Annotated in this window: 126 protein-coding genes and 2 tRNA genes (1 of these 128 running past the window's edge); 58 read left to right on the top strand and 70 right to left on the bottom strand. The window is 47.9% G+C overall.

Annotation, left to right across the window (positions count from 1 at the left end; translation table 11 throughout):
• The 4 genes in view from E4K71_RS11450 to paaK are tightly spaced (at most 39 nt apart) and all read left to right on the top strand, a layout consistent with a single transcriptional unit that may run on beyond the window.
• On the top strand, nucleotides 1-964 hold the 3' portion of the coding sequence (locus E4K71_RS11450) for a 3-hydroxyacyl-CoA dehydrogenase (RefSeq protein ID WP_135079679.1). Its footprint begins 578 nt before the window's first position; 964 of the gene's 1542 nt are visible here — the last part of the coding sequence; its start codon lies beyond the left edge, outside the window; it ends in the stop codon at nucleotides 962-964.
• Nucleotides 957-1379: a hydroxyphenylacetyl-CoA thioesterase PaaI gene (paaI, locus tag E4K71_RS11455; protein ID WP_135079681.1), complete on the top strand. Its 423-nt coding sequence runs from the start codon at nucleotides 957-959 to the stop codon at nucleotides 1377-1379. The genes E4K71_RS11450 and paaI overlap by 8 nt, the downstream gene beginning before the upstream one ends.
• Nucleotides 1372-2577 carry a 3-oxoadipyl-CoA thiolase gene (pcaF, locus tag E4K71_RS11460; protein WP_135079683.1) on the top strand — a complete coding sequence of 402 codons (1206 nt, stop codon included), beginning with the start codon at nucleotides 1372-1374 and terminating at the stop codon, nucleotides 2575-2577. Before paaI ends, pcaF begins: the two co-directional genes overlap by 8 nt.
• A gap of 39 nt (nucleotides 2578-2616) precedes the next feature.
• Complete coding sequence (gene paaK, locus E4K71_RS11465; RefSeq protein ID WP_135079685.1) at nucleotides 2617-3921, top strand: phenylacetate--CoA ligase PaaK; 1305 nt, start codon at nucleotides 2617-2619, stop codon at nucleotides 3919-3921.
• Between the two features lie 127 nt (nucleotides 3922-4048).
• Here paaK and E4K71_RS11470 read toward each other — a convergent pair whose 3' ends face one another.
• From E4K71_RS11470 to E4K71_RS11515, 10 genes are all read right to left on the bottom strand, one after another.
• On the bottom strand, nucleotides 4049-4231 hold the full coding sequence (locus tag E4K71_RS11470) for a hypothetical protein (RefSeq protein ID WP_135079687.1): 183 nt from the start codon (nucleotides 4229-4231) through the stop codon (nucleotides 4049-4051).
• A gap of 223 nt (nucleotides 4232-4454) precedes the next feature.
• Nucleotides 4455-5048: a hemerythrin domain-containing protein gene (locus tag E4K71_RS11475; protein ID WP_135079689.1), complete on the bottom strand. Its 594-nt coding sequence runs from the start codon at nucleotides 5046-5048 to the stop codon at nucleotides 4455-4457.
• An 18-nt stretch (nucleotides 5049-5066) separates the two neighbouring features.
• The gene (locus E4K71_RS11480) at nucleotides 5067-6023 is read right to left on the bottom strand and encodes an MBL fold metallo-hydrolase (protein WP_135079691.1); all 957 of its coding nucleotides are present in this window, start codon (nucleotides 6021-6023) and stop codon (nucleotides 5067-5069) included.
• Nucleotides 6024-6048: 25 nt separating this feature from the next.
• Entirely contained in the window at nucleotides 6049-6753 is a 705-nt protein-coding gene (locus E4K71_RS11485; RefSeq protein WP_135079693.1) for an ABC transporter ATP-binding protein, read from the bottom strand.
• Nucleotides 6754-6757: 4 nt separating this feature from the next.
• The gene (locus E4K71_RS11490; protein WP_135079695.1) at nucleotides 6758-7513 is read right to left on the bottom strand and encodes an ABC transporter ATP-binding protein; all 756 of its coding nucleotides are present in this window, start codon (nucleotides 7511-7513) and stop codon (nucleotides 6758-6760) included.
• A complete protein-coding gene (locus tag E4K71_RS11495) occupies nucleotides 7510-8442 on the bottom strand; it encodes a branched-chain amino acid ABC transporter permease (protein WP_135082054.1) in 933 nt (310 codons plus the stop codon). Before E4K71_RS11495 ends, E4K71_RS11490 begins: the two co-directional genes overlap by 4 nt.
• 4 nt (nucleotides 8443-8446) lie before the next feature.
• Nucleotides 8447-9322, bottom strand: coding sequence for a branched-chain amino acid ABC transporter permease (locus E4K71_RS11500; RefSeq protein WP_135079697.1), 876 nt, complete (start codon nucleotides 9320-9322; stop codon nucleotides 8447-8449).
• A 116-nt stretch (nucleotides 9323-9438) separates the two neighbouring features.
• A complete protein-coding gene (locus E4K71_RS11505) occupies nucleotides 9439-10605 on the bottom strand; it encodes an ABC transporter substrate-binding protein (protein ID WP_135079699.1) in 1167 nt (388 codons plus the stop codon).
• Nucleotides 10606-10910: 305 nt separating this feature from the next.
• Nucleotides 10911-11312, bottom strand: a complete 402-nt coding sequence (locus E4K71_RS11510) for a hypothetical protein (protein ID WP_240796798.1) — start codon at nucleotides 11310-11312, stop codon at nucleotides 10911-10913.
• 24 nt (nucleotides 11313-11336) lie between these two features.
• The gene (locus E4K71_RS11515; protein WP_135079701.1) at nucleotides 11337-12161 is read right to left on the bottom strand and encodes a Phenylacetic acid catabolic protein; all 825 of its coding nucleotides are present in this window, start codon (nucleotides 12159-12161) and stop codon (nucleotides 11337-11339) included.
• A 367-nt stretch (nucleotides 12162-12528) separates the two neighbouring features.
• On the opposite strand from E4K71_RS11515, the gene paaX reads away from it, so the two are divergent.
• Both paaX and E4K71_RS11525 read left to right on the top strand, forming a co-directional pair.
• Nucleotides 12529-13500, top strand: a complete 972-nt coding sequence (gene paaX, locus E4K71_RS11520; RefSeq protein ID WP_135079703.1) for a phenylacetic acid degradation operon negative regulatory protein PaaX — start codon at nucleotides 12529-12531, stop codon at nucleotides 13498-13500.
• Complete coding sequence (locus E4K71_RS11525) at nucleotides 13497-14768, top strand: FAD-dependent oxidoreductase (RefSeq protein WP_135079705.1); 1272 nt, start codon at nucleotides 13497-13499, stop codon at nucleotides 14766-14768. The genes paaX and E4K71_RS11525 overlap by 4 nt, the downstream gene beginning before the upstream one ends.
• Here the strand turns inward: E4K71_RS11525 and E4K71_RS11530 are convergent.
• The 5 genes from E4K71_RS11530 to gloB all read right to left on the bottom strand — a co-directional run bounded on the left by E4K71_RS11530 (nucleotide 14765) and on the right by gloB (nucleotide 20545).
• Nucleotides 14765-16012, bottom strand: coding sequence for a hypothetical protein (locus E4K71_RS11530; RefSeq protein WP_135079707.1), 1248 nt, complete (start codon nucleotides 16010-16012; stop codon nucleotides 14765-14767). The two genes, E4K71_RS11525 and E4K71_RS11530, sit on opposite strands and share 4 nt — an antisense overlap.
• A gap of 93 nt (nucleotides 16013-16105) precedes the next feature.
• Nucleotides 16106-18826, bottom strand: coding sequence for a sensor histidine kinase (locus E4K71_RS11535; RefSeq protein WP_135079709.1), 2721 nt, complete (start codon nucleotides 18824-18826; stop codon nucleotides 16106-16108).
• 5 nt (nucleotides 18827-18831) lie between these two features.
• Nucleotides 18832-19029: a hypothetical protein gene (locus tag E4K71_RS11540; protein WP_135079711.1), complete on the bottom strand. Its 198-nt coding sequence runs from the start codon at nucleotides 19027-19029 to the stop codon at nucleotides 18832-18834.
• A 121-nt stretch (nucleotides 19030-19150) separates the two neighbouring features.
• Entirely contained in the window at nucleotides 19151-19756 is a 606-nt protein-coding gene (locus E4K71_RS11545; RefSeq protein WP_135079713.1) for a glutathione S-transferase N-terminal domain-containing protein, read from the bottom strand.
• An 18-nt stretch (nucleotides 19757-19774) separates the two neighbouring features.
• Complete coding sequence (gene gloB / locus E4K71_RS11550; RefSeq protein ID WP_135079715.1) at nucleotides 19775-20545, bottom strand: hydroxyacylglutathione hydrolase; 771 nt, start codon at nucleotides 20543-20545, stop codon at nucleotides 19775-19777.
• Between the two features lie 51 nt (nucleotides 20546-20596).
• Here gloB and E4K71_RS11555 point away from each other — a divergent pair, with 51 nt between their 5' ends.
• Both E4K71_RS11555 and E4K71_RS11560 read left to right on the top strand, forming a co-directional pair.
• The gene (locus E4K71_RS11555) at nucleotides 20597-21400 is read left to right on the top strand and encodes a methyltransferase domain-containing protein (RefSeq protein WP_240796799.1); all 804 of its coding nucleotides are present in this window, start codon (nucleotides 20597-20599) and stop codon (nucleotides 21398-21400) included.
• A gap of 286 nt (nucleotides 21401-21686) precedes the next feature.
• On the top strand, nucleotides 21687-22397 hold the full coding sequence (locus E4K71_RS11560; protein WP_167730485.1) for a transporter substrate-binding domain-containing protein: 711 nt from the start codon (nucleotides 21687-21689) through the stop codon (nucleotides 22395-22397).
• 264 nt (nucleotides 22398-22661) lie between these two features.
• Here the strand turns inward: E4K71_RS11560 and metW are convergent, their stop codons facing one another.
• Together metW and E4K71_RS11570 are read right to left on the bottom strand one after the other, a co-directional pair.
• On the bottom strand, nucleotides 22662-23279 hold the full coding sequence (gene metW / locus E4K71_RS11565; RefSeq protein ID WP_135079719.1) for a methionine biosynthesis protein MetW: 618 nt from the start codon (nucleotides 23277-23279) through the stop codon (nucleotides 22662-22664).
• Nucleotides 23276-24448 (bottom strand): homoserine O-acetyltransferase, encoded by a 1173-nt coding sequence (locus tag E4K71_RS11570; protein WP_135079721.1) that lies wholly within the window; start codon nucleotides 24446-24448, stop codon nucleotides 23276-23278. The genes metW and E4K71_RS11570 overlap by 4 nt, the downstream gene beginning before the upstream one ends.
• A 143-nt stretch (nucleotides 24449-24591) precedes the next feature.
• Between E4K71_RS11570 and pheA the strand changes: the two genes are divergently transcribed.
• The 5 genes from pheA to E4K71_RS11595 all read left to right on the top strand — a co-directional run bounded on the left by pheA (nucleotide 24592) and on the right by E4K71_RS11595 (nucleotide 30577).
• Nucleotides 24592-25452 carry a chorismate mutase gene (gene pheA / locus E4K71_RS11575; RefSeq protein WP_167730488.1) on the top strand — a complete coding sequence of 287 codons (861 nt, stop codon included), beginning with the start codon at nucleotides 24592-24594 and terminating at the stop codon, nucleotides 25450-25452.
• A 20-nt stretch (nucleotides 25453-25472) separates the two neighbouring features.
• Complete coding sequence (hisC, locus tag E4K71_RS11580; RefSeq protein WP_135079725.1) at nucleotides 25473-26564, top strand: histidinol-phosphate transaminase; 1092 nt, start codon at nucleotides 25473-25475, stop codon at nucleotides 26562-26564.
• Between the two features lie 3 nt (nucleotides 26565-26567).
• Nucleotides 26568-27458 (top strand): prephenate/arogenate dehydrogenase family protein, encoded by an 891-nt coding sequence (locus E4K71_RS11585; RefSeq protein ID WP_135079727.1) that lies wholly within the window; start codon nucleotides 26568-26570, stop codon nucleotides 27456-27458.
• A 339-nt stretch (nucleotides 27459-27797) separates the two neighbouring features.
• A complete protein-coding gene (locus E4K71_RS11590; RefSeq protein WP_167730490.1) occupies nucleotides 27798-28727 on the top strand; it encodes a hypothetical protein in 930 nt (309 codons plus the stop codon).
• A gap of 11 nt (nucleotides 28728-28738) precedes the next feature.
• Nucleotides 28739-30577 carry a HAMP domain-containing methyl-accepting chemotaxis protein gene (locus E4K71_RS11595; RefSeq protein ID WP_167730492.1) on the top strand — a complete coding sequence of 613 codons (1839 nt, stop codon included), beginning with the start codon at nucleotides 28739-28741 and terminating at the stop codon, nucleotides 30575-30577.
• 59 nt (nucleotides 30578-30636) lie between these two features.
• On the opposite strand, the gene phnD is transcribed toward E4K71_RS11595, so the two are convergent.
• From phnD to msrP, 3 genes are all read right to left on the bottom strand, one after another.
• A complete protein-coding gene (gene phnD / locus E4K71_RS11600; RefSeq protein WP_167730494.1) occupies nucleotides 30637-31455 on the bottom strand; it encodes a phosphate/phosphite/phosphonate ABC transporter substrate-binding protein in 819 nt (272 codons plus the stop codon).
• A gap of 179 nt (nucleotides 31456-31634) precedes the next feature.
• Nucleotides 31635-32234, bottom strand: coding sequence for a protein-methionine-sulfoxide reductase heme-binding subunit MsrQ (locus E4K71_RS11605; protein WP_135079735.1), 600 nt, complete (start codon nucleotides 32232-32234; stop codon nucleotides 31635-31637).
• A complete protein-coding gene (gene msrP / locus E4K71_RS11610; protein WP_135079737.1) occupies nucleotides 32231-33178 on the bottom strand; it encodes a protein-methionine-sulfoxide reductase catalytic subunit MsrP in 948 nt (315 codons plus the stop codon). Before msrP ends, E4K71_RS11605 begins: the two co-directional genes overlap by 4 nt.
• 98 nt (nucleotides 33179-33276) lie before the next feature.
• Between msrP and E4K71_RS11615 the strand changes: the two genes are divergently transcribed.
• From E4K71_RS11615 to E4K71_RS11625, 3 genes are read left to right on the top strand one after another with little or no spacing between them, the layout of a single operon-like run.
• A complete protein-coding gene (locus tag E4K71_RS11615) occupies nucleotides 33277-33480 on the top strand; it encodes a SlyX family protein (RefSeq protein WP_135079739.1) in 204 nt (67 codons plus the stop codon).
• Nucleotides 33481-33492: 12 nt separating this feature from the next.
• Nucleotides 33493-33735, top strand: coding sequence for a DUF1178 family protein (locus E4K71_RS11620; protein WP_135079741.1), 243 nt, complete (start codon nucleotides 33493-33495; stop codon nucleotides 33733-33735).
• Nucleotides 33736-33742: 7 nt separating this feature from the next.
• Nucleotides 33743-34114 (top strand): DUF423 domain-containing protein, encoded by a 372-nt coding sequence (locus E4K71_RS11625; RefSeq protein WP_167730496.1) that lies wholly within the window; start codon nucleotides 33743-33745, stop codon nucleotides 34112-34114.
• Here E4K71_RS11625 and E4K71_RS11630 read toward each other — a convergent pair.
• From E4K71_RS11630 to E4K71_RS11650, 5 genes are all read right to left on the bottom strand, one after another.
• The gene (locus E4K71_RS11630) at nucleotides 34086-34484 is read right to left on the bottom strand and encodes a hypothetical protein (RefSeq protein WP_135079745.1); all 399 of its coding nucleotides are present in this window, start codon (nucleotides 34482-34484) and stop codon (nucleotides 34086-34088) included. The two genes, E4K71_RS11625 and E4K71_RS11630, sit on opposite strands and share 29 nt — an antisense overlap.
• A gap of 108 nt (nucleotides 34485-34592) precedes the next feature.
• Complete coding sequence (locus tag E4K71_RS11635; RefSeq protein WP_135079747.1) at nucleotides 34593-34901, bottom strand: hypothetical protein; 309 nt, start codon at nucleotides 34899-34901, stop codon at nucleotides 34593-34595.
• Nucleotides 34902-34922: 21 nt separating this feature from the next.
• Nucleotides 34923-37757, bottom strand: a complete 2835-nt coding sequence (gene polA, locus E4K71_RS11640; RefSeq protein ID WP_135079749.1) for a DNA polymerase I — start codon at nucleotides 37755-37757, stop codon at nucleotides 34923-34925.
• A gap of 48 nt (nucleotides 37758-37805) precedes the next feature.
• Nucleotides 37806-38525: a transporter substrate-binding domain-containing protein gene (locus E4K71_RS11645; RefSeq protein WP_135079751.1), complete on the bottom strand. Its 720-nt coding sequence runs from the start codon at nucleotides 38523-38525 to the stop codon at nucleotides 37806-37808.
• A gap of 162 nt (nucleotides 38526-38687) precedes the next feature.
• Complete coding sequence (locus E4K71_RS11650; RefSeq protein WP_135079753.1) at nucleotides 38688-38870, bottom strand: zinc-finger domain-containing protein; 183 nt, start codon at nucleotides 38868-38870, stop codon at nucleotides 38688-38690.
• A 79-nt stretch (nucleotides 38871-38949) separates the two neighbouring features.
• Between E4K71_RS11650 and E4K71_RS11655 the strand changes: the two genes are divergently transcribed.
• Nucleotides 38950-39951 (top strand): ABC transporter ATP-binding protein, encoded by a 1002-nt coding sequence (locus E4K71_RS11655; protein WP_240796800.1) that lies wholly within the window; start codon nucleotides 38950-38952, stop codon nucleotides 39949-39951.
• Entirely contained in the window at nucleotides 39935-40909 is a 975-nt protein-coding gene (locus tag E4K71_RS11660; protein WP_135079757.1) for an alpha/beta fold hydrolase, read from the top strand. Before E4K71_RS11655 ends, E4K71_RS11660 begins: the two co-directional genes overlap by 17 nt.
• A gap of 18 nt (nucleotides 40910-40927) precedes the next feature.
• Here E4K71_RS11660 and E4K71_RS11665 read toward each other — a convergent pair whose 3' ends face one another.
• Nucleotides 40928-41581: a glutathione S-transferase family protein gene (locus E4K71_RS11665; RefSeq protein ID WP_135079759.1), complete on the bottom strand. Its 654-nt coding sequence runs from the start codon at nucleotides 41579-41581 to the stop codon at nucleotides 40928-40930.
• Between the two features lie 120 nt (nucleotides 41582-41701).
• On the opposite strand from E4K71_RS11665, the gene E4K71_RS11670 reads away from it, so the two are divergent.
• Both E4K71_RS11670 and E4K71_RS11675 read left to right on the top strand, forming a co-directional pair.
• The gene (locus tag E4K71_RS11670) at nucleotides 41702-43087 is read left to right on the top strand and encodes a leucyl aminopeptidase family protein (RefSeq protein ID WP_135079761.1); all 1386 of its coding nucleotides are present in this window, start codon (nucleotides 41702-41704) and stop codon (nucleotides 43085-43087) included.
• Nucleotides 43088-43160: 73 nt separating this feature from the next.
• Nucleotides 43161-43517, top strand: coding sequence for a MarR family transcriptional regulator (locus E4K71_RS11675; RefSeq protein WP_135079763.1), 357 nt, complete (start codon nucleotides 43161-43163; stop codon nucleotides 43515-43517).
• A gap of 59 nt (nucleotides 43518-43576) precedes the next feature.
• Here E4K71_RS11675 and E4K71_RS11680 read toward each other — a convergent pair whose 3' ends face one another.
• Nucleotides 43577-44590, bottom strand: a complete 1014-nt coding sequence (locus E4K71_RS11680) for a complex I NDUFA9 subunit family protein (protein ID WP_135079765.1) — start codon at nucleotides 44588-44590, stop codon at nucleotides 43577-43579.
• A 202-nt stretch (nucleotides 44591-44792) separates the two neighbouring features.
• Here E4K71_RS11680 and E4K71_RS11685 point away from each other — a divergent pair.
• The 13 genes from E4K71_RS11685 (at nucleotide 44793) to grxD (ending at nucleotide 54783) form a co-directional block, all read left to right on the top strand.
• A tRNA-Leu gene (locus E4K71_RS11685) sits at nucleotides 44793-44879 on the top strand.
• A 155-nt stretch (nucleotides 44880-45034) separates the two neighbouring features.
• Nucleotides 45035-45646: a ribonuclease D gene (locus E4K71_RS11690; RefSeq protein WP_135079767.1), complete on the top strand. Its 612-nt coding sequence runs from the start codon at nucleotides 45035-45037 to the stop codon at nucleotides 45644-45646.
• A 69-nt stretch (nucleotides 45647-45715) separates the two neighbouring features.
• A complete protein-coding gene (locus tag E4K71_RS11695; RefSeq protein WP_135079769.1) occupies nucleotides 45716-46708 on the top strand; it encodes a KpsF/GutQ family sugar-phosphate isomerase in 993 nt (330 codons plus the stop codon).
• A 29-nt stretch (nucleotides 46709-46737) separates the two neighbouring features.
• Nucleotides 46738-47433: an LPS export ABC transporter periplasmic protein LptC gene (lptC, locus tag E4K71_RS11700; protein ID WP_135079771.1), complete on the top strand. Its 696-nt coding sequence runs from the start codon at nucleotides 46738-46740 to the stop codon at nucleotides 47431-47433.
• On the top strand, nucleotides 47433-48257 hold the full coding sequence (locus tag E4K71_RS11705; RefSeq protein ID WP_135079773.1) for an LptA/OstA family protein: 825 nt from the start codon (nucleotides 47433-47435) through the stop codon (nucleotides 48255-48257). Before lptC ends, E4K71_RS11705 begins: the two co-directional genes overlap by 1 nt.
• A 49-nt stretch (nucleotides 48258-48306) precedes the next feature.
• Entirely contained in the window at nucleotides 48307-49083 is a 777-nt protein-coding gene (gene lptB, locus E4K71_RS11710) for an LPS export ABC transporter ATP-binding protein (protein WP_135079775.1), read from the top strand.
• 17 nt (nucleotides 49084-49100) lie between these two features.
• The gene (gene rpoN / locus E4K71_RS11715) at nucleotides 49101-50624 is read left to right on the top strand and encodes an RNA polymerase factor sigma-54 (RefSeq protein WP_135079777.1); all 1524 of its coding nucleotides are present in this window, start codon (nucleotides 49101-49103) and stop codon (nucleotides 50622-50624) included.
• A gap of 227 nt (nucleotides 50625-50851) precedes the next feature.
• Nucleotides 50852-51415: a ribosome-associated translation inhibitor RaiA gene (gene raiA / locus E4K71_RS11720; protein ID WP_135079779.1), complete on the top strand. Its 564-nt coding sequence runs from the start codon at nucleotides 50852-50854 to the stop codon at nucleotides 51413-51415.
• A gap of 47 nt (nucleotides 51416-51462) precedes the next feature.
• Nucleotides 51463-51930: a PTS IIA-like nitrogen regulatory protein PtsN gene (gene ptsN, locus E4K71_RS11725; RefSeq protein ID WP_135079781.1), complete on the top strand. Its 468-nt coding sequence runs from the start codon at nucleotides 51463-51465 to the stop codon at nucleotides 51928-51930.
• A 79-nt stretch (nucleotides 51931-52009) separates the two neighbouring features.
• On the top strand, nucleotides 52010-53170 hold the full coding sequence (locus E4K71_RS11730) for a hypothetical protein (protein ID WP_135079783.1): 1161 nt from the start codon (nucleotides 52010-52012) through the stop codon (nucleotides 53168-53170).
• Nucleotides 53171-53241: 71 nt separating this feature from the next.
• Nucleotides 53242-53475 carry a BolA family transcriptional regulator gene (locus E4K71_RS11735; protein ID WP_135079785.1) on the top strand — a complete coding sequence of 78 codons (234 nt, stop codon included), beginning with the start codon at nucleotides 53242-53244 and terminating at the stop codon, nucleotides 53473-53475.
• Entirely contained in the window at nucleotides 53476-54387 is a 912-nt protein-coding gene (gene rarD / locus E4K71_RS11740; protein ID WP_135079787.1) for an EamA family transporter RarD, read from the top strand.
• Nucleotides 54388-54447: 60 nt separating this feature from the next.
• The gene (gene grxD / locus E4K71_RS11745; RefSeq protein WP_135079789.1) at nucleotides 54448-54783 is read left to right on the top strand and encodes a Grx4 family monothiol glutaredoxin; all 336 of its coding nucleotides are present in this window, start codon (nucleotides 54448-54450) and stop codon (nucleotides 54781-54783) included.
• A gap of 53 nt (nucleotides 54784-54836) precedes the next feature.
• On the opposite strand, the gene E4K71_RS11750 is transcribed toward grxD, so the two are convergent.
• From E4K71_RS11750 to E4K71_RS11765, 4 genes are all read right to left on the bottom strand, one after another.
• A complete protein-coding gene (locus E4K71_RS11750; RefSeq protein ID WP_135079791.1) occupies nucleotides 54837-56096 on the bottom strand; it encodes an HD domain-containing phosphohydrolase in 1260 nt (419 codons plus the stop codon).
• Nucleotides 56097-56488: 392 nt separating this feature from the next.
• The gene (locus E4K71_RS11755) at nucleotides 56489-56887 is read right to left on the bottom strand and encodes a hypothetical protein (RefSeq protein ID WP_135079793.1); all 399 of its coding nucleotides are present in this window, start codon (nucleotides 56885-56887) and stop codon (nucleotides 56489-56491) included.
• A 156-nt stretch (nucleotides 56888-57043) separates the two neighbouring features.
• Nucleotides 57044-57658 (bottom strand): 30S ribosomal protein S4, encoded by a 615-nt coding sequence (gene rpsD, locus E4K71_RS11760; protein ID WP_135079795.1) that lies wholly within the window; start codon nucleotides 57656-57658, stop codon nucleotides 57044-57046.
• Nucleotides 57659-57798: 140 nt separating this feature from the next.
• Complete coding sequence (locus E4K71_RS11765; RefSeq protein ID WP_135079797.1) at nucleotides 57799-58347, bottom strand: hypothetical protein; 549 nt, start codon at nucleotides 58345-58347, stop codon at nucleotides 57799-57801.
• Between the two features lie 176 nt (nucleotides 58348-58523).
• Here E4K71_RS11765 and E4K71_RS11770 point away from each other — a divergent pair, with 176 nt between their 5' ends.
• Together E4K71_RS11770 and E4K71_RS11775 are read left to right on the top strand one after the other, a co-directional pair.
• Complete coding sequence (locus E4K71_RS11770) at nucleotides 58524-59318, top strand: hypothetical protein (RefSeq protein WP_135079799.1); 795 nt, start codon at nucleotides 58524-58526, stop codon at nucleotides 59316-59318.
• A 63-nt stretch (nucleotides 59319-59381) separates the two neighbouring features.
• Complete coding sequence (locus tag E4K71_RS11775; protein ID WP_135079801.1) at nucleotides 59382-59894, top strand: response regulator; 513 nt, start codon at nucleotides 59382-59384, stop codon at nucleotides 59892-59894.
• A gap of 7 nt (nucleotides 59895-59901) precedes the next feature.
• Here E4K71_RS11775 and E4K71_RS11780 read toward each other — a convergent pair whose 3' ends face one another.
• Entirely contained in the window at nucleotides 59902-60462 is a 561-nt protein-coding gene (locus E4K71_RS11780; protein WP_135082057.1) for an HNH endonuclease, read from the bottom strand.
• Nucleotides 60463-60546: 84 nt separating this feature from the next.
• Between E4K71_RS11780 and gluQRS the strand changes: the two genes are divergently transcribed.
• Both gluQRS and E4K71_RS11790 read left to right on the top strand, forming a co-directional pair.
• Nucleotides 60547-61371, top strand: coding sequence for a tRNA glutamyl-Q(34) synthetase GluQRS (gene gluQRS / locus E4K71_RS11785; protein WP_135079803.1), 825 nt, complete (start codon nucleotides 60547-60549; stop codon nucleotides 61369-61371).
• A 53-nt stretch (nucleotides 61372-61424) separates the two neighbouring features.
• Entirely contained in the window at nucleotides 61425-62489 is a 1065-nt protein-coding gene (locus E4K71_RS11790) for an SEL1-like repeat protein (RefSeq protein ID WP_135079805.1), read from the top strand.
• Here the strand turns inward: E4K71_RS11790 and E4K71_RS11795 are convergent.
• Entirely contained in the window at nucleotides 62486-62989 is a 504-nt protein-coding gene (locus tag E4K71_RS11795) for a hypothetical protein (protein ID WP_135079807.1), read from the bottom strand. The genes E4K71_RS11790 and E4K71_RS11795 overlap by 4 nt on opposite strands.
• On the bottom strand, nucleotides 62986-63825 hold the full coding sequence (locus E4K71_RS11800) for an NUDIX hydrolase family protein (protein ID WP_135079809.1): 840 nt from the start codon (nucleotides 63823-63825) through the stop codon (nucleotides 62986-62988). Before E4K71_RS11800 ends, E4K71_RS11795 begins: the two co-directional genes overlap by 4 nt.
• Nucleotides 63826-63865: 40 nt before the next feature.
• On the opposite strand from E4K71_RS11800, the gene E4K71_RS11805 reads away from it, so the two are divergent.
• The gene (locus E4K71_RS11805; RefSeq protein ID WP_167730498.1) at nucleotides 63866-64732 is read left to right on the top strand and encodes a DMT family transporter; all 867 of its coding nucleotides are present in this window, start codon (nucleotides 63866-63868) and stop codon (nucleotides 64730-64732) included.
• Between the two features lie 59 nt (nucleotides 64733-64791).
• Here the strand turns inward: E4K71_RS11805 and E4K71_RS11810 are convergent, their stop codons facing one another.
• The 14 genes from E4K71_RS11810 to E4K71_RS11875 form a co-directional block, all read right to left on the bottom strand.
• A complete protein-coding gene (locus E4K71_RS11810) occupies nucleotides 64792-65181 on the bottom strand; it encodes a GcrA family cell cycle regulator (protein WP_135079813.1) in 390 nt (129 codons plus the stop codon).
• Between the two features lie 184 nt (nucleotides 65182-65365).
• Nucleotides 65366-65806 (bottom strand): cell wall hydrolase, encoded by a 441-nt coding sequence (locus tag E4K71_RS11815; protein WP_135079815.1) that lies wholly within the window; start codon nucleotides 65804-65806, stop codon nucleotides 65366-65368.
• Nucleotides 65799-66107: a hypothetical protein gene (locus E4K71_RS11820; protein WP_135079817.1), complete on the bottom strand. Its 309-nt coding sequence runs from the start codon at nucleotides 66105-66107 to the stop codon at nucleotides 65799-65801. Before E4K71_RS11820 ends, E4K71_RS11815 begins: the two co-directional genes overlap by 8 nt.
• Before the next feature lie 82 nt (nucleotides 66108-66189).
• Entirely contained in the window at nucleotides 66190-66492 is a 303-nt protein-coding gene (locus E4K71_RS11825; RefSeq protein ID WP_135079819.1) for a hypothetical protein, read from the bottom strand.
• A 74-nt stretch (nucleotides 66493-66566) separates the two neighbouring features.
• Nucleotides 66567-68066, bottom strand: coding sequence for a phage terminase large subunit (gene terL / locus E4K71_RS11830; protein ID WP_135079821.1), 1500 nt, complete (start codon nucleotides 68064-68066; stop codon nucleotides 66567-66569).
• A 78-nt stretch (nucleotides 68067-68144) separates the two neighbouring features.
• Nucleotides 68145-68492, bottom strand: a complete 348-nt coding sequence (locus E4K71_RS11835; RefSeq protein WP_240796801.1) for a hypothetical protein — start codon at nucleotides 68490-68492, stop codon at nucleotides 68145-68147.
• 75 nt (nucleotides 68493-68567) lie between these two features.
• Nucleotides 68568-68927 carry a hypothetical protein gene (locus E4K71_RS11840; protein ID WP_206201904.1) on the bottom strand — a complete coding sequence of 120 codons (360 nt, stop codon included), beginning with the start codon at nucleotides 68925-68927 and terminating at the stop codon, nucleotides 68568-68570.
• The gene (locus E4K71_RS11845; protein ID WP_135079823.1) at nucleotides 68908-69360 is read right to left on the bottom strand and encodes a hypothetical protein; all 453 of its coding nucleotides are present in this window, start codon (nucleotides 69358-69360) and stop codon (nucleotides 68908-68910) included. Before E4K71_RS11845 ends, E4K71_RS11840 begins: the two co-directional genes overlap by 20 nt.
• Complete coding sequence (locus E4K71_RS11850) at nucleotides 69357-69734, bottom strand: hypothetical protein (protein ID WP_135079825.1); 378 nt, start codon at nucleotides 69732-69734, stop codon at nucleotides 69357-69359. Before E4K71_RS11850 ends, E4K71_RS11845 begins: the two co-directional genes overlap by 4 nt.
• Entirely contained in the window at nucleotides 69731-70102 is a 372-nt protein-coding gene (locus tag E4K71_RS11855) for a hypothetical protein (protein WP_135079827.1), read from the bottom strand. Before E4K71_RS11855 ends, E4K71_RS11850 begins: the two co-directional genes overlap by 4 nt.
• Entirely contained in the window at nucleotides 70099-70509 is a 411-nt protein-coding gene (locus E4K71_RS11860) for a hypothetical protein (protein WP_135079829.1), read from the bottom strand. The genes E4K71_RS11855 and E4K71_RS11860 overlap by 4 nt, the downstream gene beginning before the upstream one ends.
• Nucleotides 70509-71357 (bottom strand): hypothetical protein, encoded by an 849-nt coding sequence (locus E4K71_RS11865; RefSeq protein ID WP_135079831.1) that lies wholly within the window; start codon nucleotides 71355-71357, stop codon nucleotides 70509-70511. The genes E4K71_RS11860 and E4K71_RS11865 overlap by 1 nt, the downstream gene beginning before the upstream one ends.
• Before the next feature lie 32 nt (nucleotides 71358-71389).
• Entirely contained in the window at nucleotides 71390-73306 is a 1917-nt protein-coding gene (locus tag E4K71_RS11870; RefSeq protein WP_135079833.1) for a hypothetical protein, read from the bottom strand.
• A complete protein-coding gene (locus E4K71_RS11875; protein ID WP_135079835.1) occupies nucleotides 73306-73875 on the bottom strand; it encodes a hypothetical protein in 570 nt (189 codons plus the stop codon). The genes E4K71_RS11870 and E4K71_RS11875 overlap by 1 nt, the downstream gene beginning before the upstream one ends.
• A gap of 239 nt (nucleotides 73876-74114) precedes the next feature.
• Between E4K71_RS11875 and E4K71_RS11880 the strand changes: the two genes are divergently transcribed.
• Nucleotides 74115-74678 carry a hypothetical protein gene (locus tag E4K71_RS11880; protein ID WP_135079837.1) on the top strand — a complete coding sequence of 188 codons (564 nt, stop codon included), beginning with the start codon at nucleotides 74115-74117 and terminating at the stop codon, nucleotides 74676-74678.
• A gap of 39 nt (nucleotides 74679-74717) precedes the next feature.
• Here the strand turns inward: E4K71_RS11880 and E4K71_RS11885 are convergent, their stop codons facing one another.
• From E4K71_RS11885 to E4K71_RS11895, 3 genes are all read right to left on the bottom strand, one after another.
• Nucleotides 74718-74987 (bottom strand): hypothetical protein, encoded by a 270-nt coding sequence (locus E4K71_RS11885; protein ID WP_206201905.1) that lies wholly within the window; start codon nucleotides 74985-74987, stop codon nucleotides 74718-74720.
• A gap of 72 nt (nucleotides 74988-75059) precedes the next feature.
• Complete coding sequence (locus tag E4K71_RS11890; RefSeq protein WP_135079839.1) at nucleotides 75060-75878, bottom strand: phage capsid protein; 819 nt, start codon at nucleotides 75876-75878, stop codon at nucleotides 75060-75062.
• Nucleotides 75879-76214: 336 nt separating this feature from the next.
• Complete coding sequence (locus E4K71_RS11895) at nucleotides 76215-77495, bottom strand: hypothetical protein (protein WP_135079841.1); 1281 nt, start codon at nucleotides 77493-77495, stop codon at nucleotides 76215-76217.
• 258 nt (nucleotides 77496-77753) lie between these two features.
• On the opposite strand from E4K71_RS11895, the gene E4K71_RS11900 reads away from it, so the two are divergent.
• The 8 genes from E4K71_RS11900 to E4K71_RS11935 all read left to right on the top strand — a co-directional run bounded on the left by E4K71_RS11900 (nucleotide 77754) and on the right by E4K71_RS11935 (nucleotide 83528).
• Nucleotides 77754-78518, top strand: coding sequence for a hypothetical protein (locus E4K71_RS11900; protein ID WP_135079843.1), 765 nt, complete (start codon nucleotides 77754-77756; stop codon nucleotides 78516-78518).
• Entirely contained in the window at nucleotides 78508-79272 is a 765-nt protein-coding gene (locus E4K71_RS11905) for a hypothetical protein (protein WP_135079844.1), read from the top strand. Before E4K71_RS11900 ends, E4K71_RS11905 begins: the two co-directional genes overlap by 11 nt.
• Complete coding sequence (locus E4K71_RS11910) at nucleotides 79269-80006, top strand: hypothetical protein (RefSeq protein ID WP_135079846.1); 738 nt, start codon at nucleotides 79269-79271, stop codon at nucleotides 80004-80006. The genes E4K71_RS11905 and E4K71_RS11910 overlap by 4 nt, the downstream gene beginning before the upstream one ends.
• A gap of 54 nt (nucleotides 80007-80060) precedes the next feature.
• The gene (locus tag E4K71_RS11915; protein WP_135079848.1) at nucleotides 80061-80825 is read left to right on the top strand and encodes a hypothetical protein; all 765 of its coding nucleotides are present in this window, start codon (nucleotides 80061-80063) and stop codon (nucleotides 80823-80825) included.
• A gap of 104 nt (nucleotides 80826-80929) precedes the next feature.
• The gene (locus E4K71_RS11920; protein ID WP_135079850.1) at nucleotides 80930-81637 is read left to right on the top strand and encodes a hypothetical protein; all 708 of its coding nucleotides are present in this window, start codon (nucleotides 80930-80932) and stop codon (nucleotides 81635-81637) included.
• 253 nt (nucleotides 81638-81890) lie between these two features.
• On the top strand, nucleotides 81891-82187 hold the full coding sequence (locus tag E4K71_RS11925; RefSeq protein WP_135079852.1) for a hypothetical protein: 297 nt from the start codon (nucleotides 81891-81893) through the stop codon (nucleotides 82185-82187).
• 19 nt (nucleotides 82188-82206) lie between these two features.
• The gene (locus tag E4K71_RS11930; protein WP_135079854.1) at nucleotides 82207-82884 is read left to right on the top strand and encodes a hypothetical protein; all 678 of its coding nucleotides are present in this window, start codon (nucleotides 82207-82209) and stop codon (nucleotides 82882-82884) included.
• A 287-nt stretch (nucleotides 82885-83171) separates the two neighbouring features.
• Complete coding sequence (locus E4K71_RS11935; protein WP_135079856.1) at nucleotides 83172-83528, top strand: response regulator; 357 nt, start codon at nucleotides 83172-83174, stop codon at nucleotides 83526-83528.
• A gap of 21 nt (nucleotides 83529-83549) precedes the next feature.
• Here the strand turns inward: E4K71_RS11935 and E4K71_RS11940 are convergent, their stop codons facing one another.
• The 8 genes from E4K71_RS11940 to E4K71_RS11975 form a co-directional block, all read right to left on the bottom strand.
• Nucleotides 83550-84191, bottom strand: coding sequence for a glutathione S-transferase (locus E4K71_RS11940; RefSeq protein ID WP_135079858.1), 642 nt, complete (start codon nucleotides 84189-84191; stop codon nucleotides 83550-83552).
• A gap of 19 nt (nucleotides 84192-84210) precedes the next feature.
• Nucleotides 84211-84390, bottom strand: a complete 180-nt coding sequence (locus E4K71_RS11945) for a hypothetical protein (RefSeq protein WP_135079860.1) — start codon at nucleotides 84388-84390, stop codon at nucleotides 84211-84213.
• 98 nt (nucleotides 84391-84488) lie between these two features.
• Nucleotides 84489-85163: a hypothetical protein gene (locus E4K71_RS11950; protein WP_135079862.1), complete on the bottom strand. Its 675-nt coding sequence runs from the start codon at nucleotides 85161-85163 to the stop codon at nucleotides 84489-84491.
• A gap of 27 nt (nucleotides 85164-85190) precedes the next feature.
• The gene (locus E4K71_RS11955) at nucleotides 85191-85460 is read right to left on the bottom strand and encodes a hypothetical protein (protein WP_135079864.1); all 270 of its coding nucleotides are present in this window, start codon (nucleotides 85458-85460) and stop codon (nucleotides 85191-85193) included.
• The gene (locus tag E4K71_RS11960) at nucleotides 85444-87042 is read right to left on the bottom strand and encodes a portal protein (RefSeq protein WP_135079865.1); all 1599 of its coding nucleotides are present in this window, start codon (nucleotides 87040-87042) and stop codon (nucleotides 85444-85446) included. The genes E4K71_RS11955 and E4K71_RS11960 overlap by 17 nt, the downstream gene beginning before the upstream one ends.
• 1 nt (nucleotide 87043) lies before the next feature.
• Nucleotides 87044-87253: a hypothetical protein gene (locus E4K71_RS11965; protein ID WP_135079867.1), complete on the bottom strand. Its 210-nt coding sequence runs from the start codon at nucleotides 87251-87253 to the stop codon at nucleotides 87044-87046.
• A gap of 154 nt (nucleotides 87254-87407) precedes the next feature.
• Nucleotides 87408-87806, bottom strand: a complete 399-nt coding sequence (locus tag E4K71_RS11970) for a hypothetical protein (protein ID WP_135079869.1) — start codon at nucleotides 87804-87806, stop codon at nucleotides 87408-87410.
• Nucleotides 87791-88171 (bottom strand): hypothetical protein, encoded by a 381-nt coding sequence (locus E4K71_RS11975; RefSeq protein ID WP_135079871.1) that lies wholly within the window; start codon nucleotides 88169-88171, stop codon nucleotides 87791-87793. The genes E4K71_RS11970 and E4K71_RS11975 overlap by 16 nt, the downstream gene beginning before the upstream one ends.
• A 136-nt stretch (nucleotides 88172-88307) precedes the next feature.
• Between E4K71_RS11975 and E4K71_RS11980 the strand changes: the two genes are divergently transcribed.
• Entirely contained in the window at nucleotides 88308-88940 is a 633-nt protein-coding gene (locus E4K71_RS11980; protein WP_135079873.1) for a helix-turn-helix transcriptional regulator, read from the top strand.
• Between the two features lie 267 nt (nucleotides 88941-89207).
• Nucleotides 89208-90059 carry a branched-chain amino acid aminotransferase gene (locus tag E4K71_RS11985; protein ID WP_135079875.1) on the top strand — a complete coding sequence of 284 codons (852 nt, stop codon included), beginning with the start codon at nucleotides 89208-89210 and terminating at the stop codon, nucleotides 90057-90059.
• 549 nt (nucleotides 90060-90608) lie between these two features.
• Here E4K71_RS11985 and E4K71_RS11990 read toward each other — a convergent pair.
• The 3 genes from E4K71_RS11990 to E4K71_RS12000 form a co-directional block, all read right to left on the bottom strand.
• On the bottom strand, nucleotides 90609-91496 hold the full coding sequence (locus E4K71_RS11990; RefSeq protein ID WP_135079877.1) for a LysR family transcriptional regulator: 888 nt from the start codon (nucleotides 91494-91496) through the stop codon (nucleotides 90609-90611).
• 200 nt (nucleotides 91497-91696) lie between these two features.
• On the bottom strand, nucleotides 91697-92644 hold the full coding sequence (trxB, locus tag E4K71_RS11995; RefSeq protein ID WP_135079879.1) for a thioredoxin-disulfide reductase: 948 nt from the start codon (nucleotides 92642-92644) through the stop codon (nucleotides 91697-91699).
• A gap of 150 nt (nucleotides 92645-92794) precedes the next feature.
• Nucleotides 92795-93400: a peroxiredoxin gene (locus E4K71_RS12000; RefSeq protein WP_135079881.1), complete on the bottom strand. Its 606-nt coding sequence runs from the start codon at nucleotides 93398-93400 to the stop codon at nucleotides 92795-92797.
• Between the two features lie 369 nt (nucleotides 93401-93769).
• On the opposite strand from E4K71_RS12000, the gene E4K71_RS12005 reads away from it, so the two are divergent.
• Nucleotides 93770-94267, top strand: coding sequence for an Lrp/AsnC family transcriptional regulator (locus E4K71_RS12005; RefSeq protein WP_167730501.1), 498 nt, complete (start codon nucleotides 93770-93772; stop codon nucleotides 94265-94267).
• A gap of 124 nt (nucleotides 94268-94391) precedes the next feature.
• Here E4K71_RS12005 and greA read toward each other — a convergent pair whose 3' ends face one another.
• From greA to carA, 4 genes are all read right to left on the bottom strand, one after another.
• A complete protein-coding gene (gene greA, locus E4K71_RS12010; RefSeq protein ID WP_135079883.1) occupies nucleotides 94392-94865 on the bottom strand; it encodes a transcription elongation factor GreA in 474 nt (157 codons plus the stop codon).
• A gap of 87 nt (nucleotides 94866-94952) precedes the next feature.
• On the bottom strand, nucleotides 94953-98213 hold the full coding sequence (carB, locus tag E4K71_RS12015; RefSeq protein ID WP_135079885.1) for a carbamoyl-phosphate synthase large subunit: 3261 nt from the start codon (nucleotides 98211-98213) through the stop codon (nucleotides 94953-94955).
• Between the two features lie 163 nt (nucleotides 98214-98376).
• A complete protein-coding gene (locus E4K71_RS12020; RefSeq protein WP_135079887.1) occupies nucleotides 98377-98649 on the bottom strand; it encodes a hypothetical protein in 273 nt (90 codons plus the stop codon).
• Between the two features lie 4 nt (nucleotides 98650-98653).
• On the bottom strand, nucleotides 98654-99814 hold the full coding sequence (carA, locus tag E4K71_RS12025) for a glutamine-hydrolyzing carbamoyl-phosphate synthase small subunit (RefSeq protein ID WP_240796918.1): 1161 nt from the start codon (nucleotides 99812-99814) through the stop codon (nucleotides 98654-98656).
• A 244-nt stretch (nucleotides 99815-100058) separates the two neighbouring features.
• Here carA and E4K71_RS12030 point away from each other — a divergent pair, with 244 nt between their 5' ends.
• From E4K71_RS12030 to E4K71_RS12045, 4 genes are all read left to right on the top strand, one after another.
• Entirely contained in the window at nucleotides 100059-100514 is a 456-nt protein-coding gene (locus E4K71_RS12030; protein ID WP_135079891.1) for a GatB/YqeY domain-containing protein, read from the top strand.
• A gap of 89 nt (nucleotides 100515-100603) precedes the next feature.
• Entirely contained in the window at nucleotides 100604-102502 is a 1899-nt protein-coding gene (dnaG, locus tag E4K71_RS12035) for a DNA primase (RefSeq protein ID WP_135079893.1), read from the top strand.
• Between the two features lie 105 nt (nucleotides 102503-102607).
• Complete coding sequence (gene rpoD / locus E4K71_RS12040; RefSeq protein WP_135079895.1) at nucleotides 102608-104668, top strand: RNA polymerase sigma factor RpoD; 2061 nt, start codon at nucleotides 102608-102610, stop codon at nucleotides 104666-104668.
• A 74-nt stretch (nucleotides 104669-104742) separates the two neighbouring features.
• Nucleotides 104743-104819: transfer RNA gene (locus E4K71_RS12045), tRNA-Ile, on the top strand.
• 27 nt (nucleotides 104820-104846) lie between these two features.
• On the opposite strand, the gene E4K71_RS12050 is transcribed toward E4K71_RS12045, so the two are convergent.
• Complete coding sequence (locus E4K71_RS12050; protein ID WP_135079897.1) at nucleotides 104847-106538, bottom strand: cache domain-containing protein; 1692 nt, start codon at nucleotides 106536-106538, stop codon at nucleotides 104847-104849.
• A gap of 222 nt (nucleotides 106539-106760) precedes the next feature.
• Here E4K71_RS12050 and E4K71_RS12055 point away from each other — a divergent pair, with 222 nt between their 5' ends.
• From E4K71_RS12055 to E4K71_RS12070, 4 genes are read left to right on the top strand one after another with little or no spacing between them, the layout of a single operon-like run.
• Nucleotides 106761-107873 (top strand): cytochrome b/b6 domain-containing protein, encoded by a 1113-nt coding sequence (locus E4K71_RS12055; RefSeq protein WP_135079899.1) that lies wholly within the window; start codon nucleotides 106761-106763, stop codon nucleotides 107871-107873.
• Nucleotides 107873-108280 carry a DUF1924 domain-containing protein gene (locus E4K71_RS12060; protein WP_135079901.1) on the top strand — a complete coding sequence of 136 codons (408 nt, stop codon included), beginning with the start codon at nucleotides 107873-107875 and terminating at the stop codon, nucleotides 108278-108280. The genes E4K71_RS12055 and E4K71_RS12060 overlap by 1 nt, the downstream gene beginning before the upstream one ends.
• Before the next feature lie 14 nt (nucleotides 108281-108294).
• A complete protein-coding gene (locus E4K71_RS12065) occupies nucleotides 108295-108768 on the top strand; it encodes a diheme cytochrome c (RefSeq protein ID WP_135079903.1) in 474 nt (157 codons plus the stop codon).
• Nucleotides 108769-108814: 46 nt separating this feature from the next.
• Nucleotides 108815-109351, top strand: a complete 537-nt coding sequence (locus E4K71_RS12070; RefSeq protein ID WP_135079905.1) for a helix-turn-helix transcriptional regulator — start codon at nucleotides 108815-108817, stop codon at nucleotides 109349-109351.
• Here the strand turns inward: E4K71_RS12070 and E4K71_RS12075 are convergent.
• From E4K71_RS12075 to E4K71_RS12085, 3 genes are all read right to left on the bottom strand, one after another.
• Entirely contained in the window at nucleotides 109317-110495 is a 1179-nt protein-coding gene (locus E4K71_RS12075) for a glycine betaine/L-proline ABC transporter ATP-binding protein (RefSeq protein WP_135079907.1), read from the bottom strand. The two genes, E4K71_RS12070 and E4K71_RS12075, sit on opposite strands and share 35 nt — an antisense overlap.
• Nucleotides 110488-111387: a proline/glycine betaine ABC transporter permease gene (locus E4K71_RS12080; protein WP_135079909.1), complete on the bottom strand. Its 900-nt coding sequence runs from the start codon at nucleotides 111385-111387 to the stop codon at nucleotides 110488-110490. Before E4K71_RS12080 ends, E4K71_RS12075 begins: the two co-directional genes overlap by 8 nt.
• Before the next feature lie 65 nt (nucleotides 111388-111452).
• Entirely contained in the window at nucleotides 111453-112454 is a 1002-nt protein-coding gene (locus E4K71_RS12085) for an ABC transporter substrate-binding protein (RefSeq protein ID WP_135079911.1), read from the bottom strand.
• Between the last annotated feature and the right edge of the window lie 401 nt (nucleotides 112455-112855).

Consider the following 112855-nt stretch of genomic DNA (forward strand, 5'->3'; position numbering starts at 1 on the left):
TAACCGTGTTGCCCGCCCCTTTTATGCCGAGGCTCTGCGCGTTGTTGAAGAAGGCGGTGCTGATGTGGTGACACTCGATACGTTATTGAAACAATCGGGTGGTTTTCGCATGGGACCGTTTGAGCTCATGGACCTGATCGGTCATGATGTGAACTATGCAGTGACCACCACGACCTTTGCCCAATTCTATAATGATCCACGCTTCCTGCCCTCTCTTGTTCAAAAAGAACTGGTTGATGGTGGCTTGTTGGGTCGCAAGACCGGGCGTGGTTTTTATGATTATGGCGCTGATGCAGAACAACCTGTGGCCCAGACCGCCTCACAAGGGTTGAAACCGGGTAAAGTCATTATCGAAGGTGATCTTGGTCCAGCCGAACCCCTCGTGCAGCGCATGATGGATTCCGGCCTTGATGTGGAACGCATCGAGATGGAAGACAGTATGGCAGACCGTATCACCATCGGTCATACCCACCTCATGCTGACACCGGGTGTGCTGGCAACCGAACTGGAAGCCTCCCTGCCCTTGGGTGAAGATAACGAAGCCCTTGTTCTGTTTGATCTTTCCATTGATTTCGCCACAACTGAACGTATCGCCATTGCCCCCTCAGAAACAGCCGATGACGAACATGTGAGCGAGGCTTGCGGCTTCTTCCAAGCACTGGGTATTGAGGTTTCTGTCATGCAGGATGTCCCCGGCCTGATCAATGCGCGCACCATCGCGATGATCATCAACGAAGCAGCTGATACGGTTTATAAGCAGGTCTGTTCTGTTCAAGACGTGGACCTCGCCATGCAAAAAGGTGTGAATTACCCGAAAGGACCACTGGCCTGGGCCGATGAGATTGGACCAGATTATATCGCCAGTGTGATTGAAAATCTGGGTCGCACGTACGGCGAAGATCGTTATCGCACCAGCCTGTTGCTGCGCCGAAAAGTCAATGCGGGGAAATATTTCCATGACTGATCTGGCCCAACAAACCAAGGACGCCATGTTCGCCACAGACGAAATGGCCCAAGCCATGGGGATTGAGATTATCGAAGTCGCACCGGGCTATGCCAAAGGCACCATGACGGTGCGCAAAAATATGCTCAATGGCTTTCATATGACTCATGGCGGGGCGACTTTTGCCTTGGCCGACACCATCTTTGCCTATGCATGTAACACCTACAACAAAGTTACGGTGGCATCAGGATGTGACATTACCTACTCGGGTCCCTCTTATGAAGGTGATGTCCTGACAGCCGAAGCGAAAGAAACCATCTTGATGGGTCGTTCCGGCATTTATGATGTCACCGTTACCAAACAGGACGGAACAGTCGTTGCCCTGTTCCGTGGACGTTCAAGAACTATTTCCGGGGAAATAATTAAAAATGACTGAGGCTTATATCATTGATGCCATTCGCACACCCATTGGCCGTTATGGCGGGGCACTATCCAAAGTTCGCGCCGATGACCTGGGTGCCGTGCCGATGAAAGCACTGATGGAACGCAACCCGAATGTGGATTGGTCCAAAATTGACGATGTGATCTATGGCTGTGCCAATCAGGCAGGTGAAGATAACCGTAATGTGGCGCGTATGTCCTCCCTTCTGGCAGGGCTACCAACCGATGTGCCGGGAACAACGGTCAACCGCCTGTGTGGTTCCGGTATGGATGCGGTTGGACTGGCCGCACGTTCCATCAAAGCAGGGGATTGCGATTTGATCATTGCTGGCGGCGTGGAAAGCATGTCGCGTGCCCCCTTTGTGATGCCAAAAGCTGAAAGCGCCTTTTCACGGGCCAATGCGGTTTATGACACCACAATTGGCTGGCGTTTTGTCAACAAGATGATGGACAAGCAATATGGTACAGATTCCATGCCCGAAACGGCGGAAAATGTGGCCGAAGATTTCAACGTGTCACGCGAAGACCAGGATGCCTTCGCCCTTCATTCCCAGCAAAAAACACAGGCTGCGCAAGACGCTGGCCGTCTGGCTGAAGAAATTTGCCCAGTCACAATTCCTCAGCGCAAAGGCGGTCCCAAGATTGTGGACACCGACGAACACCCACGTGGGGACACCACTATGGAAACACTGGCGGGCCTGCGCGCCCCGTTTCGTGAAGGCGGTTCCGTCACCGCAGGCAATGCATCCGGGGTCAATGACGGGGCTTGTGCCTTGTTAATGGCGTCCAAGGAAACAGCCGAACAAACGGGCATGAAGCCACGTGCACGTGTCATTGCCATGGCAACCGCAGGGGTTGAGCCCCGCATCATGGGCATTGGGCCAGCTCCGGCCTCTAAAAAGGTGTTGGCAATAGCAGGTCTGTCTATCGAAGACATGGATGTGATTGAACTTAATGAAGCCTTTGCCTCACAAGGATTGGCCGTGCTGCGTGAGCTGGGTGTGGCTGATGATGACGCCCGTGTGAACCCCAATGGCGGGGCGATCTCGCTGGGCCATCCGCTGGGCATGAGCGGGGCGCGGTTAATCACAACTGCCCTTTATGAATTAGAAAGAAGACAAGGCCGTTACGCACTATGTACAATGTGTATTGGTGTTGGACAAGGTATCGCAACTATTATTGAACGTGTATAAAACACGACAAAACAGGGAACGTTTGGGAGATTTTTAAAGATGCAAAAAACTGATGTGCCGTTGATTGGCGAATTGGACCCGATTGAAAAGGCAAGCGTGGATGAACTGCGTAGCTTGCAATTCAAGCGTATGAAATGGTCCTTGGAACATGCTTACCAGAATGTGGCCTATTACCGGGCAAAATGTGAAGATGCGCAAGTTCACCCCGATGATTTAAAACATCTGGATGACTTGGCAAAATTCCCCTTCACCACCAAGGAAGACCTGCGCAAAGCCTATCCCTTTGATAGCTTCGCCGTCCCCATGGAAGAAGTGGTTCGTGTCCATGCCTCATCAGGGACCACAGGCAAACCAACTGTGGTAGGCTATACCCGTCAGGACTTGAAAGTCTGGGCCGGTGTGGTTGCACGCTCGTTGCGTGCAGCTGGGGTATCGCATCATGATCGTGTGCATGTAGCTTATGGCTATGGCCTGTTTACAGGGGGCCTTGGTGCCCATTATGGTGCAGAAGAACTGGGCTGTACCGTCATCCCCATGTCAGGGGGCCAAACCGAAAAGCAGGTTCAGCTCATCCGTGATTTTGACCCGGATGTCATCATGGTGACACCGTCTTATATGCTGGTCATCGCTGATGAGATGGAACGTCAAGGTCTTGACCCACGCGAGATCAAGCTACGTGCGGGTATTTTTGGGGCAGAACCCTGGACGAATAAGATGCGCGATGAAATGGAAAGCCGCTTGGGTATTGATTGTCTCGATATCTATGGCCTGTCCGAAGTCATCGGGCCGGGTGTCGCACAGGAATGTCTGGAAACCAAAGACGGCCCAACCATCTGGGAAGATCATTTCTACCCGGAAATTGTTGATGATCAATTCAACCCGGTCGCTGATGGGGAAATGGGCGAGATGGTCTTTACCTCGCTGACCAAAGAAGCCATGCCGGTCATTCGTTATCGCACCAAAGATTTGACCCGTTTGTTACCGGGTACCGCACGCACTATGCGTCGCTTTGACAAGATCACTGGGCGATCTGATGATATGATGATCATTCGCGGTGTAAATGTCTTCCCCACACAGATTGAGGAACAAATCCTGCGCGATAATCGCCTGAGCCCGCATTACCACCTGATCCTGACCCGTGATGGTCACTTGGATAAGCTGGCCGTTCAGGTCGAACGTAATGAAGCGGGCACCACCCACGATGAGGATATCAAGAAAGCCCTGTCCCATCACATTAAGTCCTATATCGGCATTTCCACCAAGATTGAAGTGCTGGAACCCGGTGCCATCCCGCGCTCTCAAGGCAAGGCGGTCCGGGTCACTGATAATCGACCCAAAGAATAAACAAACCAAAAGCCCCGGCGGAAATTTCCAGCCGGGGCTTTTTTTATTATTTTGTCGACCTCACGGATGCGGGGACCTTTTGAACAAAGAGATTCCCGATCAAGTTGGGAATGACAGACTTTTATAGTCACAAGTCTGCTTTTTTCTTCAAAATCAGTTCATTCGTTTTAGAGGCGGCTGTTTCCATCAGGATCAAAGAGCCAAAACTGCCTGCAATCGCAATTGGCAGGCCAATTGGACCTGCGGCCACCGCTGCCTTTGTCACCCCTGCCAAAGCCAGTTTAATGGAAGCTAATTCTAATAAAGCCATCTACTACCCTCTTTTTATTGTTTTATCAATCCAACCCACCTTGCCCAACTTGTAATTGTGACAGGGGGGGGTATCTCGCAGGTTTCAGTGTCCTGCTTTTACCCCAAAGAGTCAATTATCCAGACGGGTAAAAAAAGGGCCGGGACTTTTAACAAGCCCCGACCACCAGTATTAGGCCGCCTTTGGAAGGCATCTGCTCTCGACAGCCTAGGAGAACCTCTTTTTACGACCGACGCCCACCCAAACCAATGGGTGCCGGGGCGAGGAAGGTAATATCAGACAATAGCTTTCTAAACTTGTTTTTGGGAACATCACCAAAAAGCGGATCTTCGTTATTGGTGAAAGCCTCTTCAATCGGTGCCCAGTCTTCTGCATCCAGAACCCGTTCAGCCAGAGGGATCACCACATTATCTTCCAGTTTCATATGTTCGCGGTGTGCTGTTAGATAATCCTTGAGCACATCCACAACCTTTTCAACCTCACCGGGATGTTTATCCTTCATCGCCTGAATATGAATTTCCAAACGCTTGCGATGTTCCACACCCTTTTTATGTTGCTCCTGAAGCTCCATGATCACATCATTGGCTTCAGATGTTTTTTTCAACAAGGCCGGGAAAAGATATTCATCTTCTTTCGGGTGGTGCATGGTATCGACGAATTCTTCGATATAGGTCATGATCTTTTCAATCAGCTCATAATCTACATCCGTTGATTTCAATCGACCGGATTCAAGATCCAGCACCAGTTGGTTCAGAACATGTAAAACCGTATTCAGGCTTAAATGTTCCCGCTTCATAATGTTGATGGCTTTGGTCATAAGTGACCTCCAATCTTCTTATTCGACTTCTTCAAGCGCTTTCCACATGGCAACATCGCGCTCATCCGTCCAGATGCGCGGATGGTCCAACCCGCCAGCCTCGTCATAGGCACGTGTCACGTCAAATGGCAGACAGTGGTCAAAAATCACCCAATCACCAAATTTCGGTTTCAACGCTGCATAGGTATCTTTGTAAATCTGCCCCAGTTCCTTGCCTTCTTCACGACCCTTTTTCACAGAACCATACATGGATTCAAGAAAGTCCTGGGTTTCCGCAATTGCCTGTTCACACAGCTCAGGCGTCATCAAGGCAGCACCACGACCCGGTACCAGCTTTTCAGGTTTCAGGCTGCGCAGGTAATCCAGTGTTTTCGGCCAATCTTCCAGATGGGCATCCCCTGTATAGGGCGTTGCACCAAATTCAACCAAGTCACCGGAGAACAACACACCATCATCTGGCAACCAGGCAATTGTATCACCCGCTGTATGACCACGACCGGCATGGATGATTTCCACACGGCGCTTGCCCATAAAGATGGTCATTTTGCCTTCAAACACCATCGTCGGCCAAGTTAGGCCCGGTACAGATTCAACATCATTAAACAGACGCGGGAAACGCCCGACTTCTGATTTAAAATCATGTTCGCCACGTTCCACGATCAAATCATAGGTCGGTTTGGACGCAATAATCTGTTCAGCATTATAGGCAGATGCCCCCATCACACGTACCGCATGATAGTGTGACATCAGTACATATTTAATCGGCAGGTCAGTCACTTCGCGAATACGGCGGATAACGTCTTGTGCCATGGTTGGCGTAGCTTGTGTATCAATCACCATAACGCCATCATCACCAATGATGATACCTGTGTTGGGGTCGCCTTCTGCCGTATAGGCATAAAGGCCCTCGCCCAGCTTTTCAAAAGATACTTTTTTTTCGTCCAGATCAGCTGCGGAAGCGAAATTTTTACTCATAACTAGATGGTCCCTTAACTAGTTTTTAAATGCCCAGATAGGCGGATTTTACAGTTTCATCATCAAGCAGGTTATCCCCCGTGCCTGTGATGGTAATTTTCCCTGTTTCCATAACATAGCCACGATCTGCAACACGCAAGGCAGCTGTGGCGTTTTGTTCCACCAAAAAGATGGTGACACCTTGTTCTTTTAATTCTTCAACAATGGAGAAAATCTCCATCACCAGAACAGGAGACAACCCCATGGAAGGTTCATCCAGCAACAACAGGCGCGGGCGCGACATCAAGGCACGCGCCATCGCCAACATCTGTTGTTGCCCACCTGATAATGTGCCTGCTGGCAGATCGCGTTTTTCTTTCAAAATGGGGAAGCGGTCATACATTTTTTCAAGATCAGTCTCGATCTGATCTTTGTCTTTTTTGGTGAACGCGCCCAGGCGAATATTATCTTCAACGGAAAGCGCGGTGAAAACCTGACGGCCTTCCGGCACCTGTGCGATATCCAGCGGCACACGTTTTTCTGCGGCCAAATCAGTAATATCCTGGCCTTCAAACGTCACTGTGCCACTGCTCGCGGCTTGAAGACCGGAGATGGTGCGAAGCAGGGTTGTTTTCCCCGCACCGTTCCCGCCCACAAGGGCAACCAGTTCGCCTTCATTAACCTCAAGGTCCACACCATGAAGGGCTTGAATACGGCCATAGTGGCTGGTGAGATTTTCAATTTTCAGCATGTCCTTAGCCCCCCAAATATGCCGCAATTACATCCGGGTTGTTGCGCACTTCCTGCGCCGTCCCTTCGGTTAATTTACGTCCGTAATCAAGAACAAGGATATGATCGGAAATTTCCATCACCATCTTCATGTCATGTTCAACCAGCACCACGGTAATGCCACGTTCCGCCACTTTTTTGATGACTTCATCAATCTCGCGACTTTCCGCCGGGTTCAAACCCGCAGCCGGTTCATCCAGCAAAAGGATTTTCGGTTTGGAGGCCAAAGCGCGAGCAATTTCCAAACGCTTGAGTGCACCATAGGGCATACTTTCCGTATCCACATCGGCATATTCTTTCAAGCCGACAAAATCCAACAGCTCAAGACAGGTTTCACGGCAATGCATGTCCCCATTCTTAATCTGCGGCATACCAAAGAAAGAGGCAAAGAACCCTCGATTAAGGTGTAGGTGCGCCCCAACCATGACATTTTCAATCGCTGTCATGTTGAAAAAGATTTGCAGGTTCTGGAACGTACGGCTCATACCACGTGCGGCGAGCTCATACGGTTTATAGCCTGTCACCCCTTCATCATCATAAAGCACACTGCCACTTGTTGGCGTATAAACCCCGGTGATCAGGTTAAACAATGTCGTTTTCCCTGCCCCGTTTGGGCCGATGATCGAATGAATGGTACCTGGCTCGATTGAAAAAGACAGATCATCAATGGCCCGCAGACCACCAAATTGAATGGTCAGATTATTGACTTTGAGAAGGCTCATGACTTGTCTCCCTTCTTGAAGACACCTGCAAGGCTGGGTACCAGACCTTTGGGCAGGAAAATCATGGTCAGCATCAAGATCAGACCAAAGACAAGATGTTCATAATCATGCAGGAACGTCAGGAACTGTGGCAACAAAGTCAGGATTGCTGCACCAATGACGGCCCCAAATGTGGACGCCATGCCACCAAACACCACCATTACCACCAGTTCGATGGAATGGAAGAAGCCTGCAATATCCGGTGTCACGAAGTTGGAATAATAAACCCCAAGGCTACCGACAATGCTGGCAAAAACAGCAGAGACCACAAAAATCATCACCTTGAAGCGGGTGGTGTCCACACCCACCACTTCGGCCGCAACTTCTGAGCCATGAACGGCACGAAGGGCACGGCCAATCGGGGAGTCAATCAGGTTCATGGAAGCCCAAACACTGAAGATCAATAAGACACCTACCAACCAGTACCAATATGTTTGTTCGGCCATGAAAGACAGCCCTTCCACATACATGCCATCCGGGCCACCTGTGATTTGGTCTTCCGTATTAATGACAATGGAAATAATAATCCCCATGCCCAGGGTCGCCATCGCCAGATAATGGCCTTTCAGCTTCAAAATCGGGCGGGCAATCAAAAAGGCCAGCACACCTGTGAAGACCGCAGCCACAACCATGGCCAACAACGGGTTCCATTCCTGATTCATCGTTAGAATGGCACTACCATAAGCCCCAAGCCCCACAAAGGCACCGTGACCGAGACTAATTTGCCCGGCATAACCGATCAAGAGGTTCAGGCCGATACAAACGATGGCGTTAAAGCCGATGAGAATGGCAATTTCATATTGAAAGGCATTATTTAAGAAAGCGGGCAAGACGGCAATCACAGCGATAAGAGCCAACAGGCCGCCTGTTCTGGGTGATTTTAAAGTCATCATTTTATACACGCTCCGTCCCGGTTTTGCCGAACAGACCGCTTGGCTTAAAGAAAAGAACCAGAAGAATAAGGATAAAGGCCACGGCATCTTTATATTCAGAGATCCAGTAACCTGCGCCCATGGCTTCGGCGATGCCAACAATCATACCGCCCGCAACCGCGCCCATGCCATTGCCCAATCCACCCAGGATGGCCGCACAGAACCCTTTCAGGCCCAACATGATACCGGCTTCAAAATTCGTCAGGGTAATCGGGGCGACCAAGATACCAGCTGCCGCACCAAGGGCAGCAGACAGGCCAAAGCTGATAAACAGCACCAACTTGACATTAATGCCCATCAACAAGGCGGCATCCCGGTTCATGGATGTTGCCAAAATGGCTTTCCCCATCATGGTTTTATCGAAGAAATAACGCAGTGCAATCACCAGCAAAACAGTCACGCCCAACACCCACAGGCTTTGTGGCAAAATCGTTGCCCCTGCAATGTTGATGGGTGTGTCGCCAGAAAAAGACGGGATAGCGTGAAATTCCTTGCCCCAGAAGACCTGAGCCAATCCACGCATCACGATAGATGCACCGATGGTGATAATAATCAAGGTAACGACAGAGGCCCCACGGGCCGGCGCAATGGCAAAACGTTCCAGTCCGAAACCGAACAGGGTTGTCAGCGCAATTGCAGCCAAAATGGCAATCGGCATGGGCAGACCGAGGCTGAGGAAAAATACGGTTCCCATCCCGCCCAACATAACAAATTCGCCCTGAGCGAAATTGATCACATGTGAGGCATTATAGATAATGGAAAAACCAAGTCCCACCAGCGCATACGTCGCACCTAACGTGATACCTGAAAACAGGAATTGCAGGAATTCGGCGTGCATGTGTCTAATCTTTCTTCGAGATACAAGTCACCTGCTGTCTCTTAAAAAGGCTCTAAGAAACAAAAGGTTCTGAAAAAAGGAAGGATGGGGACAGGCTTACCTGCCCCCACACTGTTTTACTTAACGATTGTCCAGTTACCGTTTTTGATTTCCAGCATTTTAAACGCTGAAAGGTCAAGACCAAGGTGGTCTTTCTTGGACATGTTCACAACACCACCCGTGCCGATGTAACCGTTTGTTTTCTCGATTTCATCACGAATGGCACCTTTGTCTGTTGAACCGGCACGAACGATGGCGGCAATCGCCATTTGCAGCCCGTCATACGCATGACCGCCAAATGTGGAAACGGAACTACCGTAAGCAGCCGTGTAGTCTTTGGAATAGGCTTGAACCACAGGCTTTTGCGGATCGTTATCGGGCAACATGTCAGCAACCAGAAGAGCTGCTGCTGGAAGGCGCACACCTTCTGCTGCATCGCCAGCCAGATCAATATATTTCTTGGACGCAACACCGTGAGACTGATAAAGCGGTGCATTCATACCCAACTGACGGTAGTTTTTCGTCACGATGGCCGGACCTTGACCGAAACCAGCATTCACAACAGCCTGCACACCAGACACACCTTTAATCTTCGTCAGCTGCGCTGTCATGTCCGTATCTTTCGGACCATAAGATTCAGAGGCTGCAATCTTGATATTATAAGCCGGGGCGAGTTTTTCACACTGGCCTTTCATGGATTTACCAAAACCGCCTGTGCCAGAAATCATCGCAATCGTGTTCAAACCACGGCCATTCAGATCTTCAAAAATCTTGCCGCACGCCATTTTATCTGTATGAGGCGTCTTGAAAACCCAAGGCTTCACAGGTTCAACAATCGCAACCGCACCAGCCAGTGAAATGAACGGAACTTTCGCTTTTTGTACAACCGGGATTACCGCCATGGACGCACCAGACGTTGACCCACCAACGATCACATCAACCTTATCCTGGCTGACCAGACGCTTTACCGCAGTAATCGCTTTTTTGGAATCAACACCCACATCATATTGAACCAATTCAATTTGACGACCTAGAACACCGCCGCCTTCGTTCAATTTTTCAATGTAAAGTTCAAGTGTTTTCAGTTCCGGATCACCCAGAAAAGATGCCGGACCCGTTACTGCCAAAAATGTCCCGACCTTAATCGGATCAGCGGCTTGCGCTTCGGTTGTCCCATAAGCAAATGCACCAGCAACCATGCCCAGTGCAGCGATTGTTTTTTTAACGTTGTGACGTGAAGTCATAATTCTCATTGCCTCCCAAATAGACAGTTTTCATTCGTTAAAAACTATAGGTGATCGCATGCGTCATAAATGTAAAAAATTGTATGTAATTTTAAAATACACTACTGACATGCAACCTGTTTTAAGTATGGCGCCACTTTAGGTCGCTCTTTTATTTATTTCAATTGAAACTATTTCAATAGAAACTATTCGTCAAGAGTTTTGTTGTCTCGCTTTTTTCTCAACGAATGAAAACGCATACCTCCCCTGACGAAATCCCCCTTCCCCAAGGAAAGGCATGCGTTCATTTAGTTTTGGTCTTCAGCCTAGGCCGCAAGTTCTGCCAGCATGCCCTGCACTTTCAAGCGCGCTTCGCCAAAGTCTTCGACACTATGTTCATAGTTATCACGCGCCACTGCGTAGGCTTCCACCAGATCCGTATTGATCGAATCTTTGAAAATATTAACATGAAGGCGTTCACATTCATCCAGATAATGATCTGCCAACAAACGAACTTTCATATAAGCACAGGCTGCTTCCTGTACAGTTGTATCCAGCTTGTCGAAGCTTGGGACCTGCTCCGCCTCAAGGGGGAAATCACCACGTAAATGTTCCCACATCTGGGCCCAGTCATCACGGGTTTCCTCACCTTCAAAATGGACATAACCGAATTTGGACAGCACACTGCGACCATTTGAAAATAATGTATTTGGCAACTCGGGGATCATTGCAAACGCCTCCTTTTTTATTGATTAGCTAGCCGCTTTGGAAACCTGAACATCCAGGTCCGCAGCTTCATAACCAACACGCATGTCATAATCAGCCTCAACACCTTGCGGCATTTCCAGACCAACTTCTTTCAAACGAGATTCCAGCAGCTCAAGATATTCTTCTTGCAGCTCTTCCGGTTTTTTCACTTTGATGCCGTACTCATAATATTTGTCAAACATCGCAGACTGACCATCACCAGAAGAGGGGCGACCATAGAAGCCGAGGCCAACCTTCATGAATTTCTCAACACGCTTTTGCATGAATTCACGGGTTTTCTCACCACCAAATTCGATACAACGCTTGGATGCCCATACACCAAAGGCCAGATGACCATACTCTTCTTTATGGATACGTACGTTCACACGTGCCCACGGCAGATAAGAACATTCGCGATATTGACCCAGGAATGCCACAGCCGCCGGCGTTACAACAGTTGAGAACAAGGCAACATCTTCCCAGCACTCAAACAATTTGGACCAGTTTTCTTTACGGAAACCGTTGATCACAGTTACTTTTGCCGGGTCCGGGTTATCCGGGTTTTGCACCAGGTGCTGCAAACGCTCATCAACATTTACACCCAGGTCAGACATCAGGTTCCAGACATAATAGCCGTGGCCCATTTCTTCCATCACCTTTTTGGACAGGCGATATGCTTCTTCAGGACGCGGAGCAAAACGCATATTTTCAGCAACACGCTGTGCACCTGCATATTCAGAATCCGCCTGGAAGCTCATCAAGTTCAACAAGAGCTTCTTGTACTCTTCTGGCATTTCATCGCCTTTGTCGTACGTTTTCCAATTAGCCATCAGTTTCCTCCAACTGTTAAATAACATGTGCCATCAACGATAACTAAGCTGAATTCCGCCATATGACACACTAAATGATTCTTTTAAGAGAATAGTGTATCATATTAAAATCTGTCAAACAGTTTTTATACAGTCTCAAAAATTAAGAACTTAACCCTTTAAAACATAAATATTTTTTCTACCTATTTTTCAGAATAGCTTAATATCAAATGATACTTTTATTAATATGTTACACTTTTTGAAGTGACACAGATAAAATATGTAACTATTATATTTATCCGAGAGTAAGAACTGAAACTTTGCACGCTTTATGCTATGACTCAGGCTTGGTTTTTTCTCTCTCTTTAGGAATGCAGGTTCGACTACCATGAGCAATAACAAGAAAATCCAGGATGCCATCTTTGAGCTACGCGACAAAACAACGTTGCGGGCAAAATCCTTGTTGGTAACCGTTTATGGTGATGCGATTCTGCCCCACGGAGGTTCCGTCTGGCTGGGCAGTCTGATTAATTTGGTTGAGCCTTTGGGCTTAAGCGAACGTATGGTACGCACCGCTGTCTTTCGTCTCTCTAAAGATGACTGGCTCAGTGCAAATCAGATTGGACGACGCAGTTATTACAAGCTGACTGAAATCGGACGACGCCGTTTTGAAACAGCGCACCGTCGTATTTATGCCTCCCCACACCGTACATGGAATGGGGAATGGCTGATGGTGCTGGTCAATAAAGCCAATCTATCACAAGAAATACGCGATACATTGCGCCGTGAATTTCAATGGCTGGGCTTTGGCACGGTTTCACCCAATGTTTTTGCCCACCCGGCAGCCGATATTCGTGCCGTTCGCCAGATCATCCAAGACATGGGCGTTGAAGATGATGTTGTCACCATGGCCGCGCGCGCTGACCGGCACAGCGGCACAACGCCGCACCGCAATATGGTACACAGCAGCTGGGATCTGGATCAATTGGCCGAAGATTACAATAATTTTCTGGAAGCCTTTCGCCCTTTCTATCACGCCCTCAGTGCAGAAGGTGATATTGATCCACAAAACAGTTTTCTGGTACGCACCCTTTTGATCCATGAATATCGCCGGATCATGTTACGTGACCCCATGCTGCCTGATGAACTGCTTCACGCAGACTGGCCGGGTTCCACGGCGGCAACCTTGTGTGCGAACCTCTATCGCCTTTGCGCACCCAGCGCAGAAAGGCACCTTGAATCCTTATTAGAAACAGCAGAAGGCCCCCTGCCCGATGCCAGCCCTTATTTCTATAATAGATTTGGCGGTCTGGACGGTGCAGATGAAGCCTCCCCTTCAACAGAGAGTCTCACCTTATGAGTGCCAAAATCGCGATCATCGGCAGCGGCCCCAGCGGCTTTTATGCTGCCGATACCTTTGCCAAAAAACTTCCCAACTGCCAGATTGATATCATTGAACGTCTCCACACCCCCTTTGGGCTGGTGCGCGCTGGTGTGGCCCCGGACCATCAAGGCACCAAGAATGTTACACGCCAATTTGAACGCACAATGAACAATGACAATGTGCGTTTTGTCGGCAATGTGGAAATTGGCCGCGATGTCTCTTATCAAGACCTCAAAGATCTCTATGACATTATTTTCCTCGCCATTGGTGCCTCGGTTGATCGCAAAATGGGGATCACAGGTGAAGACCTTAAAGGCGTTTATGGCTCAAGTGCCTTCGTAAACTGGTATAATGGTCATCCTGATTTTGTTGACCTGACACCCAAACTCGGCCCCAAAGGTGTGGCGATTATCGGTAATGGTAATGTAGCGATTGATATCGTACGGGTTCTGGCAAAATCCACAGAAGAGCTAGAAGGTTCTGATCTGTGTCAACATGCCGAAGAGGCCATTCAGGCGGTTGATCTTCGCGATTATTATATGATTGGGCGACGCGGTGCCGCCCAAGCGGCCTTTACCCCGTCTGAAGCCAATGAACTGGGCCATCTTGCCCAGTGTCATCCCGTCATTCTCAATGATGACCTGACACAAAAGCCGCAGGAAGATGACCTGAAAGCCCAGAAAAACAAAGAAAAGAATATGGAAATCCTGCGCGATCTAAACGGAACGGATCGAGCAGACAAACCCAAAACACTCCACATGCAATTCTGGGCTAAACCGGTTGAAATTCTGGGACAGGACTGTGTGGAAGGACTGCGCCTTGAACGCACAGCTCTTGTGGATGGCAAACTCCAGGGCACAGGGGAAACCTTCGACATTGAAGTCTCCACCATCATTTCCGCCATTGGCTATGAAACCGCCCCGTTTGACGGGCTTCCCATGGATGGTGGCATTGTAAAAAACAACGACGGCATTGTGGAAGACGGTGTTTATGTAGCCGGCTGGTGTAAACACGGCCCACAAGGCACCATCCCGACCAACCGCAAAGAATCCATGGAAATGGCAAAACTGGCGATCGAACAATTTAATGGAGACAGCGGCAAAAAAGGCCCGGCAGGTTTAGATAACCTCTTGGCTGAGCGCAACGTCACCCCGGTTGATTTTGACAACTGGAAAAAAATCGAAGCCGCCGAAGAAGCCGCCGCCCGACCGGGGCGTGTGCGTGAAAAACAGGTAAGTTTCTAAACCTCCCACATAACAGGGAGAGGTACGTTTGGGTTTAAGCCACCTCCTTTAACATAAGCAACGCTCATCCCCCCTCTCCCCCTCATATGAAAAGAAATAGTTTTTTTAGACCCTGTTTCAATTTTAGGCGTAACAATTTCCTGAATACTATCCATGGGATTGTTGAACAAATCAATTTTCGCCACATTAAAAGACTGGTCAGGATCTTCACCAATCCAGCAAATATAAATATATGGATTTTCCAACCGACCACCGCCAACAACAACTTCAGGCGGATGTCTTGTCGTTTCAAGGGCTAAACAAGATGCATAAACAGCGGGTAGCCCCCGCCCTCTCAATCCTGGACCTACAGTCGTCCAATCGGGCTCTATCTTCATAGCATTTAGGCTATTTTGACTGCCCTCCATCCCCTTCCAGGCAATTACACAAAATGGCCTAATAAACTTAACCCCAGGCGCCGTCTCAAATGCATATGAAGTTATAGAAGGGGTAAAATCTGTCTTTAATGAAGGACCACTTTGGCCTTGAGCTAGCTCAACCTCACTCCATTTACAGTTCCAATCACTAATAGAAGCCTCTGCAAACATTATAGAATTATCGTGACGACAAGCTGTAAAATAAACATGGCCAGCTTCACTAAAAGCATCACAAGAAACCCCTGTACCATCAAACATTTTGGTCGTACCAAAAGGATAAAAAAAACTTAAGGGGAATGCCTTTAGAACATCATTTGTACCAGGCCCTATTAAAGTCGCTTGCACAACATTTGTATCATTATACATTTCTTGCACAATATTTGGATCATTATGTATTTCAGGCTTACGAGCATGTAATTGAGCCCTATGAGCATGTAAGTCAACGCTATGATGGGCATGTAAGTCAGGAACACCCCTTGTTAGGTCAAGCACAGCACTTGGCACACCTGCTTGTAACCTCCTTTGAACCCAACACACCAAATACTGATCAGGTCCAATATTAACAATACAAGGTTTCGTATAACATTCCGAATTTTCGATGATATGGGGTTCAGAATTTCTACTATTTCGTACCGCAACTTGGTGATTTTCGTTCACATAAGCGAGACACCATTCATTCTTTCCCGGAACTTCATCTCTACACAGTGATGGTTCAATGCCACTTGCGACATGGATTTTCGTATCGCTGCTTTGCGCCACTTCACGACCTGAAGTTTTCAGTAAACGCACCTCACCTTCTACTCCTAAATAAGCAACATAAACCCCCATAAGCGCATCCACCCTACAAATAATTTCACATAAATCAATTATAGCACGCATAATTAAATATTAAACATATAAATACTTGTATTAAATATCATACTAAACCTTCTTCGCCCTCTCAGAGAAAGGTACGGTGAAGAAGAAAGTTGCGCCTTTGCCATAGTCGCTTTCCACCCAGATCTTTCCACCAAGATGGTCCACAATACGCTGGGAAATCGCCAGTCCCAGACCGGAGCCTGTCGGGTTGCCTGTGCCAATTTGTTTGGCCTGATAGAATTTTTCAAAAACAAGGCGTAGCTCATCTTCATGCAGGCCAGGGCCATGGTCTTTGACCGCAATCCGGACATGATCCCCCATATCGACCAACGAGATATTAATCTCTCCGCCTTCCCCTTTATAAATTTTCTGGGCATTGGACACCAGATTGATCACCACCTGTGTCAGCTTGTCTTTATCTCCCAACACCAGTGACAGATATTTTGGTACATCCACATGAATGATGACATTATCTTTCTCACATTCCTGCGACAGGGTTTCAACCGCATGCTTGATCACATCACGCATTTCGACCTCGGTGATATCCCAGGTTTCCCGCCCTGATTCAATGCGGGCCAAATCCAGTACCTGATTAATCAGCCGGGTCAGCCGCTGGCATTCTTCCACCATAATGCCCAGAAAATTCTGACGCTGATCAGTTTCCATCTCGGGGTTGTCATACAGAATCTCGGTAAAGCCGCGAATAGAGGTCAAAGGGGTACGCAGCTCATGGGCAACATGAGAGAGGAATTCATCTTTCAAGCGATCTAACTGGCGCAGACGCTCATTAGCTTCCTGTAATTCCGTTGTCGCAGATTCCAAAGCTTCCGACTTCAATTCAAGCTGATGGGAATATTCAATCACGTGGGAAGCTTCATCCAGTACTTCCAACATTTCATCCAGACTTGCCCCCTTGCCTTTGACAACAGAAGCGACTAATACACGAGCGGAAGCCGAACCAATGGCCCCGGCCAACAAACGTTCACAAAACCGCACCGTATAAGGTGCGGCCTGATCCCAGTGATCTTCATCAATATCACGGCGAATGGCATGTTCGCTAAAGGCTTTATGGGCAGCATCACGGCCAATATAACGGGAGGACAATTCACGCAATTCCCCAACGGAGACTTGCGCCCCCCAAAAACCAACGGATTGAGATAAGGCCGCTTGTCGATCCACTTCAACAAACAAGGTCGCCTGTATCCGTTCAATGGCACTGGGACGATCAAACAGAGAGACCAGAATATACGTCCCCACATTGGCAATCATCGACCAGAACAGCGCATGGGAAATATTATCCATCCCGCCCAGCCCAAACAGCTCATAGGGTTTTAACAAAGCAATTCCCATGGGCCCCTGATTGACAAAAGAAATCGGCAACCAGTCCGACAAGGCAAATGACGGCAGCACCAACGTATAGCCCCACACCACAAAACCGGCCAACAAGCCTGCCACCGCGCCCCGCTGGGTGCCGCCTTTCCAGTAAATCCCACCTAAAATAACCGGGGCAAACTGGGCCGCTGCGGCAAAAGACACCAGACCGATTGTCACCAGCGCATAAGATTCCCCGATGACCCGGTAATAAAGATAGCCAAGCAAAAGGATCACAATAATCGCCATGCGCCGGATAAAGAGCAACAGGCTGGTCATTTCCTGACGCTCTTCCAGTTCCGTCTTGAAATAGCGCAACAAAATCGGCATCACCAAGTCATTACAGATCATGGTCGACAAGGCAATGGCAGCCACAATCACCATGCCCGTGGCCGCAGATAACCCACCGATAAAAACAAACAAAGCCAGCCACGGATGACCTTCTGCCAGTGGCAAGGCCAAAACAAAGGTATCGGCATCCACCCCACCATTGCTGAAATAGAGCAACCCGCCCAAGGCAATCGGCAAAACAAACAGGTTAATCAACAAGAGATACAGCGGAAACATCCATACCGCATGAGAGAGATGGCGTTCATCTGTATTTTCCACCACAATGACCTGAAACTGGCGCGGCAAGAAAATAATCGCCACCATCGCCAAAACCCCAAGGGTCAACCAGTTGCCTTCTGCTTTGGACATGGTCATCAAACTGGCAAGATCAGGATGGGCTGCCGCACGCTGATAAATATCAGACACCCCGTCAAACATGGAATAGCTGACAAAAAAACCAACCGCCATAAAGGCTAATAATTTAACAATGGATTCAAAGGCAATGGCCGTCACCATGCCTTCATGCTGTTCGGTTGCATCAATATGACGTGTCCCAAACACAATGGTAAAAGCCGCCATCATCAAGGCCACATAAAGCGCCTTGTCATCCCATAACCCAACCGGGGGCGATTTTGCCGCCCCGATCATGACATTATAGCTGCTCCAGACCGCTTTAAGCTGGAGAGAGATATAAGGCATAATCCCGACCACCGCGATAATCGTCACCAATCCGCCCAGCACATGGCTTTTGCCATAGCGGGAAGACACAAAATCAGCAATCGAGGTAATGCGGTGCTTGCGGCTGATCCGCATGATTTTCCCAATCACGAACCAGCCCAGTAAAAAGGTCAGGGTCGGCCCCAGATAAATGGGCAAAAAACCCACCCCGGATGAGGCTGCGCGCCCCACAGATCCATAAAAGGTCCAGGACGTACAGTAAACGGCAATGGAAAGAGCATAAATCGCCGGATTTTTCAGCAGGCTTTTCCCTTGTTCTGCCCGACGGTCCCCCCAATAGGCAATCGCAAACAGAAGCCCGAGATAAATTGCCGATGCTATAAAAATAGAGGCATTTGACAACATGGCCCTTAATCCTCCCCATCCAGTTCGAGGGGAGGTAAGGCTTCTTTCTGACGTCGGATCACCAAAATCGCCGCAATCCCGATGAGGACAGCCCAGGCTCCAAACAGATAGATCAATAAAACCGGGACGCCAAACCAGACAGCCTCGCCCCCACGATCAAAAATAGAGACAATGGAAGGGCTGAACAAAAGAAGCCCGAGCATACACAACCCGACCAATCTTTCCCGTGTTATTCCCGGTCTTTGCATATTTCATCCCTCTGTTCAGATGGTTAGCACCCTCTTTTTTATATATCGTAAGCCGGGTTCTCCGTGTCGACCTTTTTTATTCTTTTGGCGCGGTCCTGACCATAGATGCACGAGAGTTAAAGCCCTCAAACCAGGCAGAAAGTTGCGGGCGTTTGGCAAAAATCTGATCATCTGGAAAACGAAAATTTATCCAGCCCAAACAACACCCCACCGCGATTTGCCCGATGGTCAGCGGACCACCAGCTAACAGATCCACTTCTTTTTCCAGCGCATCCAGGCCACGATTGATCACATTGGCCTGACGTTCAATCCAGCCTTGTGATCTTTCCCCATCACCACGACGGCTTTCCAGCAGACGCAACACACCTGCATCGGTAATCCCATCAGCTAACGCCTGAAAGTGCAAAGCCTTCCAACGTGCCTTGCCGGGGGCGGGAAACAACACCACACCGGGGACCAGTTCATCCAGATATTCACAGATAACGGGGGAGTCATAAAGAACATAGCCGTCATCCAGCGTCAGGGCCGGGATCTTACCCAATGGGTTGACCAATCCAATATCAGTTTCTGGGGACCAAACAAAGGTTTCCTCCAGCTCAATGCGGTCCAACAGATCAAGTTCCATGGCACTGACCATGACTTTGCGCACATAAGGTGATGTGCCTGAATAACGTAACTTCATGAGATATCCTTCCCAGAATTAGAAATGATCCTTGCGCTGACGAATTTCAGCAAAGATGGCAACAACGTCTTCGCCCACCATATTCAAAGTCTTTTGCACAGCCGTTTCTTCCGGGCGCAAAAACGGATTGGTCGCTTTTTCCAATCCAATATTTGAAGGTATGGTTGGTCGATTTGCCTCACGCAAAGACTTGATGTCCGCCATGCGCGAAATCAAGGCTTGATTATCCGGTTCGATTGTAATGGCAAATTGTGCATTGGCCTGAGTATATTCATGGGCACAATAAACACGGGTTTCATCAGGCAAAGCTTTGAACCTGGACAGGCTATCCCACATCTGCGCTGCCGTTCCTTCAAACAAACGGCCACAGCCCAGCGCAAACAAAGTATCCCCACAAAAAAGAGCCTGATCCTTTTCAAACCAGAATGCAATATGGCCGCTGGTATGGCCCGGCACTTCAAAAATTTTACAGGTGGTTGACCCAAATTCAAACAACTGACCGTCTGACAGTTCAATATCAATTCCGTCAATGCGAGCTGCATCACGGGCACAGCCAACCACCTGACATTCATAAGCCTGCTTGAGCTGTAAATTTCCACCAATATGGTCATGGTGATGATGGGTATTTAAAATATGGGTCAGCTTCCATCCCAATTCATCCAGACGCCGTTTCACAGGAGCGCTTTCTGCCGGGTCCACACAGGCACAGGCTTGGGTTTCAGGGTCATAGATCAAATAGACATAATTGTCAGAAAGAACGGGTACCTGTTCAATTTGCAGTGAAGCCATTTTTTATCCCTTAGAGTCAGTCCTTTTTAAAAACTATATCATGACTTCAACATGACAGAAGGATTATTTGCAGGTACACTTTGGCTCATGTGGATGGATGTTGTTGATTTACGGGACTTTTATCAATCCCCCCTTGGTGGCGTGGCACGACGGATGATCCGGCGGCGTATTCGCGAGCTTTGGCCGGATTGCAAGGGAATGAAAATTCTCGGCCTTGGCTATACGACCCCGTATCTCGGCCTGTTTAAAACAGATGCCGAACGCACGCTTGCCTTTATGCCAGCCGCCCAAGGGGTCTTACACTGGCCCAATGAAAGCCGCTCTCTCACCACATTGGTCGATGAAGCCGAACTGCCACTGGATGACCTGAGTGTGGATCGGGTTCTGATTGTTCATGCGGTGGAATGTTCCGAACAATTGCGCAATTTGCTGCGTGAAGTTTGGCGCGTCCTCAATGGCAGCGGCAAGGTTTTAATCGTTGTTCCAAACCGTACAGGGATCTGGGCACGGATGGAGCGCACCCCTTTTGGTCTGGGGCGTCCCTATTCACCCCGCCAGCTCAATTCCCTGTTGCGTGATACCATGTTCACCCCCTTGCGCGCTGAACGTGCCCTTTATGTACCGCCGTCGCACTCACGCATGATGCTGGGCTCAGCTTTGGCATGGGAAAAGGTCGGCCACAAACTTTTCCCCGGTTTTGCGGGTGTTTGTCTTGTCGAAGCCACCAAACAGATTTACGCCGCAAACCCCTGTGCACCGGCCCGTGTAAAACAGCGCCGAATTGTGGCCTTACCCAGCCGTGAAAGCTGGCATGTTCACCACAAGAAAAAGAAGCCCACCCTCCCTTTTCTCTAAATCTGACCCATTTCATGGAGCCTTATCTTAAACAACGTGAAAGGCGGCACCTTCCATTTGCGGTGAATAACACCGCCGCATGCAAGGTTTCTACCCACATTGTGTGAGATAAACGTGAAAGCGAGTCAGATTTAGAGAAAAGGGCTGTAGGTTGGATAGAGCTGGAGTTTTTTACTTATTTCGGTTATATTACCTGCGCCGAAAATAAACTATAACGTTCAAAAAAATGAAAAATACACTCTTACTGGTACTGGCATGTATGATGATATGTGCAAGCCCTCATGTTATGGCAGAAAGCATAACTCTTTCCTCGCCGGCCATCCCCCCTGTGTCAGGAGGGTATCAGCAGCCCAGCTATCTCAAGAAAATCATTCAGACTGCTGGCAAACGTATCAATCTTGATATTGATTTTATTGTTCAACCTGCCCAACGCAGCCTGATCACCACCAATCAAGGGGATTTTGATGGTGAACTCCACCGTATTGCGGGGCTTGAAACCTATTACCCCAACCTGATCCGTGTGCCGGAAGCTGTTTTAATTGATCAATTCATTGGCTTTAGCGCCAAACCAAACGTCAAAGTCAAAGACTGGCTTGATACTGGCAATCTGAAAATCGCATATCCGCGGGGCTGGACAATTTTCTCAAAGGCATTTGGCGAAGACCGGATGCATCAACCCGGCCTTAATGGAGAATCCTTGTTCAAAATGGCCGCCCACGGACGTATTGATATTGCCATGCATACGCTGGATAAAGGCACATATATTGCCCAGAAAGAAGGTTTAAGGCTCTACCCCGTTAGCCCCCCTTTTGCCATCAAACCCATGTATGTATATCTGCATAAATCAAAAGCTCACCTGATTGACAAACTTGCCAGTGCCATCAAAACGGTCAAAGAAGATGGCACCTATGCAAAAATCAAGCGACAGGAATTGTTTCGCTTTGGTCTGACGGATAAGGCTTTTTTCCAAAGCCCGCTGGATAAACCAGGCTCTTAGAGCCTGCCCCGAAAGCATTTGTTATTTTTCATAGCCTTATTTTGTTCGTCAGTAGAAAAGATTTGTGCGGTGATGCTGGGGGCATCATAAGCAAATCTTGACGCCCTGACGGGCGAACATAAGGCTACCCTTCGGGTCAACGTCTCAAGGGCAACTGTCGCGTCAACACATTTAACCGATGCCTCGCATCGCTTTGCACGTGTTTCCTAACTTTTGTCCTTGAGTAAGTTGATGAAAATCAACAAATGCTTTCGGGGCAGGCTCTTAATCCTTACGCAGCAAGAAAACCGCTTGTTCACCCAGCAGATTGGCAAAAAACAGATTGGTGCGAATACGATGTGCTTGCCCATCAGCGTCCAGTGCGATGGAACGTTCAATCGTCACCCCCATTTCATCGCACATGACAATGAAATCCTTGATCGTACAAAAATGCATATTGGGCGAATTGTACCATTGATAAGGCAGGGTCTCATTGACCGGCATACGACCATTGAAAAACAGATAACTGCGCACCCGCCAATGCCCAAAATTCGGGAAAGAGACAATGGCCCGTTTGCCCAGGCGCAACAGGTCTTTCACAATCTGGTCCGGGTGATGGGTGGCTTGTAACGTCTGGCTTAAGATAACAAAATGAAAGGCATCATCCGGGTAATAGCCCAAATCTTCTTCCGCATCCCCTTGCACTACAGACAGGCCGCGTTCCACACAACGGTTGACCCCTTCCTGTGAAATTTCAAGTCCACGGCCACGTACGTCTTTTTCAGTCACCAGATAATCCAGCAACTGCCCATCGGCACAGCCGACATCCAAAACACGGCTTCCTGGTTCAATCAGATCAGCGATAACTTGGAGGTCCACACGGATGGCTTTTGCACTATTCATGAGCTTAACCCCCGCCTGCGTGCAGCCCCTTCCAAAAAGCCGTTGAGCACCCGTTCAAAGTCTGGCTCATCCAGCAAGAAAGCATCATGGCCCTTGTCCGATACCACATCCACATACGACACATTGGCTCCAGCCCCGGTCAGGCCACGTACAATGACGCGACTGTCTTCTGGCAGATAATGCCAATCTGAAGAAAAGGACACCACACAAAAACGGATTTCCGTCTCTTTGAAAACTTCTGCCAGCTTGCCTTTGCCATGGGTGGTCGCCAAATCGAAATAATCCATGGCACGAGTAACATACAGATACGAATTGGCATCAAAACGTTCCACAAAACTGGTTCCTTGATGACGCAAATAACTTTCAATTTGAAAATCGGCTTCAAACCCAAAGGTCACGGCGTCTCGATCTTGCAAGCGACGCCCAAACTTTTGTGTCAGAGCCGTTTCCGACATATAGGTAATATGTGCTGCCATGCGCGCAACAGACAAACCTGCTCGTGGTTTTTGACCTTCTTGAAGATATCGTCCCCCACACCATTGCGGGTCAGCCATAATCGCTTGGCGTCCCACTTCATAAAAGGCAATATTCTGCGCACTATGGGTTGCAGCGGTCGCAATTGGTACGCAGGAAAAAACCCGCTCAGGATAAGCAGCGGCCCATTCCAGCGCCTGCATGCCGCCCATGGACCCACCGATCACGCTAAACAGATTTTCAATGCCCAAATGATCCAGAAGCAAGACTTGGGCACGCACAATATCTCCAATCGTAATGACGGGGAAATCCACGCCCCAGGGCGCACCTGTTTCCGGGTTAATTGCCGCCGGGCCAATGGTGCCCATACATCCGCCCAACACATTAGAACAAATGATAAAATATTTGTCCGTATCAATCGGTTTGCCGGGGCCAACCATCGTCGTCCACCAGCCGGGCTTGCCTGTCACCGGATTGATATCAGCCACAAACTGATCCCCGGTCAGGGCATGAGCAACCAAAATGGCATTGGATTTATCGTCATTTAAAGTCCCATAGGTCTGATAAGCCATGGGAAAATCAGACAAATCCACGCCACAGTCCAGACGCAACGGCTCATCTGTTCCCAAAATCGCACGTTGCGTCGGGAAATCATCGCCATAAGGGTTGGCGTTTATGGGCGTCTTATTACTCATGGATGATATATGACATAAATATCCTTTAAGAAGTGTTAGCTATTCCTTCAAATGCCATACTGTCAATGTTTTCTTTGCCTTTCGCCCCCTTTCGGATTATTCCTATGGGAAATGTGCAACCTTGCAAAAGACCGATTAAGAAAATGTCAGAAAACAAACTTGCTCAATTACGCCAAGAGATCGACCGCATTGATGATGCCGTTCACGATCTGCTGATGGAACGCGCCCAGGTGGTTGAAGAAGTCCGCGCGGCCAAAGGTGCCGAAGGGATCAAATTGCGTCCAGGCCGTGAAGCCGAAGTGCTCCGTCGCCTGATTTCACGCCATGAAGGGCCGTTTCCCAAAGGGGCACTGGTACGCATCTGGCGCGAAGTCATGTCGGCCTATCTTAAAATGCAAGGGCATTTGGCAATGGCTGTTTATATGCCCGAAGCCGGGGCGGCGTACTGGGATTTGGCCCGCGACCAATATGGCTCCCAAACGCCCATGACATCCCATGCATCCGTGCGCGGGGTGATTGGGGCGGTCCAAAGTGGAGACGCCGCCATTGGTGTTTTACCCATTGCCTCCATTGACGATTCGGACCCGTGGTGGCGCCATATTTATTCCAACGCACAAAACACACCGCAAATTGTCTCGCGTCTGCCAGTGGCCTCAACAGAAAAAGTGCGCGGCACCTATCAGGAAGCCCTGATCATTGGCCTGCCAACAGATGACCATACGGATCATGAACGCTATTATACCGCCATTGAATTTGATCAGGAGGTCAGCCCACGGATCATCCTGTCCCATTTCCATGAAACTGATCTGAATGTTACAATTCAGGGCCAATGGATGGATACAGACATGCGCGACCAATGGCTGGTTCTGGTTGAAGCCGATCAGGTTCTGGACATGGACCAAGAGATTGTAAAAAGCTTTATAGATAAAATAGATGCCAATGTCAGAGGCATGAAAAAACTTGGGGGCTATGCCGTTCCCTTCAGCGCTGACGAACTGGCATAAAAGAAGAACTGGAAAATAAAATGGCGACTTTAACACCTCGTCCCGGCCTGATGGACATTACCCCTTACAAAGGGGGAGAATCTGCCCTTAAAGGGGTCTCACGCGTGATCAAGCTTTCTTCCAATGAAGGCCCCTTTGGCACAGCGCCCAGTGCGGTTGAAGCCATTAAAAAGACTGCCGACCAACAGCACCGTTACCCTGATGGCGGGGCAACCACATTGCGCGCTAAACTGGCGCAAAAGTACAACATCAATGCCGACAATATCGTCTGCGGGGCCGGGTCTGATGAAATTCTTGGCCTGCTGTGTCGCGCCTATGCTGGACCGGGTGATGAAGTCCTTTATTCCGACCACGGTTTTTTGATGTACCCTATTGCCGCCAAAGCAGCAGGGGCAACCCCTGTCACGGCCATGGAAACCAACCTGACCACGGATGTGGATGCCATGTTGGCAGCAGTGACAGGCAAAACAAAAATTGTCTTTGTCGCCAACCCCAACAACCCGACCGGAACCTATATTCCAAAATCGGAAATGAACCGCCTGCGCCAGGGCTTGCGTGATGATATCTTGCTTGTGATTGATGCGGCTTACGCAGAGTTTATGACCGAAGACGATTACGAAGCCGGCATTGAACTGGCTGAACGTACGCAAAATACGGTCATGACGCGCACCTTCTCCAAAATGTATGGGCTGGGCGGCGTCCGTTTGGGCTGGTCTTACAGTTCTGATGAAATTGCCGATGTGCTCAACCGTGCGCGCAATCCCTTTAATGTTAGTGCGACAGCACTGGCCGCAGGGGAAGCAGCCCTTGATGATGAATTGTTTGTCGCTAAAACACGCAAACATAACCTGAAATGGCTGCGTTGGACGGAAGAGGAAGCACACAAGCTGGGGCTGGAATGCACGACCAGTCATGCCAACTTTGCCCTGATCCGCTTTCCACATCAAACAGAACACAGCTCACGCAAAGCTGATGAGTTCATGCGTAGTCAAGGCATTATCGTGCGCGCCATGTCTTCTTATGGTCTGGGGGACTGCCTGCGGGTTTCCATCGGCACAGAAGAAGAAATGACCACTTTCATGGACGCACTTAGAGACTTTATGAGTAAATAAACCATGTCCGCTACCGACATCCTGTTTAAGCGCGTCACCTTTATTGGTATTGGCCTGATCGGGTCATCACTGGCCCGCTCTATTCGTCACACAAAGGTCACAGACCACATTACCGTCTGTGACATCAACAAGGCCCATCGCGACAAAGCGTTAGAGCTGGGCCTGGCTGATGACGTGACAGGGGGTTTCATTGAGGCTGTCAAAGATGCTGATCTGGTCATCATCTGCACACCACCGGGTGTTTGTGGGGATGTCGCAGCCGCTTTTGCACCGGGATTAAAAGAGGGTGCAATTGTATCTGACGTGGGGTCTGTCAAACAGTCCATTATCCATGATGTCAGCCAGCACCTGCCCGATGGAATTCATTTTGTCCCCGCCCATCCCATTGCAGGAACCGAACATTCAGGACCCGAGGCCGGCTTTGCTGAACTTTTTGATAAACGCTGGCTGATCCTGACCCCACCGCAAGGTACAGATGAAGCGGCTATTGAAAAAGTCACCGAAATGTGGCGCCGTGCTGGTTCCATGATCGAAAGAATGGATGCCCAGCATCATGATATGGTGCTGGCGATTACCTCGCACCTGCCTCACCTGATTGCCTATACAATTGTGGGGACTGCAGATGATCTGGGAGATCATTTAAAACAGGAAGTGATTAAATTTTCAGCTTCTGGTTTCAGGGATTTCACACGCATTGCGGCGTCAGATCCGGTGATGTGGCGTGATGTTTTCCTCAACAACAAAGAAGCTGTCCTTGAGATACTACAACGCTTTAGCGAAGATTTGACTGTCCTCCAACGCGCCATTCGCTGGGGGGAAGGCGACACGCTGGAAGAACTCTTTGCCCGCACCCGGAAAATTCGACGAGAAGTTATAGAAGCGAATCAGCGCTAGCCCCAAAGAGGTACGTACTTACACGTAAACCAAAAAAAGTAGTTTTTGCCGGAAAATTCCACTTAAAGTTTTTGTGCGCCGCCGACCTCGCCATCTTGAGGATAGACGCGGCGCAGCATATTTATATTTTTTTACATTTTATACGCAGTTTTTCCCATTGCTGCTAACACCACCTCTTAAAATATCGTAGACTAATCCATATTTTCTAAAGAGTTAGCCCTAACTTAAAGGCTGCTCTGTAAACAAAAAAACGCACATAACAATTAACGATTTATGTACGATAAAATGGGTAAAGTTACAGACATGTAAACCGAGCCTACTGATAGCGGAGAGTTTCGAATGCACATGTTTAAAGGTGTATGCAGATATTTTAGCTTCTTTCTCGCCCTGGGGGTGAGCGTCGTCTTCAGTCATACAAGCTTTGCTGCAAAAGTGACCCCAAGCCAGGTCTATCAGGTCACTGAAGATATCCTTCTTCAGTTAAAACGCATGCATGATTCAAATCTGACCATCCCGGATTTGACCAAACTGCATCTGGACCTTCCCCCCCGATTGCCCCGCCACGTTATTCAGCAAGCCCTGAACGTGCGTTTGAAAATTCAGCTGCTCAAACGTGTCAATGGCATGAAGCTTTCAGAGATCACAGCCCCGCCAGTCAAAGAAGTAACCCCTGGCGATGTTATGAATGTCGCCACGGTTATTCTGGACGAACTCAAAACTTTTGATAAGGCGTACAACCTCACACCTTTTAAAAAGTCAGCCAAATTCGTTGATGGCAAAACACCGACAGATGTTTATAAGAACCTTTTACGTGCCCAGGCCATGATTGTACAGCTTGGCATTCCCGGAACGGTTCCCAATAATGTCTATAACAATGCGGTTTCCGTCTCTGAAGAAATCAAACGTGTGAGTGCTGCTGTCAATAAAACCGTTCTTGTTGATGCGCCTTCGCCATCTGTAGGGAAAAAACCCTCAGATGCCTACACGCTGGCCTATTATGCCTTAAAAGGCATTCAAGCCCTTTCCAAAAAACCGGAATATGCCATCCCAAAAGGGGTTCAGGTCCCCAAGCGGATCAAGTCCGGTATTAAACCAGCCGATGTACAGCAATTGCTTTTATTCTGCCTTGCTGAACTTTCTTCCATGAAAGTCAAAGTCGGTGCCACAGAACCATTGGTTTTACCAAAACCAACAGCAGGCCAGACACCCTCAACCGTGTTTGATCAACTTGGTCTGGTAAACCGTCAAATCCAGTCGATGCAATGGTAAGGGGGGCTGACATGACAACAACAACAGAAAATACACAAGCCAAGAAAAAGGGCCTCGGTTTTAAAATCACCATGCTGGGGATTGTGCCTGTCTTACTGATGGCAACCTTGAATTTGGGTGTAAGCTACAAAAACGGTCTCTTGTTTCATGACACGATGACAACACTGGAAGAAAAGGCGAAAAATGCCGACAAGCTGGGAAATGCCAGCGCGGCAGTCAACAAAAGTCTGGTTAAAGTGCGTGATGACTTTGCCGCATTGGGCAATTTCCATCAAAAAAGCATTTTGCAAAGAAACCAGATGGCGGTTCATAAAACCCGTGAATTACGTGGCAATATGACCAACGTATTCACAGTGTTGCAACAAGATGTCGCCAACCTTGCAAAAACCTTGAACAGTGCCTCCATGCTTGAAACAAAGGGCAAGGCATCCGTACAGGAAACAAAACGCCTGCACTATTTGATCCGAACAGCAAATAACCTGCCACGCCTTTATGAACTTTATGTGGAAGCAAATGAGCGCAGCCTGAAGTTCCTCGGCAATCGCCGTGCTGACAGTGCGGCCAACAACTTTATTTATGAAGAAGCATCACGTCAGGCGGTTCTGCAAAAAACATTGGATCACAGCGCGGCGATTTTGGCCGAACTTCTACACGAAGTCCAAGCCAACGCAATGAAAAAGCGTACAGAATTTGAAGCAGATGTCCTGAACCAACTGGATTCGACCAAATACATCACCATTATTATCGTTGCTGTGGTCTGTGTTGTTCTTGTGATCTTCACCATCGGATTTGCATCTCGTAAAATTTCCAATCCTCTCACCAACATGGTTGATGCCATGGGCCGTTTGAGCCAAGGCGACCTTGAGGTTCAAATCCCGGAAGGCCAGCAAGATGAAATTGGTGATATGGCTGATGCACTGGACGTCTTTAAACAAAACCTGATCGACACAAAACGTATGTCTGAAGACCGGGAAAAAGAGCGTGTTCGCGTTGCTGCAGAACAAAAGGCACAACGCAATGAGCTGGCAGATGATTTTGAAAGTCAGGTTGGTGAAGTGGTCAATTCTGTTGCCTCTTCTTCATCGCAGCTACAGTCTACTGCAAAGGATATGAGCGAAATTGCCTCCCGCAATCAGGAACGTGCCGGTAATGCAACCCAGGCGGCCACCAATGCCACAACCAATGTGCATACCGTGGCATCAGCTGCAGAAGAGCTAAGCAATTCCATTAACGAGATTGCCCGCCAAGTTGCAGAATCATCAACCATGGCCTCTCAGGCAGCAAATCAGGCAACCCATACCAATGAAACCATGCGGGAACTGGCTGATGCCGCTGCCAAAATCGGCGAGGTTATCAATCTGATCACAGATATTGCAGAACAGACCAACCTGCTGGCCTTGAACGCAACGATTGAAGCCGCACGGGCTGGTGAAGCCGGTAAAGGCTTTGCTGTTGTGGCCTCGGAAGTGAAAAACCTGGCAAACCAGACTGCCAAGGCCACAGATGAAATCGCCCATCAGATCACGACTATCCAGGGGACAACGGAAAATGCCGTTGATGCCATTGATGAAGTCTCCAAGATGATTGACAATATGAACGAAGTGTCGTCTGCCATTGCTGCGGCTGTCGAAGAACAAGGGGCTGCAACACAGGAAATTGCATCCAACGTTGAACAGGCCGCACACAGTACGCAGGATGCCTCAAACGATATGGACCAAGTGGCCCAAAGTGCAAAACGTAACGGCAAGGCTGCTTCTGATGTTCTGGGTGCTGCCGAAGCACTATCATCACAATCCGATGCCCTTCGCACACAAGTTAATGACTTCCTCAGCCAAATCCGGGCTGGTTAAAACTCAACATTACAAAGAAAAAAGAGGGAAGACACCGTTTCAGTGTCTTCCCTCTTTTTTTATTGCTGTTTTTTATATTCCATCAATTCCCGTATCGGGATTAGCTGTTGATTATTAGACAGCTTAAACCCTGACCATTTCAACTGAGCCAGTCGTTTGCGTTCTGCCAGAACCCTCTCATCGCTTTTGCCTGATACTTTCACCCCATAAGAGAGCAGAAATTCTTCGACCTTATCTTTATAAACCTGCTTGATCGTTTTGCGGCGAATAATGGCATCTGAGGGTATCATCGGTGATTCCCAGATCACCTTTACCAAGGCAGCCTCATGAGGGAAACGTTCCTGAAAACGTTGAAAGGCTATACTGCTGATCGTTGCAACATCAACATCACCAAATACAACAGATTTAAAACTCTGCTCGTGATTTGCAGAATGCTGAATACTTAAAAAACGATCAAGCTTTTTACCTGTTTGAGCCTGAATATAATATGCAGGAACCAAAGTACCGGATGTGGACTTCTTGTTCCCAAAGGCAATTTTCAACTGTCGCGCAAAACCCATGACTTGTCGCAGGGAAGACAGCGGCTTGTCTTTCAAGGTAATTAAAACACTCTTATAGCCCGGTTCCCCCTGTTGATTGAGAACCTGCAAGAAGATTTCACTTTCTGTTTCATCCACCGCTTCAATCGCCAGCTTATTCCCCGTCCAGGCAAAATCAACAGCCTCATTTTCCAAAAACCAGATAACACTTTTATAGTCATGCATTGTCACCGGAACAACACGCACCCCTAAATACTCAGATAAATCCGTTAAAACCGGGCTCCATATTTCAACCAGCGTTTTTTCATTGGCTGAACCTTGCAAACCGAACCTCAACACATCAGTTGCCTTGACAGGAAATGAAAAACCTATAAGTGTAAAAATACATATAATAAAAAGGGCTGGCATAATCAGGGAAGCTCAAACAATATTTGGAGTTTCCTGAATTTGCGGGATCGTACCTTCAATCACAAGTGCAAAAATGCGCCATATTGTTTCAGAAATGTAAACAGGTTAACTTACGAATGATACGGTCGACGAAAAGCCGATACATTACGATAAAAGCGCTCCCCCAAAAGGAAAATAAGGACAGCCATATAGAGTAAAGGCTCGCGCACATCGGCCTTAACCAATAAAAAGAAATGCACAACCCCAAAGACAGCAATGACATAGACCAGCTGATGTAGTTTCTTCCACCGTGCAGGCCCGATTTTACGCACCATTGCCTTTGGTGACGTTACAGCTAACGGGATTAAAAAGATAAAGGCTGCCATTCCAATCGTAATATAGGGGCGTTTCACAATATCCTTCCAGATTGTTGCCCAGTCAAAAAAATGATCAACCCCGATATACACAGACAGGTGTAAAAAACCGTAGAAAAATGCAAACAGCCCAATCATCCGGCGATAGCGCATAACCCCGTTCCATCCGGTTAAACGTCGCGTGGTACTCACAGCCAGCCCCAATAACAAAAAGCGCAAGGTCCAGTCCCCAAGGTCACGCAAGACATATTCAATCGGATTTGCCCCAAGCTTGCCTGCAAAAACACCATAAACCAGCCACAGAAATGGGCTGAAGAAAACGAGAAAAACAACGGGCTTTAGTGACAGTTTTTTCAATAGAATTTCCTCAAATCCATCTCTTTATAAAGGCTTGCGACTTCTTCCCCATAGCCATTGAACATCGCAGTGGGTTGGCGGAAGAATTCACCAATGCGGCGTTCTTTTGCCTGTGACCAGCGCGGATGATCCACACCCGGATTCACATTGGCATAAAATCCATATTCGCTAGGGGCCTGTTTCATCCAGGTCGAGGTTGGCTGATCTTCGACAAAACGGATACGCACAATGGATTTAATCGACTTAAAACCATATTTCCACGGCACAACCAAACGCACAGGTGCCCCGTTTTGCGCAGGCAGTTCTTCCCCAAAAATACCTGTGGCTAAAATGGTCAACGGGTGCATCGCCTCATCCAGGCGCAACCCTTCGATATAGGGCCAAGGGATAATGGGGTATTTCTGGCCGGGAAATTGTTTTTCATCCACAAGGGTGGTGAATTCCACATATTTTGCTTTGGATGTCGGTTCAAACTTTTTCAGGATTGCAGCCAATTCCACGCCAACCCAGGGAATCACCATGGACCAGGCTTCCACACAGCGCATGCGATAAATGCGCTCTTCCTGTTGATACTGACTAAACAGGTCTTCGATCCCCAAAGTTCCCGGCTTATGACAATGTCCGTCAACCTGAATGGTCCAGGGCCGGGGCTTGAAATTGACAGAATTATCCAAAGGGTCGCTCTTGCCTGTGCCAAACTCATAAAAATTATTGTAGCTGGTCACTTCATCATATTTGTTGGTTGGCTCATCCGTGCTGAACGCACTGGGAATAATGCCATCAATCTTTTTAGGCAAAGCTGCCTGCACAGACCAGGGCATCAAGGCCGCACCAGCAATGGCACCGGCCGACATTTGCAGAAAACGGCGTCGATCCATATAAAGCGATTTCGTGGTGATTTCGAAGGACTTCGGGTCACTGGCAATGGTATTTTTAATCAACATGGTGCAAAACTCTTATAAAAGATTACCTATTCTCTAATGTAATATGGTAAAGAATTTTGCGCGCCCCACATTTGATAACTTTTTCGTGAGCTAAAACATTGTCTGTCGAAGACCGTATCGTCGATCTTGAAATCCGCCTGACCCATCAGGACAATACTATTGACGACCTCAACAAAACGATTTTCGAGCAATGGCAGGTGATTGACCAGCTCACCAAGGATGTCCATTCACTGAAAGAACGCCTCAAGGCACTTACTCCCAGTGAGATTGATGACGCCCCCTATATTCCCCCCCATTATTAAAAGGTCGGTTCCATGATTAAATACACATTGCAATGTAATGATGGTCATGTCTTTGAAGACTGGTTTGCCAGCTCTTCCAAATTTGATGAACTCTCAGCTAATCATGAACTGAGCTGCCCACAATGTGGGTCTACTGAAATTACAAAAACCATCATGGCCCCCAATGTGGCCTCTGCCCCAGCAGCTGCACCTGCCCCAAGCTGCGCTGCAGCTGGCGGATGCAGCAACATGGGTTGCCCGGCCATGCAAGGCTAAACACAAAATGCGCATCTGGATTATTCTGGCTGGGCTTATGGGGGCTCAAGCCGTTATTGCCGGAGCAGTTTCCGCCCATGCTGATTTAACGGAGTATGGCCGCGAGCTGATCGACAAGGCTGTCCAGTATGAAATCTGGCATGCGCTTGTCTTGCTATTTGTTTCGATCCTTTGTCATGAAAAATCCCGTCTACTTTTGGCTGCGGGATGTTTTTTTACGATCGGCATCGTTCTTTTCTGCGGCACGCTTTATCTCAAAGGCTTCTGGGAAATGAGCCTGTTTCCCCTATCCGCCCCCATTGGAGGAAGCTGTTTCATCCTTGGTTGGCTTAGCCTAGTAGCCTACGGTCTTAAGCGTTCCCGATCAGCTGACCTTTAGTCAAAGGCTCAAGTGAAGACAGGTTCACATTAAAGACGTTATGTTCATAACGTACCGTCAAGGCGATCCCGCCAAACTGGGTAGGGCTGACAATCTTGCGGGCCTTACGTGGCAAGGGAATACCTGCCTTTTTGGAATAAAGCACAATCACCGCAATGGTTGTCGCATGATCAAAGACCTTGCGAGAGACTTCATCGTTGGCGATACAGGATACTTTGGCAACAATATTAAACTCGTCACCCCCCATGACCTTAATCCCGCTGACACTGGCATTGTTATCAGCCCCCCCTTGCGAACGGGCATGATAAAAAGCCAACGCTTTTCTCAATTCAATTTCGCTAAACTCAATCCGCCGAACTTCAACAGGCATTTTCAATCACCATTTTCCATTATTTGGTTTATATAGTGATCTAAAAAAACACCTCTAACATCCCCAATATAGGTGAGAATACGTAGTTGAGGTGTTCCAACTTCGGCCTCAGGCCATTTTAATCAACATTGTCAGGCTCTTACCCTCAGCTTTCAAAACCTTTTTACCATTTTTGGGCACCATGATCTTTTTTTGCTGACAAAAGATCAACAAGGCTGCGATCATATCTTTTGTTCGCAGTTTCAACGGTTGAGCCAACACATTATCAAAGATAAGTATCAAATAGCCCCCCGGCTCTTCCGTCACCCCTTTAAGGGGGGCTTTGGGGATATCCAGCTGTGCCTTTTCCCCTAAAACCCCAAGTGCTGCCGAAATTTCTTCGCCATTAAACACAATTTTTCTTAGCTCGTTTGCCATTTTTCCTGTCAGAGCCCAGCCTTAATGTGCTTCCTGCCAGTTTTGTCCCGTTCCGATATCAACAACCAGTGGCACGCTTAAATCTGCGGCTCCCTCCATTACCGTTTTCAGAACCTCTTTTGTTTTTTGTTCTTCTTGAGGAAGAACTTCAAGCACGAGTTCATCATGTACCTGTAGCAAAAGCTTAGAAGAAAGCCCTGCTGAGTTCAAGGCATCGGGTAATCGGATCATAGCTTTCTTGATGATATCAGCCGCTCCGCCCTGAATGGGGGCATTGATGGCAGCGCGTTCACCCATGGCACGCAAGGCCCCATTTTTATCATTAATCCCCGGAATAAAACATTTACGCCCCATAAAGGTGGTGACATAGCCATTTTCCCGAGCTTCTTCCTTCGCAGATTCCATAAATTTGCGAATGCCCGGATATTGCTCGAAATACGCATTGATGTATTCCTTGGCCTCATCGTTGGTAATGCCCAACTGTTTAGCCAAACCATATTGGCTTTGCCCATAAATAATCCCGAAGTTAATCGCCTTGGCATTGCGACGCACCATCGGGTCCATCCCTTCAACAGGTACACCAAACACCTGAGAAGCCGTCAGGGCATGAATATCAATGCCTTGATGAAAGGCTTCTTTCAGGGCCTCAATCCCGGCCACATGGGCAAGCAGGCGCAGTTCAATCTGCGAATAATCCGCTGCCATCAAGATCTTGCCTTCTTCGGCAACGAAAGCGCGGCGAATGCGCCGTCCCTCTTCTGTTCGAATCGGGATGTTTTGCAGGTTCGGATCACTGGAACTCAAACGCCCCGTCGATGTCACCGCCTGTTGAAAAGACGTATGCACCCGCTTGGTCTTGGCATTTACCTGCGCAATCAACGCATCGGCATAGGTACTTTTCAATTTGGACAGCTGGCGATATTCAATCACCTTGACCGGAATATCATGGCCTGCATCCGCCAGTTTTTCCAACACACTGACACTGGTTTGATAGGCCCCGGTCTTGCCCTTTTTCCCACCGGGGAGTTCAAGATCATCAAACAGCACTTCACCGAGCTGCTTGGGCGAAGCAATATTAAATTCCTTCCCCGCCAATTCATGAATTTCTTTTTCCAGTTCCGCCAAACGACCAGTAAATTCTTCACTGATGGCATGGAGTTCCTGAACATCCACACGAATGCCATTTTGCTCCATCAACGTTAAAACCGGAATTAACGGGCGTTCCAGCATTTCATAAAGGGTAACATTGCGTCCCTCTGCCAATTTTGGTTTCAGCAGCTTGTGCAGACGCAAAGTGATATCGGCATCTTCGGCGGCATAATCACGTGCCTTGTCCAGTTCCACCAGATCAAAAGTAATCTGCTTTTTACCTGTGCCGCACACCTCTTTAAATGGAATCGGGCTCACACCTAGATGCATATCGGCCAGCACATCCATATTATGCTTATGGGTTGCCCCATCATTGATGTAGGACAGCACCATCGTGTCATCAATCGGAGAGACCTGAATGCCACCATTATCCGGATTGGCTAACACCAGCATGTCATATTTGATATTTTGGCCTACCTTAAGAACCGTTTCATCTTCCAGCAGGCTTTTCAGCAAGGCAACCGCCTTGTCAAAATCCACTTGCTCAGGAGCCTTGGCACTCTCTTCCTCATCGCCAAACAGCGAGGTTTGTTCCGCCTGTGCAGATTTATGGCGCAATGGAATATAACATGCCTTACCCACTTCATAAGCCAGAGATACCCCGACCAAATTGGCGCTTGTCGCATCCAGACTATCGGTTTCCGTATCTACAGCCACCGTGCCTTTCAGACGGGCACCTTCCACCCAGCGCGACAGGCTGTTTTCATCCTGCACCAGCTCGTAAGCTGTTTCTTTCGGCGAAAGTTCTGCCTGGGATGGTATCACAATCCCCCCGCCTTGACGCTCAGCCCCTTCTTCACCAGCAGCAACTTCAAGTCCGAATTTGGAAGCCACCCGGCCTGTCAAAGATTTAAAGCCTTGCTCTTCAAAAAAGCCGATCAGCTTTTCTGCATCCAACTGCTGATTGGCAAAATCAGAAAGCGGTACTTCAATCGGCACATCCTGGCATAAAGTCACCAATTTTTTGGAAATACGTGCCATTTCAGCCTGTTCAATCAAACGTTCACGGCGTTTTTTCTGCTTAATTTCAGGAGCACGTTCCAGCAGAGTTTCCAGATCACCATATTCATTGATCAACAGGGCCGCTGTCTTGGGACCGATCCCTTCCACACCGGGAACATTATCGGAACTATCCCCAGCCAGTGCCTGAACATCCACCACACTTTCCGGGCCAACACCAAACTTTTCCACGACCTCATCATGTTTGATGATTCGGTTTTTCATGGTGTCATACATGCAGATATTGTCATCAACCAGCTGCATCAAATCTTTATCAATGGACACAATCGTCACATCTGCGCCCATGGCAGATGCCTGTTTGGCATAAGTCGCAATCAGGTCATCGGCCTCATACCCCGCCATTTCCACACGCGCCACATTAAAAGCTTCCACGGCTTCACGCACCAGGTCAAACTGCGGTATCAAATCTTCCGGCGGGGGTGGACGGTGCGCCTTATATTCCGGGTATACATCGTTTCGAAAGGTCTTTCGCGCCGTATCAAAAACAACCGCCACATGGTCTGCATCCGTATCACTAAGCAGCTTCATCAGCATGGAACAGAACCCATAAACAGCCCCAACAGGCGTGCCGTCTGCACGGGTCATGGGGTTACGCATATTGGCAAAATAGGCACGGAAGATGAAGCTGGAACCGTCAATCAGATAAACATGTTCTGGCTTCGCATTGGGTGTCGATGTATCAGTCATGAGGATGACTATAACGAGATGTCTTTTTTGGGCAATAGCTTTTCGCCCTTATTCGCACAGTCCGGAATACGCCCCGATATTTTCGTTCAACACACGTTTCTGGATTTGGGCCAATTCACCGGACTGTTGCATCGCAGCCAATTGTTTTTCCAAATCATGGACCAAGTACTGATGGCGATGGTGGACCATGTGGAATTCATCAAAACTGGCAATATTGGATTGACAGAATAATTGTGTTGGCTTGACCCGGCTTGCACTTTCCAACCCATCCAAGCGGCCATAAACCAGCAGGTCAAAACGTCCCTTGGCCAACATCTTCATCCCGATATCAAAAGAACTGACAAGATCCCGATGCGGGCCTGTTAATTTACTTTCCACATATTTATAGCCACGATAGGTGGCAACAGAACGGGCGTTAATATCTTGCCAATCCTGAATATTATGAATCGGCTTCACCGCAAAAACAGCAACCTGGAATTCCCATAACGGCACATTCACTTTCACCAAATTTCGGTTTTTCGCCATGACTTTTTCAAGGCGCATCACAACCCCGTCATTATGGCCGGAATTGCTTTCTGTTAAGGCGCGTGTGCCCGGGCGTTCCCTGACCTGAATATCATGTCCCAAACGGCTATAGGCGACTTTCAAAATTTCAGCACCAATTTTATCCATCAAGGATTTTTCGCGGGCACTAAACGTAAAAGTCTCCGCTCCTGCGGGCAACGCGCCCCACAGCAATATACTCAGGAACAGGATGTATCTCGGCATTGAGCTTACTTATGTCATTATTTTATTTTCAGACCTCCCATAATACAAAAGAAGTATATTTAATGAAAGTTTTTCTTAAAATTAATCTAAAATAAAAAAGAGGAACTTCGATTGACAAAGCCCCTCTTCCTTCTAAATCAAACCTGCTGCTTAGAGCCACTTCTAATGGTCATGCAGCTGCACGCCTTCTTTTAACCGATAATGTTTGGAGCAATAAGGACAGATCACCTCATAGGATTCTTGTTGTTTCAGACTTAAGAAAACACGCGGATGGCCTGCCGCCTCCCCATCACCGTCACAGGCAACCGATGCGGTTTCAACCTCGATAATTTCTTCGGACTTCATGATTGCCCCCTAAAAACGTTGTCATATTCTCCACTCAATGATACCGATTGCACAAATAGATTACAACCGGAGCCAACCCGTGACCGCTTCTCCTGCCCATACAGATCAAAACAACGCTTCCTTCTCATCCCCCAAAGCTGCGATTGAAGTCAAAAATCTTTCCAAAACCTATAAAAGTGCTTACGGGCAACCGGAAAAGCATGCCTTAAACGATGTCAGCTTAAGTATCCCACAAGGGTCTTTCTTTGCCCTTTTAGGACCAAATGGGGCGGGAAAGTCCACTTTCATCAACATTCTGGCGGGCCTTGTCATTAAAAGTAGCGGGGATGCCAAAATCTGGGGCTATGATATCGAAGACCAGATGCGTGCTGCCCGTCGTTCCATCGGGATTGTCCCTCAGGAACTCAATCTCGATCCATTTTTCACCCCACGTGAATTGATGGAAGTCCAGGCCGGACTTTATGGCGTGCCCAAAAGCCAGCGCCGCACCGATGAAATTTTGGAAGCCGTGGGCCTGAGTGATAAGGCCGAATCTTATGCACGTACCCTGTCAGGTGGCATGCGTCGTCGCTTGCTGGTTGCCAAGGCCATGGTTCATTCTCCACAAATTCTGGTGCTGGATGAACCAACTGCTGGCGTGGATATTGAACTTCGCATACAGCTGTGGGACTATGTGCGCGAACTCAACCGCCAAGGCACCACGATTTTGCTGACCACCCACTATCTGGAAGAGGCTGAAGAGCTATGTGATAAGGTCGCCATCATCAATCATGGTCGTTTGGTCGCCTGTGATGAAACACAGACTCTGCTGTCAAAAATGGATGCCAAGGAACTGAGCCTCACAGTGGCCGAAGACTTAAGCGACGTACCAGAGTTACTGCGCGGTCACGGATATAAAGTCGCCTTACAAGACGGCAATCGCCTCAGTTTCCAATATAGCCCCTCCAAGGTGGAAATCGGCAAAATCCTTGATCTGGTCTCTCAGGCTAAGCTCACCGTATCTGACCTGACCACCAAGGAAAGTGACCTTGAAGATTTATTCCTGCGCCTGACCCGTGAAGACAATGCTCAGAACACTTAGCGCCCTCCTCTTACTATTTTTCCTGATCGCCTGCGCCCCGCATATGGAAGGGGCCGGCCCCAAAACGGGTGAGGCTGATATTGTCGGGGATGTCATCCAGACCGCAGATGGCACCCAGCTCCCCTTGCGCAGGTGGGAGCCCAACAGCGCACCAAAAGCTGTTTTGCTGGGGGTGCATGGTTTTAACGATTACGGTAATTTTCTCATGCCCGGCTTCCCGGACTATTTGGCCGAAAACGGGATATTGCTGATTACCTATGACCAGCGCGGGTTTGGACAAACGGCCAATCGGGGCCTGTGGGCAGGCACCCAAACTTTTGTGAACGATCTGGCCAGCATTATCCATCTCATCCATGCGCGTTACGAACATCTGCCACTCTATGTCATGGGGGAAAGCATGGGCGGGGCCATTGTCATGAATACCATGGCCCGCATCAAGCCCCTCCCCGTTGAGGGGATTATTCTATCAGCCCCGGCGACTTGGGGAATGCAGGTTTGGCCGTGGTATCAAAAGCTGGCCCTTTATACGCTCAGCCATACCCTGCCGTGGCTCAAGCTCAGTGGTGGCGGGATCTTACAACCCACCGATCATATCGAAAACTGGCACAACTGGTCACGCGATCCACTGGTCATTCGCGCCACCCGCGTTGATGCGGTCTACGGGGTCAGCCAAACCATGGCAGATGCCTTAAATGCCAGCCCAAAAATCACGACACCGACCTTGCTGCTCTATGGGGCCAAGGATGAGGTCATCCCTGCGATTGCCACAAAGACCATGCTGTCTTCAATGACCATCACCCCAACCTTTGCCTTTTACGAAAATGGCTGGCATTGGCTCCCCCGAGACAAGAATGCACAAACCGTCTGGGCCGATATTCTCAGCTGGATCAATGACGCACAACAGCCCCTGCCTTCCGGTGCCGATATGGATAGCCGGAAGCGTTTAGAGATGCAGTAACACGTCGCTCTCACACCTTTACAGCTCAACCGCCTCAATCACCCATTCTTCACTGGCCGCCGCTGTGGCCCATTCTTCCATGGAACTCAACGTCCAGACCGCCTGCATATAATCTGCTGCCACGCCCTTGACCTCAATCCCATAGCTCCTAAACCGGGCAACAACCGGGGCAAACATCGCATCTGCAATGCTAAAACTGCCAAACAAGAACGGCCCAGCCTGCCCAAAACGTTGGCGACAACTGGTCCAGATTTCAATAATCCGGCTGATTTCTTCCTGACACAATCCACTGGGCTCAAAGCCATCAATGGTGCGCCGGATATTCATCGGCATGTCATTGCGGATATTGAAAAAGCCGGAATGCATTTCATAAGAAACCGAACGGGCAATGGCACGCGCTTCACTGTCCTTGGGCCAAAGGTGAGCCTCTGGGTTTTGCTCATTTAAATATTCACAAATGGCCAGTGAATCCCAGATTTCCTGATCCCCTGTTTTAAGGACAGGTACCTTGCCAGACGGTGAATGTTTCAACAATTCCTCTTTAAAGTCCCCTTCAAATAACGGCACGATGATTTCATCAAAATCCAGCCCGATATGTTTAAGAACCAGCCATGGTCGCAGGCTCCAGGAGGAATAGTTTCTGTTTCCAAGAATAATCTGAAGTTTCGGCATAACGTTTCCCTTTTCATCTGTTACACCACTGTGTTCAGTCTATCATAATTTATAGTTGTCGCCCAAGGCGTTAAGCTTCATTATGCACAGAAATCGGCAAATGAAACAAAAGGATCCCCCATGGCTGCCCTTGACTATCTGGTTGAAAAAACAGACGAGAAAACCATTACCCTGCTTCCCGTTTCTGTCAGCGACTTTTCAGACTGGCTGGAAGATCAGGATAAAGACCTGAAAAACTGGGTAGCGGCCAATGATTTCAAACCATCCGGGGGGGCAACGCTTGCCTTGCCGGGAAGAAAAGGCACCATTGAAAAGGTTCTAGTCACTATCAGCACAGATCAACTGATGTGGGATTACGCGGCCCTGCCCGCCAAACTGCCCAAAGCTACCTATAAGATCAAAGGACGCTTAAAGGCAGATGACGCCACAGCAGCCTGTCTGGGATGGGCGTTGGGGACTTACAGCTTTGATTGGTATAAGGAAACCACCAAGGAATTTGCCAGCCTGATTCTGCCTAAAAACGTAGACCAACAAACCGTTCAAGCTTTGGGCGAAGGGATTGAACTCACCCGTGACCTCATCAACCTGCCTGCTGCCGATATGGGGCCTGTGGAACTGGCCCAAGCGACCATGGATCTGGCCGAAGATTTTGATGGGGCCTGCGATGTCATTATTGATGACGGGCTACTGGATGAAAACCTGCCTGCTATCTACGCGGTGGGCAAAGGGGCCGCAGATGACCGTCGCCCCCGTTTGATTGATCTGACATGGGGCAAAGACAGCCATCCGAAAGTCACACTGGTGGGCAAAGGGGTCTGTTTCGATTCGGGTGGATTGGATATCAAACCAGCGCAATTCATGAAACTGATGAAAAAAGATATGGGCGGAGCTGCCCATGTTCTGGGGCTTGCCAAAGCCATTATGATTGCCAAATTGCCTATTCGTCTGCGCGTCCTGATCCCGGCGGTGGAAAATGCCGTATCTGACAAGGCGATGCGCCCGTTGGATGTGGTTGATTCGCGCAGCGGCAAAACCATCGAAATCGGCCATACCGATGCCGAAGGCCGTGTCGTACTGGCCGATGCGCTGACATTGGCAAGCGAAGAATCACCGGAATTTATCATTGATTTCGCCACCCTGACCGGAGCAGCACGGGTGGCTTTGGGCACCGAACTACCAGCGCTGTTCTCCAACAATGATAATTTGGCGAGTGATCTTCTCAAAGCTTCTCAATCAGAAGGCGATCACATGTGGCGCCTGCCCTTGTGGAAACCCTACCGAAAATCCATTGATGGCAAAACCGGAGATATTTCCAACGAATCGTCAATGCCTTATGCTGGTGCGATTACAGCAGGTCTTTTTTTGGAAGAATTCATTGGGGAAACAAAGGCTTGGGCACATCTTGATGTCATGGGATGGAACACGGCAAGCAAGCCGGGACGCCCCGAAGGCGGTGAAGCCATGGGCCTGCGTGCAGCTTTTGCGATGATAAAAAATCGCTTTTAACAAATATTAAGTATTGCCCTTATAGACTAGCTTACGTAAATATGTTCGAAACCGTAACGAAATGGCGAGTAACATGGCTGTAGAACTCGAGCCGGTCCAGTCACTGGACCTTTGGCGAAAAGCAATTGTAGAAAGTGTACGCCGCGATGGGCCTGATCTGTCTGCGCGTCAAATGGCTTTGTTGTTAACTGTTTATCTAACACCACCACCTCACACGGTGCGTGGCCTGGCAGAAAGCATGAATGTGTCCAAACCGGCAATCACCCGCGCTTTGGACCGACTCGGCCAAATGGAACTGCTGCGTCGTAAAGTCGATGATAACGACCGCCGTAGCGTGCTGGTTCAACGTACGGTTAAAGGGTCTGTCTATTTGCGTGAATTCGGTGAAATCATCGTACAAAGCGCACAGACATTGGGTGAAGATAAATAAATCCTGTATATAAATACGAAGATAGCTCCAAAAGGCGAATCCCTATTGGAGCTTTTTCTTTATAAACGGCGTTCCACGTGACGCGGCTGGTTTTTCAGCTCTTTATAACGCCCCAAATATGTCGGTAAGATCACATCGGCCAATGTGGGTTCAACCCCAAGGTCCTGTAGTGTCAACGTACCTTCCGACACCACATTATCGCTTTCCAGCATTAAAACCTGATCCCCCGTCAAGGGCGGCTTGGGCAAGAACCCCAAAACCCCGCCAAGAATCTTCGCAATTGGAAAGGCGACGGGGGCCAGCAAACGTTTACGTTGGGTGTATTTTAAAACGCGCTTCATAATACCCATAAACGTCATGACTTCCGGGCCACCTAATTCATAGGTTTTTCCCTTCGCAGTCTCGTTATCAATGGCATTGACTGCTGCTTGAGCCACATCACCAACATAAACGGGCTGAAGCTTCGCCCCGCCATCCCCGTACAAATTAACCTCTAAATCGCCGTCAAAAGAAACCTCAGGAATAAGCGGTGCCCCCATGACAGGTAAGGCGGGGGCAAAACGAGACATGGCAGCAAATTTGTTGAAAAAATCATCTTCCGGACCAAACACGACACTGGGACGCAGGATCACAGCCTTGGGATAGGCATGAAAGATTGCTTTTTCACCTGCCCCTTTTGTGCGGGCATATTGGGCCTCCGCCTGATCATTAGCCCCAATGGCAGACACATGGATAAGGTTGCTTACCCTCGCTGCTGCACAAGCCTTGGCGATGTTATGAGCCCCTTCCACATGAACCGCATCAAACGTCTGCTTGCCCCATTGGGATAAGAGCCCAACCAGACTATAGACCACATCAGCCCCTTCCACAGAACGTGCAACCATCTCGCTATCGCGTACATTACAGGCTTGCAAGAGAATCTGGGCGGGATTGCCATAGGGTTTCAGATACATGGCGGCTTCCACATCACGAACAGCGACACGAACCGTGTATCCCTGCTGGGCCAAACGTTTGACAATATGGCGTCCTAAAAAGCCGGAGCCCCCGAAAACTGTCGCAATACGGCGTCCCATACTCACACTCCCTTATGTTGGTTTAACAAGCTGAAGCTTATTTCCCTCTCTAAATTTATATACCTGATAGATAGGGACGACAACCGCAGGATTTCAACAACCCCATAAGCTTTTTAAAAAAAGTTTCAGTTTTCCGTTGACAAGTAGGTTGGTGGGCACTAAAAACCCGCCATCCCGTGAGGGACAGATCATATTGAAAGTTGCCCAGGTGGCGGAATTGGTAGACGCGCTAGCTTCAGGTGCTAGTTCTCGCAAGGGAGTGGAAGTTCGAGTCTTCTCCTGGGCACCATTCAAATGATGATAAAAATTGCGCCGCTATCCGGCGCTTTTTTTTTGCAAAAAATCACTCATTTCATCCCTATTCTTTACAAGTCTGCCCTTCTCTTCCTCGGCAAACTTCTGTAGAGTATGCAAAACTATTTCTGAAAAAAGTGAGTAAAACCTGTGACTATTGAAGTACATTACGGCGATCTTCCCGCTGATGTGGATTTTGGCAAGTCCGTTGCCATTGATAGCGAAACAATGGGGCTTAATCCGCATCGCGACCGTTTATGTGTTGTTCAATTGTCCAGCGGGGATGGCACAGCCCATCTGGTTCACTTTAAAGAACCTGTCTATGACGCGCCGAATTTGAAAAAACTTCTGGCTGATCCATCTGTTGAAAAGCTGTTTCACTTTGCCCGTTTTGACGTCGCGATTATTGAGAAATATCTCGGCATCACCTGTAGCCCGGTTTACTGCACCAAAATTGCATCCAAGCTGGTGCGCACCTATACGGACCGTCACGGACTGAAAAACCTGTGCCACGAACTTTTGGGCATTGATTTGTCCAAACAGCAACAATCATCTGACTGGGGAACGAACGAACTTTCACCAGAGCAGATCAAATATGCAGCCTCAGACGTGCTGTACCTGCATCAACTGCAAGAAATTCTGGAAAGCATGCTTCAGCGTGAAGGTCGCAAAGAAATGGCCCAAGCCTGTTTTGACTTTCTCCCCACCCGTGCCCGCCTTGATCTGGAAGGCTGGCCGGAAACAGATATTTTCTCTCATTAAGAGCACCTCTTTTTTTAGTGTTTGCCAGTTCATTGGCCCATCTGATTTAAAATTTAACCAAAGACCCTCATGGCCCTGCTCACCCGTATCGCAAAATCACGTTCTGCCGACCAAGATCTGGAAACGGCCAAGCGCGTTCTCAAACTGGAAGCCGACGGCTTAAGCGCCTTGGCCGATACGCTGGGGACAGAATTTGGCAATGCTGTGGAAATTCTGGCAAAAGTTAAAGGGCGCATTGTCGTCACAGGCATGGGTAAAAGCGGTCATATCGGTCGTAAAATTGCTGCTACATTAGCCTCAACGGGTGCCCCAGCCTTCTTTGTCCACCCTGGTGAAGCCAGTCATGGCGATTTGGGCATGGTGACACAGGCCGATGCTATTTTGGCCCTGTCTAATTCTGGTGAGACCGGGGAGCTTTCTGATTTCATTGGATATTCCAGCCGTTTTGCCATCCCGATGATTTCCATTACATCACGTGCGGCCAGTACCTTGGCAGAAGCCGCAACTATCTCTCTCGTCCTGCCTGCTTCACAAGAAGCCTGTCCACTGGGCCTTGCACCGACCACATCAACTACTATGACCTTGGCCCTTGGAGATTGTCTGGCCGTTGCCTTGCTGGAACGTCGCGGATTTTCGGCTGATGATTTCCAGCAATTTCACCCCGGTGGCAGCCTTGGCAATCAACTGATGAAAATCAAAGACCTGATGCACAGTGGGGAAGCCCTGCCCACCGTTAACACCGACACCCGCATGAGTGATACCCTGTTGGAAATCACCGCCAAACATTTTGGCTGCGTTGCTGTGGTTGATGATCAAAACAAGCTGTTGGGCATTATCACCGATGGGGATTTGCGCCGCCATATGACAGATGATTTGATTCAAAAGTCGGCTGGCGATATCATGACCACAGGTGCAAAAACAATTAACGCAAGCGCATTAGCCGTTGAGGCTCTTGCCATCATGAATGAAAAATCCATCACCAGCCTGTTCGTTGTGGAAGAAAACGAACAACTGGACGGGATCATTCATATTCACGACTGCCTGCGTGCAGGCATTGCTTAAACGCAAGAACATATAATAGGGACGCATTTATGGCATTGGCATTTAGCAAACGGCATTCCGGCACTCCGGCCTCGCGCCAGAGCTACCGTGACATGCATGCCATTTCCATATCCACACGTAAAACAGCCAGTCGCGCCTATAGCCGTTTCGTCCAACTGATGAAACTGTTTCTGCCGCTAATTGCCGTCCTGCTCATCACCATGATCATAATCTGGCCTCATCTGCAAAGTGATTCAAAACGCTTTGCCATTGGCTTTTCAAATATTGAACTCTCAGAAGCCAAAGACCCGTCTATGATCAACGCACGCTATATTGGCACAGATAATGACAATCAGCCATTTTCTGTCACAGCGGACATTGCCAAACAAACCGATGATGAAACCCAAAGCATCTTGTTGGAACTCCCAAAAGCCGATGTCACATTGAAGGATGGTACATGGTTGGTGCTGACATCAGATACCGGGATTTATGATCGCCCGACGCAATATCTGGAATTGGACGGGGCCGTCAATCTGTTTCACGATTCCGGCTATGAAATGCATACAGCCTCTGCCGGGGTGGACCTCTCGCTTGGTTCTGCCGAAGGACATACACCTGTTAAAGGTCAAGGCCCCTTCGGTAGCATTGAATCCGAAGGTTTTCGCTTGATTGATAAAGGGAAAACGATCATCTTCACAGGCAAGACAAAAGCCAAGCTGTTCCTGAACCGGATACAAGAAAAATAATGTTCAAAAAAGCCATTCCCCTGTTGATCGCATCCACCGTGCTGGCATCGCCGCTTCAGGCTCAAGATATCAATCTGGCCAGCGGGTCGCCCAACGCCCCTTTGGAAATCTATGCCGATAATGGAATTGAATGGCAACAAAACGCCCAGCTCATCATCGCCCAAGGCAATGCCGTTGCCAAACGCGCAGGCGTCACCTTAAATGCTGATGAATTACGTGCCTATTACACCGAAGATGACGCACAGCAGGAAGCATCGGGCAATACAAACATCCACCGCCTTGAAGCTTTGGGCGCAGTTAATATTGTCTCTGCCACAGAAAAAGTCACAGGGGATAAAGCGGTTTACGATTTAAAACGCGCCATTATGGTGGTCTCAGGCACCCGGCCCAAACTGACCACTCCACAAGATGTGATCAGTGCCGATGACACACTGGAATATTGGGAAGAACGCGCCCAAGCCGTTGCCCGTGGCAATGCCACAGCCGTACGTGAAGGGCGCAAGATCAAAGCCGACGTCCTTGCCGCCTTATTTATCAAAGATAAACAAGGCAACAGTCAAATTCACCGCGTCAATGCCTTTGGCAATGTAGTGATTGTCACAAAAACAGAACATATCACCGCCGATAAGGGCATTTATAATGTCAACAGCGCTGTTGCAACCCTGAGCGGGGCTGTAAAGATCAAACGCGGTGGCAATCTGCTCAACGGCTGTTCTGCCACGGTTAATCTCAAGACCAATACCAGCCGCCTCAAAGCCTGTGCAGGCACAAATGATAACCGGGTACGCGGGTTAGTCTTGCCAACCGCGAAAACTATGCAATAATAGTGCCACGCAAAAACAAAAAAAGGGCAGTTCGCTGGACTGCATCCATATGTCAGAAGAAGACCTGAACCCGAGATCAAATGCCCCCCATATTGTCGCTGACAATGAGGGTCTCGTCGCTGATGGACTGGGCAAACGTTTTAAAAAACGCCCCGTTGTGCGCGGGGCCAGCCTGAAAATTCAGCGTGGCGAAGTTGTTGGCCTGCTCGGTCCTAACGGAGCGGGCAAGACCACCTGCTTTTATATGATTACAGGCTTGATTGCCCCTGATTATGGTCAAATTACATTGGATGGTCATGACATCACGGACTTGCCCATGTATCGCCGTGCCCGCATGGGCATTGGCTATCTGCCGCAAGAAGCCTCGATCTTTCGCGGCATGACGGTCGAGCAAAATATCCGCGCTGTTTTGGAAGTGGTTGAACCTAAACGCAATCGCCGCGAGGCCCGACTGGAAGCCCTTTTGGCAGAATTTTCCATCACCCATCTGCGCCGTGCCCCTGCCCTTGCACTGTCTGGTGGGGAACGTCGTCGTGTTGAAATTGCTCGCGCCCTTGCCTCTCAACCTCATTTTATCTTGCTGGATGAACCCTTCGCCGGGATTGACCCGATTGCGGTGGGTGATATTCGTGAGCTGGTAAAACATCTGAAAGACCGGGGCCTTGGTGTCTTGATTACCGACCACAACGTGCGTGAAACCCTTGATATCATTGATCGGGCCTATATCATCCACGACGGTTCTGTCCTGATGGAAGGCACACCACGCGATATTGTTGGCAACGAAGATGTACGCCGTGTTTATCTAGGCGAACGGTTTACCCTTTAGGGCATGAGGCAACATCCATGGCATTAAGCGTCAGGTTAGATCTCAAACAGTCCCAGACACTCGTGATGACACCACAATTGCAGCAGGCCATTAAACTGCTACAAATGTCGAATCTTGAGCTTGGCAATTTTGTCGAAGAAGAACTGGAACGCAACCCGCTCCTGCAACGCGATGAAGGCGACAATGCCCCCATGCAGGAAATGGTGGAAGCTGAGACCAACAACAGTCCGGAAGGCGAAAGCCCTCCTGCACTGGAAGATATCAACCTCAACCAACAAGAAACGTCCAACAACGATTCCATTGATGCCGATGTGGATAATCAATGGAGCAGCGATACACCAGGTGATCAAACCCTTGCAGGTTCCGGCGGTTTGGACACCACCAGTTATGGGGCCTCCGCAGGATCAGCGAGTGGGGAAGACTTCGACTGGGCACAAAATATTACGGCTGACCTGTCTTTGCGCGATCATTTAATCGAACAGGTCAATCTCGATATTTCTCACCCGGCAGAAAAAATCATCGCGGCCCATATGGTTGAATTCCTTGATGAAAGTGGCTACTTCACCGCTGACTTACCGGAGATGGCCGATAGCCTGTCTTGCGATGTGAGTTTGTTGGAAAACGTGCTTCAAAAACTGCAAACACTGGACCCCGTAGGTATTTTCGCCCGCAGCCTGTCAGAATGTCTTGCCCTGCAGCTCAAAGACAAAGACCGTTTTGACCCGGCCATGGAACAGCTGGTTGAAAATCTGGACCTGCTTGGTAAACGTGATTTCCCGGCCTTGCTCAAGCTCTGTCAGGTCGATGAAGAAGATTTAAGCGACATGATTGCGGAAATTCAGGCCCTCGACCCGCGCCCTGCCCTTGCCTTTGACACGACCGAAGTGCAGGCCGTCACTCCCGATATTTTGATGAAACAGGGGTTAAAAGGCAAATGGCTGGTGGAACTCAACAGTGAGAACTTGCCCAAAGTGCTGGTTGATAACTCCTATTATGCCGAAGTGAACCAGCTGGGGCTGGATAAGGATTCCAAACATTATATCTCAGAATGTTTTCAAAATGCCAACTGGCTGGTCAAATCCCTTCATCAGCGCGCGACCACCATTTTAAAAGTCTCCACCGAAATTGTGCGCCAGCAGGATATGTTCTTTAAAAAGGGTGTGGAATACCTCAAACCTATTGTTCTGCGTGATATTGCCGATGCGGTAGAAATGCATGAAAGTACGGTTTCACGCGTGACGTCCAATAAATATATCGCCACACCACGTGGGATTTTTGAGCTGAAATATTTCTTTACCTCCGCCATCAACAGTTCAGAAGGCGGTGACGCCCATTCTGCGGAATCGGTCAAATTCAAGATCAAGCGCCTGATTGATGAAGAAGATCCAAAGAAAATCCTGTCAGATGACAAGCTGGTTCAGCTCTTAAAAAATGAAGGTATCGACATTGCACGTCGAACCGTGGCAAAATACCGTGAAGCCTTGGGGATTGCATCTTCTGTACAAAGGAGGCGGGAGAAAAAGGCTTTGTTAGGAAAGTAAATTGAAATCGCCAAACGCTTTTCCCACATATTCATGATGAACATCAAATTGGAGGGAAAGTGATTGGCATATATTAAGACTATTGACAGATAGGGACACTGCCACTAAGTTCCCGGCCTTCGCGTATGAAGTTAACGCTTCGTTAAGAAAACGTATCACGTTTGAAAGATTGAGACGCTTGCAGGGCCGGATAGAAAATTGGCTATAATCAAGCAGGAACTTCTATTATGAGAATTGCGGTACAAGGAAAACAAATGGACGTTGGCGACAGCCTGCGTACCCATATCGAAGACACGCTGAAAACAAATACTGAAAAGTATTTTGATAAAGCCGTTGAAGGCACAGCGACCGTTTCCAAGGACAAGCACCAATTTAAATCCGACATCACCGTCCATGTCGGCAAAGAAATTCGCGTTCAAGGCCGTGGTATGGCAACAGATGCCTATGCTGCTGTTGATGAAAGCATTGAACGTATCTCAAAACAATTGCGTCGCTATAAGCGTCGCCTGCGCGATCATCACCGCGAGCAAGACCGCGTCAGTGTCGAAGCCGTACCTTATACGGTCTTTGACGGCCATGAAGCCGAAATTGCGGAAGAAGCCGCAGGTCCAGCCATTGTGGCCGAAGTCGATAAGGAAATCCAGAAACTGGCGGTATCAGATGCCGTTATGCGGATGGATTTGGCCGATTTGCCTGTTCTGGTCTTCAGAAATAGTGCAAATGGCAACGTAAATGTGGTATACCGTCGTGATGACGGCAATATCGGCTGGATTGATCCAACAGGCGCTTAATGTTACGCGGCCATCGTTTTTAGAAACCGGAAAATATTATTAGACCAATGGAAATCTCAGATATTCTAACACCGGAACGTGTTGTAGCAGGCTTGCGTGCGACCAGCAAAAAGCAGGCTTTGCAAGAATTGGCACGTCACGCAAGTGAAGTAACCGGCCTGAATGAACGTGCGATCTTCGACGTCTTGCTGGAGCGTGAGCGCCTCGGCACTACAGGTGTGGGCAGTGGCATTGCTATCCCACATGGCAAACTCAATGAGCTGGATGGCCTTTATGGCTTGTTTGCCCGCATTGAAAAGCCCGTTGATTTTGATTCCATTGACGATGACCCGGTTGATCTGGTCTTCCTCTTGCTGGCACCTGAGGGGGCTGGTGCGGACCACCTAAAAGCTTTGGCCCGTGTTTCCCGCCTGTTGCGTGACGATAGTGTGTGTGAAAAACTTCGTGGTTCAGACACCAACGAAGCGCTCTATTCCATCCTGACGGAACAAGGTGAAAACCATCAGGCTGCTTGACGCCTAGTCAAAAGCGACTAAATACAAAACCGTCCCAATCTTTTGGGGCGGTTTTTCGTTTTGATAAGAAAGTAATCATATGGCTGATACAGTTGAGCTGGAAAAAGCTATAAAGCTCGTTGCACGCTATCAGAAACTCTATTTCGATCAATTCAGCCTTGATCCTGCAAAATATGGTCGCCCTTCTTCTGAAGAGGTTGAGACCCCATTAGGCCATTTTTTCAAAGAGGTTCTCTATCCTCATTTTACAATTGAAGAGACGGTTGACCTTTACAAAGAAGCAATTGCAGATCATCAACACAGCCATATTGGTACACGCTACGACCCTCCCCTTTTATGTAATATAATATCTCAATTGGTGGGCCAGTTAGAACAAGCAATTGCTCAATCCACGGCCTTACCCAAAACAAAACTCTTTTTTGCCACCCTGCCAACCGGGCAAATTCAGGGAAAGGTGATCCCCCCACAAGATAGTTCCTATCATTGTGTCATTTTAGAAACCGGCCTCTTTCGTTTTGCAGAAGGTATTTCCAAATTACTTCTCCTCTCTTTCCCTGAGGCAACAACAGAGAGTAATATTGGCTGCTTACATCTAGATGAGGCTTACGTCAGATCCCATATCCTCAAAAATGCCCAATTATTATGCCCAAATTTTTCATCTTTCATCGGCACATATATTTCTGAGGGTATACCTCACTTTGGGACAGACCTCCCCCATCCGCCAACAGATTTATACCTCCCCCTGTTAACAAGTCTGGAGCTTTTTGTTCTTGCCCATGAATATGGACATACGATTGCTCCATCTCAGCCTTCTTCTTTAACGACTCAACAGAAGGCCGAATTTAAACGACAGGAAGAATTTGATGCCGATATAATTGGGTTAGACCTCACAATGCACGCGCTAAACAATGGATCATATGACCCTGTTTTTGCGCTTGCTGGTGCTGAACTCTTTTTTGTGCTGGATGATTTCATCAAAGAGGCTAAACACATCATAAAACATGGAAGCGAACGCCCACAAAGCGGCGGAAGCACCCACCCCCTTTCCTCAGAACGCCGGGAAGCCTTACGCACCCATCTCAGTACATCTCTTTCGTCAACAGAATATCACAGGATCGAGCAGACCAGCACGAACCTTGTAAAGGCCCTGAATATCTATTGGGAAATCAACAAAGGTTTCTTTTTTGAAATGCATCACCAAGGTATCGAAATCTACAAACCATGGGACCCAGATGCTTAAAGCATTGACGCCCTTTACCTTCCGGCTATATCCTAGAACAGAAGCAATAAATAAAAACAGGAGAGACCACCATGGCTATGGAAGCACACGAAATCGAAAGCATGATCCGTGAGGCCCTGCCAGATGCAGAAATCCGGATTGAAGACCTGCGTGGTGACGGTGATCATTATGCCGCTTATGTGATCTCCCCCTCCTTTGAAGGAAAAAGTCGGGTTCAACAACACCAAATGATCTATGCAGCCCTTCAAGGAAAGATGGGTGGCGACCTGCATGCTCTGGCCCTGCAAACCAGCACGCCGGAATAAGTGAGTATTCCCCCCGCACACAACAGCCTGCTTTTACCGGTCAGCAGTGCAATTGCAGCCTATATTATGTGGGGGGCCTTCGGTCTTTATTTTAAAGCTCTTGATCAGGTTTCCGCTCTGGAAATCCTGTGCCACCGGATTGTCTGGTCCGTTTTCTTTCTGGCCCTGATCATGACCTTCACGAAACGTTGGTCGCCCACCTTTACGATCCTGCGTGATATCAAAACAGTCTCCCTTTATGCGCTGAGTGCCTTGTTGATCTCCATAAACTGGGGTGTTTATATTTTTGCTGTGATCTCAGGTCAGGCTCTGGAAGGCAGCATGGGTTATTTCATGATGCCTTTGGTTGCTGTTGCCCTAGGTGCTGTATTTTTCGCAGAACGTTTCTCCCGCATGCAAGCCCTTGCCATTGGACTGGCGGCTTGTGGGGTTCTCTATCAAATCATCGGATATGGCCAATTCCCGTGGATTGCCCTGACCTTGGCCCTGTCCTTTGGCTTTTACGGCATGTTGCGAAAAAAGGCCCCGGCAGATGCCATCGTCAGCCTGTTCATTGAAACCCTGCTGATTGCCCCAATCGCCCTTGCCTATCTCAGCTATCAGGCACAATTGGGTCAGGTCAGCTTCCTGAATGCCTCCATAGAAGTTCAAGCTTTAATGATGCTGGCTGGTCCCATTACAGCCATCCCCCTGATCTTGTTTGCCTTTGGTGCCCGACAATTGCGCTATTCAACGGTTGGGCTGTTGCAATATATTAATCCGACCTGCCAGTTTCTGCTTGCGGTCTTTATTTTTATGGAACCTTTCAGCACACATAATCTGATTACCTTTGGTTTTATTTGGTCTGGACTCATCCTATATAGCGCGGGAACAATCCGACAATCACGACGCCAAAAAGCTGCGCTATCTTGACAAAAGCCCTAAATCCCGCCATATCCGTATGCAGACATATTTGAGAAGGATTCTAAAGTCATGAGTGACAACCCGGTTTTTGAACGTATCGAACAAGACATCGCTGATAATTCTGTCCTGCTGTATATGAAAGGCTCACCGATGTTTCCACAATGCGGTTTCTCCGCCGCTGTTGTGCAAGTCCTGACGCATATCGGTGTAAAGTTCAAAGGTGTTGATGTTCTGACTGATCCGGAAATCCGCGAAGGAATCAAACAATTCTCAAACTGGCCTACAATCCCACAACTTTATGTCAAAGGCGAATTTGTTGGTGGCTGTGATATCGTGCGCGAAATGTTCGATAACGGCGAACTGGCCCAGCTTCTGAAAGACAAGGGTATTGAGACTGCTGCTTAAACGGCTCTGCCTTATCCTGTTTGTAAAAGCCTCCTGATTTTAGGGGGCTTTTTTCATTCGCCTTCCCGAATGGCGATTGTATAAAGCTCATCCTTATTGGCCGTGATGAACTTGTAAAGATCAGGGTCCAGCTCCCCCGCAGCAATCATTTTATCCATAATGGCCAAGACCTCATCCACTTTTAAACGATCACGATAAGGGCGTTTCTGACACAGGGCCTGAAAAATATCTGCGAGGGCCAAAATGCGTGTCGGCATGTCGATCCGCTCCCCTGACCAACCATAAGGATAGCCTGACCCATTCAATTTTTCATGATGTTCAGACGCCCATTTACCAATCGGTGTATTGGGGAAAATCGCATTTAAAACACGCTTGCTATCCATTGGGTGTCGCCGCATTTGAGCCAGCTCATATTGAGAAAGCCCAGCTGGCTTTTCCAGAATTTCATCGGGGGTACGCAATTTACCAACATCGTGTAACAATCCCGCGACCCGCAATGTGCGGCGCTCTTTTTCACCAAAACCGACAAACCCTGAAATCACATAGGCCAAATCCGCAACCCGTAAACTGTGATAATGGGTAAAAGGGCTTTTGGCATCGACAATCTGGGAAATTAATTCCCCAAGGGACTCGATTTCATCAAAGCGCAGACTGATCCGATGATCGCTGAATGAAAGTGTTTCAAAAATTGCCTCATCAAGAAACTCATCCTGTAGTTCCAACCAGAAGCTATCTTTCTGAACCGCTTCACAGGCTGCATTGAACAAGGTTTCGCTAAATAATGTCCCAACAAATGGTTTCAATTGGGCCAAAATATCATCGCGATTTAACAGGGCTTCATAATGCGGGTTATTCAACAGGAAAATACTATAAGCCACATCCAGACGATCAGCCAGAAAGACCAGATTGGCATGTTCCCTGACCCGATTATCCAAATCGTGAGGTAATTCTGACCAGCGGGTATGATGATAGCGAACGGCTTGTCCATAAGCAGCAAAAGGAGGGAAACTGTTTAAGAAAAACTCACCACGTACACAGTGGTCTTCCGCCCCATCCCATTCCATCTCATCAACCAGCTTTTGATGAAGGGCTGTTGAAGACACCCCACAATCATGCAACATCCCGGCTAATAAAATGAAATGACGACGATCTCTGTCCCAGCCAAGACAGTGGGCAATACGGTGGCAAATCAACCCAACACGGCGCCCATGACTGTGGTCATCAATCCCAACGTAATCCAGCGCCTTGGTCACTGTATGCGCCGCACGTCCCAAATCTATATCAAACCCGTTGAATTCTTTTAGATTTACCATCTTATAGTTTTTCTAATTTCACCTATCCCTGATTGAATATAGACAAAAAAGAACAAAAAGACTTAAACTTTTTTCGAATTTTACAGAGTTTTTCATGTATTTGAGAAACACGACATATAAAAAAACGCCCAGTCCAAGGACTGAGCGTTTTTCGTTTGGTTTCGTCTCGTAAAAATTAACGAGAGTAAAATCCACACAACAAACAGCACGCTGTAACTACGTTTCTTTCAAGCTACCCAGCCAAACGTGTCTAACTATTGTTCGTCATCATCCAAGCTTTATAAACACTAAAACTACATTTCCTGTAATTTTACTATCAGCTGTTGCTGGCTACTGTGAAGACACAGTTAAAACGACAGTTTTGTATTAGTGTCGTTTTTACATCCATTACTTTATTGTTTGGCTTGGCAGCCTTCCAACCACTCAATCGCCTCTTGTTCATCTCCAACAACATTAAATATCACGTTGGAGTTTTTCGTCATTGATTTAATACTTTCAGCTAAGCCCATAAGCTCTGCATCCTTACCAACAATGATAGCATTGTTGTACTGAACATTGCCAGTTTCCACACTATCAACTAATGCGGCAAATTCAGTCCAGTCTATAGCAAGCAAACAAGCTCTGCCTGCGTCTCCCCAATCCGTAATAATATTACAAGTTTCACAATCTTTAATGTGGAGAGCAGAAACAACAGATTTTACGACCTCTTCAAAACTAATCTCGCCTGTATATTTTTCATAAAAGCATGAAACTCCATTTTGCAGAATTTTTTCCTCAATACAAATGCCCACTACAAACCAGCTCCCGCCTAGCACTCTATAAATTCAACTTATCGTACAAATAATATGCCCAAATTAAAATACAAAAAAGCTGCTGCACAATAAAGTGCAACAGCCTTTTGTATTCTGTGCAACTCCCTGCATAACGCTGGGAATTGATACTGAATATTAACGAGAGTAATATTCGATAACCAGGTTCGGTTCCATTTGAACCGGGTATGGCACGTCTTCCAGCTTCGGTACGCGGATGAACTTGCCAACCATTTTCTTGTGATCAACTTCGACATATTCCGGCACATCGCGCTCACCAGAGGCGATCGCTTCCAGAACCATCGGAATTTCGCGAGATTTCGCGATAACTTCAACTGTGTCGCCTTCTTTAACCAAGTAAGAAGAAATTGTTACTTTCTTACCGTTAACCAGAACGTGACCGTGGCTTACGAACTGGCGTGCAGCAAACATAGTTGGTACGAATTTCATGCGGTAAACAACAGCATCAAGGCGTGTTTCCAGAATACCGATCAGGTTTTCGCCTGTATCACCAACGCGACGAACAGCTTCTTTGTAATAACGACGGAACTGTTTCTCAGAGATGTTCGCATAGTAGCCTTTCAGCTTCTGCTTACCCATGAGCTGCAGACCGAAGTCAGACACTTTACGGCGACGCTGGCCGTGCTGACCTGGACGGGAATCGCGGCGGTTGATCGGAGATTTTGCGCGGCCCCACAGGTTTACACCGAGGCGACGGTCAATTTTATATTTAGCGGCAATACGCTTAGACATAGGTTAAATCCTTCTTTTATAACCATTTTTCTTGTCCCGGTAGGCCGCAAGCGGCGTGATTAAAATAATCAACGTTCCCGGAAATTGATAAGGCGCGAAATATATAGATTTCCGCGCCTTTGTCAAAGGGATTCTAGTACCTAAAACATTCCCCCAATCAACGTACCCAATTGCCGCCCTTCATTGGAATATGTTTCTTTTGTCTTGGTCGTTCCGCCCTCTTCATCTCCTCCATCTGTTGAGGGGGGCTTTTTATCCAGATAACTTCCAGCAATAGAGCCGACAGCCGCCCCGGCTTGCTTCATAAAAGCTCGTTTTCGTTGGTCTGATTCTTTTAACAAATCTGTATGTAAAGAAGAAATCGTTTGATTAATGTTTTCCTGCGCATCTGAATATTGCTGGTGTGTTTTTTCAGCCTCATCTGTGCGCAACCCTTGAATAATCGCACCTGCAGAACCATCCGCAGCAGAAAAACCCGAAGCCCCCATTCTGGCTCTTTTCTTTGCCACCGCCTTTTTCAGCTGGTCTTTTCTTTCTTTTTCAGCACGTTCATAGGCTTCCCATTGCTCTTTAGCCTGCTGATCAGCGGCCTGTTGAGCAGCCCTTTGTTGAGCTTGTTGCTGTTTGCGTGCTGCCATCATTGACTGGGCCATAGTGGCAACAGTCATAAAAATAGTAAACGGATCCATTTACACCTCCATGAAAAAAGCCCCTACAAGATGAGGGGGCAAATAAACGAAAAGCATATACATTTAGATATACTCAAAACTACTAATTGCCAGAAACGACCTAAACGGCTATCATCTGGTACTACCACTATAAGAAAGAGAAATTACGTCTCCATAAAGTTATGGGGAGAAACGCCATGTACATTGTGGCAACCGTCAAACAATCTGGCGCAACATCTTTTGAGGGGTTTTGGGACAAGCAGCAGGCTTCGGCCTTCTGGTCCGAAATATGCACACGCGATAGCGCTAAGACATCTTTAGACCCGATTAAAGAGTTACACCTTTATACATCTGATGCAGGCTCCCTTGAGGGCGGGATCAAACTGGCACGACGCGGAGAGCTGGAAACAATCAAACAGCTTAAGCTTGATGCGATTCTCCCCTTAAAGGATGTGGTCATGTTAAGTGGCAAGGGGCGTGTCGATCAAAATACGATCAGGCAAGCCGATCAAAACCTGCATGCACAATCTGATGATTTTCTGACAATCTGCACAGAACGTTTACAGGAACTGGCCCGATATCTGGAAAATTTCACGCAAAAGGGCATTCAATCTGATGATGAATTAGCCGCCTTTAAAGATCTGATTTACGATATCAGAGTCATGGGAGGTAGTTTCAACTACCCTCTCCTTTCTGTAATTGGGGAACATTGCGAGAAATACCTTCTCAAGAAAGAAAAAAAGGGTCCATTAAGACCACAGGATTTCAAAACGCTGACGGCGTATTTCTCCGCCCTGACATTCATCGCAGATGAAAAAGTCCAGGGTCCGGGTGGAAACCTGGGCAAGCAAGTTGTCTCACGCCTGACAGATGTCATACAGAAGCGAACCGGCAGATTTGTTCCCCCGGCACAAAAAGAAAAAACCACCAAAGAAGCAGGTGTCATTTCACAGGAAGCCCTGAACAGCCTGCTGAACAAGACAACACATTAATGAACGGCACCATAAGCCACTAGAACACACTATTGATTTGGATTTTTGGGAAGGAGAGTTCAAATGCCTACACTTCACAGTTTCGGCCTGCAGAACCTATCTGTTTTAGTCGTTGAACGGGACCGCTTTGCTGCGAACTTGATACAAACAATTTTACATACCTTCGGCATCACCAAGCTCCATTTTGCATTCCACAGCGATGAGGTTCTGGAGTTTTTAAGTTTACAACAACCCAACCTGATCATCACAGAATATAAGCTCAAAGGCTGTGACACCATTGATATGGTCCGGCAAATCCGTAGCGCTTCTTTCGAACCTTACCAGCATGCCAATATTCTGATGATTACAGGCATTGCTGACCTGCAAACCGTCAAAGAAGCCCGAGATGCGGGGATCACCGAATTTCTGGCAAAACCTGTAACTGGATATAATTTATATAACCGCATTTGTTCCATGATTGCCCATCCCCGTCCCTTTACCGACTGTCCTGTCTTTAAAGGGCCAGAGCGAAGACGGCGCAAACAAACAATGTTTCCTGACCGCAGGTCCCACGATGAACTTGAGATCAGGATGTAGACACAGATTACTCTTCCAGCTCGCTATCCCAATAAAGGAAATCGCGCCAACTCTCATGAAGATGGTTTGGCGGGAAAAAGCGGCCTCGTTCCTGTAACTCAAAATTATTGGGGCGATAAGGTGGTGTTAGAAGCTGCATTCTCGCCTGCCTGACACTCATATGCCCCTTATGGGTATTACAGGGCCTGCACGCCGTTACAATATTTTCCCAATTCGTGCGCCCTCCTCTGCATTTGGGGATAACATGATCAAAGGTCAGATCATGGGCGGGCAATTCAATACCACAATATTGACAAGCAAACATATCGCGCAAGAACACATTAAATCTTGTGAATGCAACCCGTGGCGCAGGCTTGGCATATTGTTTCAGCGCAATGACACTGGGCAAACGGATTGTATGAGAGGGGGAATGCACACAGGTCTCATATTCCGAGACGACATTGACACGCTCAATAAACACATTGCGAATGGCTTCTTGCCAAGACCAGAGCGAAAGGGGGAGGTAGCTTAATGGACGATAGTCAGCATTAAGGACCAGTGCAGGAAAATGGGCCAGTGCAACATGCATCATGTCACAACCTCCTTATCTCTTTAGAATAACACTAACAAAGCGCTATGACAAAGAAGTTACATCTGTGATACATATTGAGACATGCACAAACACGTTACCAGATTTGCCCCCAGCCCAACCGGGTATCTCCATCTCGGCCATGCCTATAGTGCGTTGTTCTGCGCTGAAAAAGGGGATCGTTTTTTGCTGCGGATTGAAGACATTGATCAAGGGCGATGCCGCCCCGAATATATCGCAGCCATTTACGAAGACTTGGCCTGGCTGGGCCTGAACTGGGACATTCCTGTACGCTGCCAATCCCAACATATGGACGAGTATGCCAAAGCCCTTCATCAGCTTGCTGAAATGGGTTTACTCTATCCCTGTTTTTGCACCCGCAAGGACATTCAAGCCGAGATCGAACGAGCAGGTCATGCCCCCCACGGACCAGATGGTATTCTTTATCCCGGTACCTGTCGTACCCTCTCGCGTGCTCAGCAAGAGGATTTAAAAGCCTCTGGAAAAAGCTTTGCCCTGCGCCTTGATATGACCAAAGCCATAAAAATGGCAGGCCCACTGAGCTGGCTGGATCATGACAAAGGCATGCAAAAAGCCACCCCGGAAATATTTGGTGATGTGGTTCTTGCCCGTAAAGACACCCCCACCAGCTACCACCTGTCTGTCACCCTGGATGATAACTTACAAGGCATCACGCTGGTCACACGCGGTGAAGACCTGTTTCACGCCAGCCATATCCACCGCCTGCTCCAAGCCTTATTGGAGCTGGACGTGCCTGAATACCACCATCATGGATTGCTGGTAGGCGAAGATGGCAAACGTTTTGCCAAACGTGACAAATCTTTGACAATCCGTTCTTTGCGGGAAAAAGGTCTCAGCGTTGACGAACTTCTCAACCGCCTCAAATAAAAAGCCCCAAACCATTTCATAGGTTTTCATAACATCGTTATGAAAAGGCTTTTATGATGAAGTACAGACTGATTTTACCTGTCCTCGCCCTGATGGCACTTGGGGCTTGCCAAACGACCAAAGAGGCAAATTATGGAGAACTCGAACAACTATTTCGTTCCTTATCTGCCAAACAAATTACTGCGGAAAAAATTTCGGCTATTTTGAAAGACCATATCACAGGCACAGATATCAAGGACTATGAAGTACTTAGTACTCTTCATGATTTCTATGATCGTCAGGACGAACAGAAAATAGCCTTTCGCTATTCTCTACAAATGGCCATACATACTCATGGCAATTTTCGCGACCAACTTACTCTCGCCTGTCGATATTGGACAGGAAAAGGCATCAACACTGATGCTGAACAATCATTGATCTGGTTCACAAAAGCGGCACGCAACGGCAGTCTTGAAGCACGTTTGTTCCTGTCATCTCATTATAAAAACCACCAAGCCTTTCCAGAACTCGGCCCTTATTGGGAAACACGCGCCTATGCTTTGGCCCAAAAAAAACTTTCTAGAGAACAACCGACGGCTCAGAACGTTGAAGGCTATATCGCTGACAGTTTGAAATATAACGCTTGCCCAGCTATCGCAGACCCGCTCAGAGAGCACTATCAACAACTGGCAATCAAAAGTGCCCCACAAACAGCGGAAAACCTTTTTAATATCTACGAAACAAAACTCAAAAATAAAGAAGCCAAAACAGCCGACATGCTCGACTTACTATTGGAAGCTGCTAAGCAAGGGCATCTAAAAGCTCATATTAGGCTGGCAACCTTTTATGAAGATGAAAAAAATTCAGCCTATTCCAAACAGGAGGCAATTAAATGGTACCTCAAAGCTGCTCGCCTCAATCCCGGTCGTTTTTATCAAGGCCATTATTTGGCAGAGCACCTATGGAAGCTGGGAAAAAGATCAGATGCCGCTTTCTGGTATATGCTTAAAGCTGATGGTTATCGTGGAGAAAAACGCGAACAACGTGCCCTGCATTACATCAACCAACTCACCCCGGATGAACATCGTGACTATATGTTGATGTATGAAAACTGGGCCTATAACGGCAAACTGCCCTAACGCAAACCTTCCAGTTTCATCGCCCTGATAACGTCGCAGTGATCATACTGCGACGTTTTGTTTTTATAAGCCATCCAGTAGCGGTGTGGATCGCCGGGGATCCCCTCCTTATTTCGCATCAGTTTGAAATAATGGAAATGCACTTTCTTCTGACCAAAGGGGATCAGAGCACGAACCAGCTCAACCCTTCCTTCTTTTTGTAACAGAAAATAATCCTGCACCGTACATTCTGCCCTCTCTGAGGAATACATCATATCACGATGTATTTTCTTTTCAGGTGAAAGATAGGTAATGGTATTGGATACACCGTTTTCCTCACCGATAAACAAATACCCCTTATAGCCATGCGCATTAAAATTCTCACGCCAGGTTTTAATCACCTGTTCAGCAATACCATCCCCATCAAGATCAAGAGCATTCACCCCATATTCCAGCTCAATGATCTCAGCTTTTAACGGCGAGACCCAAAAAAGAAAAAAGAAAATGCTCATCCACTTCATTGACGCAAGCCCCTGACCAATGCCTCATAATCCGCGCAGTCATCCGGCATAATCACCCCATGGCGGAGAAGGAAATCAATCACCACCAAATTGCAATTAAACTTAAACTCAAAGCTGGTACGTACAATCTCAGCGACCTCTTCGACAGACATGAGGCTAAAGCTTTCAACCTCCCCGTCGGTATTTTCAGGTATAAAATCTGCAGGGACTTCAAGGTCATAACAAAACATTACATCCGGCTTAATCCCGCCATCCGTTTCCATCATATAGCTGATCATACCCACCGACTGGGTAGTGCGCGCCAATTGTTCGGGCACATTGGCTTCTTCCCCACATTCCTTGATAATATTATCCATCAGGCTCAGCCCGGCTGGTTGTCCACCAGCCACCATATTGTCCAGCATCCCCGGACAAATGGCACGATCGAATGCCCGTTTGGCAATCCACATATAAAACCCGTCAGGGCGGCGAACATACCCATTAATATGCACCCCAAAGGCCCGTATCCCAAAAAACGCGGTGGCGGCGCGTTCCATCAAAAATAACGGCTTTTCAGCAAAAGAGGCTTTCACTTCATAAGGTTCGTCACGCCAGTTCTCCAATACGCCCTGATCACGCAAAGCAGTTGTGACCTGCGCCATCGCCGCTGTCAGGTCCTGACAAGGACGGATGGAAACTGATTGCCCGGTAATTTCCAATAGCTTTTCAAAACCCGTTAGAAGCGACAGTTTGTCTTGACGCACCCAGCCAATTTGCTGCCCATTTGGTGCATAAAAAGGCACAAACCTCGTAAGATCGTGATTGTTACAGGCATGAATATGATCTATGAAGCCCATCAGGTGCCTCTCTCTTAAAACAAATAGCAAGACCGCTACCATGCAACAACGACCCGACCATATTCAAGGACTGATCTTTGCCACAGCTGGTGCTCTTGCCCTGACACCAGACGGTCTGTTGGTGCGTCTCGTCGGCACAGGTGACTGGACCATTGTTTTTTGGCGCGGCATTTTTATTGCCACGGGGTTAATTGCCTCCCAACTGGTCATGCATAAATCCAAAGCTTTATCTGAATTGCTGCCAACACATTGGAAAGCCTGGCTTGCAATCCTGTGTTCGGCCATTGGGACACTGACCTTTGTGCTGTCCATCACTCATACAACAGTTGCCAATACACTGGTGATCTTGAGCACCATGTCCCTTTTTGCAGCCTTGTTGAGCATGATCTTTTTAAAAGAACGCATTGCACTACGCACATGGGTTGCAATGGGCTGTGCCATTGTTGGGATTTTAATTGTCTTTATGGATGATCTGGATGGGACAGGTCTGGATGGCAAGCTTTTTGCCTTGGCCTGTGCCTTTGTCACAGCTGCAAATATGACCATCATTCGCAGTGAAAAATCCATGAACGTCCCCACTATCTTTGCCTGGGGCGGCATGATGATCTGTATCCCGGCCCTTTATTTTGCCCCCAGCCTGATGATTGATACACAAGCGACCCTGACATTACTGACCATGGGTGGGCTTAATGCTTTGGCCTTTGTCCTGTTGGGTCTTGGGGCCAAACGTATTCCCTCCCCAGAAGTGAGCCTGTTGATGTTATTGGAAACCATCATTGGTCCCATCTGGGTTTGGCTTGCGCTGAATGAAGTCCCATCCATCAATGCCTTGTTTGGCGGTACCATTGTTGTTGGCACACTTGCCCTGCATGCCCTTGCCAGCCTGAAAGCCAAGCGACAGTTATAAAAAAAAAGCGTTTGGACATATCACTCAAACGCTTTCTTCAACCTGTTCATTGCAAGAAATCAGCCTTCAGCGGCTTTCTTTGCGCTTTTGTCTTCCTTCACATTGCGCACATAAGCCTGTTCACAATGGGGTTCACAATAGGGTTTACCTTCCGTGGCCTTGCCCCCACAAAAGTGAAAGCCCGGTGTCCCCGGATCGCCAATCGGCCAGGCACACATGCCGGGACGCAGTTTATCCAGCGTGATGACTTCCGGCTCCGGTGCCTTCTTTTTCTTGGCAGGTTTGCGTTGGATTGGGGATTGGCGTTTTGGCAGGCCCAAACGGTGGACTTTACCGACCACAGCATTTTTTGTGACATCCAAACGACGGCCAATTTCACTGGTTGCAATGCCTTCGTTCCACAGCTGTGTCAAAATCTCAATACGTTCCGGCGTCCAATCTACACTCATAACCCATCCTTATGAATTAACGTTCTCGCGCATAAGCTCCCACTATAACGAAGCAGCGCCCCACGTGCATTGTCTTTCTTTAAAAAGTTGGCGCACATTACAGAAAGTGCCCCCTTGAAGCAACATGGAAAAGAAACTTTTTGCTCACGGGGAAGGCAGGATTCCACCTTCCCCAACGCATTCTTCAAGGAATATCCTTGTAAAACACATGGTTGCCAACTTCTGCACAAGGGACTTGCTGACGTGCCCAGGCCGGCAACAACCCTTTGCGATGATAATGGGTTGCCCCGTTCGTTGGGTCTTTAATCCCCCCATAAAGGGCACGATGAGCCACCCTCAAGCAGGAAGCAAACACCTTATTGCCTTTATCAATCAACAGAATTTTCTCCCGGTCGGGATCATTGGGGTTCCAGCAGGAAAACTGCCAGGGGCGCAAGCATACATTTTCCACATCACCTCCCCACCAGTAACTGCCCTTTTGCAGGGCCTTTTCCACCCGGTTGATAATGACACAGGCAACAGCTTCAAGACCACGGACCTTTTCCCGGCGGGCCTCCCCATAAAGCGTGCGGGCCATTGTATCCACGGCTTCTTCCGGTTGTTGTGAATAACGACAATTAGACATCTGTTTTCCTCCTTCCGGTTTGATCAAGCTTGTTTTCTATCCGCACAAGGTGCCCCGTCAGGCGGCGCTCCACATCTTTCATGTAGGAAATGGATGCATAATTTTTTGCGACCTCCAATTTGTAAGCCGACAAGTTTTCACGTGTATTTGCAAAAGAGGCATCCATATTCTCACGCAGGTCTGAAATATCATCTTCAAAATCATGCCGATTTTTCCAGATCATCCAGAACAGCCCTGCCAGGGCCGGTAGTTCAAAGGCTGAGATCCACCAGATCAGGTCAATACTCCAGCTCGTTTTCATTTGTTTTCTCCATAAAAAAACGCCTCTGCCAAAAGCAGAAGCGTTAGTGTTTTCTTTTTAGGGTCAGGACCTATTTATCTATTTAAGCACCTTGGTCGTTATCCCCAATTCCCTTGATACTTTCCCAGGCTTCACCTGCCGAAACCACACAGGCAACACCTGTCGGGCGTGTGACTAAAATGGTCCATGTTCCATTGTTAGAGGCAAAAATCTCAACGACACCGCCGTTCCCCGCCAATCCCATTGAAACGGGAACTTCGTGATATCGTTTTTTCAATGTATCAATTATGTCCACACGCTCGCCACACAGGTTTTGTGCCGCTACAGGAAAGGCGAAGGACATCACACAAGCCAGTGTCAAAAGACTGCTCAACATGCGTTTCATGACATCCTCCTTTTTCAATACTTAAATCTTATATAGGATATAGGAATTGGTCTGACCAATCTCAAGTTTTGATTTTAAACATCAAAATCACTTTGTGCCGTGATAGCGCCACTGCCCCCACCCCAGTTTGTCATTTTTTTTCCATCTAATTCATGCACAGGAGTGCGAGGTAAACGCACAGGTTCTGACAATAAGCACCCCGCCACAGCATCCAGCGCATCGTCCTTGGCCGAAAGGGTCGGTACCCATTCCCTCATTTCTGTAGGAAACGATGTTTTCCAAACATTGCGATGAACATTTAAGGCACGTGAGGCCAAAACCACATCAAAGGCTGATAAAATTCGTTCTGCCTTATTGGTGCGTGAATGTTTCTCAATAACAGCACAGGAAATTCCTTCACGTTCCAGCTCCCGTCGCAGCAAGCCGGGAAGGAATTTCCCGACCCCATTGGTTTCCAAACACACCGAAGGTAAATAAAATTCTTTGACAAAGTTTACGACCTGACGACACATCTGGGTCGCTTCATCCGCCTCTTTCAACAAGTGGGGATCATGGGTCATATAGCGCAACGCATGCAACCAGTATTGCCCCTGTTCATCCGTAAACAGGGCGGCAATCACACTGGCATCCCCCTTATGAGGAGACCCAAAGGACGGGTCCCACCAACAGCTGCTAGACACCAGCTTTTGCCCATCCAAAGACAGGGAAGCCATCTGATTATGTTCGTTATAATCGAGATCCGCCTCGTAAAGCTGCATCATATCAGGGTCAAGGCGGCTTTCCGAAATATTGACCGGACGCAACATCATCTGACTTTCAAATTTATTTTTTCCTGTGCGTCGACGAATTGCTTCAATATTTTGATCGGGAAACCTCTCAGGCCACTGGCTCTGCCCATTTTCATTTAACAACGGCAGCATAAAACGATCAAACCCCAGAAGGAACGGTTCTTCCTCTTCCCCTTCATGGCGTTTGTCTTCTGCATAAATGGTGTAATAGGTATGAGGTGTGCCGACATAAAGCTGCAAGCCACCGGGAACCAACACATAATCAATTTCCTGAAGGCGGGCACGCAAATCCAAACGTTTTGGGGCACTGTCACAGGTATTGGGCACTTCCACATCATCACAGATCACGACATCAGCCCGTGAGCCTGTAATATTTGCCCCAATCCCCTTCGCCAACATAGACGGGTCACGCAATTCAGACGGACGATTGACCGTAAACTGATCTGAGGCCCACTGTTCTTTACGCTTGGGTTTTAATCGTTTGGTTAGGGGATGACGTTCGATAATGCGCTTCACATTGCGCACCATTTTTTTTGCCAGCGCAAAATCAGCCGCCATCACCATGATGCGACGGTCCGCATCCAGATATAAAAGCCACGCGCAATAAAGTCCCACCAATGTACTTTTCCCACTATTTCGAAAAGCCATCAGCAATAATTCACGCTGCCCAGCAGACCACGATTGGTCCAGCCAACGACAGATTTTAAGATGATGTTGCGGCATGGTCAGTCCCTGAAGCTGGTCCCATAACATGACAAACTCCGGAAAGGCCACGCGATTTTTCATGGTTCTTTTCCTCCTTTTTTAATCATCCCCCTTAGCCATCACTCTGACGAATAACAGCCAAGGGGGCAGTTAACAAAATCAGCTTTCCAGTTCCTGCAAGGCCGCACGGGCACCTGCCAGTAAACCGGCAATTTCTTCATCTTCTGATAAAACGGGGGCCGCTTCTTCTTCGGTTTTTTCGGCCCAACGTGCCAGTTTGGTCAATAATTCCATATGAGACAACGCAGACTTGCACGCCGCATGATGGGCTGCAAAACCTTTGGCATCTTCGGGAACATCGGCATTGCTGAACGCTTCATAGCTGATGGTGGCGCTTTGGATCAGACTGGGCAGAAGATCAGCCAGAAGAACCCTGACTTCTTCAATCGAGCCTGCTTTTTTACGCCGCCTGCGCCGGGGCGACCTTGTTTTTGTTGGTTCACTCACCCTCTTCTCTCCGAACATAAAAAAAGCCGTTTCCTTTATAGAAACGACGACATTAACGCTCCAAGATCAGAGTCTTTAGGAAACCTCAAGTCCCGCAGGCTGCACGGCCTCCAGCTCTTCCGGTGTTTGGGCCGTATCAATCGCCGGATCAGACGGAGCATCACGTAGCGCCTGTTTTTGGGCGGCGATTGATTGCTGTAACTCTGTATCGCCCGCTTCCAACGCCTTCATGTAATCAGCATCCAGTTTCCCCAGAACCTCAGAGCGGGCATCGCGAATTTTTTCACGCCAAATCTTGCGGGCACCTTCCATATCCACGTCAATCACAGCCCCGTTAAGCTGCCATGCTTCGCGAAAGGTCCGATTGAAAGGTTTTGCCTGAAGTTGGTCGGCTTCGATCTGACCTGTCGGGGTGTTAATGTATGTCATTGTCATTTGTCATCTCCTGTTTAATTTTCCAGGCATTGCGCCACTGTCGCGTTGCCGGGAGTTGATCTTTGCGGCAGACCACCAACTTGATGGCATTGCCCTGTTTGCTTTTCCAGACATGCGAAGGCACATCTTTTTCGATTAAATATTCAATGGCCTGCTCTTGCGTCATAGGTCCAACTGGTGGTGTTTCATGAAGGATGTGACCATTGGTGATACGTCCCTGTTCATCTTCTTCCAGCTGGTGATAAACCTCTACAGGGGGTAAGATTCCGCCCTGTAAAGCCGCCGCCATCCAGTTTGGATCAGGCACCAAAACACTTGAAGGGCTGTCAATATCCGCATCAAAAACAACACGATAATCGGACTGAACAGGCTCCAATTGGTCTTTCGCCAGTTCAATACGTTTCCATAAGGGAAGATCAGCTAGGGTCCTCATGCCAAATCCCCAAACACGGTCACTTGAGCCGTTTGTGCCGCCGTATCTGAAAAGTTGTTTTGATGAGTTTCTGCCGACGTGTAGCGCACTTTATTGGTCGTATATGGAAACGCACGCGCCCAAGTGACGTTATTGTCATGATTTGCAGAAGTATTCGTATTACAGGCACAAGTCGCGACATACCCGCTATCAACAAAGGGAGAAGCAACGGACACATAATAGCGTCCCGTTCCCTCATCAGTCATGGAAGACACGCTAAAGGATTGGCGGATCGTATTCGTTGTTGAAGTAAAATTGCAGAAAGCTCTAGAGCGACCAACAGCACGGTCCGCATCCGCTTCACCATTGATATTTGTTACAATAAGGTTGCTCATGCCAAATCTCCCTGTATATGAATACACAAACGCCCACTATCATAGCGGCCACCATTCCCGGCCGTGATCGTATAAAACCGCTCACTGGTGGTTGTTGCCCCAACGCCTTGCAACAATCGGTTATATGACCCCGTGGAATTGAAATCCGCCATGCCAACTGTTGAATGATTTACGGTTGTAAAAGCATTCGTAAAATTAAATGTGTAATCCCCCGTCCCGTTATCCACGATACTTGAGCAATTTAAACTTTCATCAATGCCAACATGGAAAGCCCTAACCCAAAAACGGGCTGCACCACCAATCACATAATCCGTATCAATACCGGATAATCCATCTACCTTTTCAATTCGATCTACTTTCAAGGTCATGCTAACTCTCCAATAATATGTGCGGATACATGCTCATAATCACCTGTATTTCCATTTGAATAGTTCGTCGTTACACGCACCATGTTTGTTAGCGGATCATATCCTTCGCGTACACCTTGGGCCGCTAATGTATTGTAGAAACTACCTCCCCCATATCCGCAACCAAAGGCAAACGAATAGTCTGCGTTAGCGAACGGTGTCGCATAAGTGTACTGATAGTCACCAGTTCCATGCTCTGTAATAGAAGAAATATTCAGGCTTGATTTGATCGCTACACCTCCTCTCCCCTGAAAACGACACCATGTGTTAATTGCATTCTGGCCTGTCAAGTCAACAGGACCACCTATATCTGTTTCAATCGTTGCGGTTTGAACCTTGTCATTCACACCATCAAATTTCAAAACCATCAAACAATCCTCCAGTTACCATTCACAGTTACCGTACCGCCTGCAATCGTAATCGGTCCTGCTGTCATGCCATTTGTCCCCGCAGGGATCGTGATGTCTTCGGCAATCGTATCGGCATTGGTTCGAATGATTGAGTTTGTGCCAAGGGACGGGCCGCCAAGCTGGACAGTGGGGTCAATTTTTGCCTGTGTCACCGACCCGTCAGATAAATCCCCCGTCACAATCGGATCAACAACAGCACGATAATCCGCTGGATTAAAGGTCTGGGCATTATCACGTGCGGCCTCCGCAGCCACTTGTGCAGCAAGCGCATCAGTCGCAGCCTGTGTTGCCGTGGCTGCATTAGCTTGGGCACTGACAATATCACTGGCTTGTGGCCCAACAATCGGGGCACCGTTGCTATCAAAAGCCAGTGTGCGTTCAGCACGCGCCGTTTTGGATGGTAGAACCAGACTACTGTCCCCATCTGTCGGGTTCAATATGACGCTACGTTCTAGGTCATCCGCATTCTGTTGGGCAACAGCGACCAGATAATCCAGTTCCTGATTAATCACGGAGGCATGAAAGGCCCCGCCTTCGGCAAAGTCACTGGTTCGTTCAATCACCAAATAACGCCGCAAAGTCACCACAACATTATTGGCAGGCGGTGTATCAAAAGTCACACTCCCACCATTGGATTGCCCTGCCCCGGTTACTGTAAAGCCGGTATTTTGCAAGGTCTCATCCAGATACACTTCCAAATCACTATTCTGGAAAATAGGAAATGGATAGATAAATTCCAATTGGACACCGTCACCCACCGCCTGAATGCGGGGGCGCACGTCACCAATCACGATGTTCTCACTCATCGCGTTTCTCCTTAAAAGTCATTGATTAAAAATCAGGCGTTGGCTGTGAGTTCTTCGATCACAGACATGACACTAAAGGGAAGCGGCGTATCCTGTTCGATACGCCAAAGGCTTTCCGTTCCATTCTTGCGCCACCCTAACGCCCGCACTGTCAAATCCCCGGTAAATTTTTGCGGGGCACTATCCAACACACCAGCTGGACCAAAACGTTTGAAGGGGACATCTTTGGCCCCGCGTCCCACATCCAGTTTAAATGCCTGCGTGTCTTTTAGACGAAAAGTCAACGATACCAGCCGTACCCTGCCCCCTTGTGCTGCATGCCCTGTGGCCTGAGGAGAAGGGGGCAACGGCTCCAGAACGTGAGTATAAGATAGTCCCGCTTCCAGGCTATTGACCTCACGTTTCAAAAGAATTTGCCCCCCGGAAATATTCTGGTCTGAAACCACGGCACCATCGGCAACGATTTTCACGCTCAATCCTTCTAAATGATCTAAGCCGGACCAGACCAAACTGCCGTCACTATCTTCACCATACAGGCCGCCATCGGTTGAAAGGCGATCATCAAAGATTTCAATGAAGGTTTGTCCGTTTCGTTCAACCAGCACGTAGGCATCCTGCCCAACCACACAGATATTTTTAAACGCCCCTTGAGTTTCCAATAAAGACCAGGCCGAAATCTTTTCCGCCCGATAAACACTCAAGGCCCCCATCGTGCCATCACCCATGACCATATAAAATAAGCGGCGATAGCTATCATAATCCTGATCAAGTGGCTCATTCATCAAATGCTTACACAACATGGCCAAATCATTGGATTGATAAGCCTGTTCCACATCGGCAAACATAAATTCACGAAGGTCTTGACCATCGCGACTGACAAACAAGGTGGCCCCATCCACATTGCGCGGTGGAATATAACGATCAACCGGGGCCCCCACACGGGTCTGGCGTTTTAACTGGATGGTTTCCGGCGTTAACGGGTCCCCAGACACCATCCATTCTGCCCCGGAAGTAAAGATTTGCAGATGACGCGAAGAAAAAAGCGAGCGAATGGCATTCACCTGATCAGACAAAATGGCAAATTCGATCGACTCATCATCCAGCCCCTCCCCCAGATCAAAGTTAAACAGGTCTGATGATTTGGACATCCACAACCGATTGGGTAAATCACGCGTCCCGCCAATGACCAGACGGTCTTGATGAAAGACCACCGAAACGGGCCAGCCATGCACCGCAGAAAAGGTTTGCTCTTCCCAGTCCTTTGTGGCTTTTGTATCGACCAGACCATCTTTTTCTTTGACCTCTGCCGTTGCCTGTGTTGGTGAGGTGATGGCCGTAACTTCCACCTCTTTTTTCGCCAGCCGCATCCGGGTTCCGACATGATCGTTAACAAAAACATCCGCACTGGCTGTCAATGTCACTGTGCCGGTTAATGCACTGGCTTGAAGAGTGACTTCATCTTCGGAAAACTTGTAATAAGGCTGATAGCGCCTTCCGGTTTCATCATCCTCAAAGAAGCTCCATTCTGAAATAGACCAATCGGTATGAGAGGTCCGTGTAATTTTTCGCGGGGACACATCGGGGTGGACGACCAACAAGGTGTCCGCACTTTGCGTCCAGATCAAAAGGGGAAGCTGTGCCTCGCTCCAAGGTGTGTCAATCTCCACATCCATCACCCCGTTACGATAGACCCGCATCTTTAAATCACTGAACACCAGCAAATAAACCTGTTCAATGTTAAATTCAAAAGCCACCAGACGTGAAGGCCCCAAAGCCGTATCAATATGGCGAAGCCCCGCACGACGGCGTAAACCACCTGTAGGATAAATGATCAGGTTACGCATCACCCCCATGCCATTTTCATAAGCCTTTAAATCACCCCGCCCCACCAGATAGGGAGAAATCTCCCCGCCGGAGAAGCTGTTTTTTGCAATACGTGTGCGTGCCATCAGTGTCGTACTCCCACCAAACCATCCAAGGCAATTGTTTGCGGTGTTTGTTGTTGCGCATCAATATTGCGAGCCTTTTGCAGTTCTTTTTCACCAATACGCATGAAAGCTTCCCCTCGTGAGGCACTTTCTGTTAAAGGCAAGCAAAACTCCCCCGCCAGATGCGTAATCAATGTTTGCGTAAAATAAGGGGGAAATTCTGTGGGTTCCGGCCGAAAAATATAGGTGAGCACCACATCTTCCATGTCGGTATGCAGACGTCTTTCCTGAATACGATACGTCACCCCCCGCCCCCGATCTCCTGAACCAACAGACAGGGCTCGCAAGAAATCAGCAGGTAACTGATAGGCATAAGCAAAATCTGCAATCGGAGAAGAAGACAAACGCGCCAGACGTTTCTGTGCTGTTGCAAAACTCCAGGGGTATGAAGACAACAAGCTATCGCGCATGCCCGGATACAGGTTATGGGCAACCTCTGCTTCCACAGACCCATCTTCAAACGAAGAAATGGTATTAGCCCCTATTTTCAACAGGGCGCGTGAACATAATCCTATTTTTGTCAAGGACATTGACTATCTCCCTAATATAAGTAAAAATACGTATTTTTAACAACTACTATGTGTCTTATAATAAGGCTAATCGGCGCTCTAATAATGCTCGCAAAGCGACACATAGTTTATTGTATTTGAAAGAGTTTTCTTTTTTTGAGAAAAGCTGCTTGCCCAGATAGGCAAGTTATGATTCTCTAGTGTTTCACAAATGGTTCGTTACATTTTGATGACGCATTCATTTGCCTGATGGAGCCCCAATGTTGGTCGAAAGCAACCAAAGTAAAAACCTGAAACAGCGTGAACAAATCACGCAGTTCATTGGCAGCTTGAAAGAAAAGACACAAGAGCTGGACAATTGGGCCAAACATGCCGAAGCCTCCCTGACGGGTGAAGGCTTTGGAACCTATCTTGAATTTCGCGACCTTGTCATTGAATGTGAAAGTTTCAACGAAGTTATTCAACGCCGCCTTGCCACCGCTGAAAGAGAAGGCGACAACCCTGATCTGCAAGATCAACTGGACGAACTCAGCGTCCGTCAACTGACCCTTGCCATCCATGCTTCTTTGAAATTTCTGCGCTATATTGCAGAAAAAAACCTGCCAATTGGTTCGCGTGATGTATTCATTCGTGAATTGCAAGACTTGCATCGCATGAAACAAACACTTGAAAATGAACGCTTGCAGGAAAAAGTGGATCAGGCCGCACTCGATGACCAGCAGAAAGTGGAAGAAATTCTGAACGTCGTCATTGAAAAAGCCCCACAGCTTTTTAATTTCGACGAAGACAATGACGAAGAAGAAGACCTCGAGTTTCGAGTGTAAAAGGGGCCAAAACCCTTGGCCTCAGCCCCCTTTTAGAACCTAGTCGGTATTCGTACCGCCCACAGCCGTGATATCCGCCAGGTCTACATTTGAGCCTGTGCTGGAAGAAACGAGGAAAATCCCCGCTGCAGGTGTGCCGTCCGTATCAACGTTCGCCATCACCATATCACCTGTGCGCAACATATCAGCCGCCTCGTTAAAATAACCGTTCGTATCCACAACTGCAGCCGTATCAACCGTGGCATAATGCCATAGGGTAAAGCCGTTGGAATATGCCAGAACACTCAAGTTTTTTGTTTCAAAAGCCATGTTAATTTCCTTCATAAAAAAAGGCCCCGATACAATACCGGGGCCAAAGTCTGGGGAGTTTCAAATCTGAGCTTACGCTTCAAGGCAGCGCAAAGAGACCACACCTGATGGATCAATCAGGGAAGAGCCCTGGCTCATCATGTTATTGACGAAATGGGCCGCACGATCCCCGTGCCAGGATACATCGGACTTGATATCATGGCCGATGGCATGACCGATGGCTGTTTTATGATACCAATAGCAGTAGCGCACATCGCCGGTTTTGGTCAGGCTGGAATGGGGCATCCACAGCGTCCCCAACCATTTTTTGGCCTGAGTACCTTTCCAGGGCAGGTCTTCTTCACCGACATAATCAGCCTTGGTAAACTCATCAATTTGCAGCAAGTCAGACCATTGCTTCCAACCGACAATCGCATAGCGCTCGCCATCGTCAGGCACATCTGATTCACCCATCATTTCAAAAGCTTCCAGCACCTTTGCCTTGGTCAGACCATCGGTGCCATCACCGGCAAAATTGGTGGATTTATCCAGCTCGTTAATCACCAACTCGTCCGTTTTACGACCCAGCGCATAAGCCCCGGCCTTGGAGACCACCTGCATTTCGTTGATGTTGGTTTTGATTTCATCCAGCTTATCAATCCAATCGCCTGCGTAGTAATCATAGAGCTTACATTCCACCGGCTCGTGATCAATATTCATGATCGGCACTTTACCATGACGCCCCTTGGTTGAGGCTGTCCCTTTACCAATTTTCTGGAAGGTGGTTGTTGCCCCTTCCACATTATCTTTGGTACGTACCGTATTGCGCAGTTTTGAGCCCATTTGCTGATACTGCAGGTGTACTTCGGCCACATAATGGCCAATAAACGACTGTTCGATTGATGTAGACATTACATCACTCCTGTTATTTCAAATTGTAAGGAAAGGGGCCTGTCTTGAAAACGCGGTTATGGACAATGTCCGCCGCATCCAGACAAGCAAGGCATTTTCGGGCCGAACAACAATGAGAAATCTACAGTGCAGCGTAGATCAGTCCGGTTATCCGAAAAGCAAAATCTGTAAGAAGAGTCTCAGCATAAAGGGGAGGAAAGATCACTCCGGTCACACTTCTGCTGTTGACTGAGACTGAATATAGAACATAACGCGAACATGCGCAAGCCCTAAATTCATTTTTTTCAAAAAAAGTTGCGTTATTCTTTAATCTGCAAAAATAACGAGGAAAAAGGCTTAAAATCCAAAGCCTAGATTATGGGCAAATTGGTTGACGATCTCGTCTTCATCCTTGGCTTTGACCACCTGCATAAAGGCATCGGTCGTTTTCGGCCCGACAATTCCATCATCTTTCAAATTTGCCCCCAAGTCATTAAGCGTATCTTGCAAGGCCAAACCTTCGGGTTGGAAACCCGGCTTGGGTGATTTCTTTTGCGGCAAAAGTGGCTCAAAAGTCACACCCAACTCACCAGCAAGGTTGTGCATACCGCCTTTTTTCGCCTTTTTCACCGTTTCTTTAAACTGCCCCAATGCCAGCGCTTCTGAGACTTTGCCCGTCCCTTTGTCGACCAGAGCCTTTTTCAGCCCCAACGAAGTCTTTGGCCCTAAAACCCCATCTTCTTTCAGTTTGGGCTGTTTCAGAGCTTTGGGCAGCGGCGATTGGTTGTCTTTATTGGATAGGAAGTTCAAACCGCTTTGGATGCCTTTGACAATTTCATCCTCCCCTTTGACTGGCATAATTCCAATCAAATCATTACCCGGCCCCGGCAGGGGCAAGGTGGGCGGCGCGTCTTTTCCCGGTGCAGGAACAGGAACCGGCTGAATCCCCGGCTGACCGTCTTGTGGTGGTTTTTGAGGAAAGGATAGCCCCCCCTCCCCTTTGACCGGCATAATTCCAATCAAATCATTATCCGGCCCCGGCAGAGGCAAGCGAGGCGGCGCGCCTTTTCCCGGTGCAGGGACAGGGACCGGATGAATCCCCGGCTGACCATCTTGCGGTGGTTTTTGAGGAAAGGGCAACACCACACCACCTTCAATCGGGCTGATGCGCACTTCATCACCAGTTTCCGGCAAACGGCCCAACACATCTTCAATCGCCTCTTCCAACGGTTGACCATCCACCGTGCGCACAGGAAGCGGGCTCTCCGGTGCCCGACGAACCGGGCTGGGCTGAACCATCTTGCCCGTTTCATCAAAACGTATCGGCTCATTGCCATAATAATGCTCAAACCATTCACGTTCACGCAGCATCATATCCTGCCTCTCCTGAACCGGTGCCTTCTCCCGCGCCTTCATCGCATCTTTAAGCTCCGCTTCGGTCCAGTCTTTTGGGGGTTTGAGGGAGAGGTCAGCTTGACTATTGCTTAACACTTCACGAGATAATTCAGAATAGTGTTTACTTTCTTCCAGACTGGCAACACCACTCTCATTACCCTGTTGTTTCTTTCCATATCCCTGACTCCGACACGCCTGTAATTCCCAAACCCACTCGCTAATCTTAGGCTCGCCAACAACCACAATTCTCCGCCCTTTATCAAATTTATCTAAAGCATCTTGATACTTAGGTATTTGTATCTCGACCCTCTTTAATTCACTTCTCCAAGTGCCTTTTCGCTTCTTTTCTAAAGCTTGATCAAGACGACATTTTGCATTTTTTAAATCTGCTAAATACCCTTCAACATCACTTCTCGTTACGCCTGACATTTATCTCTCCTTAAAAGTTGCCAAAACCATCCATATTGCATTTAAATACATGCGTTAAAAATGGACAAAAAAATGAAATATTTATATTTTTTAATATCATATGCCCTTATTGCCTCGCTAAACGCCGCACATGCCTGTCCGGATGAAGACAATACCGCAACCCCTTTGGTCTATGGAATTCATCTCCCTACAGCGAACTATGAAAATGGCATAAACAGGGCAGAAACCTTTTTTCAGAAAAGTGTTGCTCTTAACGAACCTTATGGCGAACAGGTCTATAACCTTTTCAAAACATATAAAGACGAGCACGGGAACGAAGCATGGTCCCGAGACACGAAATTAAAGTTCCTGAAAGAAGCATCTCACCTAGGTGTCGGCTATGCCAGTTTTGCCTATGCCTCTAAAATCTGGCGAGAGAACCAAACTCAAAGTGCCCGTTATATCAAAAAGGCCGTAGAGCAGAATTATCTCCCGGCTTTTGAAGTCTATGCAGATTACCTGAGTGACCTGGAATACGAAGATATATCATCTTTAAACTACCCCCAAAACCGGTGGGTTATATACGACAGCTACAAGGTTTCAATAAGCCACGGCTGTGCCTTACCCAAATACATGCTTGCCCAATACATCTATCATTTCATCCCTGAAAAAGAGCATGAAGTCATTCCACTGCTTCTTGATTATATTGATGACAAAGACGCTCTCCCCTCACACCGTGAAGACGCAATCATTGACCTCTGCGTTCTTGGTGTAGGCAAAGCCAATGCCCTGCCGATTGAAGAACGTTGGTGTAGCAAATCCTTTACTTTGTTCAGGAAAAACATCCATGAGGATTAAACATCTATTATGTATCATCCTGTTGGCGGGGTGTTCTCTTCACAGCCAACAACCTGTGCCTTACCAAGGCATACCGGAAACATATTGGTCCGACTTTGCCGATAAATCGCGCATTCAAGCTGCTTTGGAACAGCAAACTTCCGAAGAGACCCATGTTCTGCTGGCCCGCATATATTTAAAAGACAACTATGACAATCGGGCAAAAATACTGCCGCTCATCACGCCTTACGTCACCCACAATGCCGATGCCGCCATGATGTATGGTCTGGTCTATTATTCCAATAATGATGAAGAGGCTTTTTACGGTTTTCTTCACGCCGCACGACAGGGGCATCCCACAGGAATGCTTTATCTGGCATCACATTATCATCATATTCTCAACAGAAATAGAACCGCTGTTTATTGGGCCTTTAAAGCCGTTGAAAAAGGCTGTGGGATTGCACGCAACTATCATTGGATTTTAGATATGGAATCTGAAGACAAACAGGAGCTTAACGACACGCTTTATCCATACATGGCGGAGTTCGATAATATGTTCTCTCAGATTGTGATGATGGGTAAAGCCAACTCAACCCAACAACCTCATGAACATGCCTATTGGAAACGACGCATCCAAGTCAGTCAGGAAAAGGAAAGACAGGCCGCATCAGGATATTTTTACGATCTACATAAAGAGTGCCGCGAGCGTTTTTCCCAAGACTTATACGATAGATTTTCTTCTTATGGTCAAAATGATCTGAGAGTAAAACGATGAAAAAACTCTCTTTCATTGTTCTAGTTTTCATATCTGCTTGCACCTCTGAACCTGAAACAAATCTACTCAGTGAAAGCGCATACCTTCAATCAGCTGAACGGCATATATATGAAATTAGAAATATTCCTCATGCGACAACCCAATTACACAAGGCATTAAGCATCCATAACTCTGCCGATGCAGCAGCCTTATTAGCACAGCTTAAAATTGCACAGACCCAACTTACAGACAGGGACGAATCATGGAGGGAAGAAGTCACCACTCTTGTATCCCCCTTCAAAAAAACAAATGCACAGGCTGCTTATCTTTATGCGCTAGTCCAGCAAAAACAACCAAACCAAACCCAAGTCTTAAACAATTTTCTAAACGCTGCTGCCTTAAAAAGTGCTGCTGCAATGCTCTATGTCGGCAGTATTTATCATCATGATTTTGATGACCCAAAAACAGCGTATGACTTTACGCTGAGAGCACTGAAACACGGCTGCCCCGCAGCCTTGGGTTTTCTCAAGGCTTATCAAAACCGCTTTATTTCAAAAGAAGAACTTATAGAGCTAACCTTATTTGCCGCTATAGAAGGCAGTGTTAGTGCACGATGGGACATGTCTCTATATCTTGATGCCATCAATCCCGTCGAAGCTTTATATTGGGAAAGACAAGCCGATAAAGCCCACAAAGAGAGAATAAGACGCAGTAAGCTTCCCCTATATGATTTAAATGCCGTCTGCATGAATTAATCCCCCTCCCCCATCCATAAGAGAGAGAGCATTAGCTTCTAAGGAAAAATATCCATGAGGATTAAACATCTATTATGTGTCATCCTGCTGGCGGGGTGTTCTGTTCACAGCCCACAACCTGTGCCTTACCAAGGCATACCTGAAACATATTGGTCCGACTTTGCCGATAAGTCGCGCATTCAAGCTGCTTTGGAACAGCAAACTTCCGAAGAGGCCCATGTTCTGCTGGCCCGTATGTATCTAAAAGACGACTATGACAATCGGGCAAAAATACTGCCGCTTATCACGCCTTACGTCACCCACAATGCCGATGCCGCCATGATGTATGGTTTGGTCTATTATTCCAATAATGACGAAGAGGCTTTTTACGGTTTTCTTCACGCCGCACGCCAGGGACATCCCACAGGAATGCTTTATCTGGCATCCCTCTATCATCATATTCTCAACACAAATCAAACCGCTGTTTATTGGGCCTTTAAAGCCGTTGAAAAAGGCTGTGGACAGGCGCGAGAGTATCATTGGTTTTTGGATATGGAATCTGCAGACAAACAGGGGGTTAACGACACGCTTTATCCATATCTGGCAGAGTTCGATAATATGTTCTCTCAAATTGTGATGATGGGTGAAGCCAACTCGACCCAACAAGCTCATGAACATGCCTATTGGAAACGGCGCATCCAAGTCAGTCAGGAAAAGGAAAGACAGGCCGCATCAGGATATTTTTACGATCTACATAAAGAGTGCCGCGAGCGTTTTTCCCAAGACTTATACGATAGATATTCCTCTTATGGTCAAAATGACCTGAGAGTAGAGCAATGAAAAAATTCTCTTTCCTCCTTCAATGCCATTCCTGAAAATAATTTTGAATTAGTGCATATCTCATAATGCGATACATACCCTTCATCACCCTGTTGTTTATAAACATGTCAGTATCAGCTTGCCCTGAACCTGATGTTACTTCCCCTCTAATCCAGGCTATCGAAAGGGCTGGAAGTGGACATGTTCATGGCTCATTAGACAAAGCCCGTGTACAGATTAACAAGGCGCTTAAAGCTAAAGAAAAATATGCAAACATTGTTGCACAAACTCTCCAGAGTTTTGAAAAAACATATGGAGAAACACTATGGCCATCAAAAGCCAGTACAGCTTTCTTAATACAACTTTCAGATTCAGGGGTTGGCTTTGCCTCTTATACCTTAACCTCACGTTTCAGCAGCACGAAAGAAGGCAATAAAATTCTTCATTATTTAGGTAAAGCAGCTGAGCAAAACTATCCCCCGGCCTTTTTCGACTATGCATCCGCACGATTTGCAACAACACTCTTCGACACTTCCCCTCTCCAGTTCCATGCCCCCAAACATAAATGGCTGATTTATAATTATTTCCAAAAAGCAATCGCATTGAATTGCACGGAAGCCAAATATGAACTCGCGCACTACATCCACCTCTACCTTCCTGAAAAGAAACACCAAATCCCGAACCTTCTCCTCGGTTTTATATCCGCACCCGATACTGCCCCTTCCCATAGAGAACAAGCGATTCGCGATCTTTGCGTTTTAGGCATAGGAAAAGCCTATCAATCCCCCTTACCACACCGATGGTGTCATAGCGCCATACCATTTGGATTTTAGAGTTTCCTTTTCTCACAAAAACATCCCACCCCCATCCATAAGGGAGATAACATCTGATCAAAGGAAAATGGCTATGGGGATAAAACATCTATTATGTATCATCCTGCTGACGGGTTGTTCTGTTCACAGTCAACAAACACCTGAAAAGACTTGGTATAAAATTGCTCTGGAACTCCATTGCAGCCAACCTCCCTGCGATCTACAAAAAATCAGAAAATGATATGGAAAAAGTGTGACGCGACAAAATGATGCCATGTCTCAATTTAAATATGCTGTTATCCTTCAACATACCACCTCTTCACCAGAGGCAAGAAAAGCCGCTGAGCAACTGGAAAAAACAGCTCTCTATGAGATTTTATTCCGCTGTGGAGGAGATTACCGCCTTCAAGCCCTCAGAGCTCAAAGAATTGCAGTTACCTATAGCTCCAACCTTTTCTTTCCAAGAGATATGAAGAAAGCCGCACACTGGCGTGGAGTTGCACAATCTTTTGAAGAAAGATTTTTATACAGATGCCCTGCCCCTACCTTAAGAAAATGCTGGCGACCTTAATCAAGAAAAACTCCAAACATTGCAACAACCAACAATTACAAAAAACAGAATGAGAATTGTCTTTTTATTCATAATTTTCTTTGCTTCTCCAGCTCTATCTTGTCCTAAACCTGGCGGAGATCAGAAAACTTTCAACCTGACACACGCAATCAATAACCTTGCTTTTGCACATATAGAAAATGGTATTCAAGATATCGGAACTTATCTCAACAAAGCCGATAAATTAGATGAACCCGGTGCAAAACACGCATCAGGCTTATTTAAAAACTACACATGGAAGTATGGCTCTCAAAAATGGCCTCAAACTGTTGCCCTGCGTTTCTTAATTGAGCTTTCTATAAAAGGAAGTGGCTACGCTAGCTATAGATTAGCCAACCTTTTCGGCGGGTTAAAAGATACGACAACCCAAAGATACTTTCTAGAACGTGCTGTCGCACAGCAATACCCCCCAGCCTACCTTGAGTTCGCTCTATTTTTGTCCAACCCTGAAAATAATAATTGGGGGACAGACAGGTTCTTAAACGACATTCCTATGATCAAAAAATACTTTCGTAAGGCTATCAACCTTAAATGCCGTTATGCCCAAAAAGCTCTCACTCGTTTCCAAAAAGACCTCCAAGATAAAGAACTTTTTTCAGCGTATACTGGACGCAGAGAGAGGGAAAACCACTCTGGTCACACTTCTCCTGTTGACTGAGACTGAATATAGAACATAACACGAACACATGCAAGCCCTAAATTCATTTTTTTCAAAAAATATCACACCCCTGTAGGAACAAAGGACAAGGAGAAGCTCCCTCCTAAATTCAGTTTTCCAGAACAGCACAACCTGTGAAAAGCTATCGCCCCCTGAAAAACTTCTACATATGTCGAAACTCCGTAAAAAAACGTATAAATTCAAGCATCTTCTCTTGTGAAACGTGATAAGAGCGTGCAAAGTAGTGTATCTCTTTATCTGAAAAAAAGCCCCTGTAGGAATTGAAAATGAAAAACATCTTTGTAATCGACGATGACGAAATCATTCGCGATATCCTGCAACTTGGGCTGCAAAAAGCGGGTTACAACGTCGTCACGGCTGAAAATGGAATTAATTCAGCGGAGAAATGTAAAACCCATGAAATTGATCTGGTGATCAGTGATATTTTGATGGAAGACAAAGATGGGCTTGGCACTTTGATTGAACTACGAGATCAATTGCCCACTATTCCGGTTCTGATCATGTCTTCCAGCACTGAATTTCTTGAAATTGCCAATCAGATTGGTGCCCGCGCCGTTTTGGAAAAGCCTATTATTATCCACAAGCTGGTCGATCTGATTGACGATATTTTATCTGATGACTAAAGCCTTTATGAGTTAACGCTCTCATCCCTCTTTCAGGAAAACAGGCGTATCTCCTTCTTGCCATTGCCTGTGTTTTTTCATCACTTGCTTGAAGGTTTCATTTTCGAGAAACTGTTCAAACCAGGCAACGAGCGCAGAATAAGGGCTCTGTCTGAACCAGTGGATATCGACAAAGGCAAACTGACGGATAAAGGGAAAAATTCCGTAATCCGCCATATTTACCTGTTGTCCACCCAAAAAAGGCGCAGCCTCCAAACGGCTATTCAAATCCGCTAAAATAACTTCTGCTTTTGCTCGCTGTTCAAGGGGATCGACATCCTCATAACGGGCATAATATTTATAGCCGTCCAGATAATCCTTAAACACCCCATCGTTGCGATCAAGCAGATTGTCCACCACGATTTGATCGCCTTGCAACCAGCCTTCGGGGTCATGTTGCCCCAAAGCCCAGCGCATAATATCACGACTTTCATCAATCACACGGCCATCAGCTAATTGCAACACAGGCACAGTGCCCTTTGGGGAGATATCCAGCATGGCTTTGGGCTTCTCCCGCAAGACCACTTCGCGCAATTCAATGGACAGGCCACTGGCATATAAGGCCATACGTGCACGCATGGCATAAGGGCAACGGCGAAAACTATATAAAATTGGATCAGTCATATCCTCACTATACACAGGCTCAAGCCATGCCGTCAGCTTCTCTTTCCTCTAAATCCACCAGCCCTTCCAGATTGATTGACAGTCCATTGAGCAAATAACAGAGAGCTTCCCAGGATAAAGCCTGAGACAAGGCACTGCGATAGCCTTCTGGCAGAGTATGTACACCGCTAAAGACCACTTCCAATTCACGTCCGTTCATTGTTCTTCCTCCTTCTTATAATAAAGTGTGTCACCCCCGCACAAAAGGCGGGGGGCCCGACAACGGGCTTTCCATATCAACAGAAATGACACCTCAAATTAATCGGGATACAAACGGCGAAAACCGTTACGTACCTGTTCGACAATCATCGGATCACGATCACGCCAATAGCGGGGATCACGCATCAATTTACGTACGTCATCTTCACTACGTAGACCATGAGCATCGTGAACACGGGCCATGGATGGCTCCCCTTCTCCTTTATTCATCATGTCATACAAGGTCATCACCCCGTCATAAGAACAGCCCATGGCCTCCAACGCATCAGGGCCGAATTTTTGTGCGCCCCAGGTGCGCAACTGACGTGCGGTTTCCAGCCAGCGCTCTTCCCCACCAAATTTTTCGCAAAGGCGGTCAACCTGTTGCTGAGCATGGAGTTCTGCCATGATTTCTACCACAAGGGGTTCCAACGCCTCATGGGCCAGATCATAAACCAGCTGCACCTGTTCATTACTGAATCCCGCACGATGCAACCGTTCATTCACCATTGCATCATTTTGAAACAGGTCACTCTTACATTCGACGCAATATTGTGAATGATGTTCGGGGACCTGACGATGCAAACCTGCCCCGACTTTACGTTCCATATCACGATAAGAGCGCGACATCGCTTCCAGACGGGCCTGCCCTTTTTGCTCATCCCAAAATTTCTTTGGCAGGTAAGACGGGCAATTACAATCCGCCCCATTTTTGTCTTCAATTACACTTGTCATATTTATTCACCTTTTGTTCCTATTTTATTACCCTTCACGGCCCTGTCGGACCAACCCCATCATGTAAGACACCAAATAACGCTGGCCTTCCAGATGACGTAAAATCCCGTTATGGGCATTGGCCCCCAAGGGACGTGCTAAAGTCATTTCCGCCAAATGGGACAAAACCGCCTCCCCTTCAGGGCCGGAAAAACACCGGGCAAACTGTGCGGGTAAATCTTCGGGGACTTCATTACTGCCCCCTTCATTCAGCGCCTTATCAAACCAGGCCCATCCGAGATCACTGAGTTTGGGCATTAGACATCTCCTTCATCATTTCTTGTAACTGTTCAGGGTTTTGCATCATTTCCTGCGCCATCTCCCCAATCTGTCCCATATCCATTCCCCCAGCAGCCCCCATGGCCGGGTCTTGCTGCATCTCTTCCTCTGATTTAAGGATTTCACCAGGAACGCCATAGGCTTTGGCCAGAAAACGCGCTGTTTTGATCGGGTCAATCAGCCCCATAGCCTGTGGTCCGATACTGCCAAGAGATTGCATCCAGGCCAGAATATCTTGGGCCTCTTTGCGGGTCTGCTGACGCGCCAGCGGGGATTTATATTGTAAGTCAATATGACGCCCATCAATGCGCAATCCATTGACCTCACCACGACGATTAAGGATTGAGAGTGCCCGCACCACAAGAGGTGTCAGAAGTTCCGCCTGCAAACGGCCATAGGTCGCCCCTAAAATTCGTGCCATTTCAGCAGAACGTTCCAACACTTCGGTGGCCGTCATCTGCTTGCCATCGGTTGCCCCAAGCTTATCAGCCAACAAGGCATGACGGATGCGCTTGCGCAATTCTTCCAACACGACCTGTGACAAGTCAAAACTGCCCGGACTTTGCAGCGGTGTCAGCCCTGCTGAGCCGACTGCTTTAGGAATGATGGTACCGGGGACCAGTTTGATGGTCGCCGGGTTAAGCACCCCATCATCATCGGCCTGCCAAATCCCGGTAACAGCAATGGAAGCATTTTTCAAGGCCAGTTCCACAACCTTATTAGCCGTTTTAATATCGGGCAGCGCCTTCATCACCGGAGAGCGGCCATAGCTTTCCCCCGGTGCCTTAAGCCAGCGAAAGCTGATGAAAGGGGATTGGTTAAACATTCCCCGTCGCAAGACAACAGGTTCCCCCAAGCGGGCATACCCATGTTCCAGCACAGCGATATAATCAAAACGCGGACCATTTTCGACCACAGCTTCAACGACACTATATTTATCGTCCTTGTTTTTTTCTGCCCGTGCAATCAAATCAGCAGGCAGCTGACTTTCTGCAAAACGGGTTCGCAAATGGTCAAAGGTCATTTCGCTGCGCCTGAACGTATCTGTCAGCATGCCGCCTAAACCTTCTTCCAGCATCACTTGTGATAAGGGAACCGCACAGAAGCGGAAGGCCGATGCCTCCCCGGCAGGGGCTTCTTCAAACATCAAACAGGCACTGCCTACCGTAACCAGATCAAGAAAGCACTGGTGCATTTCAATTGAAAAATTCGAACGCTCAAAATGGGTCTGTAGCACCTGAGATGCTTTGTCCAGCTCCTGATTAAGCTGTTGCAATTGCTCATCAGGAACTTCCGGCCCAGCCGTTAAGCCAAACCATCTTGCCCACGGCGGGGTCAGGTGGGCCAGCATACTGGCGGCCAATTGGTCCACAGCATCAGGGGCGGTTCCGTCAAACAACTTGTCGGCCCGTTTTTCCCCTGGTGTGCCCCCACTGAAAAAACCGCTGCGATGAGGCAAGGCATAATCATAGCATTCCTGCCAGTGCCCTTCCCAAATGCCACGTTTTTCCTTGGCCTTTTGAAAGCGTTCCAGCACCTCTTTCGGTGTGAGTTCGCTCATATCAATCTCCTAATAACTGTTTGCCTGTCTGTTGACTGCCTTCGTTTTTCTCCAAGCCTCGCCAAGAGGTTTGAATCGTACCTTGGCGACCACGGCGACGGCGTTCCATATTTTTCAGGCGCTCTTCACGTTCAGCTTCTGCCGGATCTGGCGGAGCTGGCGGCTCTGGTGGTGGTGCAGGCGGTTCCGGGCTGGAAAACATTCCTCCCATAAGACTTCTCCTTATTAAATTGTTGAAATATTGCGGGACTATAAAAAGGCAGCTTCAAGCTGCTTCCAATTGCCCAATAAAAAAGCCCTTCGGGGGTTCCCGAAAGGCTCCAGTCACACTTCTCCTGTTGACTGAGCCTAGATTTAGCAGCTACTCACACAAAAGTCAATACTTTATTTCCTATATTTTCACTTTTTGTTCTTTTTATATATTGATACAACTGCCAAGGTGTCTGAACAAAGCAATCACGGATACCCAACAAACGCTTCACCACTTCCACACAGCTCATGGGTGCCCATGGAAAAGCTTGCGCCCGTTCCTGAGCGATCTCAACAGATTGAACCCGCATTCCCATTTCGTGATACCATGAGATCAAACCGGTCAACTCATAGCCTTCCAGAACTTTGATCGTCAAATGATGGCTCATCGGATCAACCCAAACATGCCCCCGGTCTGTTTCCAGAATAATAAAACAATGGCGAAAGCCAGGACGCAAAAACCTTAACCACCATAATCCGCTATTGTCGCTATAAACCACTAACGCTTTTGACATTGTACAATCCCTTTCTTTTGTAGCGCATCGCCCAAACGTTCCAACGCCTCTTTCCATAACGGCACATCACGCTGTTCTTCACGGGCATATTCATCTGGCGGCGTTAATTTCTCCCCATAGGCCCCCAAAACCTGAAGATGGGGGTTTTCAATCAGGCGCTGACGATAAATATCCATGACAGCGCGATAGACATCATCTGGGTCACACGGGCGTGGTGTTTCCACCATTCCGGCAATGAAGCGTGCCCCATCCATCCGCATAAGCTGACAGCGCGAAAACCAAAACCAGGCTTCTTCCCCATCCGCAAAAGGGACTGTTTCCACATCATGGGTGGGGGGCAAAACAATTCTTCTCGTCGTTGACATATACAAAACCCTCTGGTGCATTAATTAATCAGAACACAACAAGAACATTTAAATACAGCAAAAGATTCCCAAGTCAACTCAAAGTTTTGAAAAAATTCCTATAGCATTATTTTCCTCCATCTATGATAATGCGCCTATGTTAAAACATGCAGACATATGGCGCGCCGTTGACAGGCTGGCACAAGAATATGGTTTATCGGCTTCCGGCCTTGCCAAAAAAGCGGGTTTGGACCCCACCACATTTAACAAAAGCAAACGCCTGACACGGGAAGGAAAAGCCCGCTGGCCGAGCACAGAAAGTATTGCCAAGATTTTAGAGGCAACAAATTCCAGCCTGACAGAATTCATGGGCTATATTCACGGAGAAACAGGGCGTGGTGTGATTCGCAATGTGCCCCTGATTGGCCTGGCCCAAGCAGGGTCTCAAGGTTTTTTCGATGATGCGGGCTATCCCACAGGCGGTAGCTGGGATGAAATTCCCTTCCCCGATGTTCCCGACTCCAATGCCTATGCCCTGGAAATTACAGGGGCCAGTATGGAACCGGTTTATCGCGATGGCGACCTTGTGCTTGTCTCCCCCAGCGCCAGTATTCGCCGGGGGGATCGGGTCATTGTCAAGACTCACGAAGGCGAAGTTATGGCCAAACAGCTACGCCGACGTTCTGCACGTAAAATTGAACTGCAATCCCTGAACCCCGATTACGAAGATCGTACTTTTGCCATGGAAGAGATTGTCTGGATTCACCGAATTATCTGGGCCTCCCAATAATTCGCCCTTCCCCTTTACTTTTTAGGCGACTCTAACTAGGTCTATTTTCCTAACAAAAGGAAAATGCCATGACCTGTCTTGAAAACCGTTTTAACGGACCCATCCCAAAACATTTACATCCCGCCTCTTTTTCACCAAGTCGTGAACGAGAACTTATTGGGAAACTTTTACAGAGTCGCTTACAACGCCGCTGCGAAGTCAAAAAAAACTTCAAATCCCCACACTCTCCCCCAACATATATAAAAGACATACGACAGGGAGAGAAGAATGGGAAATATTGGCAGCGGACTGACCTGGACATACTGTGATGGAAAATGGACACAGGACAACCCCAAAATCATGGGGCCACGTACCCATGGCGTTTGGCTGTCCTCAACCGTCTTTGATGGTGCCCGTGCTTTTGATGGGGTGATCCCCGACCTTGAGCTTCACTGCCAACGCGCCATTCATTCCGCACGCATTCTCGGCATGGCTCCCATATTGAGTGCGCAGGAAATTGTTGAACTTTCCTGGGAGGGCGTTGCCAAATTCCCCAAGGGGACAGAACTTTATGTTTGCCCCATGTTTTATGGCGAAACAGGCTTTCTTACTCCTGATCCAAACAGCACCCGCTTTGTTCTCACTATCTTTGAAGCCCCCTTGCCCCAACCCACAGGGTTCAGTGCCTGCAAATCCAGTTTTAGGCGCCCTGCACGCGATATGGCACCCACAGATGCCAAAGCCTCCTGTCTCTACCCTAACGTGGGACGTTGCGTCGCAGAAGCCAATGAAAAGGGGTTTGATACAGCCGTTGTTCTGGACCCGAGTGGCAATGTGGCGGAATTTGCCTATACCAATCTTTTTTATGTTAAAGACGGGGAACTTTTCACCCCCCAAGCCAACGGTACTTTTCTCAACGGAATTACCCGCCAACGCGTCATTAAACTTGCACAGGCAGACGGCCTAAGCGTTCATGAAACAGCGATTTCCTTTGAGGAACTCTTCACAGCCGATGAAATCTTCGGCACCGGCAATTATTTTAAGGTCGGCCCCCTGACCCAGCTGGAAGATCAACCCTTTCCGATTGGTGAATTGACCATGCATTTGCGCCGTCTCTATTTCGACTGGGCAAAAAAATAGCCGGGCCCTATGGGGAAAGCCCGGCAAGTCTATAACAGGGAGGCTTCACGTCTGGGAGACGTAGGACCCTGAATATCAAGGCCCTGGTTCGGGGCTTCCCCCGAAAAACTCCGCAAATACTGCGTCGCAACATTTGCTGAGAATTTATTTAGACTTTTTAAGTAAATTTCACCAGAACTTTTTCCTCAACCCACATATGCACATTACGCATAGCAAACGCACAACATATTGAAATAAAAGAAACTTATACTTTTGAATTAGGGGGAAATATCTAAAAAAAAACCGGATCCAAAAGGATCCGGCAAGTTTTAACAGGGAGGCTTCACGTCTGGGAGACGTAGGGTCGACCCGAGGAGGGGACCCTCACACTCAGGAAAATCCTGAGGGGAAGAAACTTTGCTGCGATGCAACAAAGTTGATAAAGCATTTGTATATATTCCCAACATCTAGGACCACTATTAATTACTCAATCCTGATATGCATTTTTTGCATACCATTGAATATTCATGGGTTTTCTGCGGGTTTTGACCATTCAGTCAATTTTTAAGGTCAGACTGCCTGACCCATTTTTCGAACAATAAAGTCCCTAAAAAGCGTAATTCGCTTAGAGTTTCTCATCTCTTCCGGGTATACAAAATAAGTATCAATCACCGGACCACGCAATTCGGGGAGAATCTCAACCAGGTTTCCGACTTCACGGCTCATATATTCTGGCAAGGCTCCCAAACCGATTCCACTTTGCACCGCACGATAAATTCCATAAACGTTATTTACGCGCAATGCCGCTGTACGCTTGGTCCCATCACTGCGCCCAGCAGACAACAGCCAGTTCAACCCTTGAACGGGTTGCTTCACATCATCGCCATAGACAATAATACGGTGATTATCCAAATCCTGTGCGTTTGTCGGCATCCCATGTTTTTTAAGATATTCCGGTGCGCCGTAAATATGATAAGGCATGCTCCAGAGATGACGCTGAATCAAGTCTGGCTGTTTAGGCGGGCTCATCCGGATCGCCACATCAGCCTCACGCATGGCAAGGTCCAGCTCGCTATCAGTTAGCACCACACTGACTTCAATTTCGGGATAAAGCTCCAGAAATTCCCGCAATTTCGGCGTTAACCACGTCGACCCAAAAGCCACTGTGGTCGTGATCTTCAAGGTTCCTTCTGGTTTTTCCTTACTTTCGCTGAGCTGGCTTTCCACCATTGCCAGCTTGGCAAAGACATCATGGGCGGTTTTATATAACATCTCACCTTGTTCGGTGAGAATCAGCCCCCGTGCATGACGGTGAAACAGAATCACCTGTAGGCTTTCTTCCAATGCACTGATTTGGCGGCTGACCGCCGATTGGCTCAAATTCAGATTTTCACCTGCATGTGTAAAGCTGCCCGCTTCGGCCACAGCATGAAACACACGTAATTTATCCCAGTGCATTCGACTTCCATTCACTTAGCGCATAGATGCCATGCGTATAGCGCATAGACAAAAAAGGCGAAAGGGAAAAATGCCCTTTCGCCTAAATTGTTTTGAAAGCTTTACCCATGCCATCTCGTCATCCTCGCGAATGAGGGGATCATAAAGATCCTCGACCAAGCCGGGAATGACCACGGGGATAAGCCAGCTTCCCTTAGTTTTTAGTCTTCATGTTCGCCAAGGAAACGTTCCGCTTCCAAAGCGGCCATACAGCCTGTTCCAGCCGCTGTTACCGCCTGCTGATAGGTTTTATCCTGCACATCACCAGCCGCATAGACACCTTCAATGCTGGTCTGCGTACTGTCGGCCACAGTGTTGATATAGTTCTCATCATCCATATCCAGCTGGCCTTTAAACAAGCCTGTGTTCGGATCATGACCAATCGCAATGAACGTGCCATGAACCGGGATGGTTTTCACTTCATCCGTTTTCACATTCTTGACACGCACGCCTGTCACGCCAAACGGGTCATCATCACCGACGATTTCATCAACGACGCTATCCCAAACCATTTCCACTTTTTCATGCTTGAGAATACGATCTTGCAAAATCTTTTCTGAACGCAACTCATCACGGCGGTGGATGAGATAGACCTTTGATGCGAAGTTCGTCAGATAGAGCGCTTCTTCCACAGCCGTGTTACCGCCACCAACAACAGCGACTTCTTTATCACGATAGAAGAAACCGTCACATGTAGCACAGGCAGATACGCCAAAGCCCTGGAATTTCTGTTCAGACTCAAGGCCCAACCAACGCGCTGATGCCCCTGTACAAATAATCAAGGTATCACCGGAATAAACCGTGCCGGAATCCCCTGTCAGCTTGAACGGGCGAGAGGATAGATCCGCTTCAATAATCGTATCATCAAACATGGTTGTCCCGACATTTTCAGCCTGAGCATGGAACTGATCCATCAACCACGGGCCTTGCACGGGATCGGCAAAACCGGGGTAGTTTTCAACATCCGTTGTAATCGTCAGCTGACCACCCGGTTGCAGACCTTTCACCAGAATCGGTTTCAGGTTGGCACGTGCCGCATAGATTGCCGCCGTATAGCCTGCCGGGCCAGAGCCAAGAATGAGAACTTTGGAGTGATGCTGTTCGGACATTAAAATCTATCCTTAATTATCTATATTCAACTTTTTGCTGGCGAGTAATCTAGGCAGCAGATCACGTTTACGCAAGCGATTAAGAATCAGAATGAAAAAAGGGAGACCAAAAGCCTCCCTTCTCTCGAATTTCTATAGACTTATAAAGCCTTAGAGGTTGTCTGCATTTTCAGACAGATATGCAGCAACGCCGTCCGGTGTTGCCGTCATGCCAGAATCACCTTTGTTCCAGCCAGCCGGGCAAACTTCGCCATGCTCTTCATGGAACTGCAGCGCATCCAGTGTACGGATTGTTTCATCAACGTTACGGCCCAACGGCAGATCGTTCACCAGCTGGTGACGAACAACGCCGTTTTTGTCGATGATGAATGTGCCACGGAACGCAATGCCCGGACCAGTTACAACGCCGTAGTTGTTGATGATTTCTTTCGTGATGTCAGCAACCATCGGGAACTGAACTTGACCCAGACCACCTTCGTTGACCGGAGTATTTTTCCACGCCAGGTGTGTGAAGTGCGAATCGATGGAAACAGCAATAACTTTTGCGCCACGCTCTTCAAATGCTTTTACGCGGTGATCAAAAGCAAGGATTTCAGAAGGACAAACGAATGTGAAGTCCAGCGGATAGAAGAACAGAACGCCGTAATCGCCATTCAAATATTCTTTCAGGTTGAAAGAATCATTAATAGAGTTGTCACCCATGACTGCCGGTGCTGTAAAGTCAGGTGCTTCTTGGCCCACAAGAACTTGAGACATCAGTATCTTCCTTATTAGATTAGATAATTCAAAACTAGGTTACAGCCCTATCCCCCTCCCCATATTCAATAGGTAAGGACATAAGTTGCTGTATGTAGGTGAACTGTAACGCCTTTTATTTTTCAATGCCATAGCTTCTTTCATTAAAATGACTCAAAACAACAGAATAAAGAATTAACAAAGCGGAACGAATTTTCTAAACAACGTTCTAACTGTTCAAAATTTCATCATTTTTTATTTCTATCTCTTCGGATAATTCCCTCAAAAAAGGAAATTTTATTTCATAATTTATCAAGCTTCTCTTGGCATCAAACGCACAACATTGTAATATCATTGCGTCAAACGCGGTATTTTTGGAGTAGAATTATTATGCAGAAGGTCAAACTTGACCGAATCGACCGCCGCATTCTTGCTGACCTGCAAGAAGACGGTCGCATGACGAATGTGGAACTGGCTCGACGTGCAGGTATTTCAGCTCCCCCATGTTTACGCCGCGTACGCGCCCTGGAAGAAGCGGGTTTTGTGAAAGGGTATCATGCTGACCTTGACCCGGCCGCTCTTGGCTTTAACGTCACGGTTTTTGCCCATGTGGGGCTCAACAGTCAGGCAGAGGCTGACCTCAATGCCTTTGAAGAACTGGTCAAATCCTGGCCCGAAGTACGTGAATGTCACATGCTGGCCGGTGAAACGGACTTCTTGCTGAAGATCGTTGAAAAAGACTGGGATTCTTATCAACAGTTCCTCACCAAAAACCTGACCGCTGCCCCAAATGTCGCCCATGTCAAATCATCCATGACGATTCGCAGTGCCAAAACCACACCCGGCGTTCCGATCAAGGTTGACCTCCCCGACGACGATGCAGAATAAACACAAAAAAGCCGCCCTTCACTGAGGCGGCTTTTTTTATGGGAACGTCATTCCCGGCTTGATCGGGAAACTTCGTCATCCAAAAGATCCCCGCATGCGCGAGGATAACCTCTTTAAAAAGAGGTCACTTATATTCGACTTCCACAATCTCGTAAGATTTGGAACCACCCGGTGTGCGCACTTCGACGCTATCACCAAGGGATTTTCCAATTAGACCCCGTGCTAGTGGAGAGCTGATGGAAATTTTACCACCCTCAAGATTGGCTTCATGCTGGCCTACAATCTGATATGTGGTTTCTTCATCCGTGTCTTCATCTGCAACCAAGACAGTCGCGCCAAAACGAACCACATCACCGGACAAGGTTGTCGGGTCAATGACTTCTGCGACACTGATCACGGCTTCCAGCTCTTTAATGCGACCTTCAATGAACCCCTGCTTTTCACGGGCTGCATGATATTCCGCATTTTCTGACAGGTCGCCATGTTCACGAGCCTCTGCAATTGCCGCAATCACATTTGGGCGTTCCACAGATTTCAGGTTCTTCAATTCTTCTTCCAGCTGGGCACAACCCGCAGCCGTCATGGGGATACGATCCATAACTTCTTCCCATTATCGAACAATAAAAAACACATCACGCCCCCGCATACATCGGGGGCGTGATGCCTAATCCAATTCCTTCATAAATTAGAAGGATGCATCAAAATACGACTGAAGCGATCCGACTTCAAGTGTTTCTGCACGAAGCGCTGCAATTGCATCCACTGCAGCACGTGCACCAGCCATTGTCGTATAGTATGGCACACCTTGTGTCAGGGTCTCACGACGGATGGAATAGCTGTCCTGAATGGCTTGCTGACCTTCCGTTGTATTGATCACCAGCTGAACTTCATTGTTCAAGATGGAGTCCACACAATGGGGGCGACCTTCAATCACTTTATTGACCGTCTTGGCAGAAACGCCTTTTTCTTCCAGATACTTAGCTGTCCCTGATGTGGCCAAAACAGTGAAGCCCATATCAACCAGCTTCTTCGCCAGACCTGCCATTTGTTCCTTGTCGCGCTCTTTAACCGAGATAAAGGCACAACCTTCTGTCGGCAGATGAGAGCCAGCCCCCATTTGCGCTTTCAAGAAGGCGGTCGGGAAATCTTTATCCAGACCCATGACTTCGCCTGTGGACTTCATTTCCGGGCCGAGCAGAATATCAACACCTGGGAATCGGGAGAATGGGAAGACGGCTTCTTTCACCGCAACATGGTCCAGTTTCGGCAATTCATCCTTGATGCCGAAGTCAGCCAGTTTTTCACCAGCCATGACACGGGCACCAATTTTCGCCACCGGAATACCTGTTGCTTTTGCCACAAACGGAACGGTACGCGACGCACGCGGGTTCACTTCGATGATATAGATCACATCGTCTTTCACCGCGAACTGTACGTTCATCAGACCGACAACTTTCAAGGCTTTTGCCAAGGCAATTGCCTGATTTTTCAGGTCTTCAATGACAGACTCTTTCAAAGAGTACGGCGGCAGGGAACAAGCAGAGTCACCAGAGTGAATGCCCGCTTCCTCAATATGCTGCATGATGCCTGCGATATAGACATTACCGTCCACATCACCAACGGCGTCCACATCTACCTCAACCGCATCTTGCAAGAAGCTGTCGAGCAGAACCGGGCTGTCACCAGAAACCTGAACGGCTTCTTTCATGTAACGTTTCAAACGATCCATGGAGTGTACGATTTCCATGGCACGACCACCCAGAACGTAAGACGGACGGATCACCAGCGGGAAGCCGATGCTTTCAGCCACAGCAAAGGCTTCTTCTTCTGTGCGCGCCAGACCGTTTGACGGTTGTTTCAGGCCCAGCTCAGCCAGAAGCTGCTGGAAACGCTCGCGATCTTCGGCCAAATCAATGGCATCCACAGATGTACCGAGGATCGGAATACCCGCTTTTTCCAGCGCATGGGCCAGTTTCAACGGTGTTTGACCACCATATTGAACGATCACCCCTTTAAACTTGCCGTTGCTTTGTTCAACGCGGATCAGTTCGATCACGTCTTCTTCTGTCAGCGGCTCAAAATACAGGCGATCAGAGGTATCATAGTCTGTGGAAACCGTTTCCGGGTTACAGTTGACCATGATGGTTTCATAACCGACTTCTTTTAGCGCGTAAGAGGCATGGACACAACAATAGTCAAATTCGATGCCCTGACCAATACGGTTCGGGCCACCACCAAGAATGACAACTTTTTCACGATCAGACGGGTCAGATTCACATTCCGGAACCGTGATGCCGTCGCCTTCATAAGCGGAATACATGTAAGATGTCTTGGACGGGAATTCAGCCGCACAAGTATCTACACGCTTAAATGTCGGGTGGATGTTCAGCACGTGACGGCGATAAGCCACCACTTCAAGGTCTTTACCTGTCAGTTCAGAAATACGTTTGTCTGAGAAACCCATTTTCTTATAGCGTTGCAGGTCATCAGCTTCGCCCGGCAGACCATTGGCGATCAGTTCTTTTTCCGCATCAATAATGCCTTCGATCTGGCGCAGCATCCATGGCTCGTACTTACAAGCAGAATGGATTTCTTCCAGTGTCAAACCATGACGGAAGGCTTGTGCGATGACCAGCAAACGATCAGAGCGCGGCTTGCCCAGCTCGCCAATAATCGCCATTTTGCCATCCGGGCCATCTGCGCCTTCGATTTCCACTTCATTCAGGCCAGTCAGACCTGTTTCCATGGAACGTAAGCCCTTTTGCAGGGATTCCTGGAAGGAACGACCGATAGCCATGGCCTCACCTACAGACTTCATGGCTGTAGACAGGCTGTCATCTGTGCCCGGGAATTTTTCAAAAGTGAAACGCGGGATTTTTGTAACCACATAGTCGATGCTTGGTTCAAACGAAGCTGGTGTACAGCCTGTGATATCGTTATCCAGCTCATCCAATGTAAAGCCAACAGCCAGTTTCGCTGCGATTTTCGCAATCGGGAAACCTGTTGCCTTGGAGGCCAGCGCAGAAGAACGTGATACACGCGGGTTCATCTCAATCACGATGATACGGCCATCCGCCGGGTTTACCGTAAACTGTACGTTTGACCCACCAGTTTCCACACCGATTTCACGCAGGACCGCCAAAGAGGCATTACGCATGAGCTGATATTCTTTATCCGTCAGCGTCATGGCAGGGGCAACAGTGATGGAGTCCCCAGTGTGAACACCCATCGGGTCCACGTTTTCGATGGAACAGATGATGATGGCGTTATCGGCCTTATCACGCACCACTTCCATCTCATATTCTTTCCAGCCCAGAAGAGATTCTTCAACAAGAACTTCTGAGGTCGGGGACGCCGCCAGACCAGAAGCAACGATCTGATCAAACTCGTCTTTGTTATAGGCAACACCGCCGCCTGTACCCCCCAGTGTGAAAGACGGGCGAATGATAACCGGGAAGCCGATATCTTCAAGGGCAACATTTGCTTCTGCACGGGTGTGACAGACATGAGACTTGGCGTTTTCCAGACCGATCTTGGTCATAGCCTCGCGGAAGCGTTCGCGGTTTTCCGCCTTATCAATGGCATCTGCTGTCGCGCCGATCATCTCGATCCCAAGGCGTTCCAGCGTGCCGTTTTCATACAGGGCCAAGGCCGTGTTCAAGGCTGTCTGCCCCCCCATTGTTGGCAGTAGTGCATCAGGCTTTTCTTTTTCCAAAATCTTGGCAACCACATCCGGTGTGATCGGTTCAATGTAGGTCGCGTCCGCCATGGACGGATCCGTCATGATTGTTGCCGGGTTGGAGTTCACCAGAATGACACGGTAGCCTTCCTCACGCAGTGCCTTACATGCTTGTGCGCCTGAATAATCGAACTCACAAGCCTGACCGATTACAATCGGACCTGCACCAATAATCATAATTGATTTGATATCTGTACGTTTTGGCATGACTAACCTTATCGTCCTTCGTTTATGGGGAGTTCCCCAGTTCCACATCCGTCACCCCGCACGTGTTGCGGGGTTACCTTCTGATCTCATGCGGGTTTTCACCCGTATCTTCTTTCCACGCTTATCCCGTAACAAGTACGGGATGACGCGCAGTGATAAATCATTATCTGCTCAAATACCCTGCCATATCCAAACCATGCAGCGTAATGGAGGCCAGAAACGGCGGTGTCGGGGACACATGCAGTTCATGATCTTCCAAAATCACAGCACCGGCTTCACAGAGTTCTTCGAGCCAGTCAGCAAGCTGTGACTGATTGTCATAGCTCACCATGAATTCTTCACAAATCCCTTCCACATCACGAAACGCCCCGCCTGGCAGTTGATCATCTTCTGCCATGGCGTTGAGGAGTTTGCTTGCGTTTTGTGAAAGGGTCATAATCTTATTTCGCTTTCGCCATCAGTTCGACAAAGCGATCAAATAGATAGTGACTGTCCTGCGGACCCGGTGATGCTTCCGGGTGATGCTGAACAGAGAAGATCGGCTTATCTTCCAGCGCAATCCCTTCTACTGTTTTATCAAACAGGGAACGGTGCGTGACTTTTGCATTCGCAGGCAAGGTTTCTTCATCCACCACAAAACCGTGATTCTGAGATGTGATTTCCACCTTGTTTGTTTCCAGATCTTTCACTGGGTGGTTACCGCCACGGTGACCAAGGTGCATTTTGAATGTTTTTGCCCCCAGTGCCAGACATGTCATCTGATGGCCCAAGCAAATCCCGAACATGGGCTTGCCGCTTTCCATAACCTTCTGGATCATCGGTACCGCATATTCACCTGTGGCAGCCGGGTCACCCGGACCGTTGGACAGGAACACCCCGTCGGGGTTGTGCGCCAGAATATCTTCAGCAGATGTTTTGCCCGGTACAACAGTTACACGACAACCAGCAGCCGCCAAGCAGCGCAGGATGTTACGCTTTGCACCAAAATCAACGGCAACCACATGGTATTTCGGGTCGTCCTGTTTGGCGTAACCTTCACCCATGGTCCAATCGGCTTCGTCCCATTCATAAGGAGCGTCGCACATCACATCCTTGGCCAAATCCATTCCTTCCAAACCGGGGAAAGAATTTGCCATGGTGTTGAGCGCATCCAGATCAATCTCTTGACCAGCAGGTAAGTGAATGATGGTCCCGCCCGGTGCGCCATTATCACGAATGTGGCGGGTCAGCTTACGGGTATCCACACCGGAAATCCCCACCAGATTGGAGGCTTTCATCCAGCTATCGAAATGTTCAACCGCACGCCAGTTGGCAGGCTCTGTAATATCAGCAGCCAAAATACAGCCGCGCGCTGCCGGTTTTGCTGTTTCAATATCTTCGGCGTTGGTGCCGACGTTACCAATATGTGGGAAGGTAAAAGTAATGATCTGGCCCGCATAAGACGGATCAGTCATAATTTCCTGATAGCCTGTCAGCGACGTGTTGAAACAAACTTCGCCAATCGCGACGCCTTCAAGGCCGACTCCTTTTCCCCAAAAAACGGTTCCATCCGTCAATACCAGTGCGGCGTTGGCGTTTTTGGGACGGGCCTTGGGCGGCATTGGAGCAACCGGCGCTTGCGTCTGCGACATGAGCATGTGTCCTTTATAAAAGAGCTGTCTATATTCATCATTGCCCTGAGGCAAATTGGCGCGTTGATAAAGAAATCTTAACCCTTCGTCAAGAGGGAGTCTAAAATAAAATTTAGCCTTTAGAATCAACACCTTACAAAACCGTATTTTATTGCTTTTTGTTGCGATTTAGTATAAGTTTCTTGCTTTCCTTTAAACAACTTATGTCGAGATTATGCTTCGCGAGCAGATTAAAGCCGCCTTGAAAGAGGCGATGGTAGCTAAGGATACCCACAAAGTATCTACCCTTCGTTTGATTATGGCCGCCCTGAAAGACCGTGATATTGCGGCACGTACACAGGACAAACCCGATGGCATCGGTGAAGACGAGATTCTCTCCCTCCTTCAGTCCATGGTTAAACAGCGCCGCGACAGCATCACCATGTATGAAAATGGTGGCCGACTGGAACTGGCGGAACAAGAAGCCAGCGAAATTAAAATCATCGAAGAATTCCTGCCCAAGCAGATGAGTGAAGATGAAATTAAAGACGTGGTTGATGCCTTGATTACAGAACTGGGGGCATCCGGCCTGAAAGATATGGGGCCAACCATGAAAGCATTGCGCGACCGTTATGCCGGACAGATGGATTTCGGTAAAGCCAGTGCCATTATTAAAGAACGTCTGGCTTAAATAAAAATTTATGTCGCCCTCGCGAATGCGGGGGCCTCTTTCCCCGGTGAAAAAGATCCTCGCATCTGCGAGGATGACGAGATTAACACATGGCAATACCTCCCGGATTTGTTGACGAACTTAGAAACCGTGTCTCTGTCTCAGATATTGTCGGCAAGCGGGTCAAACTGATTAAAAAGGGCAAAGAACATTCCGGTCTTTGCCCCTTCCATAGTGAAAAAAGCCCCTCTTTCACCGTTAATGACGACAAAGGATTCTATCACTGCTTTGGCTGTGGTGCCCATGGCAGTGCGCTGGATTTCGTGATGAACACCGAGGGACTCAACTTCCCCGAAGCTGTTGAACGTTTGGCTGTTCAAGCAGGCATGGAAGTCCCCCAAGACACACCAGAACAGCGTGAACGCACGGAACGACGCAACACTCTTTATGATGTGATGGAAGCAGCCTGTGCTTATTATGAGCGTATGTTGCGCATGCCCGAAGGCCGTGCGGGTTTATCTTACTTGCGTGATCGCGGTCTTTCAGAAGACACCATTAGACGATTTCGTCTTGGCTATGCCCCTAACATTCAAGGGGGGCTGAAAGCAGCCCTGAAACGCGAGGGGATCGAAGAAGGCTTGATGATTGAAGCTGGTCTTCTCATTCGCCCGGATGACCCAAAGCGCAAACCTTACGAACGCTTTCGTGAACGGGTCATGTTCCCCATTACAGATCGGCGCGGCAAGGTCATTGCCTTTGGCGGGCGGATTCTCGGGGATGGCAAACCGAAATATCTTAACTCCCCGGACACACCCCTTTTTCATAAAGGCACCGTGCTTTACGGCCTCGCCCAAGCCCGTGAAGAAGCCTATAAACGCGACCAGATCATCGTCACCGAAGGCTATATGGATGTGATTGCGCTGGCCCAAGGTGGTTTCCCCAATGCAGTCGCCCCCCTTGGCACGGCCTTGACCGAAGAACAAATCCAGCTTTTGTGGAAAATGTGCAAAACACCGCTGCTTTGCTTTGATGGGGATGCGGCAGGACAACGCGCAGCAGCACGCGGGGCTGAACGTGCCCTGCCCCATCTTAAGCCCGGTTATTCCCTGCATTTTGTCCATCTCCCCCCTGGTGAAGACCCAGACAGCCTCATTCAAGCAGAAGGCCGTGCAGCCATGCAGACCGTGCTGGATGAAGCCATTCCCTTATCAGAATTGCTATGGCGCATGGAAAGTGAAGGGAAAAATTTTGACACAGCAGAAGACCGTGCCCTGCTCGACGACTGCTTGAAAAAACATGCCTTTCAGATTGAAGACGAATCGGTAAAAAAACATTTCCTTTCCGCCTTAACCGCCCGTATGTGGAAGGAAATTAAAGCAAAAAAAGAAAAAAAACCTTTTTCCCCAAATAAAAACTGGCGAGATGAGAAAAAAAATCATCATACCCATTTAGAAGCAAAAAGCAGCCTGAACACCAAAGTGAATGCCCAAAACTGGCGCGAAGCCTTGCTTATCACCGCTGTTATCTTGCACCCGGACATTATGGATGAGGTCGGCGAACGACTTGGCTTGATGATTTTCGCTTCCGAGTCGCTTGACAAACTTCGTCAGGAAGTTTTAAAGACCGTCGATGGGGATTTGGGCCTTGACTCGTGCACGCTTCAAAGTCACCTCAACGAAAATGGGTTTTCAGGCCCGCTAAAATCTCTGCTGGATAGATTCCATGCCAAAACGGGTGGTGTCTTTATTGGGCATGAAGCATTTCTGCATCCTGATCGCCCCATTGAAGATGTGCTTCGCGGCTGGGAAGATGCGTACAGGCTTTATATGCAAGAACGTGACTTGGCAGCGGAGTTTAAAGAATTGCAACAGCGTCTTGGGGAAGAGATGAACCCGCAGATTTGGAGCCAAATGCAAGCGCTTCAAAAATTGATGGGCAAAATCGACACCGACGAAGAAGAGGCTGGTGGATATTCTTTTAAGACAAATGAAGAAGATTTGTTGGATTAACACTCTTTACATATTTGTCAGGCATCTTAACTAATGGAGTCTACTCTTCTATGCATGGAAGAATAGAACCCGGCAAAAGATTTTTGAGTTTCATTGGGGAATCGCATGTCTGCGAAAGCTGCAAACACAACAGAAGCAAAAACCAAACAAGAAGAAGGCGGTGACGGCCCACTTCTTGATTCCCTTGGCGCTGCCGTCAAAAAAATGCTCGCCAAAGGCAAAGAGCGCGGCTTCATCACCTATGATGAATTGAACACAGCGCTGCCGCCAGACAAGATGTCTTCTGAACAGATCGAAGATACCATGTCGGCTCTGTCTGAAATGGGTATTAATGTTGTCGAAAACGAAGAAGCTGACGACGACAATGAAAATGCCGAATCTGACGACAAAGCAGCTGGCAATATTGACGAAAACGACACAGGGCGCACAGACGATCCGGTTCGTATGTATCTGCGCGAAATGGGCAGTGTTGAACTACTCTCTCGTGAAGGTGAAATTTCAATCGCCAAACGGATTGAGGCTGGCCGTGAAATGATGATCGGTGGCATCTGTGAAAGCCCGATCACCATTCGCTCCATCGTTGAATGGCATGATGCGCTGATCAATGGCGATATCTTGCTGCGCGATATTATTGATCTGGAGACCACCTATGGCGGGGGACCCAATTCTGAAGAAGTGGCCATGGCCGCAGAAGAAGAAGCTGATGTCTCTGATACAGATAACTTAAGTGCTGATATTGATAATGCGCCTGAAACCGACGAAGACGCTGAAATAGAAGCCCCGGAAGGTGTTGATGCCGGTGGTGAAGAAGACGACGAAATGTCGAATTCTGAAAACCCGGAAGGTGAAAACCAGGAAGGCGAAGGCGCTGCTCAGGATGAAGGCGGTGACGAAAACAATGTCTCACTTGCTGCCATGGAAGAGCAACTTCTGCCGCAGGTGATTGAAACATTCGAAAAAATTGCCAAAACCTATGACAAGATGCACAAGGCGCAGGAACAGCGTCTGGCAACACTGGGTAAAGGTGAAAAAGTTTCCGCGACAATTGAGCGTCGGATTGAAAAACTGCGCCATGAACTTGTCGTTTTGATGGAAGAAGTTCACCTGAATAATGGCCGTATTGAAGAGCTGATGGACCACCTTTATGGTCTGAACAAAGCTTTGATGAACTGTGAAGGGAAATTGCTACGTCTGGCAACAGGCTGTCGCGTTTCACGTGCAGACTTCCTCAAACAACACTACGGGCATGAGCTTGACCCCAACTGGCTGGAACGGGTTTCTGAACTCCCGGCTAAGGGCTGGCAACGTTTTGCAGAACGCCATCATGACGAGATCGTCAAACTGCGCGCTCGCATCACCGAAGTGGCTGGTGAAGTTGGTCTTCCGATTGCTGAATATCGCCGTATCGTTTCCACCGTTCAAAAAGGGGAACGCGAAGCCAACCGGGCGAAAAAGGAAATGATTGAGGCCAACCTGCGCCTTGTAATTTCCATTGCGAAAAAATATACTAACCGTGGCCTGCAATTCCTGGATTTGATTCAGGAAGGGAACATTGGCCTGATGAAAGCGGTTGATAAGTTCGAATACCGTCGTGGCTATAAATTCTCAACATACGCCACATGGTGGATTCGCCAGGCAATCACACGCTCTATTGCCGATCAGGCCCGTACAATCCGTATCCCGGTTCACATGATTGAAACCATCAACAAACTGGTGCGTACAAGCCGTCAGATGTTGCATGAAATTGGTCGGGAACCCACACCGGAAGAACTGGCTGAAAAGCTGTCCATGCCGCAAGAAAAGGTCCGCAAGGTCCTGAAAATTGCGAAAGAACCGATTTCTCTTGAAACACCCATTGGCGATGAAGAAGACAGCCATCTCGGTGACTTCATCGAAGATAAAAATGCGGTTCAGCCTTTGGATGCCGCCATCCAGTCCAACCTGCGTAACACCACAACACGTGTGCTGTCATCGCTGACACCACGTGAAGAACGTGTCCTGCGTATGCGTTTTGGCATCGGCATGAATACAGATCACACGCTGGAAGAAGTCGGTCAGCAGTTCTCTGTAACACGTGAGCGTATTCGTCAGATTGAAGCCAAAGCCCTGCGTAAACTCAAACACCCGAGCCGTTCACGCAAGCTGCGCAGCTTCCTGGATTATTAATTCTCACATAGCCTGAAACAGATGCTTGACGTGGCGTGAATTTACTTTAAATTCACGCCACTTCTTTTTTATGTGGGCCTGTAGCTCAGTTGGTTAGAGCCGACCGCTCATAACGGTCTGGTCCCAGGTTCGAGTCCTGGCGGGCCCACCATTTCCATATAAAACAAACTCTAATTTCTTAGGCTAATTTAACATTAATCAAAAAGCCTTGAACAATTTCACGCAAAGAAAGTGACTGGCTGTTCAACATTGAAGAGGCACTAAGAACTTCTTGAGAAGCCTCCCCTGTATCATTTGCGGCATGATTTACATCCAGAATATTTCTATTCACTTCTTTTGTCCCTTGGGCTGCTTCTTCAATATTTCGTGAAATTTCTGCTGTTGCCGCACTTTGTTCTTCCACAGCCGCTGAAACAGAAGCTGCAATATTATTCATATCATCAATCACCTTGTTAATGTCGTTGATTGCCTCAACCGTATCATTGCTTACCATTTGAATAGCAGAAACTTGCGCATTAATTTCGTCTGTTGCACGTGCTGTTTGATTGGCTAAACTCTTCACCTCAGAAGCGACAACGGCAAAGCCCTTCCCTGCTTCCCCTGCACGTGCAGCTTCAATAGTCGCATTAAGGGCTAACATGTTGGTTTGTTCGGCAATATCCCCAATGAGAGCAGAGGCTGAACTGATCCGATTTGCTGTTTCTGACAGGCTGTTGACTGTAACTTGAGTTTTCTGCACCTTTTCTGCCGCATGTTGGGCAATATGTGTCGATGTCTGAACTTGTTGACCAACTTCACGAATAGAAGCCGTCAATTCTTCTGATGCAGCAGCAACAGTTTGCACATTATTAGACATTTCTTCAGAAGCCCCCGCGACAATCGTCGCCTGAGAACTGGTTTGATGAGCTGTTGCCGACATGCCTTGGGCTGTACTATCCAGCTGATTCGCAGCTGAAGAAACAGACTCAAGCGCCTCATTAACCCCAACATCGAATTCTGAGGCCAATTCTTCAATCAGATTAGACCGCTTACGTTGAGCTTCTTCAATTTCTCGCTGTTGTTCAGTCATTCTTTCATTTTCAATCAACTGAGAGCGAAAATATTCCACTTCATTTGCCATTACACCAATGGCATCTTTACGCGCTTGCATGGGAGTAGGGTCTGCCAGATTACCCTCAGACATTTTCTTCATTGTGGAAGCCAGCGTGCGAACACCTGAATTAATATCACGTGCAACCAAGTGCGCCGTCACAAAGATAATCAAAGAAAGCCCCAGAAACACCCAAAGCTTTTTAAAAGCAATCCCCCAAAAAACATCATCAACATCATTAATGTAAAGCCCTGTACCAATGACCCACCCCCATGGCTCAAAGAGTTTCACATAAGCAAGTTTGGCAATGGGTTGTTCACTTCCCGGCTTTGGCCAGTGATAAGAAACAAATCCCATACCTTCTGTTTTGGCAACTTTGACAATTTCACCATATACACGTACCCCATATGGGTCTTCCAGACTTTCAAGGTTTTTTCCTATCAAAGAAGGCTTGATAGGATGTTCAATCACCGTATGGTTTAAGTCATTAATCCAAAAATAATCGCCATCACCATATCGCATAGAATGAATGATTTCTTTTGCTTCTGCTTGTGCCTCTACAAGACTGAGATGACCATTTTTAACTTCATGATGTAAACTATCGAAAACACTGTGAAGGCTTTCCACCAGGTAACGGGTTTGAATCTCCCGATCCTCCAACAAAGCATCTTTCAATGTAACAAGACCCAATGTCGCGGTCGCAATTAATCCTAAAATAGATAAGAAAACCACGAGCCCTAATTTATGCCTAATTTTGATATTTCCGAGTAGCATAGCCATATTCCTAATTCTTTACATAATACGGCTCTTATGACCGCATATATGGTTACACGTATGAACTCTTAAAACCTTACGAACTTTTTAGGCTTTCCTCCTACATCCGCAGAAAATAAGGCATAAACCAAAGTTATAAAGCGCTGAAATACCCACTCGGTTGATTGTGCACTGCCCCTAAAACCCGCAACATTAGGCCATCGAAACGCACAACAGCGAAGGTCTGACATGAGCGCCCCTGAACATCAAACAGCAACACACACCAGCCTGATATGGGACCTGCCCCTGCGCCTGTTTCATTGGGCCATGGTGGCCTGTGTGCTGGTAGCTGCCATCAGTGGTTATTTCTTTGAAGAATGGTGGCTGGATTTACATGTTGTGGCCGGATATGGGCTGGCCTGCCTGCTCGTCTTTCGCCTGATCTGGGGACTGGTGGGCAGCACCTATAGTCGCTTTAGCCATTTCCCCCTGTCACGCGGCAAGCTTATTGAACATATCAAACAGCTCCTTACCTTTAAATCCCCCACATATGATGGTCATAATCCTCTTGGGGCCTGGATGATTGTCCTGATGCTTGCCACCATGGTCTTTTTGGTTCTCTCCGGCTTTCTGGTTTGGGGGGGACAAGAAAATCATGGCCCACTGGCTTCTGTTATCAGCTATGAAATCGGGGACTGGGCGGAAGATTTCCATGAAGTCTTTGCCAATCTGTTAATGGTCTGTGTTGCTCTTCACCTGTGTGGGGTTGTCGGTGAAACCATCCTGTTTAAACACCCGCTGATCAAGGCCATGATTACAGGCAAAAAGCCTGCCCCCTCAGCCACCCCGAATGCCACCTATTGGCACAGCATTTTCGGCCTACTTCTTTTAAGCATCATTATCGCAGCTTTCACTTATTGGGTGGACGAAACAGATGTGCGCGCCGAAGTCAGCCCACTGAACCAGACCTATCGTTCAGAATGTGGAGATTGCCACGCGATCTATCACCCCAGCCTGCGCAGTGCGGCCAACTGGCAGGTCATGCTGGATCAGCTTGAGGATCATTATGGGGAAGATGCCAGCCTTGATGCCAAGACCCTGAAAAAAATCACTCAATATCTCAATGAACAAAATGCACATACCATTGAGACAGAAGCAGCCCATAAAATGGGACGCCACGATACACCAACGGCCCGAATAACAGACACGCCTTATTGGCAAAAAAAACATGCCCGCCTGAGCAAACATAGCTTCAAACATCCAAAAGTCATGTTCAAATCCAACTGTACCGCCTGTCATACAGATGCGCGCAGTGGTCGATTTGATGATGTGAATATCAAACTTCCCAAAGGAATTTCCTGATGAAAAAAATTCTTTTCGCCAGCCTGATTGCCAGCAGCTTTTTCCTTGCCCCATCAAGCTGGGCCTCCCCCTTACTTGATGGATATGCGACACAAGCCAAACAGGAACAGGCTGATTTTTCCGGCTTTTCTGCTAAGCGTGGTCAACGCTTTTTCCAAGCCCGTCATGGTACAGGCAAAGCAGAAACACCGTCTTGTACCTCATGTCATGGCAATGATGCGAAACAGAGCGGACAAACCCGTGCGGGCAAGGTCATTGCGCCTCTAGCCAGCAGCCTGTCACCAGAACGTTATACGGACCCGCATAAGGTCGAAAAATGGTTTCGTCGCAATTGCAACAGCGTCTTGGGCCGTGCCTGCACTGCCCTTGAAAAAGGTGACTTCATCACATTCATGAAAACTCAATAAAGGATTTCACTTCCATGTTTGCCCGTAAAATCGCTCCCCTCACCCTTGGCCTCATGGCTCTCAGCAGCACAAACGTTTTTGCTGATGAACGCTTTGCCCCGATCAAAGATGAAACCGTCCGTCAGGAATGTGGCGACTGCCATATGGCCTTCCAACCCCAGTTCCTGCCCAAACGGTCCTGGAGGAAAATCATGACCACACTGGATAACCACTTTGGTGAAGATGCCAGTCTGGATACAGAAACAGCCGAACGTATCACCCGTTATCTGGTCGAACATGCCGCCGATGCGGGCTGGTGGAACGGAAAATTCCTGCGCGGTGTCAAAGAAAATGACGTGCCACTGCGCATAAGTGAACTGCCTTACTGGGTGCGTGAACATAACGAAGAAGTTCCCGCCCGCGCCTGGTCTGCCCCCAAGGTGAAGAGCAAAGCCAACTGCAAAGCCTGCCACCCCAATGCCGATGCAGGTAATTATGATGACGATTGAAGATTTTCATCGTATCTTGTCCAAAAGATACAAGTGAGGCAAATAGATGCAAACAACAGAAAAAAACCGTTTTGAGGTCCAGTCTCTGGTCATCTCTTTTGTTATCATTGCAATTTGTGAGGTCTTTTTTCTGGCGGATGTCATTGCCGATTTCTTTTCAATCGACATTGATACCACATGGTTTGATCACGATACCCTTGAACGGTTTTCCGTCCTCGCCCTCAGTTGTGCGCTGATCGTCATCGGCAGGCAAGTTTATCGCCTGTTTAAGGAACACCAGCAGGCCACAGATACCGTCGATGTGGCCTCAGGTGAACTGCTGAATGTGATTGAACGCCATTTCACCCAATGGGGCCTGTCGCCATCTGAGCGCGAAGTTGCCCTTTTGTTGATCAAAGGGCTGTCTACGCAGGAAATTGCCGATTTACGAGAAACTAAAATCGGCACGGTCAAAAGCCAAACCAGCTCGATCTATCAAAAGGCCAGCCTTAAGGGCCGCAACGAGCTGGTGGCTTATTTTGTTGAAGATTTACTGGCTGGTGAATCCCTTACGGACACAAAACCTCAGCCAGAGAATTCCTAGAAATCTGACCTTTCAGCCCGCCATTGGCATCCACAACGGGTAAGGGGAATTCATTACCCAAGGTCTCGGGAATGACTTCTTCCAAGATAGAGTCCGTTGAAACGGCTTCCACATCTTCGAGAATCTTATCACAGATTTTATCATCAGAATGATCCTTGGCCTGTTCTTCCAAAGTCTCCTGCAACAAAACCCCCTGAAAGCCATTATCATTGACATAATAGCCATAATCATTGGGCATCTTCTTCATCTGTGCCAAAGCTTCGCCAATGGTATCAGCGGTAATGCGCGACGAAGGTGGCTTCATCACGGTTTCCACCGTTAAAGCACGCGCACGGTTTACATCCTTAACAAAGGCTTCCACATAATCGGTGGCCGGATGGAGAAGAATTTCTTCCGGTGCGCCTTCCTGCACCAACTCACCATCTTTCAAAATAGCGATACGATCACCCAGACGCAGGGCCTCATCCAGATCGTGCGTAATAAACACAATGGTCTTATGCAGCTTTTCCTGAAGCTCAATCAACTGGTCCTGCATCTCGCTACGGATCAAGGGGTCAAGGGCGGAAAACGCCTCGTCCATCAACAGGATTTCCGCATCGGTACATAGGGCACGAGCGAGACCAACACGTTGTTGCTGCCCACCGGAAAGTTGTGACGGATATTGTTTTTCATAGCCCTTCAACCCAACAGTTTCCAGCCATTCAGCCGCTTTGTCTTCGCGGGTCTTTTTATCAATCCCTTGAACACTGAGCCCATAGGCAACATTTTCGATCACCGTGCGGTGTGGCATCAGGCCAAAACGCTGAAACACCATAGACATTTTATGGCGGCGGAAATCTTCCAGTTCTTTTTCAGAATATTCCATCACATCGGTGCCATTAACGACGATGCGCCCTTCTGTCGGGTCAATCAGGCGATTGAAGTGACGAATAAGCGTGGACTTGCCAGACCCAGACAATCCCATGATGACAAAAATCTGGCCTTTACGGATGGTCAGGTTGATGTCTTTCAAGCCCACCGTATGACCCGTTGCAGCGAGGATTTCATCCTTGCTTTTGCCATCGCTCACCATCGGCATGACCGAAGCCGGGTCCGAGCCAAACACTTTATAAAGGTTTTCAATATGGATAATCGGCTCAGACATGATGAGACCCTTCCAGATGTTTTTGCGTGCGTTTGGCATAGGCTTGCGACACCCGGTCAAAGACAATGGCAAGGACAACAATTGCCAAACCATTGAGCAACCCCATGGTGAAATACTGGTTGGTAATGGATTTCAATACAGGTTGGCCCAACCCCTTCACCCCAATCATGGAAGCAATCACCACCATCGCCAGCGCCATCATAATGGTCTGATTAATCCCGGCCATAATGGTTGGCATCGCCAGTGGCAGTTGAACTTCCCACAAGCGTTGGCGCGCATTGGCCCCATAGGCCGTGGCGGCTTCCAGCACCTCTTTATCCACCAGACGAATACCCAAATTGGTTAAACGAATAACAGGCGGAATGGCATAGATCACTACCGCAATCACCCCCGGCACCTTGCCAATTCCCAGCAACATGACCACAGGGATTAGATAAACAAAGGCGGGCATGGTCTGCATGATATCAAGGATTGGCGTCACAATGGCCTGCACCCGATCAGAGCGCGCCATTAAAATGCCTATTGGTATCCCCAAGGCAATGGAAACCAGCGTACAGACGGTAATAATGCTCATGGTCCGCATGGTATTATCCCACATACCGAAATAGCCGATCAGCAAGAAGGCCACCGTCACCCCACCTGTCAGCTTAAGAGAACGGGTTGCCCCGTAAACCAGCCCTAAAATCGCCAGCAACACAACCCACCAGGGTGAATTGAGCAACAGCTTTTCAAACCAGATCAAAAAATACAGCAAGGGATCAAACAGGCTTTCAATCACATCCCCATAAGAACGTGAAAAGTCCCGATAAATACCGTCTAATGTTTTGCGAATAGCCACCAGATCGCTACGTTCCATCTGGGGGAATTCCATGAACGGGCTACGTTCTGCCATAGCTATGCTCCGTCTATCATGATGAAAAAAGCTCCCCAAAACTTGAGGAGCTTTCGTGTTTTTATTTAGAGATTAGACAGTGCTTTTTTGACTTTTGCCGCCACATCGGCTGGCACCCATGCCCCCCAAGTGGCTTCCTGTGTCTTAAGGAAATGTTCCATGGCGATTTCACCATCGGCTTGTTCCTCTTCCATCCAGGCCAGAAGTTCGTTCATATTTGCGTTTTTATAGCCACGCTTGGACAGATAAGCCGTCGCAGCCGGATTGTTCTTGGCAAACTCTTCTGTGGTCAGTGTTTTCACCGGGGACGGCGGATACATGGATGGTTTTGGGTCCGCACATTCGGCTTGGGTCAAACAGTTGGCAAAATGATCAGCATCCGTCACACCGACATCAACCTTAACCATTTTATATTTCCCCAAAACTGCCGTCGGTGCCCAATAATAACCAAACCACGCCTCACCACGTTCATAAGCCTTGGCAATAGAACCAGCCAGTGCCGCACCTGAACCTGGATCAACCAAATCAAAACCAGCATTTTCCATTTCCAAAGCACGATAGATATTGCCGTTTGTAACCTGACAGCCCCACCCTGCTGGGCAAGACATAAAGGCTGACTTATCAGGGTCTTCCGGGTGCTTAAACAGCTTTACATTTGCCATCACGCCCTGAATTGTTGCCAAGGAGGCGTCTTTTTTAACCATATAATCGGGAACCCAAAAACCTTCTTCGCCCCCATCAACCAAAGCATCGCCGACAACACGCAGGCGTTTTTCCTCAACACCTTTGGCAAGAGCTGCCTTGAAGTTACTGGTCCAAAATTCCGGTGCCACGTCCGGTTCGCCTTTTTCGACCATGGATGTGCCTGTCGGCATGGTATCACCCGGCACCAGTTCAGCATCACAGCCATAGCCATGCTTCAGGATGAATTTGTCGATATGAGCAATGAGAGTTGCTGAATTCCAGTTCATATCAGCAATTGAAACCTTGCCACACGCTGCAGCATTGGCATTTGCTGTTGTTAAAAGTCCAAAGGTACATACTGCACCATACAGCCATTTTTTCATTTCACTCTCCACTTTAATAAATCGACTTATCATCACGCATCAGATTGTTATAGGCATAAAAAAAGGACTTCATATCGAAGTCCTTGTGAGAAATAAAATTACATACGCCAGCGACAAATGTCAATATAATTATCAAAAAAACAAAAACAAGTACTCATAGAGTAAAATACGAGTAAGAAAAAAATTCGATACATATACTTTTAATTTTGCTTATCTTTTACAGTTAAAGAATGGGATAAAAAATTTATATTTTAAAAATAGTACACTTTACTTATAGCACTACTACAATATACTTTCTTTTCTAGAATCATAACCTCTTTATTTATGAACACCGCTTTGTCAAAATAAATACCTGCATGTTTATAAATTAAACAGTTGCCTATATATGCTGCAACGCACAA

It is taken from the genome of Terasakiella sp. SH-1 (assembly GCF_004564135.1).
In the GTDB taxonomy this organism is placed as follows: domain Bacteria; phylum Pseudomonadota; class Alphaproteobacteria; order Rhodospirillales; family Terasakiellaceae; genus Terasakiella.

Excerpts from the sequence above, each read along its gene's own strand:
- paaI (WP_135079681.1), top strand. The coding sequence starts at position 957 with ATGACTGATCTGGCCCAACAAACCAAGGACGCCATGTTCGCCACAGAC.
- pcaF (WP_135079683.1), top strand. The coding sequence starts at position 1,372 with ATGACTGAGGCTTATATCATTGATGCCATTCGCACACCCATTGGCCGT.
- paaK (WP_135079685.1), top strand. The coding sequence starts at position 2,617 with ATGCAAAAAACTGATGTGCCGTTGATTGGCGAATTGGACCCGATTGAA.
- E4K71_RS11470 (WP_135079687.1), bottom strand. The coding sequence starts at position 4,231 with ATGGCTTTATTAGAATTAGCTTCCATTAAACTGGCTTTGGCAGGGGTG.
- E4K71_RS11475 (WP_135079689.1), bottom strand. The coding sequence starts at position 5,048 with ATGACCAAAGCCATCAACATTATGAAGCGGGAACATTTAAGCCTGAAT.
- E4K71_RS11480 (WP_135079691.1), bottom strand. The coding sequence starts at position 6,023 with ATGAGTAAAAATTTCGCTTCCGCAGCTGATCTGGACGAAAAAAAAGTA.
- E4K71_RS11485 (WP_135079693.1), bottom strand. The coding sequence starts at position 6,753 with ATGCTGAAAATTGAAAATCTCACCAGCCACTATGGCCGTATTCAAGCC.
- E4K71_RS11490 (WP_135079695.1), bottom strand. The coding sequence starts at position 7,513 with ATGAGCCTTCTCAAAGTCAATAATCTGACCATTCAATTTGGTGGTCTG.
- E4K71_RS11495 (WP_135082054.1), bottom strand. The coding sequence starts at position 8,442 with ATGACTTTAAAATCACCCAGAACAGGCGGCCTGTTGGCTCTTATCGCT.
- E4K71_RS11500 (WP_135079697.1), bottom strand. The coding sequence starts at position 9,322 with ATGCACGCCGAATTCCTGCAATTCCTGTTTTCAGGTATCACGTTAGGT.
- E4K71_RS11505 (WP_135079699.1), bottom strand. The coding sequence starts at position 10,605 with ATGACTTCACGTCACAACGTTAAAAAAACAATCGCTGCACTGGGCATG.
- E4K71_RS11510 (WP_240796798.1), bottom strand. The coding sequence starts at position 11,312 with ATGATCCCCGAGTTGCCAAATACATTATTTTCAAATGGTCGCAGTGTG.
- E4K71_RS11515 (WP_135079701.1), bottom strand. The coding sequence starts at position 12,161 with ATGGCTAATTGGAAAACGTACGACAAAGGCGATGAAATGCCAGAAGAG.
- paaX (WP_135079703.1), top strand. The coding sequence starts at position 12,529 with ATGAGCAATAACAAGAAAATCCAGGATGCCATCTTTGAGCTACGCGAC.
- E4K71_RS11525 (WP_135079705.1), top strand. The coding sequence starts at position 13,497 with ATGAGTGCCAAAATCGCGATCATCGGCAGCGGCCCCAGCGGCTTTTAT.
- E4K71_RS11530 (WP_135079707.1), bottom strand. The coding sequence starts at position 16,012 with ATGGGGGTTTATGTTGCTTATTTAGGAGTAGAAGGTGAGGTGCGTTTA.
- E4K71_RS11535 (WP_135079709.1), bottom strand. The coding sequence starts at position 18,826 with ATGTTGTCAAATGCCTCTATTTTTATAGCATCGGCAATTTATCTCGGG.
- E4K71_RS11540 (WP_135079711.1), bottom strand. The coding sequence starts at position 19,029 with ATGCTCGGGCTTCTTTTGTTCAGCCCTTCCATTGTCTCTATTTTTGAT.
- E4K71_RS11545 (WP_135079713.1), bottom strand. The coding sequence starts at position 19,756 with ATGAAGTTACGTTATTCAGGCACATCACCTTATGTGCGCAAAGTCATG.
- gloB (WP_135079715.1), bottom strand. The coding sequence starts at position 20,545 with ATGGCTTCACTGCAAATTGAACAGGTACCCGTTCTTTCTGACAATTAT.
- E4K71_RS11555 (WP_240796799.1), top strand. The coding sequence starts at position 20,597 with ATGACAGAAGGATTATTTGCAGGTACACTTTGGCTCATGTGGATGGAT.
- E4K71_RS11560 (WP_167730485.1), top strand. The coding sequence starts at position 21,687 with ATGGCAGAAAGCATAACTCTTTCCTCGCCGGCCATCCCCCCTGTGTCA.
- metW (WP_135079719.1), bottom strand. The coding sequence starts at position 23,279 with ATGAATAGTGCAAAAGCCATCCGTGTGGACCTCCAAGTTATCGCTGAT.
- E4K71_RS11570 (WP_135079721.1), bottom strand. The coding sequence starts at position 24,448 with ATGAGTAATAAGACGCCCATAAACGCCAACCCTTATGGCGATGATTTC.
- pheA (WP_167730488.1), top strand. The coding sequence starts at position 24,592 with ATGTCAGAAAACAAACTTGCTCAATTACGCCAAGAGATCGACCGCATT.
- hisC (WP_135079725.1), top strand. The coding sequence starts at position 25,473 with ATGGCGACTTTAACACCTCGTCCCGGCCTGATGGACATTACCCCTTAC.
- E4K71_RS11585 (WP_135079727.1), top strand. The coding sequence starts at position 26,568 with ATGTCCGCTACCGACATCCTGTTTAAGCGCGTCACCTTTATTGGTATT.
- E4K71_RS11590 (WP_167730490.1), top strand. The coding sequence starts at position 27,798 with ATGCACATGTTTAAAGGTGTATGCAGATATTTTAGCTTCTTTCTCGCC.
- E4K71_RS11595 (WP_167730492.1), top strand. The coding sequence starts at position 28,739 with ATGACAACAACAACAGAAAATACACAAGCCAAGAAAAAGGGCCTCGGT.
- msrP (WP_135079737.1), bottom strand. The coding sequence starts at position 33,178 with ATGTTGATTAAAAATACCATTGCCAGTGACCCGAAGTCCTTCGAAATC.
- E4K71_RS11620 (WP_135079741.1), top strand. The coding sequence starts at position 33,493 with ATGATTAAATACACATTGCAATGTAATGATGGTCATGTCTTTGAAGAC.
- E4K71_RS11625 (WP_167730496.1), top strand. The coding sequence starts at position 33,743 with ATGCGCATCTGGATTATTCTGGCTGGGCTTATGGGGGCTCAAGCCGTT.
- E4K71_RS11630 (WP_135079745.1), bottom strand. The coding sequence starts at position 34,484 with ATGCCTGTTGAAGTTCGGCGGATTGAGTTTAGCGAAATTGAATTGAGA.
- E4K71_RS11635 (WP_135079747.1), bottom strand. The coding sequence starts at position 34,901 with ATGGCAAACGAGCTAAGAAAAATTGTGTTTAATGGCGAAGAAATTTCG.
- polA (WP_135079749.1), bottom strand. The coding sequence starts at position 37,757 with ATGACTGATACATCGACACCCAATGCGAAGCCAGAACATGTTTATCTG.
- E4K71_RS11645 (WP_135079751.1), bottom strand. The coding sequence starts at position 38,525 with ATGCCGAGATACATCCTGTTCCTGAGTATATTGCTGTGGGGCGCGTTG.
- E4K71_RS11650 (WP_135079753.1), bottom strand. The coding sequence starts at position 38,870 with ATGAAGTCCGAAGAAATTATCGAGGTTGAAACCGCATCGGTTGCCTGT.
- E4K71_RS11660 (WP_135079757.1), top strand. The coding sequence starts at position 39,935 with ATGCTCAGAACACTTAGCGCCCTCCTCTTACTATTTTTCCTGATCGCC.
- E4K71_RS11665 (WP_135079759.1), bottom strand. The coding sequence starts at position 41,581 with ATGCCGAAACTTCAGATTATTCTTGGAAACAGAAACTATTCCTCCTGG.
- E4K71_RS11670 (WP_135079761.1), top strand. The coding sequence starts at position 41,702 with ATGGCTGCCCTTGACTATCTGGTTGAAAAAACAGACGAGAAAACCATT.
- E4K71_RS11675 (WP_135079763.1), top strand. The coding sequence starts at position 43,161 with ATGGCTGTAGAACTCGAGCCGGTCCAGTCACTGGACCTTTGGCGAAAA.
- E4K71_RS11680 (WP_135079765.1), bottom strand. The coding sequence starts at position 44,590 with ATGGGACGCCGTATTGCGACAGTTTTCGGGGGCTCCGGCTTTTTAGGA.
- E4K71_RS11695 (WP_135079769.1), top strand. The coding sequence starts at position 45,716 with ATGGCCCTGCTCACCCGTATCGCAAAATCACGTTCTGCCGACCAAGAT.
- lptC (WP_135079771.1), top strand. The coding sequence starts at position 46,738 with ATGGCATTGGCATTTAGCAAACGGCATTCCGGCACTCCGGCCTCGCGC.
- E4K71_RS11705 (WP_135079773.1), top strand. The coding sequence starts at position 47,433 with ATGTTCAAAAAAGCCATTCCCCTGTTGATCGCATCCACCGTGCTGGCA.
- lptB (WP_135079775.1), top strand. The coding sequence starts at position 48,307 with ATGTCAGAAGAAGACCTGAACCCGAGATCAAATGCCCCCCATATTGTC.
- rpoN (WP_135079777.1), top strand. The coding sequence starts at position 49,101 with ATGGCATTAAGCGTCAGGTTAGATCTCAAACAGTCCCAGACACTCGTG.
- raiA (WP_135079779.1), top strand. The coding sequence starts at position 50,852 with ATGAGAATTGCGGTACAAGGAAAACAAATGGACGTTGGCGACAGCCTG.
- ptsN (WP_135079781.1), top strand. The coding sequence starts at position 51,463 with ATGGAAATCTCAGATATTCTAACACCGGAACGTGTTGTAGCAGGCTTG.
- E4K71_RS11730 (WP_135079783.1), top strand. The coding sequence starts at position 52,010 with ATGGCTGATACAGTTGAGCTGGAAAAAGCTATAAAGCTCGTTGCACGC.
- E4K71_RS11735 (WP_135079785.1), top strand. The coding sequence starts at position 53,242 with ATGGCTATGGAAGCACACGAAATCGAAAGCATGATCCGTGAGGCCCTG.
- grxD (WP_135079789.1), top strand. The coding sequence starts at position 54,448 with ATGAGTGACAACCCGGTTTTTGAACGTATCGAACAAGACATCGCTGAT.
- E4K71_RS11750 (WP_135079791.1), bottom strand. The coding sequence starts at position 56,096 with ATGGTAAATCTAAAAGAATTCAACGGGTTTGATATAGATTTGGGACGT.
- rpsD (WP_135079795.1), bottom strand. The coding sequence starts at position 57,658 with ATGTCTAAGCGTATTGCCGCTAAATATAAAATTGACCGTCGCCTCGGT.
- E4K71_RS11765 (WP_135079797.1), bottom strand. The coding sequence starts at position 58,347 with ATGGATCCGTTTACTATTTTTATGACTGTTGCCACTATGGCCCAGTCA.
- E4K71_RS11770 (WP_135079799.1), top strand. The coding sequence starts at position 58,524 with ATGTACATTGTGGCAACCGTCAAACAATCTGGCGCAACATCTTTTGAG.
- E4K71_RS11775 (WP_135079801.1), top strand. The coding sequence starts at position 59,382 with ATGCCTACACTTCACAGTTTCGGCCTGCAGAACCTATCTGTTTTAGTC.
- E4K71_RS11780 (WP_135082057.1), bottom strand. The coding sequence starts at position 60,462 with ATGCATGTTGCACTGGCCCATTTTCCTGCACTGGTCCTTAATGCTGAC.
- gluQRS (WP_135079803.1), top strand. The coding sequence starts at position 60,547 with ATGCACAAACACGTTACCAGATTTGCCCCCAGCCCAACCGGGTATCTC.
- E4K71_RS11790 (WP_135079805.1), top strand. The coding sequence starts at position 61,425 with ATGATGAAGTACAGACTGATTTTACCTGTCCTCGCCCTGATGGCACTT.
- E4K71_RS11795 (WP_135079807.1), bottom strand. The coding sequence starts at position 62,989 with ATGAAGTGGATGAGCATTTTCTTTTTTCTTTTTTGGGTCTCGCCGTTA.
- E4K71_RS11800 (WP_135079809.1), bottom strand. The coding sequence starts at position 63,825 with ATGGGCTTCATAGATCATATTCATGCCTGTAACAATCACGATCTTACG.
- E4K71_RS11805 (WP_167730498.1), top strand. The coding sequence starts at position 63,866 with ATGCAACAACGACCCGACCATATTCAAGGACTGATCTTTGCCACAGCT.
- E4K71_RS11810 (WP_135079813.1), bottom strand. The coding sequence starts at position 65,181 with ATGAGTGTAGATTGGACGCCGGAACGTATTGAGATTTTGACACAGCTG.
- E4K71_RS11815 (WP_135079815.1), bottom strand. The coding sequence starts at position 65,806 with ATGTCTAATTGTCGTTATTCACAACAACCGGAAGAAGCCGTGGATACA.
- E4K71_RS11820 (WP_135079817.1), bottom strand. The coding sequence starts at position 66,107 with ATGAAAACGAGCTGGAGTATTGACCTGATCTGGTGGATCTCAGCCTTT.
- E4K71_RS11825 (WP_135079819.1), bottom strand. The coding sequence starts at position 66,492 with ATGAAACGCATGTTGAGCAGTCTTTTGACACTGGCTTGTGTGATGTCC.
- terL (WP_135079821.1), bottom strand. The coding sequence starts at position 68,066 with ATGAAAAATCGCGTGGCCTTTCCGGAGTTTGTCATGTTATGGGACCAG.
- E4K71_RS11840 (WP_206201904.1), bottom strand. The coding sequence starts at position 68,927 with ATGACAATGACATACATTAACACCCCGACAGGTCAGATCGAAGCCGAC.
- E4K71_RS11845 (WP_135079823.1), bottom strand. The coding sequence starts at position 69,360 with ATGAGGACCCTAGCTGATCTTCCCTTATGGAAACGTATTGAACTGGCG.
- E4K71_RS11850 (WP_135079825.1), bottom strand. The coding sequence starts at position 69,734 with ATGAGCAACCTTATTGTAACAAATATCAATGGTGAAGCGGATGCGGAC.
- E4K71_RS11855 (WP_135079827.1), bottom strand. The coding sequence starts at position 70,102 with ATGACCTTGAAAGTAGATCGAATTGAAAAGGTAGATGGATTATCCGGT.
- E4K71_RS11860 (WP_135079829.1), bottom strand. The coding sequence starts at position 70,509 with ATGGTTTTGAAATTTGATGGTGTGAATGACAAGGTTCAAACCGCAACG.
- E4K71_RS11865 (WP_135079831.1), bottom strand. The coding sequence starts at position 71,357 with ATGAGTGAGAACATCGTGATTGGTGACGTGCGCCCCCGCATTCAGGCG.
- E4K71_RS11870 (WP_135079833.1), bottom strand. The coding sequence starts at position 73,306 with ATGGCACGCACACGTATTGCAAAAAACAGCTTCTCCGGCGGGGAGATT.
- E4K71_RS11875 (WP_135079835.1), bottom strand. The coding sequence starts at position 73,875 with ATGTCCTTGACAAAAATAGGATTATGTTCACGCGCCCTGTTGAAAATA.
- E4K71_RS11880 (WP_135079837.1), top strand. The coding sequence starts at position 74,115 with ATGTTGGTCGAAAGCAACCAAAGTAAAAACCTGAAACAGCGTGAACAA.
- E4K71_RS11885 (WP_206201905.1), bottom strand. The coding sequence starts at position 74,987 with ATGGCTTTTGAAACAAAAAACTTGAGTGTTCTGGCATATTCCAACGGC.
- E4K71_RS11890 (WP_135079839.1), bottom strand. The coding sequence starts at position 75,878 with ATGTCTACATCAATCGAACAGTCGTTTATTGGCCATTATGTGGCCGAA.
- E4K71_RS11900 (WP_135079843.1), top strand. The coding sequence starts at position 77,754 with ATGAAATATTTATATTTTTTAATATCATATGCCCTTATTGCCTCGCTA.
- E4K71_RS11905 (WP_135079844.1), top strand. The coding sequence starts at position 78,508 with ATGAGGATTAAACATCTATTATGTATCATCCTGTTGGCGGGGTGTTCT.
- E4K71_RS11910 (WP_135079846.1), top strand. The coding sequence starts at position 79,269 with ATGAAAAAACTCTCTTTCATTGTTCTAGTTTTCATATCTGCTTGCACC.
- E4K71_RS11915 (WP_135079848.1), top strand. The coding sequence starts at position 80,061 with ATGAGGATTAAACATCTATTATGTGTCATCCTGCTGGCGGGGTGTTCT.
- E4K71_RS11920 (WP_135079850.1), top strand. The coding sequence starts at position 80,930 with ATGTCAGTATCAGCTTGCCCTGAACCTGATGTTACTTCCCCTCTAATC.
- E4K71_RS11925 (WP_135079852.1), top strand. The coding sequence starts at position 81,891 with ATGTCTCAATTTAAATATGCTGTTATCCTTCAACATACCACCTCTTCA.
- E4K71_RS11935 (WP_135079856.1), top strand. The coding sequence starts at position 83,172 with ATGAAAAACATCTTTGTAATCGACGATGACGAAATCATTCGCGATATC.
- E4K71_RS11940 (WP_135079858.1), bottom strand. The coding sequence starts at position 84,191 with ATGACTGATCCAATTTTATATAGTTTTCGCCGTTGCCCTTATGCCATG.
- E4K71_RS11945 (WP_135079860.1), bottom strand. The coding sequence starts at position 84,390 with ATGAACGGACGTGAATTGGAAGTGGTCTTTAGCGGTGTACATACTCTG.
- E4K71_RS11950 (WP_135079862.1), bottom strand. The coding sequence starts at position 85,163 with ATGACAAGTGTAATTGAAGACAAAAATGGGGCGGATTGTAATTGCCCG.
- E4K71_RS11955 (WP_135079864.1), bottom strand. The coding sequence starts at position 85,460 with ATGCCCAAACTCAGTGATCTCGGATGGGCCTGGTTTGATAAGGCGCTG.
- E4K71_RS11960 (WP_135079865.1), bottom strand. The coding sequence starts at position 87,042 with ATGAGCGAACTCACACCGAAAGAGGTGCTGGAACGCTTTCAAAAGGCC.
- E4K71_RS11965 (WP_135079867.1), bottom strand. The coding sequence starts at position 87,253 with ATGGGAGGAATGTTTTCCAGCCCGGAACCGCCTGCACCACCACCAGAG.
- E4K71_RS11970 (WP_135079869.1), bottom strand. The coding sequence starts at position 87,806 with ATGTCAAAAGCGTTAGTGGTTTATAGCGACAATAGCGGATTATGGTGG.
- E4K71_RS11975 (WP_135079871.1), bottom strand. The coding sequence starts at position 88,171 with ATGTCAACGACGAGAAGAATTGTTTTGCCCCCCACCCATGATGTGGAA.
- E4K71_RS11980 (WP_135079873.1), top strand. The coding sequence starts at position 88,308 with ATGTTAAAACATGCAGACATATGGCGCGCCGTTGACAGGCTGGCACAA.
- E4K71_RS11985 (WP_135079875.1), top strand. The coding sequence starts at position 89,208 with ATGGGAAATATTGGCAGCGGACTGACCTGGACATACTGTGATGGAAAA.
- E4K71_RS11990 (WP_135079877.1), bottom strand. The coding sequence starts at position 91,496 with ATGCACTGGGATAAATTACGTGTGTTTCATGCTGTGGCCGAAGCGGGC.
- trxB (WP_135079879.1), bottom strand. The coding sequence starts at position 92,644 with ATGTCCGAACAGCATCACTCCAAAGTTCTCATTCTTGGCTCTGGCCCG.
- E4K71_RS12000 (WP_135079881.1), bottom strand. The coding sequence starts at position 93,400 with ATGTCTCAAGTTCTTGTGGGCCAAGAAGCACCTGACTTTACAGCACCG.
- E4K71_RS12005 (WP_167730501.1), top strand. The coding sequence starts at position 93,770 with ATGCAGAAGGTCAAACTTGACCGAATCGACCGCCGCATTCTTGCTGAC.
- greA (WP_135079883.1), bottom strand. The coding sequence starts at position 94,865 with ATGGATCGTATCCCCATGACGGCTGCGGGTTGTGCCCAGCTGGAAGAA.
- carB (WP_135079885.1), bottom strand. The coding sequence starts at position 98,213 with ATGCCAAAACGTACAGATATCAAATCAATTATGATTATTGGTGCAGGT.
- E4K71_RS12020 (WP_135079887.1), bottom strand. The coding sequence starts at position 98,649 with ATGACCCTTTCACAAAACGCAAGCAAACTCCTCAACGCCATGGCAGAA.
- carA (WP_240796918.1), bottom strand. The coding sequence starts at position 99,814 with ATGCCGCCCAAGGCCCGTCCCAAAAACGCCAACGCCGCACTGGTATTG.
- E4K71_RS12030 (WP_135079891.1), top strand. The coding sequence starts at position 100,059 with ATGCTTCGCGAGCAGATTAAAGCCGCCTTGAAAGAGGCGATGGTAGCT.
- dnaG (WP_135079893.1), top strand. The coding sequence starts at position 100,604 with ATGGCAATACCTCCCGGATTTGTTGACGAACTTAGAAACCGTGTCTCT.
- rpoD (WP_135079895.1), top strand. The coding sequence starts at position 102,608 with ATGTCTGCGAAAGCTGCAAACACAACAGAAGCAAAAACCAAACAAGAA.
- E4K71_RS12050 (WP_135079897.1), bottom strand. The coding sequence starts at position 106,538 with ATGGCTATGCTACTCGGAAATATCAAAATTAGGCATAAATTAGGGCTC.
- E4K71_RS12055 (WP_135079899.1), top strand. The coding sequence starts at position 106,761 with ATGAGCGCCCCTGAACATCAAACAGCAACACACACCAGCCTGATATGG.
- E4K71_RS12060 (WP_135079901.1), top strand. The coding sequence starts at position 107,873 with ATGAAAAAAATTCTTTTCGCCAGCCTGATTGCCAGCAGCTTTTTCCTT.
- E4K71_RS12065 (WP_135079903.1), top strand. The coding sequence starts at position 108,295 with ATGTTTGCCCGTAAAATCGCTCCCCTCACCCTTGGCCTCATGGCTCTC.
- E4K71_RS12070 (WP_135079905.1), top strand. The coding sequence starts at position 108,815 with ATGCAAACAACAGAAAAAAACCGTTTTGAGGTCCAGTCTCTGGTCATC.
- E4K71_RS12075 (WP_135079907.1), bottom strand. The coding sequence starts at position 110,495 with ATGTCTGAGCCGATTATCCATATTGAAAACCTTTATAAAGTGTTTGGC.
- E4K71_RS12080 (WP_135079909.1), bottom strand. The coding sequence starts at position 111,387 with ATGGCAGAACGTAGCCCGTTCATGGAATTCCCCCAGATGGAACGTAGC.
- E4K71_RS12085 (WP_135079911.1), bottom strand. The coding sequence starts at position 112,454 with ATGAAAAAATGGCTGTATGGTGCAGTATGTACCTTTGGACTTTTAACA.